Raw genomic sequence first — 115,343 nt, forward strand, 5'->3', positions numbered from 1 at the left:
TCGATTCATTGTTTTCGCCATTAATACGCCTGCTGCCGTGCCAATAGAAAACGCAACCAAGCCTAAGCCCAATATCCCAAGCGTCTCTAAATTCAAAAAAGCCTCGGAGCTCAACTTGGAACCCACACCCAAACCTAAGAAAATAGTGACAATGTTGATCAATGCATTTTGAGCCGTGTCACTCAAGCGATTAACAACACCACACTCTCGCATCAAGTTACCAAAACAAAACATACCAAGCAGAGGGGCCGCAGATGGCAAAAACATAGCAACAAGAATAGTCACAACAATAGGAAAGACAATTTTCTCTTTCTTAGTGACAGGTCTGAGTTGCTCCATTTTAATTGAGCGCTCTTCTTTTGTTGTCAAAGCCCGCATAATTGGCGGCTGAATAAGTGGCACCAATGCCATGTATGAATAAGCAGCCACTGCAATGGCACCTAACAGATCAGGAGCCAATCGGCTAGCAACAAAGATAGCAGTCGGACCATCAGCACCGCCAATGATGCCGATCGCAGCAGCATCAGCTAACGAGAAGTCCATGATACCTGAAGCACCAAGAAACACAGCACCAATCACTGTAGCAAAAATACCAAACTGTGCAGCTGCACCAAGAAGCAATGTTTTCGGGTTCGCAAGCATAGGACCGAAATCCGTCATTGCACCAACCCCCATGAAAATAAGCAACGGAAACAACCCCGTCTCAATACCTCCATGGTAGATATAATATTGTAGCCCACCAGGCGACACCATGTGTCCGGTCGCATCGTAAACCGGAGCAGCCATAAATCCAGCCCCAGGAATATTAACGAGCACAGCACCAATACCTATCGGTAGAAGTAACAGCGGCTCAAACCCCTTCTTTATAGCTAGAAAGACCAACAACAAACCAACACAGATCATCACAAACTGGCCAAGCTCTAATTGATAAATTCCTGTATCGTGATAAAGGTTTAATAATTTGTTTTCCATTTTGAACTGGTTCCTTTAATTACAAAGTAAAAAGCGACTGACCGACCTGTACGGAGTCGCCTTCTTTTACATTAATGGAACCCACGACACCTGACTTAGGCGCAGAGATTTCAGTCTCCATCTTCATTGCCTCTAAGATCATCACCGTATCACCTTCTTCAACTTGCTGCCCCGGAGACACTAGCACTTTAAATATATTTCCAGCCAATGGAGAAGGCACACCCTCACCTGAAGCTTTAGCTGGAGCTGATGCCTGAACCTGGGAAGCTTGAGTATTTGCAACAGGCTGAATATTACTTACATCACCACCTTCCGACACCTGAACAACAAAACTCTGCCCTGAAACCGAAACAGTATAAACACTTGCCTCACCCGAAGACGCACTTGCAACCGTAGGTTTACTATCAACAACATCATCAATTGTCGGCACAGGCTCAAAAGCACTGGAATCACCACGATTTTGCAGAAATTTAAGACCTATTTGTGGGAACAAGGCATAAGTTAAAACGTCATCAATCTGATCACCTGATAGCGAAATATTCTTTTCCTTTGAAAGACCAACCAACTCCTCAGTCAACTTATCCATTTCCGGGGCTAGCAAGTCCGCAGGACGACAAGTAATGGCATCAGCACCATCCAGAACCCTCAACTGTAGCTCACTATTAAACTCAGCTGGCGCAGCCCCATACTCCCCCTTCAAAATTCCCGCAGTTTCTTTAGAAATAGATTTATAGCGCTCACCAGTAAGCACATTCAAAACAGCCTGAGTACCAACGATTTGAGAGGTAGGCGTTACAAGCGGAATCAAACCTAGGTCTTCACGAACTTTTGGTATCTCCTTTAACACTTCGTCGAATTTATCTGCAGCGCCCTGCTCTTTTAACTGACTCTCCATGTTAGTTAACATGCCGCCAGGAACTTGTGCTATCAAAATACGAGAATCCGTACCACGAAGAGACCCTTCAAACTTCGCATATTTCTTTCTCACTTCTCGGAAATATGAAGCAATATCTTCTAATAACTCTAGATCCAAACCAGTATCTCTATCTGTACCCTGTAAAGCTGCAACTACAGATTCTGTTGCACTGTGCCCGTAAGTCATCGACATAGAAGAAATTGCTGTATCAACACGATCGATTCCAGCCTCAACTGCTTTTAAAATCGTCATATCCGACAAGCCAGAAGTTGCGTGTGCATGCAACTGAACTTCCAATTGAGTCTGAGCTTTTAGCAAGCTCACTAATTCAAAAGCATCATATGGCGTCAAAATTCCCGACATATCCTTGATCGCAATAGAATCCGCCCCCATATCCTCAAGGGTTTTAGCATAATCAACCCAGTTCTGAGTCGTATGCACTCGGCTTTTAGTATAAGAAATCGTACCTTGCGCATGCTTATCTTGCTTCTTAACCGCCTTGATAGCTGTTTCTAAGTTACGAGGGTCATTCATTGCATCAAAAATTCGGAAAACATCTACGCCATTAAAAGCGGCACGTTCAACAAATTTATTAACAACATCATCCGCGTAGTGGCGATATCCAAGCAGGTTCTGTCCACGCAACAACATCTGCTGAGGCGTATTAGGCATGGCCTTTTTAAGCTCACGGATACGCTCCCATGGATCCTCACCGATAAAGCGGATACAAGCATCAAACGTCGCCCCACCCCAAGATTCAAGCGACCAAAAACCAACTTGATCCAGCTTTTCAGCAATAGGGAGCATATCGTCAATACGCATCCGCGTAGCGAACAAGGATTGGTGAGCATCACGCAAAACGACATCAGTAATGCCAAGAGGTTGCTTTGTTGTTGTCATGTTTCAGCCTCGTAAAGAGTAAAGTTATTAATATGAAATTAGGATTTTTTGCTTTTTTGGTGCTGATGAACAGCTGCGGTAATAACTGCTGTTAGCTGCGCATCAACACCAGATGAATTCAAACCCTTAGACGAATTTGGCGCAACGACAGGCTGTTCAGGAAATAAATAATTAAGCAGGCGCGACATATATTTAGTCGCAAATATCAAAATAATCAAAAACAGGAAAACAAATCCCATTCCCAAGACCATTAGCCCAAAACCATCTTCTAGCAGCCCATTCATAGCACTAACACCTTATCTATCTTGCCTTGTTTGTACAGACCTTATGTGGTCAGATGCACACCCAACAGCACTGTTTATTTGTAATAGATAGTTTTTATCACAAACCAGAACAGTTTCATATTTTTTTTGCATAACAGTTAGACTTATTTCGTGAACAATTCCCTAGAAAAAGCATCACTCCCAATAAATACGACACACAGCAACAATATTGTATTAGCCGTCGCGCCCATGGAGGGCGTCATGGATCACACAATGCGGGCATTACTTTCCAAAATTGGCGGAATGGACTACTTAGTTTCAGAATTTATCAGAGTTACCCAATACCCAATCCCTTCAAGTACGTTTAAGCGCCTCGTACCGGAAAACCAGCATAACGCCAAAACCCAATACAACCATCCGGTACACACACAACTACTAGGTAGCAACGCTGAACTAATGGCACATAGCGCATCCAATGCAGTTGAGGCTGGAGCAACACATATCGACGTGAATTTTGGCTGCCCAGCAAAACGTGTAAACGGGCATGGTGGTGGCTCAGTTTTACTGCAAACCCCTGATTCACTACACAAAATAATGGGCGCGATTCGCAAAAATCTACCGAGCAAAATCCCTGTCTCTGCAAAAATCCGCCTAGGTTTCGAAGATGAAGCGCTCTTATTTGAAAATGTTGCTGCTATTGAAGCAGCGGGAGTAGACACACTCACTATTCATGGGCGAACTAAAAAAGATGGTTACAAGCCTCCCGCTCGATGGGAAAAAATTGGCGAAATTCAAGACAAAACAAAAATGATTATTGTTGCAAATGGAGACATTATAGATACAGAGTCTTTACTACGCTGCAAATCTATCACTGGTTGCCAACACTTTATGATTGGAAGAGGATCACTTAACAATCCATTTATTTTTCAACAACTAAGGACAGAGCTAAACGGGAACAAAAGCAACATTGATAAAGCAATATTTATAAATCTGTTCAACAGCTACACCAATGAACTACAACAGCACTATGATGAAGTTGCAACACTTGGCAGATTAAAACAATGGTGCGGGCATTTACGATTCAATTTTATAGAAATCAAAGAAAACCTGCAGGTATTACGTCGCAGCAAAAGCACAAATGAAATAGCTGCGTCTTTTAAAGACATTATGAAATAACAAAGGGGATATAAAAAGAATAGCAAAGGAGAAAAAAAGAATAGAAAATGGTGCACCCGAGAGGATTCGAACCTCTGACCGCTCGGTTCGTAGCCGAGTACTCTATCCAGCTGAGCTACGGGTGCATAGCAATTTTTAACTACATCTTGTATGTGGATAAATAAAAAATGTATTAAGGAAGGAATGGTGCACCCGAGAGGATTCGAACCTCTGACCGCTCGGTTCGTAGCCGAGTACTCTATCCAGCTGAGCTACGGGTGCATAGCAATTTATTCCCACATTTTATTCTGGATAAAACAAAATGTATTTTTTGAAATGGTGCACCCGAGAGGATTCGAACCTCTGACCGCTCGGTTCGTAGCCGAGTACTCTATCCAGCTGAGCTACGGGTGCACTACAATTTCTTTCTCTCTTTTTATTTAGAAAGGATAGCCTCTAAATAAAACTTGAAATGGCGGAGAGTGAGGGATTCGAACCCTCGATGAGTGTTAACCCATACACCCTTAGCAGGGGCGCGCCTTCGGCCACTCGGCCAACTCTCCGTAACAAGTGGGGCGCATTATATACGACACATTTGTCTTGTAAAGGCTTTTTTAAAAATTAATCTTCTAAATCTTGGTCGTCTTGTTCTTTTTGAATGCGAAGATAAATCTCTTCACGATGAACAGAAACATCTTTCGGTGCATTAATACCGATACGAACCTGATTACCTTTTACGCCCAACACAGTGACAGAAACTTCATCACCAACCATTAAAGTTTCACCAACACGACGAGTAAGAATAAGCATTTGAGTAATCTCCCTGTAATAGCTTTTAGCATTTTAGCAGAATTGCCTGACACACAGTGTAGGGCAATTCCTACAAGACCCTATTGTAGCGCCTCTCTAAAAATTAAACCATCCATCCATACAGGGTTTTATGTATCCAATTGTTACTCTTCACTCACCCCTGGTGACACTTCGTTTAATTTGAATGCGGAATGTAACGCTCGAACAGCCAATTCCATGTATTTTTCATCAATAATGACTGAAACTTTAATTTCAGATGTCGAAATCAACTGAATATTTATCGACTCAGCCGCCAAGGCTTTGAACATAGTGCTCGCCACGCCAGCATGAGAGCGCATCCCTACCCCCACAATAGAAACTTTAGCAATCTTGGCATCAGACAAGACAGCGTTCGCACCAAGCTCTTTAGCGATCGCATTCAATGTCAAAAGTGCCTGATCATATTCATTGCGATGCACGGTAAAAGTGAAGTCTGTCGTACCATCTACAGATACGTTTTGAACAATCATATCTACTTCAATATTCGCATCGCTGATAGGCCCAAGAATACGAGAAGCGATACCGGGTATATCTGGCACACCTTTCAAGGTTAATTTTGCTTCATCTCTATTGAACGCAATCCCAGAAACCGCTGGCTGCTCCATACCCTTAACCCCCTCAGTTGTAATCAATGTACCTTCACCTTCTACAAAACTAGACAGAACCCTTAGTGGCACTTGGTACTTACCTGCAAATTCGACAGAACGAATCTGCAATACCTTAGAACCAAGGCTGGCCATTTCCAGCATCTCTTCAAAGGTGATCTTTTCCAAACGTCGAGCACTATCTACTACTCTTGGGTCAGTCGTGTAAACTCCATCAACATCCGTGTAGATCTGGCATTCATCAGCCTTTAAAGCAGCAGCCAAAGCCACCCCCGTCGTATCAGAGCCACCTCGACCCAAAGTCGTAATGTTACCGAACTCATCAGCCCCTTGAAAACCTGCTGCAACAATCACACGCCCAGCGTCTAAATCTGCACGCATCGCGTCGGTATCAATTTTTTGAATTCGGGCTTTACCATGCGCGTTGTCAGTTGTAATACGAATCTGAGACCCAGTATAAGAACGCGCATCAAGACCACGCTTCATCAGCGCCATCGATAAAAGCGCAATGGTAACCTGCTCTCCTGTCGACAAAAGAACATCCATCTCTCGCGCATTAGGGGCAGCATTGATACTTTTAGCAAGATCAATCAGCCGATTGGTTTCACCACTCATAGCCGAAACCACAACCACTATGTCATCGCCTTGCTGCTTATGCTTTAACACCCGGTCTGCAACTGCTTCGATACGCTCTATAGTACCTACCGAAGTGCCGCCGTATTTTTGAACTAACAACGCCATAATCTTTCTATCACCCAAATCAAAGCTCAAACAGAGCGTATCAAGTTATACTCGTTCAGCAACCCAATCAGGCACCAACGCAAGCGCAGCAGGCAAACCATCTGGATTATTACCACCAGCCTGAGCCATATCAGGACGACCACCCCCCTTACCATCAACCAAAGGCGCAATCATCTTAATCAGATCACCCGCCTTCACATTTTTGGTCAATTCTTTTGTCACGCCAGCAATCAGACTTACTTTGCCATCATTAACTGCCGCTAAAAGAATAACTGCAGATTCAAGTTTGCTCTTCAATTCATCAAGCAAATCGCGCAATGCTTTTGGATCTTCCACTTCCACTTGAGTAACAAGCAACTTGCCACCGTTAATATCTACGGCCTGCGAAGCCAAATCAGCGCCCGCTAAAGCGGCCATTTTAGCTTTCACCGTATCCAACTCTTTTTGCAAGCTTCGCGCATGATCATTCAAGGCAACAACCTTATCAAAAACACTGTCTTGATTACCCTTAACAAGGCTAGCAATACCATCAAGAACTGATTCTGTCTGACGAGTTATATCAATCGCAACTTTACCGGTCACCGCTTCTATACGGCGAACACCAGCAGCAATACCGCTTTCTGTTACAATCTTAAAGAAACCAATATCACCCGTTCGGCTAACATGAGTACCGCCACACAATTCAATCGAGTAGTCAGCCCCCATAGTCAATACACGTACTTCACTGTCGTATTTCTCACCAAACAACGCCATAGCGCCTTTCGCTTTAGCAGACTCAACATCCATGATGTCGGTTTCTACTGGACGGTTTAAGCGGATCTGTTCGTTAACCATGTCTTCGATTTGCTCGATCTCTGTCGCCGTAACACCTTCAAAATGCGAGAAATCGAAGCGCAAACGCTCAGCATTCACCAAAGAACCTTTCTGCAGAACATGGTCTCCTAAGATACGACGCAGTGCCTCATGCATTAAGTGAGTCGCAGAGTGATTCAATGTGGTCGCCATACGTAAAGTACGATCCACCTCACCTGTCACTTGCTCACCAACTGTCAAACTCCCCTCTTTCAGCTCACCATAATGCAAGTGCGCTTTGGCTTGCTTTGTTGTGTTAGAAACCTTGAAAGCACCTGAGCCACGCAACCAACCTTGATCACCAACTTGGCCTCCAGATTCTGCATAAAAAGGCGTAGATTTCAAAATCACGGCAGCAATTTGACCAGCTTCAATCGTTTTAACAGATTCACCATCAACAAGGATCATCTCAATTTCACAAGCCCCCGCCAGATTGTCGTAGCCAGTAAACTCAGTAACCGAGTCCAACTCAATACTGCCAGACATATCCATAGAGAAGTTACTTGCAGAACGAGCACGAGCACGCTGTGCGTCCATTGCCACTTCAAATCCAGCTTCATCTATTTCCAACTCATTTTCACGAGCAACATCATTGGTTAAATCAGCAGGAAAACCATAAGTGTCATAAAGCTTAAACACCGTCTCGCCAGGAATAGTTTTTTTATCACCTAGCTCAGAAATCGCTTCCTCAAGGATTTTCATCCCTTGATCAAGCGTCTTAGCAAACTGCTCTTCTTCTTTTAATAGAATAGAAGCAACACGCTCTTTTAACTTTGTTAACTCCGGGTAGGCTTCCCCCATCTCAATATCAAGCGCTTCTACCAATTTATGGAAAAAGATACCTGTTTGACCTAGCTTGTTACCGTGACGTATAGCGCGACGAATAATACGACGTAAGACATAACCACGGCCTTCATTAGACGGGATCACACCATCAACAATCATGAAAGAACAAGAGCGAATATGGTCAGCAATAACACGCAGAGACTGTGCACTCAAATCCTGAGTACCAACCACTTTCGCAGCAGCTTTAATCAGATTTTGGAACAAATCAATTTCATAGTTACTATGAACACCTTGCAGAATCGCAGCAATGCGCTCCAAGCCCATGCCAGTATCAACAGAAGGCTTAGGCAAAGGCGCCATATTGCCATCAGTAGAACGATTAAACTGCATGAAAACTACGTTCCAAATTTCAATAAAACGGTCACCATCTTCTTCAGGAGAGCCTGGAGGCCCACCCCAAATGTGTTCACCATGGTCAAAAAAGACCTCAGTACAAGGACCACACGGGCCAGTATCGCCCATCGCCCAGAAATTATCGGACTGATAACGACCACCTTTGTTATCACCAATACGAATAATCTTCTCTTCTGGCAGACCAATGTCTTTATTCCAAATGTCAAAGGCTTCATCGTCGTCTGCGTAAACGGTTACCAACAATTTTTCAGTTGGCAACTTCAGCACAACCGTTAGAAACTCCCACGCATAATGAATAGCGTCTTTTTTGAAGTAATCGCCAAAACTGAAGTTACCCAACATTTCAAAGAAAGTGTGGTGACGTGCGGTATAACCGACATTCTCTAAGTCATTGTGTTTACCACCGGCTCGAACACAACGTTGAGACGTCGTTGCTCGTGAGTATGGGCGAAGATCCTCTCCCAAAAACACATCTTTAAACTGGACCATACCAGCATTGGTGAACAGCAAAGTTGGATCATTTCCAGGAACCAAAGAACTGGATTCCACGATTTGATGCTGCTTACTTTCAAAGTACGATAAAAATGACTGGCGTAACTCAGAACTCTTCATAATGGGATGAGTCTCTATCTCTATTTTTCTGGACGAATTGGATTGCGTGAATGGCAAATTAATATATGCCGACTCGATGCAACGAAAAGCACAAAATAGTACACGCAAAGGATAGGTGTTTTCAAAAGAAACCGTAGTAATTTAAAGCTTATTTTGTGCATAACTTAAGCAAGAGTAGGATTTACGGATGTAAACCTACTTTTACAGTATGCTTTTAGAAAGGGATTACTAAGAACCTTCACCGCGAATATAACGATAATGAGGTCGCGCGGTCATCCTAGTCACCAACTCATAACCGATGGTACCGGCATAATCTGCGACCTGTTCGACCGGCACATCGCCACCCCAAAGTACTACTTCCTGCCCCATGGCAGGCTCAGCAGCGAAATCTTGCATACGCACCGTAATCATATCCATAGATACACGGCCTGCGAGGCAAGCGGGTTTTCCATCAATTTGCAACGGTGTGCCATTTTCTGCGTGACGAGGATAACCGTCACCATAACCCACAGCGACCGTTGCCAATACATGATCTTCAGCAGCCACATAACCAAGACCATAACCAACTCTATCGCCTTGCTTAAGTTTGCGGGTCGAAATCACTTTTGAAGACAAAGTCATCGCTGGACGCAAGCCCACTGCTCGACCACTCACTTCAGCAAAAGGAGAAATCCCATACAGCATGATACCCGGGCGAATCCAACCACCTTCAGGCACACTCCATTTCATAATCGCCGCTGAGTTCGCTACACTGGCCTCGATATCACCAATCGATTGACGAGCTTGCTCAAAATAAGCTAACTGCTGCATAGTCGTTAGATCTGACAAATCATCCGCACAAGAAAAATGTGTCATTAAAACCACCTCTCCCACTTGCCCACTGTCTTTCAACGCAGACACAAACATTGGCGCCGTTTCTTTGTCAACGCCAAGACGATGCATACCTGAATCTAACTTCAAGAAAATCTTTTCAATTTTTGCATGACTAGCTTGCAACTCATCAAGCTGCTGAGCATTCTCTAGAGCAGACCAAAAACCATGCTTCTCGCACAGCGCCCACTCTTCACCTTCAAATACACCTTCCAACAACAAAATAGGCGAAACAATACCCGCCTCACGCAAAGCGATTGCTTCTTCAATGGCTGCCACTGCAAAAGCATCCACCTCCTCATCCAAGTAACGAGAGACCTCAACCGCACCATGTCCATAGGCATTGCTTTTAACAACAGCAAACGCCTTACAAGTTGGCTGTAATTTTTTCGCATAACGATAATTTTGTAAGATCGCCTCCAAATCTACCGTTGCCGTGAGTGGCCTTGCCATTTTTGCCCCTTAAATTTTAAAAGCGTTTTTATTACTTATAACGTCTTACAGAAAGATCCTGTGAATCGATGTCAGTCTTATCGCCTGAGATAATATCCGCAATCACAGCGGCAGAGCCGCAACACATGGTCCAACCTAATGTTCCGTGCCCTGTATTCAAATACAAACCATCAATATGGGTACGCCCAACAACTGGCGTACCATCTGGTGTCATTGGACGAAGTCCTGTCCAATAATCTGCTTCCGATAAATCACAGCCTTGGTCAAATAAATCATGAACAACATGAGTAATAGTTTCGGTACGAACTTTTGGCAAATCAAGATTATACCCGTTTAGCTCTGCGGTTCCTGCGGCACGAATACGCCCGCCAAGTCGAGTCACAGCAACTTTGTAGGTTTCATCCATTACAGTTGAAACGGGAGCAAATTGTGAGTCTGTAATAGGCACAGTTAAGGAATACCCTTTCACCGGATAAACAGGAACAGAAATATCGATATCTGAAAGCAATTCTTTTGAGTAGCTGCCCATTGAAACCAAAACATTATCAAACTCAAAGTCACCCTGATCGGTTTTAACGGCGCGTACTTTACCACCTTCTACGACCAAGCGCTCAATCGCCACACCAAATTTAAATGTCACACCTAATTCATCACAGTGTTTTTTCAATTCTTGGCAAAAAACAAAGCAGTCACCTGTCTCATCGCCAACCAAACGAAGTCCGCCTTTAAACTTATCAATGACCGGAGCGAGGCCTGGTTCAACCTCTAAAATTTGTGCTGGTGTTAATACTTGATGCGGAACATTCAAAGCTTTTAGCACCTTAATATCTTTTTCAGACGCTTCGACTTGCTCATCCTTACGAAATAGTTGAGTCAAGCCACCCTGTCCGTCATCGTACTTAATACCAATATCTTTGCGCATAGTAATAAATTGATCTCGGCTGTATTCAGCTAACGCCACCATACGAGATTTATTAACGTCATACGCCTTTTCAGTGCAATTGATTAACATCTTGCCCATCCATGCTATTTTTTTAAGCTCTGGATCAGCACTGACTTTTAACGGCGCGTGTTTTTGCATCAACCACTTAATAGCCTTAAGAGGAATACCTGGTGCCGCCCAAGGTGCTGAATAACCAGGAGAAATCTGACCCGCATTAGCAAAGCTTGTCTCAAGAGCAACACCCTCTTGACGATCAATCACGGTCACATCAAAGCCTTTTTTCGCCAAATAATACGCTGACGTCAAACCAACAACACCTGCACCCAACACGCAAACACGCATAAAAAACCCCAAAAAAGATAAAGTTATATCATCTATATTTGCACAAGATATCCAGTTTTATCATCTTATTTTATTTTAATATAAAGAATAAAAAACTATGAAAACAAAAAAATAAAGCCGATCACAAATTGAATGTAAAAGACTTATTTGACTGATAAAATACCGACTTAATCAGAATATGCAGCGAGAAAGACATGAAAGAGCACCAAACATCCATTTTCGACCAAGCCATGTCACTGCTAAGTCACAGAGAACACAGCAAAAAGGAATTAACCACAAAATTAAAATTAAGAGGTCACGAGGAAGAAGAGATTGAAACGACCATTGAGCGTCTTGAAGAAATGAACTATCTCAACGACACTCGCTTTGCAGAAATTTTTGTCAGAAGTCGACTAAATAAACCTCTTGGCGCAAGCAGAATACAGCAAGAGCTAATACAAAAAGGCATTCACAGTGAACTAGCAAAAAAAGCCATTTCGAACTCAAATGCAGATTGGTTTGAGCTAGCAAAACAACTTAAAGAAAGAAGGTTCGGAGAAGAGTATTGCACCGACTACAAGGAAAGGGCCAAGCAATCACGCTACCTACAATATCGAGGCTTTGACTTCGAGCAAATAAAATATGCAACCTCATCGAAAGAAAGTTATTAGACGCAGAAACATTAGTACAGAGAAACTACAACTTCTGTTCTTTAGCCATCATAGCTGCTAAATAGCGCTCTTCCATTTCGACATATTTTTTCTGAACTGCCTCAATCTTTATATCTAATTCAGTGATTTTTTTCTGCAATCTCACAGCGTCATCTGACAACGCCTGACCATCCGATATTTCGGCTTCTAGACGCTTTTTTTCTTCTTCCAGCTCGTCATTGATTTCTTGTAGGTTCTCAATTTCTTCTAAATCCTGGGTATTCAAAAGAGCCTCATCACCGACGGCGGACTCTGTATAGTCATCAGGGTGGAGCCTTTTATTCTCGAGCACTTCATGCAACACCCTTGCGTCTTCTAAATCTCGCTCGAGCATTTCAACATACAATTCAGACTCATCCACCATTTGGCGCAAAGAACTCAACTTTCCAGCTTGTTCATGAATATAGGTATCAGATTGCTCTGTGAACGAGCCCTGATATAGTAAATCTTCTATATTTTTCATGGTGCTGCGCTCTTCCTCCATAACACCATATATATCCATCACTTGGGAGTTTGGTTGCTCCCTTTGACTCAATAATGCTGTCGCTTTCTTTAAAGCCTCATCACGCTTAGCCGCATCTATGTTTAGGTTGTATTGAATCGTTTGCAAACTTACCAACTTAGCTTCTAAACTTTTAACGACTCGCCCGCTTTCCAATAGCGATTTTTCCAACCTTACAATTGATATGTCATACGCGCTTAAATCCTTCCCTTCCCCTGCGTTATCTATTTTTACTTTATGAACCCCTTCTTTTAGCGCTTCAATAATATTTTTTTGATAAGCCGCTAACGCCTTAAGGTCTGCAACTTTGTCATCTAACTCAGTCTTCACTGGATCTAAAAAAACCGACTCGCTAACGTCATGTATAAAGTTTTCTAACGCATTAACATAGGCAGCATGTTCTTCATCCCCCTTCAACTCCTCTAAATGCATCGCCAATCGCTCAGCAAATTCATGCATACAGGCCATTTCTGCACGCAGTGCAGCAAGATCATTATCCAAATCAGGCTCTACAGACAACTCAGCTTGTAATTTATCCAGCTGATTATTCAAATCAGATGTTACACCAACTTGAGAAAACACCTTATCCCCTGCTTTCTGGATAACTTTATTTAACTCATACAACAAAGATTGATTCACCTTAAGGGATTGAAGAAGCGCATCGATTTCTTGAGCTTGATCTACACGATCTAGCAGTCCTTTAAAAACACCCAATAACATAACTATTTTTTCATTAGGCACAGAACGCTCAATAATATGCATTTCGACATCTAGAAAAATAGCCCAGCAAGACAAAGCAGATCGTCCTTGCGAGTCAGCTTTTGATGACTTATCCAGTAAGTCAGTACAGATATTCCGTTGCTGTTTTAATAATGCTAACCATTGTATTTTTTTAGCCTCGGAGACAGTGTCATTATCCGAAGGATAAGCAGTACTATTCAATGCTTCATCAGACCCCATCAGCACTTTCTTCAAAGCAAAATAACGGTAGACAACAAATAGCAGGATGATAAATAGCATCACACTAGATATTACCAACCCCCAGTGCCAGATTTGCATAACAGTAGCCTCTTTAATTACGAAGAAAAATATCTTAAAAGGTTAGCCTCAAAGAAACCATAAAACCTACATTTTTTAAAGCATGCCCCACAAAAACAAAAAAAGCAGGCCGAAGCCTGCTTTCTAAATATAAAAAACCAAAAAAATTAGAAGTCTAGTTGCTCAACTTCTTCATCGGCTTCTTTCGCAGCAACATTTGCCTTAGCATCGGCTTTTTTAGGCAATAAATCTTCACGAATCTTCGCTTCAATCTCTTGAGCAATTTCTGGGTTATCCGCTAAATATTGCGCAGCATTGGCTTTACCTTGTCCAATTTTATTACCGCCATAAGCGTACCAAGCACCCGCTTTATCAACAAAGCCTTGCTTAACACCTAAATCAATTACTTCACCCATACGGTAAATACCAGCACCATACATAATCTGGAATTCAGTTTGTTTAAAAGGTGGCGCGATCTTGTTCTTCACAACCTTAACGCGGGTTTCATTACCGATCACTTCATCGCCCTGCTTCACCGAGCCGATACGACGAATATCCAAACGAACAGAAGAGTAAAACTTAAGTGCGTTACCACCGGTTGTGGTTTCAGGAGAACCAAACATTACGCCAATCTTCATACGGATTTGGTTGATGAAGATAACAAGGCAGTTTGCATTCTTGATAGATCCAGTCAATTTACGCATCGCTTGAGAAAGCAAACGAGCTTGAACACCAACAGAAGAACTACCCATTTCGCCTTCAATTTCAGACTTAGGAACCAAGGCAGCCACAGAATCGACGATAACAACATCGACACTATTAGAGCGCACCAACATATCTACGATCTCAAGAGCCTGTTCACCCGTATCTGGTTGAGAGATCAAAAGATCCGCAATATTAACGCCCAGCTTTTCAGCATAAGAAGGGTCAAGCGCGTGCTCAGCATCAATAAAGGCACAAGTCTTACCTTGTTTTTGCGCTTCTGCAATGACACTCAATGTTAATGTCGTTTTACCTGAAGACTCTGGTCCGTAGATTTCACAAATACGACCATAAGGAAGACCACCAGCACCTAGCGCAATATCCAGACCTAACGATCCAGTAGAAACGGTATCAATATCAAGCTTGGCACCTTCGCCCATCTTCATGATGGCACCTTTACCAAATTGACGCTCGATTTGAGACAGCGCTGCATCCAGCGCCTTTTTCTTGTTGTCTGCAATAGATGACATGATGAATTCCTTGTGGATACTTTTCGTTGTGACTAATTGTCGTTGTCGGTAACTCTATCGTTTTTTTTGGGTAATCTCAAGAAATACTGTATATAAAAACAGTATTATTTTTAAACTCTTTCAAGCATCTCTTTTACACCGCGAAGAGCCTCTAAAACCGTCCCCTCTCTTACCGCCTGACGATCCCCAGAAAACAAAAATCGCTCTACTCTGGCTTCTTCACCAATCCGTTGCCAGCCAATATAAACACAGCCCACAGGCTTTTCTGGTGAACCGCCCCCAGGACCTGCCACACCACTTACAGCAACAGAAATGTCGCCGCCCAATTGTAAAGCACCAGCACACATCTCTTTTACAGTTTGCTCAGACACGGCGCCAAAAGACGACAGGGTTTCTTCTTTCACTGACAAACCACGCATTTTAGCTTCATTGGCGTAACTAATCACACCACCGAAAAACCATGCCGAGCTACCCGCAATTTCCGTGCATACCGCGCCAATCAAGCCACCAGTGCAAGACTCTGCCGTGACGAGTAACAGCCCTCTTTTTTGTAAGAGCTCTCCAGCTTGTTGTGCCGCGTGTGTCATTTTTTGCATTGGATTCATTATCATTATCCCTTAAATCCTTGGAAAATATCCCGTAGAATACCCCTCTATTTTTTGGATCACAATCGAGCTTTCCCAGATGAGCAAAACACCAGCAGATAACCATACACCAATGATGCGCCAGTACTTCGGCCTTAAATCACAGCATCCGAACCAACTGCTATTTTATCGCATGGGAGATTTTTACGAGCTTTTCTACGACGATGCTAAACGCGCGTCTCAGCTGCTTGATATTACACTTACCGCTCGCGGTCATTCTGGCGGCATGCCTATTCCCATGGCTGGTATCCCCTTCCATGCAGCAGAAAACTACATTGCACGCTTGGTTCGCATGGGCGAGTCAGTGGTCGTTGCAGAGCAAACTGGCGATCCAGCCACCAGCAAAGGCCCAGTTGAACGCCAAATCGCTCGCATCGTCACACCAGGCACCATCAGTGACGAAGCCTTTCTTGAAGAAAAGCGCGAGAACCTTTTACTATCACTTGCTCACCAATCCCGTAAAGGACTCGATGTTTTTGGTTTTTCGTATTTAGACATGGCCAGCGGCCGTTTTTGTCTGTTTGAAGTGGACGGTCACGAAGCGCTTTCTAGCGAATTGCAACGCTTATCTCCGAGAGAGATTTTGATCTCCGAAGATTTCCCTGCACGGGACACACTAAAACTAGAAAAAGGTATTGCAGAACTTGGCCCTTGGCATTTTGATTATGAATCCAGCTATCGCCAACTTATTCAGCAATTCAACACCAAAGATTTATCTGGCTTTGGTTGTGAAGCGTTAACCGCAGCTATAGCTTCTGCCGGTGCCTTACTGCAATACGCCAAAGACACACAACGATCTGCTTTGCCGCACATTCAATCCATCATGGTTGAGCACAAAGACGATTCTGTACTGATAGATGGCGCAACACGACGCAACTTAGAAATTGATGTCAACCTAACTGGTGGCACAAGCAACACGGTTGTGGAGGTATTGGACAAGTGCTCAACACCAATGGGCAGCCGTTTGTTAAAACGCTGGTTGCACACGCCCATTCGTGATTTGAACGAAATTCAGGCTCGTCAACAGGTTGTCGCTGAGTTAAAGAACAATCAAACTTACGATACTTTTGAAACACCACTGAAAAAAGTCGGTGACTTGGAACGTATTTTATCTCGTGTTGCTTTACGCTCTGCTCGTCCTAGGGATTTATTACGCTTACGGTTTGCCCTTGAAGCCGCACCAGAAATTAACCAGCTGCTAGCAAGTGTCCAATCACAACGCCTTGCAGAACTGAATCAACGTATTATCGCCCAGCCAGTCATTACAGAGACACTGGCAAGTGCCCTCGTTGAAAACCCACCATCCGTGGTTCGTGATGGCGGCATTTTTGCTAAAGGCTATGATGAAGAATTAGATGAGCTATTGGCGTTATCTACTAATGCCACCGACTTTCTTGCCGAAATGGAGCGCAGTGAAAAAGCTCGCACTGGAATCAGCTCATTGAAAGTCGGCTTTAATCGAGTTCATGGTTATTACATTGAGATCAGTCGCCTGCATTCCGACCAAGCTCCAGTGGAGTACATTCGTCGCCAAACACTAAAAAATGCTGAACGCTTTATTACGCCAGAATTAAAAGCCTTTGAGGACAAAGCCCTCAGTGCAAAATCCAAATCACTTGCCCGTGAAAAAGAGCTTTATGAAGCTCTTCTCGATCAATTAAATGAAGTTCTAGGCGAACTACAAACCACCAGCCAAGCTCTGTCACAGTTAGATGTACTAAACAATTTCGCCGAGCGCGCTAACATACTTAATTTCAGCTGTCCGGAATTACACAATCGCGGTGGCATTCAGATTATTGGCGGACGCCACCCGGTTGTCGAATCGGTTATTTCAGAACCCTTCGTGCCAAATGATCTCGACCTAAATGACAAACGCTCACTACTGATGATTACCGGTCCGAACATGGGTGGTAAATCCACTTATATGCGCCAAATCGCTCTCATCACTTTGTTAGCGCATACAGGTTGTTTTGTGCCTGCTGAATCTGCTTCCATTTCAGTAGTAGATCGAATCTTTACGCGTATGGGCTCATCAGATGACCTTGCTGGCGGTCGCTCAACCTTCATGGTAGAAATGACAGAAACAGCAAACATCCTAAACAACGCCAGTAAAAACAGCTTGGTTCTTATGGATGAAGTTGGACGTGGCACCAGTACTTTTGATGGCCTATCTTTGGCTTGGGCTGCTGTGGACTATTTAGCTAACAAGCTAAAATGCCACGTATTGTTTGCAACGCATTACTTTGAACTCACTACGCTAGCAGACCAGCTAGAAAATGCTGCCAACGTTCACTTAACAGCGACCGAGTACGAAGATGAAATCGTCTTCTTGCACAAGGTTCATGAAGGTCCTGCGAGCCAATCATACGGTCTACAAGTTGCACAACTGGCAGGTGTTCCTCGTGATGTTATTGGGCACGCCAAACAAAAACTTAAAGAACTAGAAGTCGTAACAGGAATAACCCCTGATAGTCACTCTTTGGAGACTTCAGCTATTTCAGCAACTTCAACCAAAGTAAAAAACAAAGAACGTGCTATACAGGAGAGCAACAATGGCTACCAACCTCAGCAAGCCGATATGTTTGCTCAGGCAGAGCAAAACGTCTTGAAAAATGCGCTTGAAGAACTAGATTTAGACAATATGACGCCGTTAGAGGCTATTAGTGCACTGTACAAGCTAAAATCTCAGCTTTGATATTAGTGATGTAGATATAAGCTAATAGCAGATAAATTTAGCCTAATGACGATTGTTGCTTGCCGCGAAATGGCCTATACCTCTAAAATAGTGCGCAATCATTTTTATAGCTTGTAAGGAGAAGTCGAATGGCTTTCATCGTTACCGATAACTGCATTCGCTGCAAATACACTGACTGTGTTGAAGTTTGTCCTGTGGACTGCTTCTACGAAGGCCCTAACTTTTTGGCAATCAATCCTGACGAGTGTATCGACTGTGCATTGTGTGAGCCTGAATGTCCAGCCAATGCCATCTTCTCTGAAGACGAATTGCCTGAAGACCAAGAAGTCTTCGTAGAGTTGAACCGTGATCTGTCTTTGATCTGGCCAAATATTGCCGAGAAAAAAGACGCACTTCCTGATGCTGCACAATGGGATGGTGTTGAAGATAAATTAGAGCATTTAGAACGTTAATTTAACGCAGTACTAAATCTAAAAGCCAAGTATAAAAAAAGCGACTTTAAGTCGCTTTTTTTATACTTAACATTAATACTAATGGACAAATGATAAATTTTAGGCAAAAAAAGGGCGCCTATTGGCAGCCCTGCTTTTTGCTAACATCCTGTAAGCAACTCTTCCGATAAGTAAAACATCACTGTTTGCGTCGTCCTGAAGCTTCCAAACTGTCCTTATTTCATGGCGTATCCATCAAACCACGTTTATTCCCTTGAACAATCCATTGCTCTTGAACATCCGAATTCAATCCTCAACACCATCAATGGCACTCCATGTGCTTTTCATCCATGAATTCAGTCTGGATAAGATTCAATTTACCAGTTTTTAAAAGTTAATCAAATTCTATAAATACGACTGAAATTTTGTTTTTCTCTTTTATATCAACTAGATAAAAAATAACTACAGCGAAACATTAACTTTAGCCACACGACAAACGGGGAACACTTACAGACATGTAGGAAAAGGACTACAACCCCTCCCCCCTAGCTTTCGCACTGAATAGCACAGCATCAGATGGCAACAAGAAACTCATCAGCCCACTTGACCGCATCGAAGTACGTGGATTTTAGATCCTCAAAGTCTTGAGCATCTTTAACTGTATGCCCATTACTGTAGCTTTCTACCAAGTCCAGCGCATTCCCGACTCTTCCAGAGCGATGAACGATGGCATTAATAAACTCATTTGGCAAAGGCAGTTCACCAAGCACTTCATCCAGTTTCATACCGGTGCACACATCAATCATCGACAACATCCCAGCTAGAAAATACTTATCTTGATTATTATAGCCTCGGCTATGGGCGAATAATTCTGCATGTTTCGCTCGAATCAGTATCTGCTCTAAAAGCACATGACGTTCACCAACCATTTCTGACATTAATAAAAGGTTTGTCAGTGATTTCAGTTTTTCGGCGCCAATCAACATAATTGCCAATCGTACAGAATCAACAGAAGCGACCAGACCTGTGGAAGGGGAATTTAAGTATCGCAATAACTTATGAACTAACCCAGCATCTTGACTGACAATTCTGTCTAGGTCATCAATGCTGAGCGTTGACGTATTCAACAGCGAAGACATTAACTGAAGTAGCGTCATACTGTTTACTTTTGATGCTTTGCTGGATATCAACTCAGGCTTTTCAAAGAAATAGCCTTGGAAATATTCCACACCCAGTAAACGACAAAACTGATAGTCTTCCCACGTTTCGACTTTTTCGGCAATAATGTGAGCATTAAACCCTTTCAACAACTCAACCTGCTGATGAAAGCCATCATGTCCCAGCGTCAAAATATCTAGTTTGATGTAATCAGCTAGTTCGACAAAAGGTGTTAATTTGCTATCAAAAACAAAATCATCCAGCGCAATTGTACAACCAGAGTTCGCCCAGCGTCGTAAAGAAGCTAGCAAGATGGCATCAAAGCCCGAGTCTTCTAATACTTCAATAACAATATTTTCTTTATCTATTGGCATTCCGCTAGGGCTTAACAAATATGCTCTTGGGAAATTAATAAAGGCCTTACTTGAGCCAACGAGATTTTCCATACCAAACTCGAATAAGCCCGCAGAAATAACCTGTGCAGTCGCCCCGACCTCATCCATGATATCTGCTTGTACCGCCATCATATTCTTGCGGTAAAAAAGCTCGTAACCCATTACAGCAAGACGGCTATCCACAATTGGCTGTCTTGCCAATGCAATATTTGAATGAGCTGACAGTGAATTTTCAACCATATTGTTTCCATTTCAATAAAAGTATCGGGGGTGATTCATACAGTGTCTCAATATTGCCTAAAAATTGCCATTGGGCATAGGCAATAATCTTGGTAACATGGACGCATTAAATGTAGACAACTATATAAAATAAAATAAAGCAAAAAATCTGTGGGGAAAACAATGCCAGTATATCGCTCCAAAACAACTACATCGGGCCGTAACATGGCCGGAGCTCGTGCGCTGTGGCGTGCAACCGGAATGACAGACGATGATTTTCAAAAGCCAATCATTGCGGTGGTCAACTCTTTCACTCAATTTGTACCGGGTCATGTACACCTTAAAGACATGGGTCAACTGGTTGCTCGTGAAATTGAAGCCGCTGGCGGTGTAGCGAAGGAGTTTAATACTATCGCTGTCGATGACGGCATCGCCATGGGCCATGACGGCATGCTTTACAGCCTTCCATCTCGTGATCTGATTGCAGATTCTGTTGAATACATGGTTAATGCCCATTGTGCCGATGCTATGGTCTGTATTTCAAACTGTGACAAAATCACACCTGGAATGCTAATGGCCGCTATGCGTATTAACATTCCTGTGATTTTTGTGTCTGGCGGCCCAATGGAAGCAGGCAAAACCAAACTGTCTGAGAACAAACTTGATCTAGTCGATGCTATGGTTATCGCAGCTGACCCAACAGCAACAGATGAAAAAGTCGCTGAATACGAGCGCTCTGCATGCCCTACATGTGGTTCTTGTTCTGGTATGTTTACAGCCAACTCCATGAACTGCCTAACTGAAGCACTTGGTCTAAGTTTACCGGGCAATGGCACGACACTAGCAACTCACTCAGATCGTCGCCGTTTGTTTCTAGATGCGGGCCGTCGCATCGTAGACATCACTAAACGTTTCTACGAAAACGATGAAGCAAACTGGGCACCACGCTCAATTGCAAGCTTCGAAGCCTTTGAAAATGCCATGACGTTAGACATCGCTATGGGCGGATCAACCAACACAATCTTGCATTTACTAGCGATTGCCCGTGAAGCCGGTGTTGAGTTCACTATGGAAGACATCGACCGCTTGTCTCGTAAAGTGCCTCAGCTTTGTAAAGTAGCGCCGAACTCACCGAAGTACCACGTTGAAGATGTACACCGTGCAGGTGGTATCTTTGCTTTGCTAGGTGAGCTTGATCGCGCAGGCATTTTACACAACCAATGTCACACAGTGCACTCGAAAACCATGCTCGAAGCATTAGAGACATGGGATATTATGCGCTCACCGACTCCTGAGATTGTCGAGTTTTACAAAGCAGGACCTGCTGGCATCCCAACGCAAACCGCCTTCAGCCAATCTACTCGCTGGCCTTCTCTAGATGGTGATCGTGCAGAAGGTTGCATTCGTTCTATCGAAAATGCTTTTTCCCTCGAAGGCGGCTTAGCCGTACTTTATGGCAACATCGCTGCGGATGGCTGTGTTGTAAAAAGTGCCGGTGTAGACGAATCGATTCTTGTGTTTGAAGGCCGTGCTCACGTAACGGAATCTCAAGACGAAGCGGTTAAGAACATTCTTGATGATAAAGTAGAAGCCGGTGACATTGTCATCGTTCGCTACGAAGGCCCTAAAGGCGGCCCTGGGATGCAAGAAATGCTTTACCCAACGTCTTACATCAAATCAAAAGGCCTAGGTAAAGACTGTGCTCTATTAACAGATGGTCGTTTCTCTGGTGGTACATCAGGCCTATCTATCGGCCACGTTTCACCTGAAGCGGCTGCCGGCGGCGCCATCGGTCTAGTTGAAAATGGTGACCGTATTTTGATCGACATTCCAAACCGTTCGATCAACGTATTGCTATCTGACGAAGAGTTGGCCCACCGTCGTGCCGCCATGGAAGCAAAAGGCGCAAACGCTTGGAAACCTGTTGAAGAGCGTCCTCGTAAAGTATCTCCAGCACTCAAAGTGTATGCACACTTTGCAACCAGTGCAGACAAAGGAGCGGTACGCGATATTAGTCAAATCGACTAATATCTAAAAAGTAATAAGCAAAAGGCCGCTTTGCCAAATATAGGCGTTGCGGCCTTTTTCATTCACAACCCAATAACTTACCACAGGAAAGACCATGCTCAGCTATCGCCATATTTATCATGCAGGCAACCACGCTGATATTTTAAAACATTTGACGGTCAGCCAAATATGTCGCCATTTCATAAAAAAAGACGCGCCCTTTTTCTATTTGGATACACACGCGGGCATTGGTCAATATTCCCTAAACTCTGAACAAGCGCAAAAGAACAAAGAATTTCATTCAGGTATTGCACGACTGCTCACCGAAGATAACCTTCCAGAACCATTGGAAGATTTATTAGACATTGTCCGTGATATGAATCCAACAGATAAGTTGGAGTACTACCCTGGCAGCCCGAAAATTGTCGATTACTACGTTCGCCAAAAAGACAAACTACACTTATGTGAGCTACACCCAAATGATTACCCTCTTTTAGCGGCGCTTTTTCCAAATAAGCGTAAAGCCAATGTGGTTAAAGACAATGGCTTCGCTGCAGTTAAAGCCATGTTACCACCACCGCAAAAGCGTGGATTCGTTCTAATGGATCCACCTTATGAGGTAAAGAAAGACTACCAATACGTGGTTCAAGCATTGGAAGACGGTTACAAACGCTTTCCTCAAGGTACTTATGCAATCTGGTATCCTGTACTAAACCGCCAACAGGCAAACGAGCTAATAAAATCAGTCAAAGCCACTAATATTCGAAATGTGCTGTTACTTGAACTTTGTATTCGTAATACAGAGCAAGAGCGTGGTATGGCCGGCAGCGGCATGATCATAGTGAATCCACCTTGGACATTAGAAAAAGAAGCTAAGGAATTTTTACCGGTTTTGAGTGAATTGCTCGCCGAAGATAATGAGGCTGACTTCCAAGTCACTTGGATCACCCCAGAATAACCAAGCTTTATAGGAGCGCGTCATGAACACCCCTTTCGAACTCGCGTTTAAATATATGCCAACGCCTGCTTTTATAATAGAAAGTAGTTCCGGCAAACTATTATCGAGCAATCGCAACTTTGAAATTTTATTTGAAAACTTCAATACAACACCATCCGACACATGGGAATCCCTTTGTGAAGATGCTGTCTGTGCAGAAGATTGGCAAACACTCCAAAATAAAATTAAAACAGGCAATATTGAACGTTGCGAGAGCGTTATTCGTGTTGGTGACAAGCTCGTCAATATGCAACTTGAAATGCGCCACCTTGGAGAAACAGTGCTTGCTTGTGTTTACAACACCGACCACATGGATCTTTCTGCGGCCGAAAACACACTGCTAAAATTCGCCTTAACCGAATCCTCTGCTGGGTTGTGGATCTGGGAAACAGGGTCAGATTTGGTCTCTTGTTCAAAATCCATTGCTACCTTATTGGGCTATCCTCTGGATCAAACACCACGTTCTACAACTGAATGGCACGCCCTTGTTCACCCAGATGATGTGAAACGATTAGCGACCGTCGTCAATGAGCATGTGGCTCTAAACCAAGATTATTACGAGGTAGAATATCGTATTCTGACTAGTGATCAACGTTACCTATGGGTAAAAGAACGTGGTAGAAGCTACACCAAAGGTCCAGATGGCAGCATCAAGAAAATCATTGGATTCATGGTCGATATCAGCCCCCAGAAAGCATTAGAAGAACATCTGCGCAACCAAGCAACCTTCGATGAACTAACAGGCTTATTAACCCGCGGCGCAGCACTGACACACTTCAAAAAACAATTGGGGCTGGCAAAGCGTCAATATACGCCGTTAACCATGGCGAAAATCAACCTTGATGCTAATGAACGCCTAAGCAAGCTCCCAATGGAAGCACGTAATATAGCCATTCAAACTTCCGCTCGCTATATCTATAAAAAGATACGCGAGGCCGATGTATTGGCACGGGTAGAGCCTGATAAACTGCTATTGTTGCTACCTAACACCAGTGTAAAAGATGCCAAGACGCTATTAAAACATATCATCACCCCAACAGAAGATGAGCTGTCTGTATTATTGGGAGGCAACTCAGATCCACTGGACTTCTGCGTTGGTATAGCCGCCTTTCCAGAAGATGGTGAAACGATAGAAGAGTTAGCTCTCAGCGCAAATCAAGCGGTTGAAAATGGACAAGCCTCTTGTAAACAAATTGTCGTTAACTAGATAGAGCTATCTAAAATAAAAGCGCCGCATTTTTCAATGCGGCGTTTTTATTTTCTCCAAATATGATTACGTCGTATTATTCACCTTGTAGCGTTAATACAATCCGCCTCGCACCGCCATGATCTCGATGCTCACCTAAATAAATGCCTTGCCAAATCCCTAAGCATAACTGCCTATCCCGAATCGGAATCGTCAAAGACGACCCCAACATGCTGGCTTTAATATGCGCAGGCATGTCATCGCTGCCTTCATAAATATGCTCATAATAGGGCTGATCTTCTGGCACCATATGAGAAAAATGTTTTTCCATATCTCGGCGAACCGAAGGATCAGCATTTTCGTTAATCGTCAAAGACGCCGAGGTGTGAAGCAATTGAACATGCAACAACCCTATCGAGACCGGCGACATTTTTGACAACGCGGCTTCCACCTGACCGGTGATCAAATGAAAGCCTCGGTGCATCGCAGGCAATTGAACTTCAACTTGCTGCCACATAACGAATTACTCTGCGCTGGTTCTTTGGTAAACAGAAAAGCGGTAGTCGTATGGATTCGGTCCTTCAGCAGCAAACGCTTCTTCACCTATCAGAGTAAACGATGGCCAATCTACTTCAGGGAAAAAGGCATCGCCTTTTACTTCTGCATCAACGTGAGTAACGTACAAACGATCTGCGCGCTCAAGCGCAAGTTGATAAATTTGCGCACCACCTATTACCATGACTTCTTCTTGACCATTGACCAAGCAAATATCTTCGCCAAGGGAAATGGCGTCTTCCAATGTCGTCACCACGTCGATTCCTTCTGCTTGATAAGCCGGATCACGACTAATGACAATATTGCGACGACCTGGCAATGGCTTGCCAATCGATTCAAAAGTTTTACGCCCCATGACAATGGGCTTTCCCATGGTCGCTTGTTTGAAATATTTAAGATCATTCGGCAAATGCCAAGGCAAAGAGTTATTAATACCGATGGTTCGGTTCGTAGACATAGCAACAATAAGTGACAACATAAAACAACCTGCGTAAAAATCTTGGCTCTTCTTTGCTCTGACAATCCAAGAGCAAAGGCTTCTGATATAATCAATGGCATTTATTATACCCATGACGAACCAGATTGCATTTCTTAACCTGAACTAGCAAACGTCATCAGGAAAAACAGACAAGGCATTTTTTATGAAACAGTATTTGGATCTTTGCAACCGCATTGTCAACGAAGGTGAATGGGTCAAGAACGAGCGAACAGGCAAACGTTGTCTAACCGTTATAAATGCCGACCTAACATATGATGTCAGCAAAGGCGAATTCCCTCTGGTTACCACACGCAAAAGTTACTGGAAGTCTGCTATTGCCGAAATCATCGGTTATTTAAGAGGCTACGACAACGCAGCGGACTTTCGGGCGCTGGGCACCAAAACATGGGATGCCAATGCCAACGAAAACGACGTTTGGCTAAATAACCCTTACCGCAAAGGCGAAGATGACATGGGGCTTTGCTACGGCGCCATTGGTCGTAACTTCCCAAAACCAGACGGTGGTCATATCGACCTATTAAAGCAAATTGTTGATGATCTAAGCCGTGGCGTGGATAACCGTGGGGAAATCCTCACATTTTATCACCCAGGCGCGTTTCACATGGCGTGCCTTCGCCCTTGCATGTACAGCCATCACTTTTCATTGCTTGGTGATACACTTTATCTGAACAGCACTCAGCGTAGCTGTGATGTGCCGCTTGGCTTAAACTTCAACATGGTTCAAGTATATGTATTACTTGCCATCGTTGCGCAAATCACTGGCAAAAAACCAGGTAAAGCTTTTCATAAGATAGTGAACGCTCACATCTATGAAGATCAGCTAGAATTAATGCGTGACGTACAACTGAAACGTGAGCCTTACCCTCTGCCAACTCTAAAAATTAACCCAGAAATCAAATCTTTAAAAGACATAGAAACTTGGGTCACTATGGAGGACTTCGAAATCGAAGGCTACCAATTCCACGAACCTATCGCTTACCCTTTCTCTGTTTAAGCAGCAAACAAAAAAACCAGCCCTATGGCTGGTTTTAATCTAACACTAAGTCTTTTAGCTATTTTGAAACATTCGTTTTTGGAAATGTATTTAGCTTGAAGCCAGCAATGATTAGGCCCGCACCAATGATAACCATTGGCAAAGAAAGGAGCTGTCCTTGCGTCACCCAGCCAAAAGCAAGGTAGCCAATTTGGATGTCTGGCTCACGGACAAATTCGACTAAAATTCGGAAAATGCCGTAGAAGAGTAGGAACATACCAGAGACACAGTAACGCGGCTTGGTTCTTTGCGAGAAAAACCAGAGAATAGTAAAGAGCGCGACACCTTCCAGTGCAAATTGATACAACTGCGAGGGATGTCGAGCAAGTTGCAACGGATCATTAGGGAAAATCATTGCCCAAGAGACATCTGTTGGCTTACCCCATAGTTCACCGCCAATAAAGTTACCTAATCGTCCAGCACCTAAACCGATAGGAACGAACGGTGCTAGAAAATCGGTTACATCAACAAGGTGTTTGTTGTAGCGGCGCGCAAAGAAGTACATAGCAGCAATAACCCCTAATAATCCACCATGGAAGGACATACCTCCTTCCCAAATGCGCACCAGAATAACTGGATTATCAACAAAAGCAGGAAACTGATAAAACAAAATATAACCAATCCGCCCTCCTAAAATAACGCCAAGTGCACCATAAAATATTGCGTCACTAACCATTTCAGACGTCCAAAGACCGTTAGAACGTTTTGCACGATACATGCCGAAAAAATAGGCTCCGGCAAAGCCAACTAGATACATAATGCCGTACCAATGTACGGAAATTGGCCCTATGGATACAGCAACAGGGTCAATATCTGGGTATGAAATCATAATAGTGAAGCGAACCTCTGGTAGGAGTTAATCTACATTGTTGGTTTTGGAAGGTCGAATCAAACGCTCAATATTGGCTTCGCGCATGAGTCGAGTCATGGTTTGTGTGACTGCTTCGGCATGAGATAGTTTCATCACCTCTTCAAGCATTGCCTTGGCCTGCCCCATAGAAATATTACGGATCACTGCTTTCACTTTAGGAAGGCTAGTTGAACTCATAGATAATACATCGTATCCCATGGCCATTAACAAAATAGCCCCCATAGGATCACCTGCCATTTCACCACACACACTTAAACCTACGCCTTCGTCTCTCACTTGATCAACAATGCTATACAAAGCACGTAACACAGATGGATGAAATGAATTATATAGATCGGCCACACGAGGGTTATTTCGGTCTACAGCCAGTAAGTACTGGGTTAAATCATTGCTTCCCACCGACAAAAAATCAACCAATTCAGCTAATTCATTAACCTGATAAACGGCGGCAGGAATTTCTATCATCACGCCAACCTGAGGCATTTTAACGTCGTATCCTTCTTCTTTTACCTCAGCATACGCACGACGGATAAGAGCAAGTGCCTCTTCAACCTCTGCCACATTTGAGATCATTGGCAGCATGATTTTTAGATTATGTAGACCTGCACTGGCTTTAATCATGGCACGAATTTGCGCCATGAATATTTCCAGGTGATCCAAGGTTACCCGAATACCACGCCAACCCAAGAAAGGGTTGGCTTCATTAATTGGAAAATAAGGTAGTGCTTTATCGCCACCAATATCTAAAGTACGAACCGTAACCGGAGCAGGCGCAAATCCTTCTAATTGCTGACGATAAATAACTACCTGTTCAGCCTCAGTCGGAAAACGATCTCGCACCATGAAAGGCACTTCAGTACGGTAAAGGCCGATCCCTTCCGCCCCTCGGTCTAGAGAACGGGCAATATCAGCAGACAAACCAGTATTCACAAACAAAGATAAACGTCGGCCATCTAGGGTTTCACAAGGTAAGTCTTTTAGGGTTTCATATTCTTCTTCGAGCTGACGCTCTTCATCAACAATTTGCTGGTAATTATCAATCAGAGCTTCGGATGGGTAGGTATAAACTTTACCCAAATATCCATCTACGATCAGATCTACTTTATCAAGCTGGGCATAAGGTAAATCCAGCGCCCCCATGACAGTCGGAATACCCATCGCACGAGCCAAAATAGCAACATGCGAGTTACCCGATCCCATCACAGAAACTAAACCTTTAATCTTATCAATGGGGATTTCACCCAACATAGACGCTGTGAGTTCTTCACCAATAATGATAGATGGTTCGTTGAAGCGCTCTGCTAAATTCGGCGCTTTCTCTTGAAGATGCGATAATATCCGACGCCCAAGGTCACGAAGATCCGAAGCTCGCTCTCGTAAATATGGATCATCCATGCGATTAAACTGGTTAATGTGCGCTTGGATAACATGTCGTAGGGCACCTTGCGCCCAGTTACCCTCTTGAATTTTTCGAACCACTTCACCAGCGATTGAGTTGTCATCGAGGATCTTTAAATACACATCGAATAGTGCTTTTTCGTCTGCTGAAAGGTGCTGACTAATACGATTGCTGGCACGTCGGATATCTTGTCGAACCGCATCAAGTGCTTGATAGAAGTCTTGAATATCCTCTTCTGGATCAGTGACTATACGATCAGGGATAACATCTAAATCAGCGGGGGGAAATACCACCACACCTCGGCCAATGGCTACACCAGAACTACCAGGGATGCCCTTATAGCGAAAGTCAGATCCGCTCGGAATAGCATTAGGACTAAGATTCGTAATCGCGCCAGTCGCTTCTGCATGAGCGATAACTCCAGCGAGTTGAGCGGATAGCGTAATTAGAAAAGCTTCTTCACCTTCATCAAAACGGCGCTTATCTTCATGCTGAACCACCAGCACGCCTAATACTTGGCGGTGATGTATGATAGGAACCCCTAAAAAAGAACGATAACGCTCTTCTCCAGTGCCTTTTAAATAATGGAATGATGGGTGAATATGGGCATCTTCAAGGTTAACAGGCTCTGCTCTTCGACCCACTAGACTTACCAAGCCCTCATCCGCTTTCAAGCTAATATTACCAGCCATATCGGCATTCAAACCACGTGTTGCCATTAAGACATATTCTTTGGAGTTTGAGTCGACTAAATAAATCGAACACACTTCAGCACGCATAGCTCTGCGAACACGTCGAACAATAATGTCGAGTGCAGCAGACAAGGACTGTGCGGCAGTCACCTCTTGGGTAATACGTCTTAATAAACTTAACATAGCTCTCCCATCAATCTATATAACCTCCATCATTAAGACATAGAGTTATTTTTTATCTAAGCTGCGGTGCGCACTTGGAATAAGTTCTTTCAGCGCCCGGCGATATACATCTTTTTTGAATGCCACCACTTGACCAAGCGGGTACCAATAACTCACCCAGCGCCAGCCATCAAATTCTGGTGTTTCTGTTCCGTCCACGCACACTGATGAATCGGTGCAACGAATAGAAAGTAAAAACCATTTCTGTTTTTGCCCGATGCATAAAGGTTTACTATTGTGTCTTAGCATGCGCTTAGGAAGACGATAACGTAACCATCCACGAGTCTTTCCTATTATTTCTACCTGATGGGGATCTAAGCCTACTTCTTCTTTGAGCTCTCGAAATAATGCGTCTTCAGGTGTCTCGTCGGATTTGATGCCTCCTTGAGGAAATTGCCAAGCATTTTGCCCAACACGTCTCGCCCAAAGAAGCTGGCCACGCTCGTTCATCAATATGATGCCCACATTCGGTCTGTATCCGTCTGCATCAATCACGAGCCATCACCTTCTAATATAAGAATAAATTAGATTCATTGTTCCATAATTCCCCCATCTGCACAATTAAGACTACTGTTATTTATTGTCTTGGAGGCTATAATTCACGCACTTTTGAAGAATTGAGGGCAGCTTGTGACACTCGCAATATTTGACTTAGATGGCACATTACTAAATGGTGACAGTGATTATACATGGGGGCAATTTCTCGTTGAAAAAGGCTTGGTCGATACTCAGGCCTACAAAGAGGCTAATGATAAGTTCTTTGTTCAGTATCAATCTGGCACTCTAGATATTCATGAATACCTTGCGTTTAGCCTAGCCCCCCTAACAAAGTTTTCTAAAGAAGAGCTAACTAAATTACACAACACCTTCATGCAGGAAAAAGTTCAGCCGATGATGCAAGAAAAAGCCAACGCTTTGCTAAAACATCACAAAGAGCAAGGCCATTTCTTACTGATGATTACTGCGACCAATCAGTTTGTTACTGGGCCAATTGGCGATGCCTTAGGCATGGATCATATCATTGCGCCAGTGCCAGAGATTATTGATGATCACTACACAGGAAAAATTGTTGGCGTGCCAAGCTTTCAAGCTGGCAAAGTCACTCGCCTAAACGATTGGCTGGCTGAGACAGGCTATTCAATGGAAGGCAGCTATTTCTACAGCGACTCTCGTAATGATTTGCCACTACTAGAACTAGTCACCCACCCAATTGCTGTTGACGCCGATGAGACATTAACAAAAATTGCCCTAGATCGTGGTTGGCAGCATATTTCATTAAGAGATTAATTAACAAAATAATAAGAATGCCAAACGAAAAAGCGCTGCCAGATCCAATCCGACAGCGCTTTTTTGCTATTACAGTCTAATAAGCAAACGGAGCTTATAAGCCCATATTGTTATGAATACGATAAAACATTGCTTTAAGGTATTCTGTTTCTTCAATCGCAGGATGCACAGGATGGTCAGGCGCTTGAGTACCACGATAAATCAATTGTGAGAAACGCTCTAATTGACGGCTGTTACTACGGATAATATCGTGTAATCGAGCTGTCTCTAAATGCATTGAACAAGAACCAGAAACTAAGATACCGCCCTTTGCAACCAAACGCATCGCTAGCTGGTTAGCGCGATGATAAGCCCCCTCGCCTGCTTTAATGTCTTTACGACGAGCAATAAAAGCCGGTGGATCCATAACCACGACATCGAAACGCTCTTTATCTTCAATCAATGACTGCATCGCTTCAAATGCATCGCCATGCATCAAGGTTGAGCCGCCTTCATATTGATTCAATCTAAGGTTTTCATCCACATGGCTTAAAGCACTTTCAGAGGCGTCGATAAAAGTCACGTCCGTCGCACCTGCAGAAGCGGCTTGAACTCCCCAACCACCAATGTAAGAGAAAACGTCTAGTACACGTTTGCCATCGCAAAAACCTTGCATAGTTTTGCGGTTTTCACGATGGTCATAAAACCAACCTGTTTTTTGTCCGTCCCACACAGGGGCTTGGAACAACACATCATTTTCTTGTAGGAAAACCAATTCTGGCACTGAGCCGAAAGCTTCTTCCACATAAGTTTCCAAGCCTTCTATTTGACGCATCTTGCCATCATTCTTCATCAAAATAGCCGATGGTTTTACCACATCTTGTAAGGCTTCAACGACTTCACCTTTTACTCGTTCCATTCCCGCTGTGGAAATTTGTACAACTAAAATATCGCCAAAGCGGTCAACCACTAGGCCAGATAAACCATCAGAATCGCCGAACACTAGACGGTAATACGGCGCAGCATAGGTCATTTCTCGCAGAGATAGCGCAATTTTAAGGCGGTGAACTAATGTCGACTTATTCAGAAAAGTGTCCGTACTACGACTAATTAAGCGACCACAAATTAATGTATTTGGGTTAATCGTTGCAATACCAAGAGGTTTACCTTGTGCGGTTTCGACAACGACTTGATCACCAGGAGTAAATTGCTTTAATGGCGTATCTGAAGTATTTACTTCATTGCTGTAAATCCATTGATGCCCAGCTCGTAAACGGCGATCAGCTTGACCCTTTAGTCGAATAACACTCAAAATTTTCACCCAGTATAATTAAAAAAACGTTATTATAGTTACTCTAGTTTCAATTGCCACGAATTACGTAATTGTCCCCATACTTGCTACAAAAAAGTGCACCTAAGTCATGTCACAAACATTAAATGAAAATCAGCTAAGACGTATATTACAAGGCATTAGTATTCCACCGCAGCCACAAATCATGGTGGACTTACACATGGAACAAGCCATGCCTGATCCAGACATGGCACGCATATCTGACATTATTTCACAAGATGTCAGTCTATCTGCTGCGGTATTAAAACTGGTTAACTCAGCAGCATTTAGCCTACCTAGAAAAATCGCCTCGGTCCAACAAGCCGTCATGCTTCTGGGAACAAACAGCGTAACCAATATCGTCAATGGCTTAGCAGTAAAAAGTGAATTGTCCGATGACACCATACAATCTCTGCACAGCTTTTGGGATACAGCAACAGATGTAGCCGCGATCTGTTCGAGCTTAGCCAGCCAGTTAAACGTCAAATACCAAGATGAATGTTACGCGCTTGGTCTTTTTCACAATGCAGGCATTCCTCTGATGCTAAAGCGTTTTAAAGGCTACAAAGAAATATTGATAAAAGGCTATCAAGACCCAAATTTCCAATTAACGAACTTTGAAAATCTAGCCTTTAAAACCAATCATTCAGTCGTTGGCTATTACCTTGCAAAATCTTGGGGATTACCCAAAAGCTGCTGTGCAGTTATCGCCAAACATCACAGAATTGACTTTTTATTCTCTCATCGAGTTGCTGGCGACTCTATCAATTTAACCTTTGCATCTATTTTGAAAATGGCCGAGCACATTGCCGCTGCCCACAAACACATAGGCAATGTAGATAAGGATTATGAATGGGAAAAAATCGGCCATTACGTACTCGATCATTTAGAGCTGACCGAATACGACTTTGAAGGACTGATCGAAACCTGCCACGAACAAGGACTTGGGTTAAATTAAAGTCCGTTCGCCTAGCGTGAAAACATGACCAAATGATCTAGGTGTACACTCAAGCCTATTTCTTGACCCACCGAGTGATTGTGATGAGAAGAAGCAAAGCAATAAACGACTTTGCCGGAAGATAATTTAACTCGGTATAGAAAGTGCGAGCCACGAAACCACTTACTCACAATCACACCAACAAATTCACTATCATCATCGTGTAAAATATCATCAGGTCGAACTAATAAATCCACCTGCTCATTATCAGCAAAGCCATGATCAAGTTCTCCACGTATATTACCCAAATCGGAATGCAAGCAATTCGAACCACACACAGTCGCCGTTAGAAAATCACCATGGCCTATGAAGCTCGCGACAAAACGTGTTTCAGGGCGATGGTAGATTTGATACGGTGAACCCGTTTGATGCACTTCTCCAGAATCCATAACCGATACTTGATCCGCCATCGCAAATGCTTCCATCTGATCGTGAGTCACCAATAAAGCACTCATTTTTTCATGCTGGAGAATACGGCGAATATCAGGCACCAACTCTTCCCTCAATTTGGCATCTAACCCCGAAAAGGGTTCATCCATAAGTAATAACTTTGGCTTTGGCGCTATTGCCCGAGCCAAAGCAACACGCTGCTGCTGACCACCAGACAAAGAATGTGGATATCGTGATTGAAAACCTGCCAATCCAACTAAATCCAGTAGATAAGCAACCCGCTCTTCTATTAAATTTTTCTGCCAAGCAGACAAACCAAAGGCAATATTTTGAGCAATCGTAAGGTGTGGAAACAAGGCAATATCTTGGAAAACCATACCAATATAGCGATGCTCTGGATTCACACTATGTGATGGATTTGAAATTACCTCACCATCTATTCGTATTTCCCCAGTCATCAAAGATTCAAAACCGGCAATAGCTCGTAATAGTGTCGATTTACCGCAACCACTAGGGCCGAGTAAACAGCCTATTTTCCCCTCCAATAGCTGAAACGATACGCCTTTGACGACAGCCTCTTTGTCATATCCGACAGAAACACCACTGAGTGTTAATTCTTTCAACGATGTATAAAGCGGTGATGATGTCATATGAAACCTTATTTTTAATACCCAGTACGCGATGAAATAGAACGGCTTAATAAAATCACTGGTACCAGCCCCACCAGCACAATCATTAACGAAGCAGGTGCAGCATCAACGAGCCGCTCATCAGAAGCCAGTTCAAATGCTCTTACTGCCAACGTATTAAAATTGAACGGTCGAAGCACTAAGGTAGCCGGTAACTCTTTAAGTACATCGACAAAAACGATCAGCATGGCCGTCAACACAGATCCTTTTAACAAGGGCACATGAACCCGAACTAACACCTTAAAAGGAGACATCCCCAAAGAGCGCCCAGCCATGTCCATACTGGGTTTAATCTTGCCAAGACCATTCTGTACAGCTCCCAAAGAAACCGCCATAAAACGAACAGAATAAGCAAACAACAGAGCTACCAATGTACCTGAAAAAAGCAGCCCCACTCTTTCGCCACTGTAATGCTTTACTAAATCAATAATCCTATGGTCTAGCCACGCCAAAGGCACAATAGTACCAATCGCGATAATCGTTCCAGGCAGAGCATAACCAAGTCCAGCTACGCCCACTGACGCTTTAACCGTCTTACCGTTATTTAAGCGAATGGCATAGCTCAAAACTAGGGCTAAACTCACGACAATAAGAGAAGCAATGGCGGCTAAGTAAAAAGAATTCCATGCTAGCTGGATAAAGTTTGAGCCAGGCATCTCCGCTTTAAACATTGCCCAATATGCCAACACGATGACAGGGATAAAAAAACCAACCAAAATAGGCAATGAGCAAAAGAGAGTAGCAAGCAAGCCACGCCCCCCCTTCAAAACCATACGACGGTTACTGGCCTTTTTTAAGCCCGATGCGTGATAACGTATACGGTGCCTAGAGCGTCGCTCAAGCAAGATCAACACAGCAACAAACAGCAACAAAACGCCTGCTAATTGGGAAGCCGCCGCAATATCACCAAATCCATAAAAGGTACGCAAAATCCCAGTCGTAAAGGTATTTACACTGAAATATTGTACCGTCCCGTAATCCGCCAATGTTTCCATTAGCGCCAAGGTCAGACCCGTGACAATCGCTGGGCGAGCTAAGGGAAGAGCCAATTTAAAGAAGACTGCACGACCAGAATAACCAAGTGTTCGACTGACCTCTAAGGTGTTCTCAGACTGCTCTAAAAAAGCCGCTCGACTCATTAAATAAACATAAGGATAAAGTACCAAGGTCAACATCACCATGGCGCCCCCTAAAGAGCGTATTTCAAAGAACCAATATTCACCATAGCGCCAACCCGTAAACTCACGGATAAGCGTTTGCACAGGCCCAGCAAAATCCAGCACACCCGTGTAGGTATAAGCAATAATGTAAGCAGGCATAGCCATGGGCAACAATAATGCCCAAGAGAAGAAAGTACGACCAGGAAAATTACACATACTCGTGAACCAAGCACAGGGCACACCGATCAACAGCACACCGACCCCGACGCCTAGCATTAACAGTAATGAGTTCGAAATGTATTCAGCTAATACCGTCTGATAAAGATGTTGCCACACTTCACCATCACCGATTAATACATTCACTAAAACGACTAAAATGGGTAACGCCAAAATAGCGGCAATCATCATTGCCACTATTTTCAACCAATTCCATTTAAATTTACTTGCTACACTCAGGGGAGCTAAATCAGCCATTAAATGTCAAAAAACCTTAATAAAACGCTCTTTATTTAGAGCCTACGCCAGAAAAAATCACTTCCAACCAGCTGTATCCATAATTTCAACAGCTTCACGGTTATTTTCACCTAATTGGCTTAATGAAATCGTGTCTGCACGGAAGGTGCCAAATGGTGCCAACATTTCAGGAGCACCAACGCCTTTTACTACGGGATATTCATTGTTCACATGAGCGTACCATTCTTGCGAAGCTCGATTCGTCAGGAACTCCAGCAACAATGTTGCATTCTCAATGTTCGTTGCCGCTGCGGTGATACCTGCACCACTCACGTTTACATGAGCACCGCGTTCGCCTTGCGCTTGGTTAGGCCAAAACAATTTTACGTCGTTATAAACCGCTCTTTCATCTGCGCTATCACTTTGACCAAGACGACCATAGTAATAAGTATTCGCCAACGTTAGATCACATACACCCGCAGAAACGGCTTTTAATAGATCCACGTCACCACCAAAAGGCGGACGAGCTAGGTTAGAAACAAGCCCTTTGATCCATGCTTGCGTTTTCTCATGACCATCGGCTTCCAACATGGAAGCAACCAGAGATTGGTTATAAATATTGGCAGAGGAACGCACACAAATACGCCCTTTCCACTTCGAGCTCGCCAGGTCTTCGTAGGTAGACAGCTCACTTGGAGCAACTGTCTTAGGATTATAAAAAATAACACGTGCACGTTGGGATAAACCAAACCAATAGCCATCACTATCTCGTAAGTGGCTTGGTATGTTTGTACTTAGCACGTCGTTCTGAATAGGCTGCAATACTCCGGCCGCTTTCGCTCTGTATAAACGACCAGCATCAACGGTAATAAACATATCCGCAGGACTGGCATCGCCTTCCGCTTTTAAGCGACTTAACAGTGCATCAGCAGAACCCGTTATCAGGTTTACAACAACATCATTCTCTTCAGAAAAAGTGTTTAATACAGGCTTGATAAGAGACTCTTTTCGAGCTGAATAAATATTAATCTCTCCTTTTGCCTGAGCCCCTAAAGGGAGAAGAAGCGACGCAACCAATGTGACAAAACCAACAGAGCTCAATATAGATTTTCGACCTTTTTTATCAAGCACGCTAGGTAACATCATTCGACCACTCTCCTTCTAACTATTCTCAGCCACTTACTGGATAATAAAGCAAAAAAACACGCTCTAGAGCCCATAAGGAACATCATAAAAATGAGACAAGAAATTAGCATAACAGAACGCTAAACACTAGCGATTATCATTTGCTTGATCACCTTAACAAGAGCAAGCAACTATAGAATAGTAAGACGCTATTAGAGATTAACTTATACCAAGAAGTTCACTTCATAAATAGGCGATAAAGGGAATATTAAATGAGTTGATTTAGCCCATCGCCAATCATCAACGCATCGTCTAATTCATACACAACACCTTCATTTAAACCCGCTGCTTTCGCTACTGCCATAGGAAAACCTTCACGTACTAGGTCATATTCTCGCTCGGCACGGATACAAGCATTCAAGTAACATGCTAGATTCAATACGCATGCCAATGGATTAGGCTCTTCATTTGCAAACGGGCGTTTGTGTAACTGTACCGCCAGACCAAGGCCTGCTGGAAATTTCCACAAATCCATTAAGGCTTTTCCAGCGTCTTGAGAGGTGAAGCCAAGTAAATCTTGCTCTGCTTTTACTCGACCAGCTTTACGGTTAGCGACTAACTCTTGAATTTCTTGGGCGATTGTAGGTTCTGTAAGGTGCAATAACAAACGACCTATATTATGGACAATACCAACGGTAAAGGCTTCATCGGCTTGAACAAGCGGAGTACGTTTAGCTAACCATTGCGCCAACTCGGCAACTCGAAAAGAATCAGCCCAGAACTCTGGTAATTTTAAGCCTTCTACCTTGGAAACAGAGCTTGCAAAACCGGAAGCAATAACCAAGGTCTTCAACTTATCGGTACCCAGCAAGACGGTCGCCTCATCGATTGATGAGATTTTCCTCGATAAACCAAAGTAAGCCGAGTTAACCACACGCAGTACTTTCAGTGAAATTGTTTGGTCATGAGAGACTTTTTCCGTGAGTTCAGAGTAATTAACATCTGGATCACTTAGCAACTGAATGAGTTCACGAACGACATCTGGGACATTAGGGAGTTTATCGGTTTGCCTTAAAAGATCTTGTGCCTGCATACCATTCCACCTTACTCTGGTTGGTTATATTACTGTTTAAGCAGAATAAAACAGCGCCTACTTTTTGCAACCAGAAATAAGTAGTGTTTTGCAAGCAAACCAGAACTTCCATCTAGGCAGGAAACAAAAAATGACAAATACGTTATGAGAACGAAGACAAACCGGCCGCCCTAGCAACCAATTTCTTTTTCAAAGAAATGTTTTGATTAAACCCCTTCATGCCTATATTTCTCAACTGAACAATGAGTGGCTGTTGAGTAGAAAATAAACGTTTAAACGATTCCATGCCTGCAGCCATGGCAATATTATCCAGCATACGAGCACGCTGATAACGACGCAGCACCTTACTCGCACCAAGATGTTCGCCACGCCGATTAGCCTTTTCTAGAACGTCCACTAACGCCTTAACATCACCAAATCCCAAGTTCGCCCCTTGCCCTGCAAGAGGATGAATCGTATGCGCTGCATCACCTATTAACGCTAGCCCTGCTCTTACATATTGTTTGGCATGACGCTGTCGCAATGGAATAACCTGACGTGTTTGCATGATACCCAAGACATCGAAACGCTTGTTCATCGCGTAATGTAAACGGCGGCAAAATGCTTCTTCGTCGAGAGCCATTAGAGATTCAGCTTCTTTCGGTGGCACAGACCAAACAATGGAAACAAAATGTTTTTGCTCAACAGAAGGAAGCGGAAGAAACGCTAAAATACCTTCTTCGCCAAAGCTCTGCCAAGCGGTATTTCCATGGGGCTGGGCAATTTCAATAGTGGTCACAATAGCATGGTGACCATAATCCCACTCAACAGTATCAAAAGCATTTTCGCTACGAAGTTTGGACATCGCACCGTCTGCTGCGATGATCACCTGAGCATCAAGAGTATGACCAGAAGCTAACTCAACTCTCACACCAGACTCACTCAGCTCATGAGAATTTAGTGTATCTCCTAAATACAAGTCGATATTTTTTGAGCTTCTAGCTTGTTTCATTAGTTGCTGATTCAATACCGCATTTTCAACGAGATGCCCAAGCTCGGGCAGCACAACTTCTCCGGCATTAAAGTCAACATACCCTTCACCAAGACCATCCCAAACCACCATATTGTCATAAGAAGCAATACGATCACGGGCAATTCCCTGCCAAACATTTGCGGTTTCAAGTAAGGCTTTTGATTGGCTAGAAATAGCACTCACACGCGCATCATAAGCGGGCGGAGTCGATAGACGATATTCGCCATCATGTTTATCGACAAGCGCAATACGTAAAGAAGATTTGGCTAATAATATCGCTGACAAAGCACCTACCATGCCGGCGCCCACTATTATCAAATCATACGATTTAGCCATCATATGTACTCCGTCTCGTCTTTATAGTAATTATCGTTTTTCAGCCATGAAAGCTTCAATATCAGCGATTTCTTTTGGCAACCCGTGAGTTAAAACATAAGGCCCATCAGCACGAATAAGCACATCGTCTTCAATACGAATACCGATGCCACGCCACTTTGCATCTACTGATTCGTTGTCTGCCGAAACATAAAGGCCAGGTTCAATGGTTAACACCATGCCTTTTTCTAACAAGCGAGATTCACCAGCGATTTTATAAGCGCCACAATCATGAACATCCAAGCCTAGCCAATGTCCTGTATTGTGCATATAAAAGTCTCGATATGCTTTGCTCTCGATCAGGAAATCCACATCGCCAGTTAACAATCCGTGAGTCACTAAGCCTTGTGTTAATGTCCGAACCGCTGCGTTATGACAAGCTTCATACGGCGTTCCTACTTTAAGCTCTTTCATTCCCGCATGGTAAGCATCTAATACCACTTGATATAAAGCAGCTTGCGGCTCACTAAACTTACCTGTTGCAGGAAAAGTACGAGTAATGTCCGCGGCGTAGCAACCCAACTCTGCCCCTGCATCAATTAAGATCAGGTCACCCTCTTCGATTTCTTCGTCATTTTTGATGTAATGCAAAACGCAAGCATTGCTGCCTGAGGCGACAATATTGTTATACGCAGGCTGGCGCGCACCGGATTTCATAAACACGTAATTCAACTCAGCTTCTAACTGGTATTCGTACATCCCCGGGCGAACAGAGCGCATTGCCTGTTTATGGGCTTCAACACTAATTTGCGCAGCCGCTTCCATAATGGCAATTTCTTCTGCGTCTTTGTGCAAACGCATTTCAGCAACCTGAGGGGAAAGATCGATAAAACTTGCTGGTGCCACAGCGCCAATTCTGACCCGTGCAGCAATGGCATCACGCCAGCCGGCAATTTTTTCACGAAGAACATCGTCATTAAATAAATACACAACATGCTCGGCACCATCTAAAGCGGCAAACGCAACCTTATCTAACTCTTCCAGCGGAGCCGCATCACTTGCACCAAAATTTGCTATCGCTCCTTCGCTACCAAAACGAAAACCATCCCATTGCTCACGCTCAGGATCTTTTGGTAGAGTGACGAGCGTCATCTCGCCACTGCCATAAATAATGGCGTAGGCGCTTGGCTCAGGAAACCCCGTTAAATAGAAAAAACTACTATGAGGACGAAACTCATACTCGCAATCATTATTGCGTGTCGCCAGTTCACCAGTTCGCAACACCACTACACTGTTCTCAGGTAAGGATTGCATCAAGCGTTCGCGGCGAGCTTGATAAGTTTGAGTATCAATTTTCATAGAAGGTCTCACTTATTAATTGTCATTCCATCAAATACCATTGGTTACACTTTGCTTAGACGCTTTTTAGTGCGAAGGACTTAATGCAAAGAATTCTGTTTAGTATGATCAACATCTGGGTTGATATCATGATGCTCTGTGTACAACATCATCGCTGATAATCTGACGTATTCCACCAGCTCTGTTAAATCAGCTTCATTATCATTGTTATCTTCTAATGCGCGCATTTCTGCCTGCATGCCAGAGATATTGGCAAAATCACGTAAAATTTGCTTGGTTTCATCAGAGAGTTCATTCTTCTGACCAGATAAACCATAACCCGCTAAAAAGCCATGCGCCCATTGAGATAAAGTAACGCCTCTTTCACACAATTCTGCATCTTCATCTGAAATACTGGGCACTAGTGCAAACTCGCCATTTTGAAACAAAGTTAACGTAGCAGTATAAAGTTCAACAATAACAGCTCGACTCGCTTCTTCTTTCCAACCTTCAATGTCACAAAACTCTACTACCATCTTTAGCCAATCTTCCAATGGCAAGGTCACACCAGAAGCCAAATAGCCACAAAGCTGACCATGCAACTCGGATGGTGACGCCGTAATAGATTCTGTAACAAAAACATCGGCGATCAAATCAAAGTCCAATGCGTCTTTTAACATTTCTGTGGACATATCATGCCAACCTTTTGCTGTTCAGTTTATAAAAAAGAAGCCGCACCTAATGGCGCGGCTTTTTGTCCCATTTTGCGATCTTCTCTCAACAATATGGGGCTATTATACAGACCTTTCAAGTCTGCTTAGCCTAGTTGTTTCAGGCCAGATTCCAGTGTTTGCAGAATCAAAGTATTGATTGTCATTGGACCAACACCACCAGGAACGGGTGTGTAAGCGGCAACACGATCCTTCAATGGACCCAGTTCGATATCACCAATACCACCTGGGTGGTAACCAGCATCAACAACGACAGCACCGTCTTTAATCCAATCAGCTTTGATCAACTCAGGTTTACCTACTGCGCCAACAACCACATCGGCTTGTTTAACAAATTCAGATAAATTTTGTGTGCGAGAGTGACACATTGTTACCGTCGCATTGGCGTTCAACATCATCATCGCCATCGGCTTGCCAAGAATTGGACTACGACCAACCACAACAACATGCTTCCCTTCTAATGGGATGTCGTAAGCGGCAAGCAAACGCATAATACCCGCTGGAGTCGCTGCACCGTATGCCGGCTCTTTCATTGCCATACGGCCAAAGCCAAGGCAAGTCACACCATCAACATCTTTATGAGCTGCAATGGCGTCGAAGCACAGACGCTCATCAACTTGTGCAGGAACAGGATGTTGTAGCAAAATCCCATGCACATCTGGGTTATTATTTAGCTCATTAATTTTGTTTAAAAGCTGCTCTGTCGTAGTGCTTTCAGGCAGTTCAATGGCCATAGAGTCCATGCCAACACGACGACAAGCATTGCCTTTCATTTTCACATAAGTGGCTGATGCTGGATCAGCACCCACTAATATTGTTGCTAAAATAGGGGTGCAACCGGTACGCGCCTTAAGCTCAGTAACTTGAGCCTCTAGGCGGTTTTCAGTTTCTTTGGCGCAAAGTTTGCCGTCAAGAACCAGTGCAGTCATGAATGAGCTCCAGTAAAATTAGAGTGATGTATGAGGGAGCGGCATTATACCTCAACTTTTGTTTCGATACGCAATGCCTAAAACAATTTGTTCCTCAAAATGGAAAATCTTCGCCTTTTCGTTCTTTAACACCTAATTATGCAGGCTCTAAATAGTCCACTAATAGCTGCAAATTACGCTGACCTCGAAACTCATTCACATCCAGCTTATAAACTAAGCGTGCTTGAGTCGCTTTATCATTGGGCCATTGGTCTAAATCGACAAAAAAGCTAATCCCATCCAGCAATAGTCCACTGCTCGGCTCGCGCACCATAAGCTTCAAATGCTTTTCACCCACGATGCGCTGCTGCAGAATATCAAACACGCCATCAAAACATGGCTCTGGGAACATTTGCCCCCACGGACCAGATAAACGAACTTGCTCAGCAAAACTCAGACTAAAATCTTCTGGCGCCAGCTGGCCATCAGTCAACAAGGTTGCTTCTAGCTGTTCCGGCGTCACCCATTCAGTAATAATGGCATCGAATGCCAATTGAAAAGCCTCATAATGCGATTCTTTAATCGACATGCCCGCCGCCATAGCATGACCACCAAATTTGCTAAGCAACTGTGGATAACGCTTGGCCAATAAATCCAATGCATCACGAATATGTACACCTGGAATCGAGCGCGCTGAACCTTTTAACTCATCTTCACCAACACGAGCAAAAGCAATCACCGGACGATGACATTTATCTTTCATCCGCGAGGCCAAAATACCAATCACACCTTGGTGCCAGTCCGCATCATAAAAGCACATGCCATTTGGCATTTCCTGCTCTTCATCCAATAAAGACTCAAGCACTAATTCTGCCTGCTCTTTCATATCCGATTCAATGGCTTTGCGCTCGCGATTAAACTGATCTAACTGCTGTGCATAATTACGTGCTTGATGTGGGTGTACAGCCAACAGACATTCAATACCAACCGACATATCATCAAGTCGCCCAGCCGCGTTTAATCGTGGCCCAACAACAAAGCCCAAGTCTGATGCTTTCAATTGAGTATAATCACGACGCCCTACTTCTAATAAAGCAAGAATACCCGGACGCGCCAAACCGGCCTGAATTCGCTTGATGCCTTGCTGAACCAAAATACGATTATTGGCATCCAAAGGCACCACATCAGCTACCGTACCAAGCGCAACCAAATCCAAATAGTCCGCCATTTTCGGTTCTGGAATATGCTGGTCAGCAAACCAGTTACGACTATTTAATTCGGCTCTTAATGCCGACATCACGTAGAAAATCACCCCAACGCCAGCTAAGTTTTTACTTGGAAAACCACAATCTGGATGATTTGGGTTCACAATAGCATCCGCATTTGGCAGCGTATCACCGGGCAAATGGTGGTCAGTAACCACGACTTTCATGCCATAAGCTTTGGCAGCTTGAACACCATCAATACTGGCAATACCATTATCAACTGTCACCAATACATTGGGAGAACTTTTTTGTGCGACCTCAACTATTTCAGGCGTCAGACCATAACCAAACTCAAAGCGATTTGGCACCAAGTATTCTGGAGCAATCGCTCCCATTGCCTCTAAAGCAAGAATCCCAAGACTGGTACTAGTCGCACCATCCGCGTCAAAATCGCCAACAATCAGAATCTTCTGACCTGCAACAATTGCATCAGCCAAAATCTTTGCCGCGATTGTTAGATCAAATAAAGAGCTAGGCCTTAGTAAATTAGGTAGACGGTAATCAAGCTCTAGGCTGGTGCTCACCCCCCTCGCCATAAAAATACGACGTAAACTCAAAGGCATGTCTTCTGGCAAGTCTTCAGCAATGGCTGGAATGGATCGACGCTCTATTCGCATAACTATAAACACTCAAAAACTAAAATGGTTACAAAACAATAGAGAAGGGTAACACAAATAGGATATTCCATTTTATGGCAAAGTGATTAAATACCTATAACATCGCAAGATCCGTTTGCTTAACTATAAATGTAAGTCTATAAATAATTATAGGCGTTGTACTAACAAACAACTTTTAGGATGAAAGATGACCTTATCAATAAAAACTCGCTTGATTATGATGGGTACCTTACTCGCCGTAGCCCCAACAGTGATTGTTGGATTAATTGTCAGCCAAAGTGCGCTAAATGAGGGAACGAAAGCTCTCCAAGAAAGCACTCAAAAACAGCTAATTACCTCTCGAGATTTAACCGCGCAATCAATAGAGACCTACTTTTCTTTTATAGATAAGCAGATAATTAGTTTATCTCAAAACAATAGTACCGTTTCTGCAGCTAAATCCTTTTCTAATGCCTTTAATGATTACCCAAACAACACAACGTCTGACACAGATAAAAAATTAGCTGACTATTACCAAAATCAGTTTGATAAAAATTACCAAAGCCTAAATTTGGGACAATCCAGTAATCCTTCTTCACTATTGGCATCATTAAGCCCAACAGCAAAAGCTATTCAATCAACGTACATCGCAAAAAACCCAGCGCCACTAGGTGAAAAAGACACGCTAGACACATCTGGGGATGGCACGACATATGACAAAATACATCAAGAATTCCACCCTATGTTTCATCAGTTTCAAAAGGAATTTGGGTTTTATGATGTTTTCATTGCCGATGCAACAACAAGTAATGTTATCTATAGCGTCTATAAAGAGTTGGACTTCGGCACCTCCTTAACGACTGGCCCTTACAAGAACTCAGGGTTAGCTGAGGCTTTCAAAAAAGCGGTGGATGGCAATGAAAAAGCAACGTACTTAACGGATTTTGCGCCTTACGGCCCATCTTATAATGCACAAGCCTCTTTTATTTCATCCCCTATATTTAGTGATGGGAAAATCATCGCTGTGTTAATTTTCCAGATGCCAATTGATCGTATTGATGCCGTGATGACATACAATCAAACATGGGAGAAAAATGGTTTAGGAAAAACAGGGCAAACCTATTTGGTTGGTCATAATAAATTGATGCACAGCAACGACCGCTTACTACTAGAGAACAAAGAAAGATTTATACAAAAGGCAAAAGCAATAAGCTTACCCAATAAAACAATTGATGAAATTGCGAGCCGCGGTACAACCATTGGGCTTTTAGAAATAAATAACACAGCCGTAAATGAAGCAATCGCTGGAAAAGAAGGTTTAGTCATTGATAAAAACTACTTTAATGAACCCTCTTTAAGTGCATTCAAACCTCTAAAAATCCACGGCATGGATTGGATAATTATCAGTGAGCAAAGTCAATCGGAAGCATTCAGCCCCATAGAAAGTCTAAAAAACAACGTCTATACAACACTAACAATAGTCTCTGTTATAGCGTTAATTATTGGCGCTTTTCTAGGCCTACTACTTTCTAGAGTAATTATCCGTCCCATTAATAACATGGTCAAAATGATGCATGACATTGCTGAAGGAGAAGGAAACTTAACTCAGAGATTACCGGCCAAAAGTAATGATGAACTTGCTGAATTAGCCAAAGGCATTAACTTATTTATCGGTCATATTGATAAAACATTTTCAGCAGTTCTATCTTCTGTCGCGCGACTAAAACCTATTTCGGAAGAAATGGCTGACGTTAACGGCCAACTTTCATCAGCAGCAGACCAGCAAAAACATCAAGCCGAAAAAGTAAACGATTGCTTATCGGAAACCAATGAATCTACCCAAAAAGTAGAGCAGGAGCTTGAAGAGATTAATCAAGCATCAATACAAGGCAATACGACCGTTCTTTCTAGCAGTGAAATTGTCAATAAAGTCGCTGGAAGCATGACAGAACTTTCAGGTGATATTACAGAAGCTGTTGATGCACTTTCCAAGCTGAAAGGCGATACAGACCGTATAGCAGGTATTATTGATGTTATTAATAGCATCGCAGAGCAAACTAACTTATTAGCACTAAATGCAGCGATAGAAGCAGCTCGCGCTGGTGAAGCAGGTCGAGGATTTGCCGTTGTAGCCGATGAAGTGCGCTCTTTAGCCTCTAAAACTCGCCAATCTACCGATGAAGTAGCAAACATGGTGGGAGCTATTCAGAATGGCACTCAAGAAGTTGTTAAACGTATGGAGAACAGCAAATCTAATGCGAACCACTCCTTAGAAAAGGTACAACAAGCGACACAATCTTTATCTCAAGTTAAAAGCGCAATGGAAACGATCTCGGATAGAGTCGCGCAAATCGCTATGGCGATCACAGGTCAGCAAAATAACTTTTTGGAAGTCACCTCTCATTACAATGATATGAAAGCCAGCTTTGTACAAATTAATAAACAGACAGAACATTCAACAATGGTCGGAAAAAATGTTGTTCAGTTGTCTGAAGGCATCATGGTACAAATTAACCGCTTCCAAGTAACAGACAACAGTTGGTCTACTGATCGTAGAGACCTTGTCCGTCCCACTATTGATACAGACGACAAGTAAGTTAAAGTAGCGCCTCAGTATGCTTGCCTACGTACCGAGGCGCAGCCTATCCAAATAGTATCTGGCATCGCTGGCCTACAGCTATTCAGCCCGCATAAAATCCAAAAAAGAATTTGAAAATCAAACACCTAAAATCGATAGGCTTTGTTACATTATAAACGCATAGGTGAGACTTTCTTACAATAGACAGCCAATAAAGGAATTTTATAGAACAATTGTTCCTTCAACCCCAACCCACCACTAAAAACAAATTTTCGATGCTATGATGCCGCACTTTTTTGATTTGGATTGACATCCTAAAGATAAAAACTGAGCAACTCTCGTTTTAACTCATCGGAAAAAATATGAATAATCAAACTTCCGTGGCAGACAAGCCACAATCAAACCAACGTTTTGCCTTGATAGCTCTTACATCATTGTTTTTCATGTGGGGCTTTATCACATCACTGAATGACATTTTAATCCCGCACTTAAAAGGTGTATTCGACCTTAATTACACCCAAGCAATGATGATTCAAATGTGTTTCTTTGGCGCCTACTTTATTGTCTCCGTTCCAGCAGGAAACCTAGTCAAAAAAGTAGGTTTTCAACGTGGCATTGGTATCGGTCTAATGATTGCCGCAGCTGGCTGCCTATTGTTTGTTGCCGCAGCTAAAGCCCAACAATACAGTATATTTTTAACTGCCCTGTTCGTCCTTGCTGCTGGCATCACGATTCTACAGGTTGCAGCGAATCCACTTGTCACTGTTATGGGTCCGACTGAAACGGCATCAAGCCGTTTAACCTTGTCTCAAGCGTTTAATGCTTTAGGAACGACAGTGGCTCCTCTGGTTGGCGGCGCTCTACTATTCACTGTTGCAGGACAATACGCGACTAAAGCACAAGAAGCTGAAAGCGTTATTATTCCCTATATTGGTTTGGCAATTTTGCTGATTGTTCTAGCTGCTATTTTTACTCGTATTAACCTTCCGACACCCTCTAGTATAGAAAGCACAGAGGCAAACGTACCAAGTGAAAGTATTCTAAAGCATCGTCACTTGGTACTAGGTACTGTGGCTATCTTCATGTACGTTGGCGCGGAAGTGGCCATTGGTAGCTTATTAGTAAACTTTTTCGGATTAGAAAACATCGCAGGTCTTGCTGAAGCAGAAGCAGCGCACTACGTTGCTTATTACTGGGGCGGCGCAATGGTGGGACGCTTTATCGGTGCAGCACTAATGCAGCGTATTTCAGCAGGAACGTTATTAACGATAAATGCACTTGCTGTAATTGCATTAATAGCCAGTGCCATCATCAACGATGGTCATCTAGCAATGTGGTCAATATTAATCGTTGGCTTGTTTAACTCTATTATGTTCCCAACCATTTTCAGTCTTGCCCTGAAAGACCTTGGACCACAAACAAGTCGTGGTTCCGGTTTGTTGTGCTTAGCTATTGTCGGTGGTGCAATCCTACCTATGCTTCAAGGCCTAATCGCTGACTCTATTGGCCTTCAGATCTCATTTATCATGCCTATTTTTTGTTACCTATACATCGCTTATTTTGGTGTATTTGGTTCAAAACCAAAGCAGCAATAATCCGATAACATACAATCTGAAATAGTAAACCCGCCCTAGGAAAGCCTAGGGCGAGTTTACTATAAAATCATATTAGAGCTACGCTCGACAGGTTTGATTCCTGCCAGATCGCTTCGCTTGATACAAACGATTATCTGCTAACGTAATGGCTTCTCGCAATGATGTGCTGCTATTCATCCCAGCTAAACCAAAGCTTAAAGTCATATGGAAACGCTGGTCTAAATGAGAAAATTCGTAAGACTCTACTCGATGGCGCAAAATTTCAGCAAACTCAAATACCTCGTATTCGTCCATGCCACAAACAGCGATCAAAAACTCCTCGCCTCCCCACCTTGAAACTAAATCGTCTTTCTTCGGCAGAGATTCTTGGAATATTTTAGCTAACTGAGTTAACGCATAGTCACCAACATCATGACCATATTCATCATTAATTCGTTTAAAGAAGTCTACATCGGCCAACAAAAGGTGAAAGCTTTGTTGAGTACTTATTTCTAAGCGCTGTAATATCCCTCTTCGGTTTAACAACTTTGTTAGCGGATCGGTATAGGCATATAACTTTAGCTTTGTCGTCGTCTCTTTCAATTCTTGATTAAAACGAGACATTGAATATTCATAAATACCAGATAGAAAAACCACAACTATAAACGAAAAAAGGATTCTCGACTTTAACGTTTCGTGATATCCAAACTCTGAAAACCGGCTATCCATAAAATACATAACTAAAATTAATGCGAGAGTAAAAAGGGTTAACTCGATTAACCCTCTTTTCATACCATGTAAAAATAATGCAACAGCAGGAATACAGTAAATCCAAACATGACCCGTACCATTTACACCACCAGAATAAACAAGGTAAATCATCAAAACATACAAAGGGTAAATTACAAAATACCCACATAATTTATGATTATGTGTTCGACGCAAATAAATATGGTTTAGTGAATATAAAATAGCGATAACAAGTAAACTTACCCCGAGAAGGAGTTTACCCTGCCATATAGAAACGACACCTAAAGGAAGTGTGAATAAAACGCCAACAGAAGCGAAAAGGTTGATAATAAAGACGCGTCGAGTATCTTCTGAAAAAACAGTATCAGTGTTACCAACATATAAAAAAGTGAGAAAAGACGTTTTTTCTTTATTATTTATTTCAGTATTCGTTTTATTATTTAATTTAGTCATTCACGCCCTCCACCCCGTGCCACAAGTTCGCACATGGCTAATAAGAACATGCTACACCAAAGGATTAAATAGCTCCTTAAATAATCCCTCACCGTTACAAATAGCAACATTAAATAATAAAAGATGCTTCCAAAACATTAAGCTGGATACAAACGCGATAACAAAACAGGCACAACCGTCTCGACTTTTAATATACGATCACCTAAATGCACAGATTCCATTCCAGCTTCATGCCACTTACTCACTTCAAACTCGTTCCACCCTCCTTCTGGCCCAAGAGCAAGAACACAAGGTTGTTGAATATCGATAGGACAACGCTTTGCTAAATAAGGATGAGCAAGTAACCCAACTTTGTCTTTCAAAATAGCCGGCAATTGATCTTCTACAAAAGGACGAAAACGAGGAATAAGCGTCCAGTTAGGCATAACCGTATCTTTTGCTTGCTCTAGGCCTTCTAACAAACATTGCTGAATAGATTCAGTCTGCAAAACAGGGCTCTGCCAGTAGCTTTTTTCCACTTTGGCTGAATGAATAAGGTATAAATCCTTCACTCCCATGGCAGTTATATTTTGTAAAGTACGCTTCAACATATTTGGTCTTGGCAAAGCCATAACCAGCACCATAGGCAAAGGCTCTGGAGGTGGTGAAGATAAATTTAACGAATGAATATAGCCAACTCTATCTTCGCTTGGTGGTTCATAAACCCCTTCCCCTATTTTTCCATTCAACACTCCCACGCGCAGAACATCACCTTGTTGCGCTTTAATCACTTTCGAAACATGGGTTTGTTGACGCGAAGAAAGTCTGTAAAGGCCATCACCAAGGGTATTATTAGGGTCAAGTAAAATTATATTCATATGAGAAGCGCAAAAGTATGAAGGAAAAAGAAACGGCCAATCAAAGATTGGCCGTTATTATTAGTCTTACTGAATTATTTATAGCTAAATCTTACCTGCAACAAACGCCTGAACATCGCTCAAGCTGTTATCTAACACTTCATAAGATTCTTCTCTATCGAAAAGATCTTTCATGTGTTCAGGTAATATAGGTGTTTCGCAGCCAGCTTTTTCGACAGCTTCAGGAAACTTCACAGGATGCGCTGTTGCCAAGGTAATCATAGGAACAGACGGATCTTTCCAGCAATGACGAGCCGCTTCAAGACCTATCGCCGTGTGCGGATCAAGCAAGTATTGTGTTTTAGCAAACACATCTGCAATCACATCACATGTCTTCTTATCATCTACTTTGTAGCTATCAAAGTTCTCTTTAACAAAAGACCAAGCTTGATCATTTAAGGATACATCGCCTTTATTAAAGCGTGCCATCAAATCATCAATCGCCGCACCATCGCGGCCATGAGCATCAAATAACAGACGTTCAAAGTTGCTTGAAACCATGATATCCATACTCGGAGACAAGGTGACATTCAAAGACTGACGACTCATGTCATTTTCAGCGATCACGCGATGTAAAATATCATTCTGGTTAGTAGCAACCACAAGCTGATCAATTGGTAAGCCCATTTTTTTCGCCAAGTAACCAGCAAAGATATCGCCGAAATTACCTGTTGGCACAGAAAAAGACACCTTACGATGTGGAGCTCCAACAGACAATGCAGAAGAGAAATAGTAAACGATTTGGGCCATGATGCGGGCCCAGTTTATTGAGTTAACCGCTCCTAACTTAGCACCTTTCAAGAAAGACTGATCCGCAAAGCTCGATTTCACCATGCCTTGGCAATCATCAAAGTTACCTTTTACCGCGATATTAAACACATTATCGTCAATAACTGTGGTCATTTGACGACGCTGTACTTCAGATACTCGCTGGTATGGATGCAAAATGAAAATATTCAAATGCTCTGAATGACGGCAACCTTCAATAGCAGCAGAGCCAGTGTCTCCTGATGTCGCACCAAGAATAACCAGCTTTTCCTTGCGCTCAGACAGCACATAATCCATCAAACGACCAAGTAACTGTAAGGCAAAATCTTTAAACGCCAAGGTTGGACCACGGAATAATTCCAGTATCCATTCGTTGTTACCAACCTGAACCATAGGCGCAATAGATGTATGATTGAAGCTCGCATAGGCGTCATCAATCATAGTCTTAAATGCGTCTGCAGGAATATCGCCTTCCACAAACGGCCACATCACTTTGAAAGCCAACTCTTGGTAGCTTAAGCTTGCCCAAGAAGCGATCTCTTCTTTGCTGTAATGAGGTAAGGTTTCTGGCACATACAAGCCACCATCATTTGCCAAACCAGCCAATAACACATCACCAAAAGAAAGCGCTGGCGCTTTACCACGAGTAGAAATGTATTTCATATTTGCTCTCTCTTACGCCAAGTTTTCAACACGGATTCGCTGTACTGTTCCCGCAACATCCGGCAAGGCTTCAATTGCCGCAATCGCAGCATTCATATTGCGTTCTTTTACATCATGAGTCATTACAACCAAAGGCACTAACTCACTGCCTTCACGCTCACGCTGAATAAGAGACTCAATACTGATGTCATTCACAGACAAAATCTGCGTAATATTTGCAAGCACGCCAGCACGGTCTTTAATCGTCATATTCAAGAAAAAACCACACTCAATTTCTTCTACTGGCAACACTTGGACACTAGACAAAGAGTCTGCCTGGAATGCCAAATGAGGCACTCGATTCGTTGGATCCGCCGTTAAAGTACGAGCGACATCTATCACATCAGCAATAACAGAAGACCCTGTTGGCAATGCACCGGCACCAGCACCGTATGTCAATGTCGGCCCAACTACATCACCTTGAACCATAATAGCGTTCATAACGCCATTAACATTAGCCAAAAGCTGTTTGTGAGATATTAAAGTCGGGTGAACACGCAATTCAATACCCGATTTAGAACGACGCGCAATACCCAAATGTTTGATTGCATAGCCAAGATCATCGGCAAATGACACATCTTCAGCAGTAATACGACTAATGCCTTCTGTGTAGGTTTTTTCAAACTGCAAAGGGATGCCAAACGCAATGGACGCAAGAATCGTTAACTTGTGCGCAGCATCAATCCCTTCAATATCAAAAGTAGGATCCGCTTCTGCATAGCCCAACTCCTGAGCTTCAGCTAGCACATCTTCAAAATCGCGACCTTTCTGGCTCATTTCGGTCAAAATAAAGTTGCCTGTACCATTAATGATCCCAGCCAACCATTCAATTCGGTTGGCTGACAAGCCTTCACGAATTTGCTTGATAATAGGAATGCCGCCAGCAACTGCCGCCTCAAAGGCAACAATAACGCCTTTTTCTTGGGCTTTAGCAAAAATTTCGTTGCCATGCTCTGCAATCAGAGCTTTGTTCGCAGTAACAACGTGCTTACCATTTTCAATAGCGGTAAGAACAAGCTCTTTGGCAACCGTGGTACCACCAATTAACTCAAGTACAATATCAATCTCTGGATTGTTGACTACATCAAAAATATCACGGGTAACATTGATATTAGAGGTATCACAAGCGTCATTATCACGGCGTGCACCAACCTGCTCAATAACAATACTGCGACCCACTCGACGAGTAATCTCTTCTGCATTATTAAGAAGAATGTTAAAACTACCGGACCCCACTGTCCCCAGCCCACAAATTCCGACTTTTACCGGTTTCAAAACAATACCCCACAGAGATAATCTAATTTTTATAAGACACTTAACTAAGTGACAATTTAACTTATTATAACGCCAGTGTTATTCAAACCCAACGTAGAAAAGGCTGAAGAAGGCTCATGTTTGGTGGAATATTTCGCAATAAGACTATAACCCAAGGCGTTTTACTAACTCAGCCGCAGGTAAATAGCCTGGTAAGAACTCACCACTTTCCAACACTATGCTTGGCGTGCCACGAACGCCCACTTCATTACCTAATTTATATTGTTCAGCGACAGGGTTAACGCATTTATTTTCAGGAACTTCTACTCCCAACTTTGCTTGCGCTAGCCACTCTTTAGGGTCTGCTGAACACCATATACTGACCATTTTGGTATAAGTCTCAGAACCAACCCCTGCTCTTGGGTAAGCCAAGTAACGAACAGTCACACCTGCCTCGTTCAGCTTGGGAACTTCTTTATGAAGCATTCGACAATAGCCACAATCTACATCAGTAAATACAGTGATATGCGCTTTCTCGCTTTTTGCTTTATAAACAATCATTTGTGACTCAGGCAATGCCTCAATTTTAGCAAGCTTGGCTTTTTCTGTTTCATTTTCAAGCGTGGTATTGTCAATACGATAAAGATCACCAGCGACAAAATACTTACCATCTTGTGTAACGTGCAGTGTGGGCCCATTTTTCAGAGCGACAACATACAAGCCTGCATCATCATGCAGATTAACGCTTTCGACTTCATATTGAGGTAATGCATTTTGAATAGCGGATAAAACAGCAGTTTGATCAGCAAATACGATAGTGGAAAATGAGAAAAGAAATGCGCCTGCCACAGCAGAACGAAAGATACACAAAAAAGAACGCTTCATGAAAACCCCAAAGACATGATAAAACAGTCTCCATTAGGCCATACGACAGGGGGTTAGTTCCATAAAAAAAGGCGACTGACGTCGCCTTTTTTTAATAAGAAAAAATTAACGTTTAGCCAATTTTTCTTTGATACGTGCAGATTTACCAGAACGCTCGCGTAGGTAGTAGATCTTAGCTTGACGCACGTCACCGCGGCGTTTAACTTCGATGCTTTCAACCAAAGGGCTGTACGTTTGGAAAGCACGCTCAACACCGATACCGCTAGAAATTTTACGAACGGTAAATGCTGAGTTAAGACCACGGTTACGCTTAGAGATTACAATGCCTTCATAAGCCTGTAGACGCTCGCGTGAACCTTCTTTAACTTTAACTTGAACAACAATAGTATCACCAGGACCGAAGGCTGGGACTTCTTTTGTCATTTGTTCAGCTTCTATCTGCTGAATCAGTTTAGTTTTATTACTCATGGATGTGACTCCTAATGATATGGTTTCTTATCAGCTCGAAGGTTCTTCTTTCTGACAAGCTCGCAATTCCTACTCTGCCGAGGTTGAATCTTCAGTTTCGCGAATAAACTCTTCTAACAACAACTGCTGTTCCTTGTCCAACTCAAGGTTCTGCAGAAGGTCTGGCCGGCGCTGAAAAGTTCTTGCGAGCTTTTGCTTTAATCGCCAGCGTCTAATCTCCTCGTGGTTGCCACTAAGCAGCACTGATGGCACTGGTTCGCCATTTAGTACTTCTGGGCGAGTATAATGCGGACAATCCAACAAACCATCAGAGAATGAATCTTCATCCGCAGACGCTTGTTTTCCTAATACTCCTGGAACCATACGAAATACAGCATCCATTAGCACCATAGCCGGTAACTCGCCACCACTTAGGACAAAGTCGCCAATTGACCACTCTTCATCAATCTCAGATTGAATCAAACGCTCATCAACGCCTTCATAGCGACCTGCTACCAGAATAAATTCTGCTTGTTTAGCAAGTTGCTGCACGCCTTCTTGCGTTAGCGTACGCCCTTGGGGGGATAGATAAATAACTTTTGCATTGGGCACCGATAATTTGGCACTTGCAATGGCATCTTTGAGAGGCTGAACTTTCATCAACATCCCTGGACCACCACCATAAGGTCGATCATCTACAGTCTTATGCTTGTCATGAGTAAAGTCACGGGGATTAAAAAAATCCACCTCAACCAACCCAGACTTAATGGCTCTGCCTGTTACTCCATATTGGGTAATGGCCTGAAACATCTCCGGAAAGAGCGATATAACGCTAACCTTCACGTTGTGACCTCAGCTTATCTGTTTAAAATTCTGGATCCCAATCAACTACCATTTCCTGCTGTTCTAAATCGATGTTTAAAACATAAGTTCCTGGAGCATAAGGAATCAATCGCTCTTCACGATCAAAGCTACCTTCACACGCGCGGACAACAATCACATCATTCGCACCAGTTTCCATAAGTTGAGAAACCTTCCCTAAGAGGACTCCCTCTTTGGTAATAACCCTCAGACCTTCCAGTTGACTCCAGTAATAATCACCTTCGTCCAATTCTGGTAGCTCTGCTGCATCAATATAAACATCCATACCGCAGATCTCTTTTACTTGATCTCTGTCGCTATAGCCTTTAACGGATGCCACCAACCCACGCCCTTGCAGACGGCCTTGGCTTAATTCTACGGTTTTCCACCCACTAGGAGTTTTCAACCACCAATGCTTGTAATCAAAGATTCCTTGCATTGGGTCGGTGTGCGAATATAACTTCACCCACCCTTTGACACCATATACTGATGTAATGCGTCCAACCACAAGGGCTTGCTCAGGAGCGGCCGCTTGTTTTAACTCAGACATAGCATTACCTCAGTATTAAGCGCTTTTGCTAGCATCTTTTACAAGCTGCGCAGCACGGTCAGAAAGTTGAGCGCCTTGGCTAACCCAATGGTTTACGCGATCTAGATCGATGCGTAGACGTTCTTCTTGACCACGAGCAACAGGGTTAAAGAAACCCAAACGCTCGATATAACGACCATCACGAGCATTGCGGCTATCAGCCACGTTCAAGTGATAGAATGGGCGCTTTTTAGAGCCACCACGAGAAAGACGAATAGTTACCATATGATTGGTTCCTTATTGCTTAACGAAACACCCCTTGCCGAGTCGAATTTTTGACTCATACTACAAGAAGGCGGCATATTCTAGTCGATAAACTAGAAAAACGAAAGGGCGATTTACTCGCCCTTTCACTTTAATTGGAAGTTTTTTTAGTCCATCCAATAAAAACAAGCAAATAGCCCCCTTATTTAGGGAAACCTCCGCCACCAGGAAGACCTCCAGGCATCATTCCACCGAGGCCACGCATCATTTTTTGCATACCACCTTTGGCAGACATCTTCTTCATCATTTTCTGCATCTGCTTATGTTGTTTAAGCAAACGATTTAAATCCTGAATCTGTAGGCCAGCACCTGTTGAAATACGCTTTTTACGAGAACCATTAATTACATCGGGGTTACGGCGTTCAGCGGGTGTCATGGAATTAATTAACGCTTCCATTTGAACGAACATTTTGTCGTTCACTTTATCTTGAATATTGCCCAGCTGCCCCATGCCTGGAAGCTTATCTAACATGGAGGTCATTCCGCCCATGTTTTTCATTTGCTGAAGCTGTTCTTTAAAATCTTCTAAATCAAAGCCTTTGCCTTTCTTTAGTTTGCCTGCAAGTTTTTCAGCTTTATCTTTATCTATCTTTTGCTCTGCTTCCTCTATTAAGGAAAGCATATCGCCCATACCAAGGATACGAGAAGCCAAACGATCTGGGTGGAAAGGCTCCAAGGCATCCGTTTTTTCACCCACGCCTAAGAACTTAATCGGTTTGCCCGTAATGTGACGAACAGATAACGCTGCACCACCACGAGCATCACCATCTGTCTTGGTAAGAATAACACCAGTAAGCGGCAATACATCGCCAAACGCTTTGGCCGTATTAGCAGCATCTTGACCTGTCATTGCATCGACAACAAACAAGGTTTCAATTGGATTAACAGCAGCATGAAGCGCTTTGATCTCAGCCATCATATCTTCATCGACAGATAAACGGCCTGCTGTATCGACAATCAAAACATCTTTGTGCGCTTTCTTAGCGAAGTCGATAGCATTATTAACAATATCGATTGGCTTTTGAGACAAGTCGCTTGAAATGAAATCAACACCCACTTCTCCAGCCAGAGTTTCAAGCTGTTTAATAGCGGCAGGACGATAAATATCCGCACTCACAACTGAGACGGATTTTTTCTCACGCTCTTTCAAATACTTAGCAAGCTTGGCAGCAGATGTTGTTTTACCCGCACCTTGCAGACCAGCCAGTAGGATAACTGCTGGTCGAGCGGCACGAAGGTTTAGGCCATCGTTAGCCTGCCCCATGACATTCTCAAGTTCCTGTTTAACGATTTTCAGGAAGACTTGACCTGGACTCAAACTCTTAGAAACCTCGGTTCCTATTGCACGCTCTTTAACCGCAGCAATAAAATCTTTAACAACAGGCAAAGCAACGTCAGCTTCAAGCAGAGCCATACGCACTTCACGCAACACTTCTTGTATGTTGTCTTCAGTTAATTTAGCTCGACCTCGAATACGATCAAGCGAGGAAGTTAAGCGATTCGATAAATTGTCGAACATATTGCCCTCAAATTTTGACTCTAAATGGAAAAAACCTACAGTTTCAGTTTATCCAAGGTGAAATTGCCTCTATTATAACGGATAAATGATTTACACCCTATACCTTTACCCTGCGGAACCTTTAGTTTCATGACTCAATTATCGCTTTGGCTTGCTTGTATCGTTTGTTTGATTGCTGGCACAGCGTATTTTATTCGCCAGAAAAGCCTTTATACACAGTATGTAGGTGCGATTGCGATCGTTTCCCACACCCTTGCGCTTACACAAATACTGCTAAATCGTGATGGATTTAACTTTTTAACAATTGGCTTGCTCATTGCGTTAATTGGCAACAGCCTTCTATGGCTTAGCAATCGTAACAAAGATTTGTCTTTGCTACTTGGCACCGCATTTCCCCTTAGCGCCATTATCATTGCCCTGAATGCTATTGAACCATGGGATTTAACTCAATTACACAGCAACTCTTGGGGCACTAGCGCTCACATTCTTATTGCCTCGGTCGCTTATAGCTTATTCGCTACCGCTTGTGGCGTCGGGATTTTACTTGCTATGCAGGAGTATCAACTTAAGCACCACAAACTGAAGCAACTATTAAGAGTACCACCACTGCAGGTCCTAGAACGCTTGATGTTTGAATTTATTTGGGCCGCATTTATTTTGCTGACCATCACAATTGCTACTGGCTTTTACTTCATTGAGGATATGTTTGCTCAGCATCTGGTCCATAAAACATTTTTTACAATTGCTTCTTGGTTCGTATTTGCGGGTTTACTTCTTGGCAGATACATAGCTGGCTGGCGCGGACAATTAGCGGTAAAACTGACTCTGAGTGGCTTTTTCTTACTCATGCTTGGCTACTTTGGCAGCAAAATTGCGCTGCAAATTTTACAATATTAACAGCGCATGATGTAAAGTATGTTTGACAGTCAGATCTTAAGAACCAATAATCCAATTATCTACATAATCGAGGCGATCCCTTTTTGAACGAAGTACCCTTAGGTGTTCTTGGTGGAATACTTTTTTGTCTTATTTTACTTTCAGCTTTCTTTTCGAGTTCCGAGACAGGGATGTTGTCGATAAACAAATATCGACTAAAACACCTTGTAAAAAACAAGAACCGATCTGCAATCAAAGTAAACACTCTTTTAGAACGCCCAGATAGACTTATTGGCGTCATCCTAATCGGAAACAACTTTGTTAATATCCTAGCTTCCGCGATAGCAACCATCATTGCTGTACGCCTGTGGGGAGACGCTGGTGTAGCCATCGCAACGGCGGCACTAACTTTGGTGGTACTAATTTTTGCAGAGGTCACACCAAAAACGTTGGCGGCGATTCACCCAGAAAAAATCGCTTTTCCCGCGTCTTGGATTCTTGCAATTTTACTCAAAGTACTCTATCCACTCGTATGGCTAGTGAACGGCTTATCTAATGGGCTTTTACGCTTGATCGGTGTGCATGCATCGCAAAAGAATCACGACACGCTTGATTCCGAAGAATTAAGAACCGTCGTAAATGAGGCTAGTGGCTTAATCCCTGCGGCCCACCAAGAAATGCTGATATCCATACTCGACTTAGAAAGAGTCTCTGTTGAAGACATCATGGTGCCTCGAAACGAAGTTATCGGCATAGATATTGAAGACTCTATTGAAGAAATCATTGAGCAAATCTGTCAAAGCAGACACACGCGCATGCCCGTATATAATGGCGAAATTAACAAGGTAATCGGCATTTTGCACGCACGTCATGCAGCAGTATTCCTTCGCGATCCCACACCATCCAAAGCCGCGCTATTAAAAGCAACGGTTGAACCTTATTTCATCCCTGAAAGCACTTCGCTGAATACGGTCTTGCTCAACTTTCAGAAAGACCACCAGCAAATGGGTATCGTGGTTGATGAATACGGTGATGTTCAGGGTATTGCTGCATTAGAAGACGTACTTGAAGAAATCGTGGGTGAATTTACGCCACCAACACAAGACGAAGATGAAGAAATTCAGACACTGGACGACGGGTCATTTAGAATTGAAGGCTCGACACACATTCGAGAAATAAACAAAACATTGGATTGGCATTTACCGACAGACGGACCAAAAACATTAAATGGTCTTATCATCGAAACACTGGAATTCATCCCTGAACACCCTATTAGCTTATGGGTTGGGCACTACATGATTGAAATCCAAGAAATCGAAGACAAAGTCGTTAAATACGCAAAACTTCAGCTAAAGCGTTAAGGAAATATCATGAGATACTGCCCGCAATGCGGTCACGCCGTCAATATGACCATCCCTGCCGGGGATAATCGACTACGTGCGGTTTGCCCAAGTTGCGAGTTTATCGATTACGACAACCCTAGGCTAATCACTGGCACCATCCCTCTTTATAACGGCAAAATATTGCTTTGCAGGCGTAACATTGAACCACGCCTAGGTTTCTGGACATTACCTGCTGGCTTCATGGAAAACCAAGAAACAACCAGTGAAGGTGCGTTAAGAGAAACACTAGAAGAGAGCGGCTCAGTCGCCATATGCAAACAAGCATTTAGCATGATTAGCATCCCTCGCATCAACCAAGTTCACCTTTTCTACATCGCACAATTAGAAAGAGATGACTTTCATACAACTGAAGAAAGCTCCGAAGTTGCCTTGTTTGCTCTTGATGAAATCCCTTGGGATGAACTGGCCTTTAGCAGCGTCAGTAAAACCATCGAACTTTTCATCGCTGATCATAAAAAAGGCCATTACGGCTTTCACGAAGATACGATTCACTTCAATACTGTATCGGAATAAAGTGGTAGGCCACCTCTTCATAGGGGTGAGCCAATAACAATGCGGCCAGCACTCCAGCCTTTACCTCATCATCCAGAACGATCTCGACTCGATATTCATCAACAAACTCCAACTCATCAAGCTTACCTAGAAATGGCGTAGCGCCTTTTCTAGGACGGAACTGCCCCTGCCCTTTTACTTGCCAGCAACAGGAATCATAATCCCCCATAGCGCCCGCACCAGCAGAAAACACAGCCTGCTTTACAGACTCCAAATGCGACTCAGGCACATAAAATATTAACGAATACATAACACCCTCTCACTACACCAACTTTATTAAACTCAAAAATCATCTCACCAGAGACTAACCTGCTCCTGACTGTGCGGTAAAGCCAAAGCACTTTGATAATAAGGGTTTAAAATACGAACTCTTTCATCCAATTGCGCCGCCAAGGTTGGCGCAGCAATATTATCGGATGAGTGAACAAACACACTTGGGGTAAGTCCTTGTGACAACCACTGAGACAATTTTGCCGCCCATTGGTCTAGCCATAATTCATTGCGTGGCAAATCAGGATGGCCAATGAAACGCACCACAGGATGATTGGCTGTAACCACAGGATGGCAAGGCACTCTTGGTTTCTTCTTCTGTGCATCAATCAGACTTTCACAATAAGCATCTGTCGAAAAAACAGGCCGAGAGTCCATTACCACACGATTAACTTCACGATCAGACAATCCTGCTAAAAAACGTCGTTCTGTCTGAGACTTATTAAAATAGGCTAGATGACGCACTTCAACAGATAAAGGTGTAGATAACGTCCACATATCGCACAGGGCAAAAATAGTGTCCAAAGCACGCTCATCGCATATAGCAGGGAACTGCAACATGGTTGGACCAAGCTTAGCCTGTAACGGTTGCAAGGAAAGCATAAAAGCTAACCAATCGTGCTGAACGTCACTCCAAGAACGCTCTATTAATCGATGGGTCACGGTTTGAGGGGCTTTGAAACTGAATTTAAATCCATCAACAACAGACTCGTACCAACGCAATAACTGTGCATCGTCCACTTTGGTGTAAAAAGTACTACCAACTTCAACCGTAGAAAACACGTGTGAATACCGACCCAAACGCTCCCCTGTTGGTAAAGACGTGGGATAAAGCCAATTAACCCAAGCAGGGTGCTGCCATTGCGCCATACCATAATGAATTTTCATAGATCCCTTAAATACACCTTAAGACTTTAATATCACACCACCTAAAGCCCATGGTACCTATAAAAGACACCAACTGAAAACCAAACACCACTCAGACTAACTTGCACATAAGTGTCAAACAACTCTCTACGCTAGACAAAGAAGCCCTGCCTATTTCGTCATGAGCCTTGGGCCAGTGCCTTTCTCACCCAACTCATCATAAGGGTTAAGAAGCCGACACCTTTCCAGAGAAAGACAACCACAACCGATACAATCAGCCATCATTTCTTTCAGCTCAACCAATTGGGTGATCTTCTTATCAAGCTCATTTTGCCATCTGCCGCCCAACGCCTCCCAGTCATCTATAGTAACGCGGGTGCGATTGGGCAACCCTTCAAGCTCCAATAAAATATCCTCCAAAGAAAAGCCTGTTCGCTGAGCAACCTGAATAATAGAAACAACCCGAATGACATGCTTTGGATACTGCCTATGGTTAGATGTATTTCTTTGGCTCTTGATTAGCCCTTTTCTTTCATAGAAATGCAAAGCCGACACCGACACACCAGTTCTTTCACTTAACACTCCCACTGAAATCCATTCAGGCATTATTATTTTTCGCATTTAACGCTTGACCTAAACTTAAGTTGAGGTATCAGAATAGCTATAAACCCAAGCTAACTCAAGCCAGTACTTAATAAACAGCTGAGAAAACACTTGAGAAAATACCATCTACATTCAGGAAGAGAACCTTAATGAAAAATGACTTATTAGAATCCAGAGCTCTTTGCCTGCTGCTAATTTCTACATTAACCGTGATGTCCAACGCCACTATTGCTCCGGCATTACCAGGATTAGCCAACGAGTTTTCGGGAACACCTTCAGCCGATTTCTGGGTAAAAATGCTATTACCTATCCCAGCTTTATTTGTGGTGATTTTTGCGCCGATCTTAGGCTGGACAGCGGATAAGTTCGGTCGCCGAAATCAAATCATCATTGCGACGACCATCTTTGCCATCGCCGGAGCTGCTGGTACACAGCTGCAAGACTTAGAAGCTATTATTATCAGCCGAGCCATTCTGGGCATATGTGTCGCTGGACTAATGACCGCTGTAACGGCGTTAATAACCGATTATTATTCTGGTCCGAAAAGAAGCCAATTTATGGGACTACAACAAGCTTTCTCCAATATTGGAGGCATTCTTTTCATCGTTACAGCGGGCTATTTAGCAGGCATCAGCGCTCGACTGCCTTTTTATATCTACGCCATTGCTATTCTGTTGCTTCCGCTCATATTCCTGTCTATTCGTGACAGCAAGCAAATCAATCAGCCAAACGATAACCAACAAGACGATACCAATACCAGCTGGAAGCTACCGCTCATCGGCTGCTCTCTTCTCCTTTTTTGCCACTTAATCGTCTTTTATATCCTGCCAACACAAATTCCATTTTTTATGGTGGATATTGGTATCACTGATCCAAGTAAATCAGGCTTGGCAATCGGAATGGGGACATTAATCGCCGCGATAACCGGCGTATTTTTTGGCAAGCTGGTTGCCAAAATCCAAAGCTATGGCGTCGCACTCATCGGCTTTATTACCATGAGCATTGGCATGCTCGTGCTATCACAAGCCACATCGTTCAGCTTAGTTATTCTCGGTTGCGGCCTCATGGGTGCTTGCATGGGATTGGTAATGCCAAATTTCATGGTAAAGGGCATGGCGCTTGCGCCAAACAACAAGCGCGGACTCGCATCTGGCGTGCTGACAAGTAGCATCTTCATTGGACAATTTGTTTCACCTTTTGTCACCTCAACTCTTATCGCCAAGTTTGGATACAGTGACTTTTACTTATTAGCAGGGGCTTTTACTTTAGTTCTAGCCATTGCAGGCGCAGCCACTCTGAAAAAACAATCTACTCTCACTACAAACGTCAATAAAGGAAACTAAAATGAAAGTACTGGCCTTCGGCACAAGCAACAGCAAAAACTCTATCAACAAGAAACTGGCTTTTTATGCTGCCCAGCAAATCAACAACGCAGACGTGTCACTAATCGACATTAACGACTTTGAAATGCCAATCTATAGCGAAGACAGGGAAAAAGAGTCAGGCATTCCGCAGCTCGCGCATGATTTTTATAAGGCAATAGGCTCGGCCGATAGCATCGTGATGTCATTCGCCGAATACAACGGTTCTTATACTTCTGCCTATAAAAACCTATTCGACTGGACATCCCGAATAGACATGAAAGTTTTTCAGAATAAAGCTGTTCTTATGCTATCCACCTCACCGGGCCCCAGTGGAGCGCAAAGCGTTTTAGCTGCCGCACAAGCCTCAGCATCCTACTTTGCAGCGAGCGTAATCGGTGCCATATCATTACCGAGCTTCTTTGATAACTTTGATACAACAAAGGGAGTGGTTACCAATGAAACATTTAAACAACACCTATTAAGCAGTATTGATAAGCTTTCTTTTTAATTAAAATGCCCCAAAAAAGTAACAGCAAGATTCATACTCTCGCTGTTACTCTCAACACACTCTAGTCTAAATACTTTGTGAGCTATAAGGATGGGATTGGGTGATACTCAATACTATCTATCGTGTAGGTTTTTTCTCCCGCTGCCAGACGAATAGTCACGTCATCATCTTCTTGTTTTTTCAATAGTGCTTTTGCCACAGGTGAGTCAACACTTATATAAGCTGAATTGTGATCCAATTCATCTGGCCCGACAATACGATGTGTACGCAGCTCGCCATCCTCATCCTCTAAGGTCACCCAAGCACCAAAAAAAACCCGCGACTGATCTGTAGGAAGACGATCAACCACGGTACAGATATCCAAACGTTTTTCCAGATAGCGTACCCGACGATCGATTTCTCGCAGCTGTTTTTTACCATAGATATATTCCGCATTCTCAGAACGATCACCTTGCGCTGCCGCCTCTCGAACGGTTTCCGTGACAGCTGGACGCTTTTCTTTCCACAAATACTTAAGCTCAGCCAGCAAGGTTTGAGCACCTTCGTGGGTTATGTATGCAGATTTTGGTGGAGATGGTGGACGATATCGACTCATTAATAGCAGCCTTCTTTTAACAATAAAAATTAACCAGTAAAAACAAAAATGCCGCCAGCTATTATTACTGGCGGCATTACATATATTTAGCAATCAGACATTAATTTAAAAAACTATGACTCTTGCTTATGAACATGAACATCCATTTGAGGATATGGAATACCAACGCCACGCTCATCAAAGGTGTATTTAATTTTTTCTAAAAGGTCTGCACGCACAGTCCAGTAATCGCCCGATGCAACCCATGGGCGCAAGAAGAAGTTCACCGAACTGTCAGCCAGCTCAGAGACCGCGATTAAGCACGCAGGATCTTTTAATATACGCTCATCAGCATTAACAATTTCTTCCATTATCTGCTTAGCCAAACGAATATCTGCATCGTAGCTAATGCCAATAACAAGGTCTAAACGACGAGTCGATTCACGAGAGAAGTTCACAATAGAGCCATTCATTACAGAAGAGTTTGGCACGATGATAACGCGATTATCTGGCGTTTTAAGATGAGTATGAAATAGCTCAATACGATTAACCGTCCCCATTTGGCCGCCAGCATCAATAAAGTCACCAGAGCGGAATGGACGTAATATAATAATCAACACACCTGATGCAAAGTTAGACAAGGATCCCTGCAATGCAAGACCGACAGCCAAACCTGCAGCACCAAGAATCGCTATAAAGGATGTCGTCTCTACTCCAATTTGACCAAGCGCCATCAGAGCAACGCCAGTAAACATCAGAGCATATAAAATGCTCGATGCGAAGCCTGCAACCGCCTGATCAACGGACCCTTTCAGCAATCGCTTCTCACACCAACGAGCCACTTTGGAAGCGATGAACTTACCCACAAAGAAAACAACAAGACCAATTACTAAGTTGATAACACTATCAGCCAACCAAGGCATCAGCTCGGAGCCTTGATCAAATAACGACTCTAACTCATTCATAATATTTAATTCCCTTACTATTCCACTTTAAATTTAATCAGATTAAATAATTTGATTTATGCTGCCACTCATCAAGTAATTTTTCCAGCTGATAAACGCCATTCCTATTAAAAAGCACACAAGATTGCCCATTAATAGAATGTAATCCTTTAACGCCAGACTCATCAATCAGCAAGCATTGCTCCCTTAGGGCATCTACAGCACCATCATCCCGCACACTCATGCCCAAGAAAGCACTCCATTCATGTTCTGGTAAAGCACCTTTAATCGCCTTATCTAACAATGCAATGCACTGTGCTTGTGTCATCCTATAATAGGGTACTTTTGATTGATGACGAATAAAAAACAACGTCAATGCAAGCAACAACAAAAAAAGGCAACCGATAGAAACTAGAAGCTGGACCAACATTATTTAAAATCATAGGCAAGTAATGAATCTTTCGCCCTTAGAAGATGCTCTGCATGCTCCACCTCATAGCCATCCATCTCAAGTCGAAACTTCATTTTCGCAGGCTTGGGCAGATCCCCCCACTGATCGTGGGTAGGTATGTGCATTGTTTTCTCTGTAACAATATAAAATGCCGAGATATCTTCATGTGTCGATAAATCTTCGCTAAGCTGGTCCAACAAATGCTTAATTCGAATGCTGGCTTCAATCCAATTAAGCTCTTCTGTCCCTACCGTTTTCAAAAGCACTCGAATACTATCAATTCTTTTTTGACGCTCTTCCAAGAAACGGTCTTCTCCTGCACGAATTTTTTTCTCTCGCAGTTTATTCATCTTCAATTGGCGCCTAATAAACCAAAGAGAGACTGCAATCACACCAACACAACAAACTAAAACGACTAAAAACGCAGTAAAAGACATAAAACACCCTATCCAAATAACACAATCTTACTTTTCGAGATAAGTAAGCGACAACATAGCATCAAACAAACCCGGCGTAGAAACCAAAAGACCTTCACCATTCACCACAACAGGCCAACTATCAGAAGGTTGAAGATAACGCCCAACCTGAGCACCCGCTTCTTCCGCTATTAAAGTGCCGGCAGCCATATCCCATGGTTTCACACTTTCAAAATAGGCATCCAAACGACCTGCAGCCACCCAACATAAGTCCAAAGCTGCAGAGCCATTACGTCGCACATCCTGACAGTGGTGCAAAATACGCGAAACTCTTTCGAGAATAGGTAATAACGCATCTTTTTGATAAGGAAAGCCAGTCGCTACCAATGCATTTCGTCGTTCTTTCGCACCGGATACCGCCAAACGCTCTTCATTACAGTAAGCGCCTTCACCTTTAATAGCCCAAAAGCACTCTTCTAAAAAAGGGGCATTAACAACACCTAAAACACGCTCATTGCCAATATAGAGACCAATAGAAACGGCAACATGATGATGTCCATGTGCAAAGTTCACCGTTCCATCTATAGGGTCAATTACCCAAACGGGGGTGCTGTTACCGACACTAGCAAGATCCAAACTCGGTGACGACTCTTCGGATAAAATACAATGCAAAGGGTAACGCGCAAGGATGCTGGAACAAATATATTGATCGACGGCAATATCTGTGGTCGTTACCAATTCATGGTCCATTTTATAATCCCGCACAAAAGTTGACTCAGCTCTTGCTGCAACAATCATTTCGCCCGCTTTAACGGCAAGCTCTTTGGCAAAATCCAACCATTCAACAGCGTTATCTTGCACACTCCCCCCCTTTTTTAAAATAAGTATCTCGGACTTAGTCAGCTAATCGAACATTCAACCAATGAGAGATATCTTGCACCTGTTCAGGACAGACCGAATGAGGCATTTCATAGGCTTTATATTCCACAGAATAGCCCTTAGATAACAATAGATCTCTTGCCTGAATCGACAACGCAGGAGAAACCACAGGATCTTGCGAACCATGGTGAATAAGAATAGGTGTCTGCCCATTAACACAAGAATCCGCTTCCTCCACTTTATCTCCATTGACCAAATAGGTTGATAAAGCGAGAACGCCAGCCACTTGATATTTCGTATGCAAAGCCGTTTGATAAGCAATAACACCACCCTGAGAAAATCCTGCCAATATAATTCGGCTCGGAGAAATTCCTTGATCAATTTGATCCTGAATCAATTGCTCTACTTGAGCACAAGATTCATTGATATTAGCCATATCGACTTTACGCTCTAGCGTCATCTCGTAGATGTCATACCATGCACGCATTTCCATGCCACCATTTATGGTAACAGGGCGTCGAGGCGCATGAGGAAAAACAAAGCGAACCTTCAACGTAGGAAGCAGAGAAAGCGCAGGAACCAAAGATTCAAAATCATGACCATCAGAGCCAAGGCCATGCAACCAAATAATCGCAGCATCTGGCTGCTCATGAGTTTCCACTACTACAGAAGGCAATACATCGGTCATTTTTCAAACACTCCAAAAAAATAGGCTATCGCAATTCGCCATAGCCTATCATATTGCCGTATTTCACTCACTCTCACCTTTACTGCATAGTGTAATTATTAATACAGCGCACATGAGATATTAATGCTCAACAGGAAAACGCATCTCCAAGACCTCCTGCTTATCACTTAACGTAAACAAAACATCCGCTCTATTGGGCATTACCGCCAACATATGCCGAGTTAATCTTTCGTAATACTGCATGAACCCTTTCAGCTCATCCGAAGACATTACTTTTAGATCAATGGTATCAAGCAATATCCCATGGATATCATGAAGGTGATTTTCCAACATGCGCTCCTGCTTATTGCGCCAATGATATACAACGTCATAACTAGGGGCCTGCATCCAAGTCATTAGATCAATCTTTGAAAATAATGTTTTATAATCCTCTTCTAAAAATTGATTCACCTTATTGCGCCAGACCCCTTGTGCATCTTCCCGCTCTTCGAGAGCGTTGATTGGAGAATTCATAAGATCCATCATTGGTGGCGCACCAACACACCACCCCTCAAATAACACCACATCGACCGGACCCTGAACTTCTTTCCACAAATGAACCGATTTTCTATCGTCTATCGACTTATCGAAGCAAGGGAACTTCATCACCTCACCTTCTTTCAAATTTTTTAAGCGATCAAATAAACTTAGAGCAAAGCGAACATCATGAGTACCCGGCACACCACGCACGGCAAACATGGACGAAGTTTGGCTAGCAAACTTCATTCTGTCGTGCTGAGTACTGTATAAATCATCCAGACTGATTACCACGCAATTCAGATCAAAGCCTTTATTAAGAATACGGCTTACAACACTACAAAAAGTCGTTTTTCCACAACCTTGCGCCCCACCCACACCGACAATTAAGGGGCCTTGCCCAATATGCGCCTTTTGACTCAACCAATTAGAAAAAGGTAAATACAATCGATCCATTTGATCAACTAGGGAAGCATCTGCATATAAACAGCTTAGCGTCTGCTCCACCTCAAATCTCAACCGATGAGATAATGTGTCAGGCATACTTAAATTTACGAAATCAAAATCACTCTGTTGCTTAAACATAACGAGCACCTCCGTAAGTGTCATTATTGAAGTATAGTAAACGACAGGATTCTTGATTGTTTTTTACACTAGGAGGTAAAAGGCAAATTTAATTGAAAAGGTTGCGGTGGTGTCAGGCGATAACCAACACCAATGAGACGAACTGAACGAGGAGATCTAGAAAAGGCCAGCTGCAACAATTCAGAAAATGCGTCTTCTGTTAATTTTCCTTTTATTGGCCGCTCAACTGTCGTTTGCTTGAAATCATCAAATTTAATTTTGAGATAATACTTACTAAGCTGTGACTCATAACCTCGGCCTAACATACGCTTCTTCAAATCCGCCAATAGCATAGGCAAAACGGCTTGGCACTCTTTGATGTCCAACAAATCTTTCGCAAACGTATGCTCGACAGAAACACTTTTCCTTTCTCTAGAAGTCACCACAGGACGATCATCAATCCCCAAAGCCAATTGAGAAAGACGATAAGACATACTACCAAAACTCTTCTGCAGCAACGCAAAATCCAACTGCTGCAGATCGGCACACTTAAACACCCCCAAGGCAGCTAATCGCTCTTGTGCAACGCGCCCAACCCCAGAGATAGCTTTAACAGGTATATCAGAAACAAATTTACGCTGCGCTTCTGGTGTCACGACAGTCAAGCCATCAGGCTTATCCCAATCACTAGCCACCTTAGCAATAAACTTATTCGTCGCGACACCAGCTGAAACGGTAATCCCTACCTCGCTAGCAATTCGAGACTTTATTTCTTGAGCAATTCGCGTCGCGCTCCCTTGTAGGCACTCAGAATCTGTCACATCAAGATACGCCTCATCCAACGACAGCGGTTCAATAATATCGGTAAATGCTCGAAAAATTGCGTGCATTTGCTCAGAAGCAACTCGGTACTTACTCATATTTCCTGGCAGAATAATTAACGATGGGCAAAGGCGCTTAGCCACCGAAGTCGGCATCGCAGAACGAACCCCATAAACACGAGCCGCATAATTCGCAGTAGCAAGTACGCCACGACTATTTTCAGGTCCACCAATTGCAATTGGCTTATCTCCCAAACTAGGATCATCGCGCATCTCTACGGCGGCATAAAAGCAGTCGGCGTCAACATGTATAATTTTTCTATTTGGTGACATAACAAAAGCACTGTATAAAAAAACAGTATACTATTAATTCTCTCTACCCTTCATCAAGTATAGAAAAAGAAAATAGATATCACTAAAAATCACCCTCCATGCAAAACCCAGCCAAAAACACTAGAAAATTAACGCGATAAGCATATTTACTATCAAAAACAAAGAAAAAGTGCTTTTTTAAGCGCTCAAACATGGACGCTAGAGCGTAAAATGGTTTACATTTTGTCCATTAGATTCGCCAAGTTAAAAACAAAAACGTTTTTAAACACACAGTAAATGCTTAAGACCTGCTGCAAATGACCGATTAGGTAAAGTAACGGCACAATAAGTGCCACTTGAAAACGCAGAATATTGAGAAAAAGACTTCCATACAAAGGGCACCACCATGACAGTATCACTTCGAATTTTCTTTATCGCCGTAGGTGCAATAATGCTTGCTGGGTGTCAAAATCTTTATCAACAAGATGCTGGTGGAAACACATGTACAACAGTTGCTCCTTGTAATGGAAATAATTTCAATACTGGACCGAGCTATACACAAAATGGCGTGGTGAACACAAACAATACTATTTCGGTCATCAAGCAGGAGCCCATTATCATAACGGCGACAGGCTATGCCGCCATGATGACTAATAAGCGCCTCACTAAATCCCAAGCCCGCATTATGTCTTTGCGCAGTTCGATGCTAGACGCCTATCGAAACCTTTCTGAACGTGTATATGGCTTAAAAATTGATGGTTCAAGCTCGTTAAGCAACATGGTAATGCAAAACGATGAACTTAGAACTTACGTAGATGCTTACCTAGTTGGGGCAAAAGTGGTTTCTCAGCGAGAGCATGAAGATGGCACATTCGAAACTATAGTTGAAATGGCCTTGCAGGAAAATTTCCGTGAGTGTGTTAACTCCGGAAACGTACGGACAAACCCAAATTGTACCGTTCAACCCGGCTACCGCGCTGTTGATGTGCAAAATTCAACACCAACAACAAACTTTTATAGTATTGAATAACCAATGCTGATCTTAAAACGCACATTACTTGTCGCCTTAGTATTTTTATTGCCAGGCATGACTTTCGCTAAAAGCGTAGACGCGGTTGGCGAAGCCGTCATATACAACAACGATATTGCTGACGCTCGCTACAGAGCAACTCAACAAGCTATTAAGCAAGCGGTTTTAGAGTCAGGGTCTAGAGTTAACATAAAAGATGCGTTAAACAATGGAGAGCTTGAGTCTAACCTAGAAATTCGCAGCTCAGGTTATGTTCAAAAGGCAAGAATCTTATCTGAAGAACAAAATGGCGACTTCCTTCGCATTGTTGCTCGTGTCGACGTGACACCAGATTCACAATGCAGCTCAGGCCCAACAAGTTATTACAAAAAAACAGTCGGAGTGACAGGGTTCGAATTACAAGATCCCCTACAAGCTAGGTTAGGAGGTCTCAGTAATATATCCAGAGAGCTACCAAAAGACTTGGCGGATGAAATTAATAAGCAAGGCTACTTAAGAGCTTTAACAGCCACAAACATCGCCATCTATCCAGATCTAATAAACGCACCATCCTCCACTAACTATGATGGATCTCTAACTAATGTCACAAGAATCAGTGAGCAACTTGGTGTTCAGTACATTGTCAGTGGTGTGATTAGAGATATTGGAGAGGTTTACCTTAGATTTCCTAACGACAAAGAGTCAAAAGACCTTCTTGATGAAGGAATTGATAAAGAAAGAAACTTTGTGGTCGATATATATATATATGATGGTTTCAGCGGCGCCCTACTATTCGAGCAACGCTATAATGAAGTAGGTAACTGGGACATTTCTGACCATGCAAGAGTAGGCTTTGGCAGTGCCAAGTTTTGGTCTGTTCATTATGGAAAGGTAGTTCAGCAAGCTCTAAAAGAAAGTGCATTAGACACAAGCGATCAATTACGTTGCCAACCATTTATAGCCAACATTTTTCGCACGGAAGGGAATAGGATCCATATATCGGCAGGGTCTTTGTCTGGAATCAAGCAAGGTGATAAATTCAATGTTTATCGCCGTTATGAAGTATTCAACCAGCTGCAATCAGCTCAAACCCAGCTGAATAATGCTAATATCAGTGTTACAATAAAACAGGTTCAACCTAACTTTTCAGTTGGAGAGCTGGTTGTTGACTCCCGCATTTTGAATGTACAACAACAAGATGTCGTGATTGCTTGGTAACTTTATATAACAACGCCTATACACTACAGGCCGCTTTATTTTTTTAGGACAGTACAATGAATAACGAATTACTACATCACCTAGAGCAACGCATCAACGAAGCTGTAGAAGAAATTGGCTCACTGCGCAAACGCATTTCAGAGCTTGAAATGCAAAACTATGAACTTAGTGAAGAAAAAAGTGAAATTCAAAGCACTCTGAGCCAAACTAAGGAACAACAATCCAACTGGGAATCCTCTCTTTCTCAGATGTTAAACCGCTTAAATCAGATGGACGAAAAATGATGAAATCACTTTTACTTGCAACTTTAGTTTTAGTTAGTGCACACGCATCCGCTGAAGGTCAAATTGCGAGTTTGGTAAATTTTTCATCTACAGCGGCGCGCCCAACAACAGCTGAAGGCGAAACAAATGTAACCTCCATTATAAACGCATCAATGGAGTACACTCTGCCAGAAAATATTTCTTTGTATGGCGGGTTATCATTTGTTATTGGAGAAACATTCGAGAACTCCGTCTCTTTCGGGTCCCGTTATTATAGCGCGACACCAGCACTTCAAATTTTACCAGGCATTCCAATGTGGTCATTTATAGGTGGTGGCGTCTCATTCTTCGACGAGACAGTCTATTATCCAGAAGCTGGTTTTCGCATTGGAATATCAGATGCATCACGGTTAGATATTTTTGTGAAAATTCTAAACAGCAGTAGTGACACCTATGACAAACACGTCATGGTTGGTGCGGGACTTACTTTCTAAGTAAGATGAAATTATTACCTTTTTTCATCGCCAGCGCCTTAATCACAACGACTTACATTTGGTGGCAAAGCGGAAAACACATCACTGTTATCCTACCAAGTGAGGATCAGCGAAAAGAAATGCTTGGTATAAGCAATACACCAAGAGTTCCGCTGACCCCAATAAAATATTGAGCCTTGTGTTTCTATGGAACAACTTATAGCAAAACTCGAAGCTAAGATAAACTGGCTAACTGAGCAGTTAAAATCAGCAAACGAGGAAATACTAAAACTACAAGAAAAGACAACCACTTCCATTGAATACAGTGCTTCAATGGATTTATTACAACACATGGCCGATCGGTCAACAGAAGATCAACTGCAGCTTTATATTGAAGACTCTCTTGACCTTTTAAGTACCGCATCAGTCCCTGAGCAAGTAAAAAAGCCAAATAGAGTGGAACATCAACTCAACTTTGACTTAATGCACGAGCATGCTGATAACAGCACCACAACCACGACAACAGAACAGATTGATTACATGACCACACAACAAACAGAGCTTAACGGCTTGCAAGAAGACGACAAACTAGTCGATAACGACACTAGCGTACAAGAAGCAAGTGACAGCACGACAGAAGCAGCGACATTGACGCCAGAACAAAAAAAGCGTCAAAAAAACCAGAAAAACAATCGCCGCCTAATCAAAATGCTCGAAGACCGTTATCCGAAAGCGTTTGACTGGAATCAACCTAAGCCTCTGAAAGTCGGCATAGACAAAGACATGGTTCTGGATGATGACTTTAACGCTAGCAAACAAAAACGCGCCCTAGCAGCCTACACGCGCTCAGACAGATACAAAAAATGTTTACTGTCAGGCCAACCACGAATTGATCTGGAGGGTGTAGCAGTAAATAACGAGCCAGCCCTACCTGAATCCATGATTCCCGCTAAAGCCAAGACAGCGACAACTAGCCGACCAGCTAGAGAAAAGCCTGCTCAGCCGACTCGTAGCAATAAACCAAAAGCCCAAGCTAAAAACAGAGCAAACTCAAAACCTAAGCACGCCCAAAGCGCTCCCAAACAAGAAGATATTTACGACAACCTATCCCCTGAAGAGCGCATGAAAGCAAAATTAGAAAAATTGCTAAATAAATCTTAAAAAACTATTTACATAGTAAAGCGCGATGTATATTATACGTCGCGCTGCTGTGGAGGGGTTCCCGAGTGGCCAAAGGGAGCAGATTGTAAATCTGCCACGAAAGTTTCGGTGGTTCGAATCCACCTCCCTCCACCATTAGCAGTATCTTCTTAAGATTCAACATCTTACAGCCCAAAAATCAAACACAACCCTCAAGACCTCGTCAAGAAACCACCTAACAATCAAGAAAAGCACAACCTATTCCTTACACTCAATTTTTTGCGACACCACCCTTCTTACATCACCACCCGCCAACACCATCACACCAAACACACACTCACCCTAAAAAGACCAGCATCCAGCAGCACACCCACATGCTCTCAAAACCCACCCAGTTAAACAGCTTAGACGGACGATAGACGATAGACGATAGACGATAGACGATAGACGATAGACGATAGACGATAGACGATAGACGATAGACGATAGACGATAGACGATAGACGATAGACGATAGACGATAGACGATAGACGATAGACGATAGACGATAGACGATAGACGATAGACGATAGACGATAGACGATAGACGATAGACGATAGACGATAGACGATAGACGATAGACGATAGACGATAGACGATAGACGATAGACGATTTTGAAACTATCTAAAGAAAGGTCAAGAAATAAATAGAGGACATTAAGGCGATTATGAGAAGAATGGTGGGTCGTACTGGATTCGAACCAGTGACCAATTGATTAAAAGTCAACTGCTCTACCAACTGAGCTAACGACCCGCTCATATTTTTACTGATTTATTAATGGTCGGAGTAGAGAGATTCGAACTCCCGACATCCTGCTCCCAAAGCAGGCGCGCTACCAGACTGCGCTATACTCCGAATGGCTCCTCGAACTGGACTCGAACCAGTGACCCAATGATTAACAGTCATTTGCTCTACCAACTGAGCTATCGAGGAATTAATCAGATTAGAATTCTGTATAGGGATAGTTGGTGGGTCGTACTGGATTCGAACCAGTGACCAATTGATTAAAAGTCAACTGCTCTACCAACTGAGCTAACGACCCAACTATCAAGTAATGGGGTGGACGATGGGGCTTGAACCCACGACCGCCGGAATCACAATCCGGAGCTCTACCAACTGAGCTACGCCCACCATTACTAATGGTGATGATAAAATAAATGGTCGGAGTAGAGAGATTCGAACTCCCGACATCCTGCTCCCAAAGCAGGCGCGCTACCAGACTGCGCTATACTCCGAATGGCTCCTCGAACTGGACTCGAACCAGTGACCCAATGATTAACAGTCATTTGCTCTACCAACTGAGCTATCGAGGAACTAATATTTTATCTTGCCACAACAACCACCTTTAGAAGATGGCGGAGGAGGAGAGATTCGAACTCTCGGTAGGCTATTAACCTACGCCAGTTTTCAAGACTGGTGCATTAAACCGCTCTGCCACCCCTCCGTTGCGAGCGAGGTGTATAATACTGATTTGAAATTTCAGTGCAACCTCTTTTTTAAAAAAGTTTAACTTTTTTCACTCACGTAGCCTTGATCAGCAGAAGAACGGATCCACACATTAGAATACCAGTAATAATGCTGTCCTGAATTGTCAGGCATCGTACAGTTTATACGACCACGACCAACACCAAAAGGCTTCGGTGCACTTGCCAGCACTTCCGTCTCAGAAAGCCACTCAAGGGTCGCCTTTCCTTGACCAGATACATAACAAGCCAAGTCTTTAAAACGATACTTACCTTCTTTAAAAGTCAAACTAATCGACACAGGCTGATCGGTTGCGTAATCACCACCCGCCTTTTCTGATAAGAGTGGCATTGGCTTAGCATTTAACTTTGTTTTTAATGTTGATAACTTGGCATAAGCACCAGACGCAGGGAAACGAGGCAGATTTTCGAAGTCAGAATCTGCACTTACCACGCCAGACTGTTGTCCGAATGCCAAAATCCCCCTCTCTTTCATCATGCTACGAATCTGCCCATTAGACTCACCATAAGGATAAGCCAGCATTTTTGGTGAGCTTCCGAGGTACTTAACCAGCAAACCTTCAACAGTATCTACTTCATTTGTCATACGTGACATCCAAGCGTCATCGGTTTCACCCTTCTCTTTACGCAACATATAAGGATGACTAATTGTATGGTTAGCGAACACACCACCAGACTTCTCCATCTCCTTCATCTGCTCCCAAGTTAAAAAGCTACGGCTTTTACGCTCTACTGGTTCAGTATTGATAAACACCGTAAAAGGAAAATTCCTTTCTTTTAAGACAGGAAATCCCGCTTGGTAAATGTTGCGATAAGCATCATCAAATGAAATCGCCACGGCTTTTTCAGGTAACGCTTTATTCGCTTTTAGATCATCCAATGCAGAACGTAAATCCACAACTTGAAAGCCTGCATTTTTTAAATAGTCCATATGTTCAGTAAACTGCTCAGGCGTCACCGAAGTTGATTTAGGCGAGCTAGCACTTACATGATGGTATTGCAGAACTGGCAAATAATCTTGCGCCTGAAGCATCGTACTTGCACTTAGGGCAGCGATGACAACGCTATAACGAGCCTTTGACAACATGTCTATTCCTTATTGATTAATATTTATGCTCATTCTACGTGACGAATAGCAGGTCTGACCAGCTCACCAAAACACTACAAACTGTTATGGCTATTTTCTCATGTCACTGCATCTACTCATTTTCATAGCACCCTCCTACACTCAAGAGACATCAAGGAGTTCTCAACAAAAGGAATAACTATCTCCACAAGAGGAAAAATCATGAGTAAATCCGCTTTTTACAAAAATTTGGGCAATCAACTCCACACACTTAAGCAAGAAGGCCTTTATAAAGTTGAGCGTCCTCTAACAACACCACAAGCAAGCCAAATCAATACAGCCGATCAATCACCTCTAATTAATCTGTGCGCAAATAATTACCTTGGTTTGGCAAATGATAGCCAAGTCACAAAAACCGCTCACCAAGCACTAAATGACTACGGCTACGGCATGGCTTCAGTACGTTTTATTTGTGGTACGCAAAACATACACACCCGATTAGAGAAAAGCCTTAGTGATTTTCTCCAAATGGAAGACACCATACTTTATTCTTCTTGTTTTGATGCCAACGGCGGCTTATTTGAAACTATACTCAGCGATAAAGACGCTGTCATCAGTGATGCGCTCAACCACGCCAGCATTATTGACGGTATTCGCCTATGCAAAGCAAAGCGCTACCGTTACGCCAATAACGACATGAATGAACTGGAAGACAAATTACAACAAGCCGATAAAGATGGGGCGAAAACCAAACTCATTGTCACTGATGGTGTTTTCTCTATGGATGGCATAATTGCCGACCTAAAATCCATCTGCGACCTTGCTGATAAGTACGATGCGTTAGTAATGGTAGACGACTCTCATGCAGTAGGTTTTTTGGGCGAAAATGGCCGAGGTAGCCATGAGTACTGCAATGTACTTGGTCGTATCGACATTATCACAGGAACATTGGGCAAAGCGTTAGGTGGCGCATCTGGTGGCTATACCAGCGCTTCAGCAGACATTGTTGATTGGCTTCGTCAACGCTCTCGCCCATACTTGTTTTCAAATTCATTAGCACCAGTTATCGCAGCCACCAGCTTACAGATTGTAGAGTCCCTAAAAAAAGGCGATTCAGCCCGCAAACAACTAAAAGCAAACAGCCAATACTTCCGCACCCAAATGAACGCCCTAGGCTTCAACCTAGTGCCTGGCGATCACCCTATTATTCCTGTTATTTTAGGGGACGCAAAACTCGCACAAGAGATGGCAAATGCGCTATATAAAGAAGGGATCTTTGTAACCGGATTCGCCTACCCAGTTGTTCCAATGGGCAAAGCCAGAATTCGCACACAAATGTCAGCGTCACTAACAAGGGAACAGCTCGATCTTGCCATAGCTGCCTTTACCAAGGTAGGCCGCGAGATGGGTGTCATTGAAGGAAAAAGGGAAGGAAATAAATAATGAAAACGCTTGCGAAACTTCATGCGAAAAAAGGAATTTGGATGACAGACGCCCCGCATCCAGAATGTGGACATAACGATGTCGTTATCAAAATAAGCAAAACCGCCATCTGTGGAACAGATATGCATATCTATCAATGGGACGAATGGGCACAAAACACTATTCCTGTGCCCATGACCGTTGGCCATGAATTTGTAGGAGAGATAACAGAAATTGGTCCTGAAGTGTCTGGGTTCAATATAGGCGACCGTGTTTCTGGGGAAGGTCATATTACTTGTGGCCATTGCCGAAACTGTCGTGCCGGCCGTCGCCATCTGTGTCGAACAACACTTGGGGTTGGCGTCAATCGCACAGGCGCTTTCGCGGAATATTTGGTCATTCCAGCCAGCAACGCATTCAAGATCCCCAATAACATCAGCGACGATATGGCGGCTATATTCGATCCTTTTGGTAACGCTACTCACACCGCCCTGTCATTCGATTTAATCGGCGAAGACGTTTTAATCACTGGCGCTGGGCCAATTGGCGCCATGGCAGCAGCCATTGCTAAGCATGTAGGTGCGCGCAATGTAGTGATTACCGATGTAAACGACTTCCGCCTAGATCTGGCAAAAAAAATGGGCGCGACCCGCACCGTCAACGTCAGCCGTGAATCATTAAAAGATGTGATGAACGAGATAGACATGCAGGAAGGATTCGATGTTGGATTAGAAATGTCAGGCAATGACACAGCGTTCCGCTCTATGCTGGAATGCATGAATCACGGCGGGAAAATTGCCATGCTAGGCATTCCAGGAAAAGACACACAGATAGACTGGAACCAAGTCATTTTTAAAGGCCTTATAATCAAAGGTATTTATGGACGAGAAATGTACGAAACTTGGTATAAAATGGTTGCCATGCTGCAATCTGGCTTAGACATTTCCCCCATCATCACCCACCGCTTTCATGTTGATGAATTTCAACAAGGCTTCGACACAATGGGGTCAGGTAAATCAGGAAAAGTGATTCTGGACTGGAATTAAATCCACCTTGGTTATTGCGTCTAGAAGATGATCGCGTTAGCGTATTCTTTTAGACGCAAACCGAGCAATCACATGTTAGAAATAGGCACTCAAACTCACCCTCTTCCTCATCAAGATGCGCTTTATATATTGCTCCACCGCAACCAAGTCTTAATAGAGCTAGATAATGAATTTTTGATTCCCTTTACTCACTTTCAGCCCAACTCCAAAATGAGCGCTATTTATTGTGGGCAATGGCACGGCCAAGATGTCTTTGTATGTCGTTTTGAATCTATTCCCAAAGGCTTTTCCGAAATTGGCCTAAGGGAGTTACTGTTTTTACAAGATCAAGCCCATTACCTCTTACTCAGCCGGGCACACCAACTATCCACATGGGACAGAGACCATCAATTCTGTGGTCGCTGTGGCGCGCCCATGAATGAAAAGCACACCAAAGAACACACCAAAATTTGCTCTGTTTGCAACCTACGCCACTACCCTAGAATTTCTCCCTGCATCATCGTCTCCATCCGTAATGGCGACCAAATACTGCTTGCTCGAGGCCCACAAGCTCCAAAAGATAGATATAGCAACATCGCAGGATTTGTTGAGGCGGGCGAAACCTTGGAACAGGCAGTAGCTCGTGAAATACAAGAAGAAGTCGGACTTGAGGTAACCAACATACGCTATGTTGATAGTCAGCCTTGGTCCTTTCCACACCAACTCATGGTCGGCTTTTTTGCTGATTACGCTGGCGGTGACATTACACCCGCTCCAGGCGAGATTGAAGAAGCTAATTGGTACCCAATTGATAACTTGCCGAACACCCCAAACAACGCGACGATTTCAGGCCAGCTGATTAATTTACATGTGGAACACATAAAAAAAGCAAAAACTCACTAGCTTCTTCTTTTCCTTTTCAGGCACACGCTTTATAGAAAGTGTAGTGCCTAAAAGCGCCCCCAATTCATCGATTTTATTCCTTCTCCGCTAGAAATCCTTGAGTAAATACCTATACTAGCCACCCAGATAAGTAACGACTCATTCACTTCCCATAAAAGAATAAAACTGAGAACCTCGTGGAAGACCTACTAAATTCAATCGAACAAAAAGTAAAACCATTAATAGGTTTAGGCAAAGTCGCAGATTACATTCCTGCTCTAGCGAATGTAGATCCGAATCAATTTGGTATTGCCATCTACAGCAACGATGGAAAGCTCTATCATGCAGGTCAAGCTTATACAGACTTCTCTATCCAGAGTATTTCTAAAGTCTTTAGCTTGACCCTTGCCATCAAACATTATGGCGAAGACATGTGGAAGCGAGTTGGACGTGAACCTTCCGGTAACCCATTTAATTCCCTCGTGCAGTTAGAATACGAAGCAGGCGTACCCAGAAACCCTTTCATCAATGCTGGCGCCTTGGTCATCAGTGATATGAATCAGTCTCGTTTTGCCTCGCCACATTACGCCATGCGAGAGTTTATTCGTCGCTTAGCCGATAACCCCCATTTGAATTCTGAGCACATCGTTGCCAGCTCTGAATATGAGTTTCGTGCTCGAAATGCTTCCATGGCGTACTTAATGAAAGCCTTTGGTAATTTCGAAAATGATGTAGAAGATGTCTTGCATAGCTACTTCGACAATTGTGCGATGCGCATGAATTGTGTGGACTTAGCAAAAGCCTTTAGCTTCCTTGCCAACAAGGGCTTCTCTCAGCTTAGTGGTGAGCAAGTACTTAGTGCGCGAGAAACTACTCAGGTAAACGGCCTACTCGCCACCAGCGGCTTATACGACGAAGCTGGCAACTTTGCTTATCGTGTTGGACTACCAGGCAAAAGCGGTGTTGGCGGCGGTATTCTTGCCATCGTCCCAAATCGTTTTTCAGTTTGTGTTTGGTCACCCGAACTGAACAAATCGGGCAATTCACTAGCGGGCATGGCTGCGCTTGAAGCCCTATCGGAAAGCATCGGCTGGTCGGTATTTGGTTAGGCTCTTCTTAAACCAGAAGCAAAAATACAACGACCAAAAACAGAAAAGGGCTTCACGAGAAGCCCTTTTTTAGTATCACAGTTTTTAACAACATATTGGCGAGCGTAGTAGCCACCTAGTTAGAGATGGCGTCACGAGCGAAGCCAAGACGAGTCTTTTTTTAACAAAGAGCTCATAACGTCATACAGTTAGTCTGTGATGACTTTGTAACACGGCACATACGCACTGCCCGGCAACTTCATCCGTTGCTGACGAACAAACGCTTGCAACAAGGCATCCAGTTTCGCCAATAACGCTTTGTCGCCATGAATCTCGAACGGCCCAAACTCTTTGATGTAAGCCACGCCTTGCGCTTTTACGTTGCCGGCAACGATAGACGAAAAGGCACGACGTAAATCCGCGGCAAGCAAATGCGTCTCTTGATTGAAGTGTAGGTTCAGCTCACGCACTTTTTCATGGGTTGGCTCAAACGGATATTGGAATTCTTCTGGAATATGCAGTTTCCAGTTGTAGTAAAACGCATCTTGATGGGCTTTACGATACTGGCGAACTTCTTCCATACCTTGCTTCATGGCACGGGCAACTTCCACTTCGTCTTCAATAATAATACGGTATTTATTTTGTGCTTCCGAACCTAATACCTCGCCAATGAAGGCGTGAATTTGCTCGAAATACTCGGCACTCTCTTTTGGTCCTGAAAACACTAATGGAAAAGGCACGCCAGCATTTTTCGGGTGTAGCAAGATTCCCAAAATATACAGAATTTCTTCTGCGGTTCCAGCACCACCAGGGAAAACGACAATACCGTGACCAACACGGACAAAGGCTTCTAGACGCTTCTCGATATCCGGCATGATAACTAGCTGGTTTACGATAGGATTCGGAGATTCTGCCGCAATAATACCTGGCTCTGTTAAGCCTAAATACACGCCATTCTTCATACGCTGTTTGGCATGCGCAATGGCAGCGCCTTTCATCGGCCCTTTCATCGCCCCTGGCCCACAACCAGTACAAATATTCAGTTCACGCAAGCCCAATTCATGACCTACGCGTTTAGTATAATCGTACTCGTGACGAGCGATAGAATGGCCACCCCAACACACAATCATGTCTGGATTTTGAATACGTCGGAACACATTGGCGTTACGTAATAGCTCAAATACCACATTGGTTAGCTTGTCTGAGCTGGCATTCTCAAGACCGCGAGCAAGAATTTCATGTTGAGTAAAAATAATGTCACGTAATACGCTGAATAACATCTCACGCACACTGCTGATCATCTTTCCATCTACAAACGCACTGCCTGGTGCATTTTTAAGCTGTAGCTTCACACCTCGTTCTTGCTGCACGATGCGGATTTCAAAATCTTTAAACTCTTCCATCACTGCTTGTGGGTCATCCGAGTCGCTACCGCAATTCAAAATAGCCAAAGAACAGCGGTGAAATAAGTCATGAAGCGGACCCGACTCTTCTGACAAACGAAAAATCTCATCCTGAGACAACATCTCTAACGAACCTTTCGGTGCGACTAACGCATCAACGCGATCTTCGTACTGCATGATCGCCCTCCTTATTCTCAATTTAATAATGTCTTTGAATATGATTACCTCTAAATATAGTGGTCGCGCAATAGCCTTTTATCAAGCTTTAGCGATCAACTTAGTGAAAATAGTCAGAGTGAAATCAATTATTTAGTCTGTAGTATTTTCGGTATAACTCGCCCGTAATGACAGATAATAATGGGACGACATTTCAATTAAACGACTGTAAGTGCGACGAAATTCAAATAGCAGAGTACCGTTTAAATATAAGCTTTCCAAAGGCACGTCAGCGTTTAATAATAAAACCACCTGATGGTCATAACATTCATCCACCAAGCTAATAAAGCGACGTACAGCATCGTCATTTACTCCCAATGAAACGGCACGCTCACCCGTTTGCCCTGAACCAATCGCACCGTCTTCTGTGCCTCGCGCCTTAATATGCTCATAAGGTTCGCTGCTCAGTTCTGGAATGCCAGTGAGCATTATCATGGGATAGGTTTGCGCCAACTCTATGTAATCCAACGACGACCTAGGGCCATCGCACAAGGCATAAAAATCAAACCAAACAATATTGTCTGCCGACTCAATGACCGTAATCGCACGACGGCACACTTGCAGCGGTTGCTGATTGTTTTTCCCCTTTGCAAGTTGATGAAACAAAGTCGACATATCCTGTTCGCTTTTAACAAAATAATTTTCTGTAAAACCAGTATGCCGTAATCTATGGTCTTCTTCGCCACTAAGATGGATGCTTTTTAAATGATCTTGTAACAAGACAATGGCAGGCGCAAAACGCTCTTTTTGCAACTGGTTCTGAAACAAATTTTCCACCGCAATATTCGACGTGGCTACCAGCACAACATCTTCTTCAAACAAGGCTTCAACCAAACCACCTAGCAACATGGCATCACCAATATCAGAGACAAAAAACTCATCAAAACACAGCACTCGACATTCTTCCGCCAAACGTTTCGCTATGCCTTTCAAGGGATTTTTCTGGCCGAAGGCAAGATTCAACTCTCGGTGCAAGCGCGCCATAAAATGATGAAAATGCAACCTTAGCGCCAATCCATCAGGCAAGCAGTGATAGAACAGGTCCATCAAGAAAGTTTTGCCGCGCCCCACATCCCCCCAAAGATAAACCCCTTTGATTGGCTCCACCTTATCCTGGTCTGATGAATTCGAAAGTACCGCTTGATAAACACGCTCCAACTCCTGTAACGCGGACTGTTGGCACTCATCAAAACTCACTTCATTTTGCTCTAAGCGAGTTTGATAGGTTTGCAAAGGTGTCATGCACTATTACCTTTTAAAATATATGAGCTTTAAAACTGGCGAATCAGAATACTTACATTGAATAGTCGACAGCATACTGATGAATCGCGATCTTGATCAAATCCAGCACAGGCTGAGAAGTGAACTTACGAGGCATAGTAATGGCATAGAAGTTTTCGAAGGCTTGAGGGATACTTTCATAATCTTGGAGCACTTTCGACTGAATCTCATCTTTTACCACCACAGGGGGCAATACAGACAAATAGCCACTGTCCCTTGCTAACAATCGCAACATTGCCATATCATCAACTTCCGCTTTGATGTCTGGCTGATATTGATGAGTGGCACAAAAGGATTCAAAGGAAGAGCGAATATCGGTATTGCGCCCCGGTACCACCCATTTTTTATCTTCATAGCCTTGAGGAAAAGGCGTATCAGGCTTTTCACCATAAGGTCCAACAATCGCCACGGCTTGTCTGGCGACCAACTGATTTTGCCAGGTGGTGTCTTGGCCTTCACTTAGAATGGCACGATTGGTTAGCGCTAGATCCAATTCGTGATTAACGAGGCCGCTAAGTAAATCAGTCATGCCTCTCGAAGCAAGTGAAAAGTCCACATTCTCACTTTTTAGCAAGGGCGCAATAAAACTTTCTATAAAATTCCTCGACAAATTACTCTGCACGCCAATGGTTATGTGCTGAACCTGCGTGGCGCTGTCTTTCTGGATAAACTTTTCTAACTCTTCACCGGTATTAAAAATATCTTGCGCATAGGCCAGCACTCGACGTCCCACGTCAGTCAACACCAGCTTACGTCCTTGGCGAACAAACAACGCCACATCCAAGCTAAGCTCTAGCTGCTTTATCTGCGCTGACAACGCCGATTGAGATATGTGCAAGGTTTCTGCTGCATCCGTCAGGCTCGAGCTCCTAGCCACTCGCCAAAAATAATACAGATGGTGATAATTCAGTCGAGCCATGAAAAAGTACCTGCAAATACATAATATAAAGTGAACGTTTTATAACAATATATGTATTTTTATTAACAAAATAAAGCCTTCATAATCGCCGCCACTTGTTCAGCCTAAAAGATGTAGGTATTTATGTCGCTTCTCGCGTTAAGCTTTCTACCGATTTTCATTCCCTTTGCACTGTTTTTTGGTGGCTGGTATCTAGGCCGTAAAGACAGCAAAGCGGTTGCTCAAAAAGCCTCTCGATTAAGCTTTCTCTTACTGATTATTTTTCTTACCACATTTCCAGTTAGCTACTTTTTTACCGATGCGTGGCAATCTTCTAATCTGATTCGCCACACGGCGCTCAATCAGATCATGCTTGGTCTCGTGACAGTCATGGGTTGGGTGTTGATCAGTTTTTCCCGCAACTACATGGCGGGGCAGGCTAACCTAAATCGTTACTATCGTTGGTTGATGTTTACCTTGGCATCCGTTGCTATCACAGTCACCACCAACCATTTGGTGATTTTTTGGCTCGGTTGGTTAGGCATTAGTTTGTCACTCAACAACTTATTAACCTTCTATGCAGATCGACCACGCGCCATTCTAGCGGCTCACAAAAAGTTCATGCTGGCGCGAGTTGCTGAGCTGTCTTTATTTTCCGCCTTTGCCTTGCTTTATCAGCAATACGACAGTTTATACATCAATACCATTATCAACACCGCGGTGGCCCAATCTAATGCAGGATTAACCTTGCATTGGCAAGAAAAAGTGGCCGCTTGTTTAATTGCGTTTGCCGCGTTAATCAAATGCGCTCAGTTACCTTTCCATGGTTGGTTAATACAAGTGGTCGAATCTCCAACAACCGTTAGCGCCTTGTTGCATGCTGGCGTGATTAACTTAGGTGGCTATCTACTGCTTTTATTTACACCCGTCGTTGCCCAAAGCAATTATGCGATATGGCTCTTATTGCTCGTGGCAGGTCTATCCACCCTCGCCAGCGCCTTAATAATGACGACTCGAATCAGCGTCAAAGTACGCCTTGCTTGGTCGACTTGTGCGCAGATGGGTCTGATGCTGTTGGAATTCGCTTTAGGTTTATACGAATTAGTCTTGCTGCATTTGCTCGCCCATTCGTTTTACAAAGCTTACTCATTCCTCAACTCTGGCAACGCGGTCAATGATGCTATTAGATTGCGTCTTTCCAGTGCGGTTAAACCTAATACTCAACAACCTCAAACAAACAAAGTAATCGTACCTAATGCGCAAACTTGGCTCATCGCGCTTGGGTTGAGCACCGCCTGTGTGGTCATTGTCAGAACGCTGCTTGGCTTCGAGGGTGCATTTAGTGCTTGGTGGTTATTCGCTCTCGCGCTGACCTTGCTTATCGTGCAATGGCGTACCAGCGAGCATTCACCTTCTGTGATGTACACCTTCGCTATGGGCTTATTTTTGTGTGTGATTTACGCCACATTGAAACATGCCATGCATTATGCACTGCCGACCTATTCTGTTCACACGGTTCAGGCTTTTTCCCTCGCGGACATCTGGGCCATGGTTTTATTTAGCTTACTCTTCGTCTTAAGCGCACTTTTGCATTATCAGGTGCGCTGGCGTGCAGTTCGTCGCTTATCAATTGCATTGTTTGCGGGGCTTTATTTGGATGAATGGCTTACGCGTCTGGTGCTGAAATTCTGGCCAGTCACCTTGCCCGCTAGAACCAAACAAGATCACACCACAACCAAAAATCAACCGTCGCTAAAACCTTAGGAGAATCGCATGACTAGCAAAGCGCCAAATACTTTAAGCATGCAGCAAAAAGACCTATTACTTGATGCGACCAACACGATTGCGCCCCACTGGCCTCTGGATAAACTGATCGCAGTGAACCCACTTTGGTCATTGGTACACAAACCCTTTGACGACATATCTGATGAGCTATCTGCCTTGGCTGGTATCAAAACTCATTTACCTATTAAGTCTTACCGCGCCTGGTATGACGAAGGACGGATTTCGCAAGATTGCCTTGTCAAAGCGGCTCATCATTATGATCTCAAGGTGGCGCCAGAATCCTTACTTGAACACCTATCTCAAGCTAGCGCCGCCCAAACCCCATGGCGCAACATTGCCGATCTTGCAGACCAACAACGCTCCGCCCATAAAATGTCTTGGCACGATGAGATAACTCATCAAGTGAGCCAGTTTTGCGCAGCGCACTATCAGCAGCAAAGTCCAACCCTAAGACAACACAATATCGATAGCGAACTTGACCTTTACAGCCATTGGTTAGAAGTCACCAATGAAGACAAAGGGCTAAGCATTATCATGGCCGAGTCCAAGTTAACCGACTTCTTCCATCACTTACCCAATGATAAAGACGCTTTATTTGCTCTCGTTATCGACGAATTGGCCTTGGATGATAAAGCGCTGCTTTTCTATGCTCAGGCATTATTGCTGGATATCAATGGCTGGAGCAGCTACTTGGCTTACCTGAATTGGTCCAAAGGGGATAACAACGAAAACTTAGCAAAAGAAAACCATGTAGAGTCTTTGCTTGCCATCAAAGTGGCGTGGGAACTGGTAATTTGGCGTTACCTAAAACACACATCGATAGCATTGCACGCCGCAATAGAAACAAAATGGTCAGCACAAAAAAATGCCATTCCACAATTGATTGAAGCCCATCAAGACGCTCTATTAGCACCTAAAGTCTGGGCATTAGCACTGGAATACAGTGAACAAAAAAATCTACATAAAACACTAGTAGCCAAACAACCAGCTCCAACACTTTCGACCAGACCTGAGCTACAAGCCATTTTCTGTATCGACGTTCGTTCAGAAGTCTTTCGCCGCGCACTAGAAAAACAATCTGATACGATTCAAACACTTGGCTTTGCCGGTTTTTTTGGTTTACCTATCGAATACAAAGCGAAAGACAGCCAATACGCTCGCCCACAACTGCCAGGCCTCTTACAAGCAGCCATAACCGTTACCGAATGCACGAGTAGTAAGAATCACGTACACCACCAGCAAAAAGAAGCTCGTTGGCATCGTTGGGGCCACGCAGCACCTGCGTCGTTTTCCATGGTGGAATCCATGGGTTGGTGGTACGCCTTTAAAATGTTCAAGCAAACACTCTTCTCCATGAGACAGGAACACCCAGCCAACCGCCTAGCGCCAAACACAAGCTGGCAATTGACTCAGCACGGTTTCGCCTTGACCGATCAAGATAAGGCAAATTTAGCAAAAGGCATTTTAGACACCCTAAAACTGACAACCTACGCGCCAATTGTCATGTTAGTCGGTCATGGCAGTCACACCAGTAATAACCTTCATGCCGCGGGATTAGAGTGCGGCGCCTGCGGTGGCCAAAGCGGCGAGGTCAACGTGAGGGTGTTGGCTTCACTATTAAATGATGACAAGGTACGCGCCCTACTCAATAACATGGACGCCGCTATTCCTAGTGACACGCAATTTGTCCCTGCGTTGCATAACACCACCACAGACCAATTAACTTGCTTTGATCAAATAGAAGGCTTGAAAGACACCGACAGCAAGATGGCTAACTGGCTTAAAGAAACAGGCTGGTTTGAAAAAGCTCAATATTTGGCCCAGCAAGAACGTGCGACAAAGTTAGACACTTCCCTGCTGGAAGTGCCTGATAAACAACGCTCTAAGGCTTTTACCAGACGCGCAAACGATTGGTCTCAAGTTAATCCAGAATGGGGACTCGCCAACAACCATTCCTTTATCATCGCGCCACGCCAGCTGACTCGACACCTTGATTTACAAGGACGCAGCTTTTTACACGACTATGATCAACACCATGATCCCGATTTCAGCATCTTAGAACGCATTTTAACGGCGCCCATGCTGGTGACTCACTGGATCAACATGCAATACAACCTATCGGTGACGGATAACTTCAAATTCGGCTGCGGTAATAAAGTGCTGCACAATGCGGTGGGTGGCAATATTGGAGTATTTGAAGGCAACGGCGGGGACTTACGCATAGGACTGTCTATGCAATCCCTAAGTGATGGAGAGAAGTGGATGCACACGCCGGTCCGACTTGCGGTCTACATTGCCGCCCCAAAAGCCGAGATCGAGAAAATCGCTGCAAAGCATGACATTGTCAGGCAATTGATCGATAACGGCTGGCTGTATTTGTTTCAATGGGAAGGCGACAAAGTGCAACGCTTCTTCCAACAGCGATGGCAAGCACCTGAATAAAAGACCTCAAGCCACAGCGGCACGAAGACGGGCCACTGGGCGCTCATCAATCAAGATATGAATTAATGCTGTGATCAAAGCAATAATACAGGCTGCCCACCAAACGACATCGTAAGAACCTGTTTTGTCATAGAGATAACCGCCCAACCACACGCCGCTAAACGAGCCGAGTTGGTGGCCTAAAAACACAATACCGTACAACAAGCCCATGTATCGCAGGCCGAACATTTGCGCGACTAAACCAGAAGTTGGCGGCACCGTCGCCAGCCACAACAAGCCTGTGACAATAGAAAAGACATACACGGACGTGCTGGTCATTGGCAGCGTCATAAACAAAGCAATCGACAAGGCTCGCAGCGCGTAGATGATAGTGAGTAATTTTTTCTTCGAATACTTCCCTGCCCAACTACCAGACAATAAACAGCCAAAAATATTAAACAAGCCGATCAACGCCAAACTTGCTACAGCAACATCAGGGGAAAAACCTTGGTCAGACAAAAACGCAGGCATATGCACCGTGATAAAGGCCAATTGAAAACCGCAAACAAAAAAGCCAACCACCAAGAGCCAGTAATGAGAATACGCACTGGCTTCGCGCAAGGCTTCTTTCATGGTTTGGGCTACGTCTGTCGTTGACGATCCTGCATTTTTAGCATCTTTTTCATGGCGAAACGGACTAGACAACAACACCATCATCAAAGCGCCCAAAGCCAAAAGAAGCAAAGCATTGCTCCAACCATACCCTGCGATAAATTCTTGGGCAACGGGAATAACTAATAACTGACCGGCAGAGCCTGCAGCGCTACCTAACCCCAAAGCAAAAGAGCGTTTTTCAGGCGAAACCATACGCGCCATTGCTGGCAAAACCACCCCAAAGCCTGTCGCTGCGATGCCCATCCCCATCAGTACGCCTGCCCCCATATTAAGTCCTAGCACACCATCAGCACCCGCGGTTACATACAAACCCAATGCATATAACGCCGCCCCAATAAACAAGGTTTTCAAGGTACCGTAACGATCAGCAAAGGCACCAGCAATAGGCTGAAATAACCCCCAACATAAGTTTTGTAGCGCCAGAGCAAAGGCAAACACTTCTCGTCCGTAGCCAAACTCTTGGGAAATGGGCGCCATAAAAAAGCCCATTGATGAGCGCAAACCAAAGTTCAACGCCAGCAACAGACAAATTAGAGCAATAGACACACTGAGCAACTTAACAGGACGCGACATGCATGCTTTCCTTACTAAAACAAATCACAGAATAACGACTTTCATAGTATTCATGACGCCCTAATAAGTCGAGTAACAAACTTAGTTCCAGCAATATATAATAAGAAAAGAGCTGCTAATAAAAATGCCCAACAATGTCATTGTTGGGCATTTAACTTTTTTAGGTTCGTTATCTAAATACCTAATCCAAAGGACGATACAAACCGATCACCCTATCGCTAAATGTTAAAGTATCAACAAGATTTTTTAGTCTCTTTAATGTTAAACCAGAAACCAATTCATCCATTTCATCTAAATAGCGATCATCACCATACAGGGTTTCGCTCAATTCAAGTCGGTGCACTAACGTACCATCAAAATCCTTTTCTAAGCGATTTTGCTCCACATCGACAAACGCCTTATGAATTTCATCCACCCACTCTTCGGTTATCATCTTTGGTAATTCCGTAAGCGCTTTTTTGGTCATCTCGGCCAAATCATCTAACCGTTCCGGAGAGCTTGAATATTGGATTTTTAGCTCGGCACGATTAGTCTCTTTATTAAGATCCAAACCTACTCTTACGCTGTAAACACCTTGAACCTCACTGCGTAGACGCTGTTTTAACTGCGCCTCTAACCGCTCGCCTAAGTAAGTAAGCTGTACCGCCGCAATTGGCGACCAAGGCACAGCTTGATACGCATAAAGACGATATTCGGCTTTCGGTTCAGTATTCAAGGAAACATCCACAATCGCCTGACCCGCTTGCTGTATAACAGGCGCCGTTTCATAAGTCGATTGATCATAAGAAGCCATATCACGAGGAATATTCGCTAAATACGCAGCCGCTAAGTTTGTCACTTGTTTTTCTGGCAAGCGAGACACCATAAAATACTGTACCGGCAAAGCAACTTGCTTATGGCGTACTTGATTTAACTTCTCCAATGACAAAGGCGTTAAATCAGACAACGCCAAAGCCGTTTGGCTTTGCTCAAAGCGAGCTTGAGCCAAACGACGAGAGAACATCTCAATGGGACGAACAACATCGACACCAGCGCTTCGTTTCAAACTTGCCATTATGCTGTCATATACGTCTTTATCGATATTCGGCGTGACTTGATTCGCCCTGTAGACACCCAACAATGTAGCTAAGTCATCATTTTCAATGGCCCCTCGATAAGCCAGACTTTGTGCTTTTTGTTTAGAGGACAAGAACACGCTATTCTCTTTGCGCCATTGCTGAAACTCTTCATCGGTCCAGCCATAAATGCCTGTCGCATCCGCCATTTGCACTGCAATCTGTTCTGCCCATGTTGAGCCATTTTTTACGTTATAACCTGCGGCTGAAACGGCGGTAAAAAAGGTTTTAGTGTCTGTCTCTAACGGATCAATTTGATAACGCTCAGCCAACACGCTTGGGTCTAGCACAGTCAGTTGATCACCATTGGATAAGGACCAGTTTGATACACCCAACTCAGTGTTTCTTGATATGAGTGATACAGAACCGTTTTTTGCGGTTTCTGGCAGCACTTTCGTCGCCACGGTTTTTTCTTTTTCTAAAGCGCCAAGCGGGCGGGACCTCATCTCATCAAAAATAGCCGTGACGGATTCAGGCATCCCAATGTCGATATTTTTTCCGCCTACCGCTTGCGTATACAAAATGCGATCAGGGGAAGACAGCCATTGCTTCAATCGAGCGTTCACGTCTTTCAATGATATGGTTTTCACCAGCTTCAACAGACGATCGTTACTTTCTTTAGGGTCATATAACACTTTGTCTGACGTCACCGCTTCGACCATTTTCACCGACCAAATAGTCCCTCGACTCTTAGACGCATCTTTATTACGTTCGGCTACCTTTTCCACTTTTTGATAAACCTGATCAAAGTCTTGTTGGTAAAATCCATTGGCCTTGATCCGTTCTAACTCTTGGATTAACGTTTCTAAACCTAGTGCGTGATAACCCTCATCAACATTCACCGAAAAACCCAAAATATCCACATTAGGTGACACAGATCCTTTGGTGCTGGATAACACGCGCACATGGTCTGGCAAGACGTCTCTTTGTCGACGAATTTGATCGGTTAATAAATTTCGCGTCATGTAATCAATCAAACCGTCACGGCGACTCTCATCCGTGTTGGCATGTTCATTTTTAAAGCGGTACAAAAGCGCCACACGGTTTACTTTACTGCCCGAATCCGTCAGTTGACCCATTTTAAGATCTGTATCTAAAAGCGGATCTTTAGGGTGCCGCTTTGGTAATATCCGTTTTGCCTCACTACCAAACGTACGTTTAATTTGTTTCTCTAGTTCTGCACTATCAACAGGCCCATAAATCACCAGCGCCATATTATTGGGTGCATACCAATCTTGGTAAAAAGTTCTAAGTTGATCTGCTGGTGTATTTTTTATCGTTGCTTGTGTGCCAATAACGGGGCGCTCGGGGTACAAAGAACCAACCCGCAATAAGGCTTTTTTCTCATCATTCACTCGAGAACGATGGCTCAACTTGCCACGCCATTCTTCTTGGATAATTAAACGCTCTTTATCCAATGAGGAGGCTTTGATCTTGGCATGAAAGGCAATTTGCTGATAAATCCCTAACACAGCATTCAGCTGTTCTGCTGTGGTATTTTTCAAATTCACCATATAGCGGGTATTTTCGCTGTTCGTCATGGCATTAAAATCACGACCTTGTTTTAACCCCATATCGGTCAAAGCTTTTCGCACACCATGCGGCAATCCATCACTTTCATGGAAAACCATATGCTCTACCATATGCGCAACGCCTAGCTGGTTTTCTTCTTCATCAATGGCACCAGAAAGCACCACCAAATTCGCCAAGGCAAGACCTTTAGGCGCGTCTTTCTCTTGTCGAGAATCAAATAAATAATAGCGAAAACCGTTTGCCAGCTCACCGTGAACAACGCGTTTTTCCCAAGGTAAACCTTCGTCATTCGCAACTGCCTGAAACGTAAACACCATCAAACAAGTTAAGCCAAGCACACGTAAAATATTCTGAAGAAAAAGCATAAAATCGCTCATAGGGAAAAAATTAGATAACGGCCATAAACAAATGCTCGACAGAGCATTTGTTTATTAGAAAAAGATAGGACTAGCTACATCGGCTTAAAAACGCATGCCGACCTCTAAGCTACTAGAACGTCCAAGGGTATAAGAGTAACTACTTGAACTGGTCGATTTATCAATATAATCATCAAATACATTATTCACCGACAACTTAATGTAGCCTTCCAGTTCTGCAAACAGCACTGGCTTCCATTCAATTGACGTATCCAAAGTAATCAGTTGGTCAAACTTTAAATCGTCATAGATATCGTAGGTTCCTGTGGAGTTGGTGTAATCTTCACCCGTGTTTTGCGCGACTTTTCCTCCTGATTGCACGTTAATGCTGTTGGAAACAATCAAGCGCCAATCAGGAACCTCTGTACGTGTTGAAAAACTAATACTTACAGGAATATTAAAATCGAATGATGGCAATTGAGATTCGTAAATCACACCGCCTTTATAATAAATTTCATCAGAGGAAATGGTTTCCTCATAAGATACATCACTAATCGTATTACTTTCACTTTCTTGGTAACTTATAGATAGCTCGCCATAAGTATCTGTACCTCCAACCTCAAATGGATTACGTGTTTCGAATGTTAATGACACCGTATCAGTAGATTTACGACCGTCATTGGAATAATAATCTAGACCATCATACGTTTCTGTTCGCGTAACAAGATCACGGCTTTCTCGGTTAACGAATTGCAATGTGACGTCTACTACGCCAAAGCGCTGCATCACGCCAATATTCCACTCATCCGAATAGGGTGTATCAAGGTCATAATCACGGAAAGATTGATCGGTATAGTTCGTTTGCTTATTCAAGCTGCCATCAGAGTTATAACGATACATGGTTCGCCATGAACGCAATGTACTATTAACTTCATACCGGAAAAAATCACGACCGTAATAGCGGTTTACTCCTGCCAAGAATCTGGTTTGCTGGTCACTGAAAACGTCCCACTCTGTTGTAACACGAGGCGATAAATCAATATTCCCTAGGCTGGAACTATAATCAGCACGAATGCCTAAATAATGAGTCCAGTCACCTTTTTTGATGGTGTCTGAAAAATACACGGCAGCTGAATGGTAAGTTTTTTCTAATTTGTTTGCGGCAATAATATTAGTAGTACGTAAATATTCATCATCATAGTCAATCACACCGTCTCCGTTACTATCAGCACACCCACTGTTGATGCATCGATAGTTTTCACTAACAATATCACCCTCTACTTCGTAGAACATTTTCTTATAACCTAGCTCCAAGCCTGTTTGTAAAGAATGCTCATACGACCCTATATCAAACGCTTGTTGTAGCCATTCAACCGTGAAATTTGCACTGTTTTGCTGCTGATTTACATTTCCATAACCACCGGAGTACGGCCAATTTCCATTGTAATAATCAACATAATGGTAGGTATAAGTTGAATCGTCTGAATCTAGGGTGTCTTTTGCTTCATCATAAGAAAGCAGCGTCTTCAAAACGCCTGAGTTCGTGCGGTACTCTGTGTCTATACCAAGTCCCGTTGCTTGGTGAGACTTAACAAATGCCGAATCATAAGACGCATTGGTGACCCCATCGTGATAACGGTTGGCGTAGAGCATGGACACACCAACGTCTAAGTCTTGGCTGGCTCTATAATCAAATCTAGCCATGAAATTATCGACCGTATCATCGTACTCAACGCCTTGTTTGCCATAAACGGTTTTACCGATGTTTTTCACATAGCTCTGATCAAAAGCTGAAGTAGCCCTTGATGCTGTAAACGTCATACCTAGTTTATCTGTGATCCCCTGAGCCCCCGTTAATGTTAGGCGCTGTTTTAAGTATTCAGGCGTATACTCTCCTTCTAACGAATCACCATCAGCCATATCTTCCGCTAAAGACTCATCAGCGTGCATCTCATCCCACTCATCCTTAGAAATAGCATATTTTACTGACAAATAATCTTCGCCATCGTATTGTTTAAGTTTCGAAGAAATCACCCCCCCGAGAAAGCCGCCAAACTCAACAGGTACGTTAGAGTCGTATACGGTGACAGACTCAAGTGCATCAGGATCCACATAATAGCTTTGAGAGGAACTGCCCGATAGCATACTCAAATTTGTCGGGGAAATTGGATTAGAGTAGGTATCTTCAGAATCTCCTGGATTCAAATCATTATTGGCGGACATTCCGTCGATTACGTATGAGTTTTGATAATGAGACTGCCCATGAATAGACACTTCATCTGGGCGCATACTTGCGCTATTTGCTGAGGAGCTTGAAGAACGACTAAATCTAACCGCACCATTTCCCTTCAATAAATCTGTTAGATTAGATGTATCACCAGCCATACTCTCAATTTCACTTGAGTTCATGACATTTTCACCTATTCTCTTTTGCTCCTTCTCTCCCGCGATCAGCAGAGGCGCCATAGTGACACCATTTCCATCTTCAAAAACGTAACTAGAGTCTATCAATACAATGCTCCGCCCTTCTCCCGCCTCATAAGAAAGCCCCGTGCCAGCCAATAACAAATCTAATGCTTGCTTCGCAGAGTAGTTACCTTCGACCCCTTGCGTATTTTTACCTTGTAACAGCTGCCCATTGCCGCCCAAATAGACACCAGATATTGCCGCAAAGTCGTTAATCGCTTTAGCTAGAGGTCCAGCTGAAATATTAAAATTGTAGATTTCTGCCGAAATCGACTCAGCATACACTGTAGGTGTAAGCGCCATACCAACACCGCCAGCAAGTAACGTATTAACAAAAAACAATGACAAGACGCAGCGGCTGTTTTTTCGTCGCTGAGGTAAACCAAAAAGGGTCATGCAAACTCCGTAATAATAATACTTCTTATTACTATTACCGAACATGGGTAAGAAAAGGGGACATAAAAAATGCTTTAAAAAAAATAATTTCCGTTAAGACTAAGCCGCTGAAATACTCACCCACCAAGGCAATGGATGCTTCACACGAATAGGAAACGATTTAGACAACATAGATAGGACAATACTTAGGTTGTGATTAGGGAACGTCCCCACCACTCGGAGGTCAGCCACACTGGAATCGAGGTTAATATAACCATAATGATAACGCCCTATTTCATCGATAAAATCCACTAATGGCATATCTTCAACAATCAACAACCCATTTCGCCAAGTGTCATATAGCGAAGATGAGGGCTTGGCATTACTCATAGAATGAGCAGTAAAAGTTACTTCTTGCCCAGCTTGAAAGGTTTTTGCTAAGTCTGATTCTAGCGGAGTTAGAGACACGGCCCCTTCATACACCGCCAAAACAGTTTCAGAATCTGATAACTGACGTATACAAAAGCGCGCCTTATCCATGCCAACATTAATCACACCGTCTCGACAAGCCGCAGAAAATACTTGTCCACCCTCAGCAGACTGAGTCTGAATCATCATTTCTCCTGCCACCAAAGACACACTATGATAATGATCACCAAAAGATCGGTTCATTGCGCTATTGGTGTTTAACCAAACTTGAATGCCACCCTCCAAATCATGGTGAGAGACTTGTCCGACTTGAGTATGAAAATCGGCCATCCATGATGACGCTAAGGTTGGCAACGGTGTTTCATTCCAACCAACCCAACCTAATACAGCAACCCCCGTCACCCCTAACATGCCCTTCATCAACTGCCGACGGCTCATTGCTTGGCTATGCTCTAATACATAACCAGCTGACTGCTGAGTAGATTGGAAAGAGGAAAATATCGCTCCCACGGACTCAACTTGATGCCAAGCCTTGCGATGCGCTTCGTCTTCACTCAGCCAGGTTTGCCAAGCACGCAAATCGTCCTCTGCAACAGGTTTATCGGACAGCACAGCAAACCATTCTGAAGCGGCTTCTAAATGGGCATGATTGGGCTGAGTAGAAGATGACATAGGTGCTAAAGAGACCGATCAGATTTAAACAAAAGACACTGCAACATGGCCTGCGCCATATAGCGCTTCACCATACGTTCAGAGACAGACAAACGTTCGGCAATTTCGCGGTAAGTCAAACCATGAAGTTGAGACAAAATGAGTGTATTCGCCACTTTTTTAGGTAACTTAGCGATCATGGCGTCTAGTTCGCAAAGCAACTCAATCATAGCGGCCGAATGCTCAGCTGACGCAGCAAATTCTTCTTCACAATGCGCCAAGGATTCCAACCAAGCTTGCTCGATCTGTTTGCGACGCCAGTGGTCAATATACAAACCTTTCGCTATGGTGGTTAAAAAAGCTCGAGCTTCTCCCATGTTCGAGAAGTATTTCGGCTTTTTTAGCAATCGCACAAAAGTGTCTTGTGCAATATCTGCCGCTAGCTCATGGCAACCTAAGCGATTACGAATCCACCCATTTAGCCATGAGCTATGCTCAGCATAAAGCTCACCAACCTGTTGGGATGTTTGACGTTCAGGATTCATGACCGCGTATAGCCTCATTTAAATCAGAATATTTTAACGAGGTGGGAAAGTACTACAAATGAGAATCGATATCAATAAATCAAACCGGTTTGAGCAATAAAAAAGAGCAAGTGACTCACTTGCTCTTTTTTATGAAGAAAATAAACACGAAAAACCTACAAAGTAGTAAAAGCACCACCCTTTGCCAAGGCTTTTTGATAAGCAGGTAAAGCCTCTATCTGTTTTATAAAACGGGCGATATTCGGAAATTCAGACATGCTCATTCGAGTACTTGAAGCCTGTAAAGGAAAGCTCATTTGTATATCCGCGGCGGTTAATTCCTCACTGACAAACCATGTATGCTCACCCAGTGTTTTTTCAATAAACTGCATCTGCGGCGTAATACGTGGCATGATGAATTTTTCTTGGACTTTACCCGAAATCGCCTTGGCTATTGGCTTCACAAAAAAAGGCATCGGACTTTTAGGAATCTTCATCATCACCAATTTCATTACCAACAAAGGCATTAAAGAGCCTTCAGCAAAATGCAGCCAATAGCGATAATCCAGCAGTGCTTTGCCATCCGTCGGCCTCAAACGCTTTTCCGTATCATACTGATCCAACAAATATTCAATAATCGCTCCCGACTCAGCCACGGTTAAATCCCCATCAGTAATCACCGGAGACTTACCCAACGGATGTACTTTTTTCAAAGATTCTGGACCAGAAGCGGTTTCAGGGTCTCGCTTGTACTCCACAATGTCATACTCAAGCCCAAGCTCCTCCAGCAACCACAAAATACGCTGGGAGCGAGAATTTTCTAAATGATGAACCGTAATCATATAATCTCTTTATTATCTTATCGGAAATGAATGGCGCTAATTTTTACACTACAGACTATACGCAATGAAACAGAAAAAAGATGACTAGTCAGTCAAAATAGACAAAACTGGAACTCTCTCCTTCAAGCAACCATAACTTAGAAACTCTCTTTCACGCTTTTTTTAGCTCGCTCAACCAGGTCAGACGGTTTGATTTGCCAGACCAATTTAAAGCCTTTAGCGCCTAAATAGAGAAACAACACTGGGATTAATACGGTATTGAAGGCAAACAACGCCAGCAATGTAAGGAAGTCGTTTACCAAGCCATTCAGCATTTCAACATACTCGCTGATCTTGTCTTTAAAGTGGCTCAACCCAAAGGTACTTTGTTTAATGGACGCGAAAAAGCCTTGATCTTCTAAGGTAACATTGTCTAGACCATCAATGGATTGTTGCAAAGCCTCTATCTTGCTTTTCGACATTTTGATGTCTTGCTCTGTACGTTGCCGTTCGTCCATTAAAAGGCCTTGTTGCGTTCGCAACCCAGCCAGCATGTCATCGTTATTAAACAAAATATCCATGGTCGACAATGTCTCTTTGCGCGCCGAAATTAAGCGATTAAGAGACTCATTCTGGGCGGTCAAATCCACCAAACGCTCATCATGCTCTGACAGGCTTTGTTGCTGCACATTCAGCCTGATTTGTAGCGCCTGTTTGTCTTTATCAAGGGATTGTTTGAGATCCGCTGCAACACCTAGCCCTGTCGTAACTTCGCTCATCTCGTTAGAATGTACTTGGATTTTATCCATGGTTTGCGTCTTTTCTTCATTTAAAAACGAGGCATCGACTAACGCAGACAATAAAACCACCAGCACCAATAAAAACTTCGCACCAACCGCCGTCACAAAGACTTTATAAGCCACTTCGGTAAAACGACTTTTTGCCCAATACAAATAACCAAACAGCAAACCCGATAAAGTAACAAAGGCTTTGAAATACACAGTGGCAATAATTTTGAGCAGAATGCTTTGGAAAATAAGCGAAGACACCGCCACCTTCATCACACCAGAAAAATCTTCCACCATGTCGTTGAATGGATCTAATAACTCGCCAATCGTAACAGAACTGACAAACACACTGATTTGGATGCTTTGCAGCACAGACACAGTGGCGTTAAACAACTTAGCTAAGCCAAAGGCACTTAACGCCTGCACCAAGGAAGAGGAAACGTAGTCGGACGCCTTATCATCTAGAAAGCCCCACCAAGAAAAAACAATCGCCAATGAGATAGCAATGTAATAACCGTTCAGTTTTCTTAGTTGCCAGATCATGTTTCACCTCTTTATCCTCAGCGTTTATTCATGACCACCAAGGGTTAATACGAATCTATCTCAATTGACGCTAGAAGATCGCTTTTTAATCGTTATACTATCTACTTACATTTAAAGTAGCCATCGAAGGAACGAACGCGCCACACTCACCTACAACTTTTGCGATTAGGTAATGAAAGAAACCATTCAACTAACGTCATTAGAACCAAACGACGACTTAGCTCCATTTATTGAAAGCTTTTGGATGATCGAAAATCCAAGCGATGAAGATGAAGAACTTTCCACCTTCCCTGATGGCGGCATTGATTTGTATTTTTTCCACAATGCCGAGTATCCGCTGCATATTTCCTTGGTTGGACTAGAAACAGACGCCAAAGTAGGCGCCATGCCCAAACACTCTGTATTACTTGGTGTTCGCTTAAAAATACTGGCCGCAGAGTATTTATTAAGCACATCTGTCGCCGACATTCTGAATGATCGCATTACACTCGATATTGGCTTCGCTGGCATAGAACTAAACGATCTAAAAAGCCTGGATACTTTTGCTAACAAGCTCAGTTTGTATTTTGCTTCACAGCTGACAGCGCCAATAGACCCTCGAAAAAAAGTCATGTCAGAACTGATTTATACGACCCACGGTTCAATAACAGTGACTGAAATATCTCAAGCAGCAAATTGGAGCAGTCGCCAAATCAATCGATACTTTAATAAGTGGCTTGGCTTACCGCTAAAAAGCTACTGTGACATTTTACGGTTTCGCCACAGCTTCGACTCACTCAAGGTCGGTGAACTCTTTCCCAAAGAAGGTTTTAACGACCAATCTCACTACATAAAATTGATCAAAAAGTATTCTAGCCTGACACCTAAGCAACTGGCTCAAGACGAAAACGACCGATTTATACAATTATATTCTGAAGATTAACTCTATCATCCGACTCGTTTTACAATTGATGATGAGATTCATTTCCATCAAAACTCACTCATTAGATTGTAATTACTTACGACCTCGCTCCTTTATTTAGAACTAAATTTGATTGGCATGGCACATAAATAATATGAAGATGATTATCGTTATCACCATTATTTCTATATTTTTAAATAATGCATGGGCTGCAGACCACTCTCGCTTCCCTATTACGATTCAACACGCTTTCGGCTCGACAACGATTACTCATAAACCAAAACGCGTGGCGACGGTGGCATGGGCAAACCATGAAGTACCACTTGCTTTGGGTATCGTTCCCGTTGGTTTTGCTGCCGCCACATTTGGTGACGACGATAACGATGGTTTGTTGCCTTGGGTGGCTGATCGCCTTAAAAAACTCAACGCCAAAACCCCTGTATTATTCGATGAAGGCGATGGAATCGATTTCGAAGCGGTCGCAGCAACACAACCCGACGTTATTCTGGCGGCTTACTCCGGCTTAAGCCAACCCGATTACGACACGCTAAGCATGATCGCCCCTGTTGTCGCTTTCCCTGACAAGCCTTGGTCTACCAACTGGCGCAGCATGATTCGCATTAATAGTACTGGGCTGGGAATGGCGGAAGAAGGCGAAGACCTCATTAACAGCATTGAAAAAGACATCGCCGAGCGTGTTGATCAATACCCAGAATTAAAAGGCAAATCCGCCATGTTTATCACACATCTGGATCCAACCGATTTAAGCGTCATTCGTTTTTACAGCGCCAATGATACCCGTGTGAAATTTTTTGATGACCTCGGTATGCACTCTCCGCAAAGCATCAAAGACATCAGTAAAAATGGGCTCTTCTCTGGCGAAAGCAGCATTGAGCAAATAGACATGTTTAACGACGTAGACATTTTTGTTACCTATGGCAATGAAGAATTACTGACGCCTTTAGAATCGAACCCACTTATGTCAAAAATGCGAGCCATTAAAAATGGCTCTATCGTCATGCTGGGTAATAGCAAAATGGCGACTGCAGCTAATCCGACACCATTGTCTATTACTTGGGTATTAGATGATTACCTTCAAGCGCTTGCAGAAGCGGCTCGTAAAGCAAAATGAGCCAAGGCAACGCCAAACATAAAGGCCTTTTACAGCAGAAGCCCATTGCATTATTCGTCGTCATCGCCACTTTGCTGCTGTTGAGCTTTTCCTCTATTGCCATTGGCACGAGAGATGTCTCTTGGCAAGAAATAATAGGAGCGCTACAAGGCCAGATGAATACTATGGGAGAAGCGTCTGTCACCATGCGCCTACCACGTACAGTGCTCGCCATTTTTGCAGGCTGCGCCTTGGGTTTATCTGGTGCCATTATGCAAAGTGTGACCCGCAATCCATTAGCCGACCCTGGGATTCTTGGCGTTAATGTGGGTGCCGCTTTCTTTGTTGTTATTGGGCTAGCGTGGTTTGGTATTAACCAACTGCAAACTTATGTTTGGCTCGCCATATTGGGGGCAGGCATAACGGCCATCTTTGTCTATTTCATTAGTTCATTAGGCTACGGCAAATCAACCCCGCTCAAATTCGCTTTGGCGGGTGCCGCCACGTCTGCTGCGCTGTCCTCTTTCATTGTGGCCGTCGTCTTGCCAAGAAATGACATTGCCGGCAGCGCTAACTCTTGGCAAATAGGTGGCGTCGGTGGTGCCACCTTTGACAGCCTACAGCTCGTACTGCCCTTCTTAATCGTTGGTTTTTTACTCAGTGTATTTGTGGCTAGAAAGCTCAATACACTGGCGCTTGGGGACGATATCGCCGCAGGGCTGGGAGAAAATGTCGCTTGGATTCGTGCCCTCGCTTGGCTGTCTGCGGTTTTACTCTGTGGTGCTACTACCGCCATTTGCGGTCCTATTGGCTTTGTCGGCCTCGTGGTGCCCCATTTATGTCGACTACTTGTTGGAGTGGATAACCGCTGGCTGCTCATTTTTTCAGCGCTCGTCGGTGCTTGCTTATTATTAAGTGCGGATGTGTTAGGACGCATTATATCAAGACCAAGCGAACTGTCGGTCGGCGTCGTGACCGCCTTTGTTGGCGCACCTTTCTTCATCTGGATTGTCCGTCGACAACGGGTGAAAGAGTTATGATTAACACAAGCTCGACGCTCGCACGCGTTACCAATGGACGTAAAAACCGATCTAAGCGCTGGAAATGCGTGGCTAGCTTACTTTGCTTATTGGCTGTGGCTGCGTTTTCAATCACCTTAACCTTGGGGCAATCCTTTACACCACCACAAGACGTCATAAACGTTTTATTGGGTAAAAATGTCCCAGGCGCGTCTTTTGTGGTGGGTCAGTTACGCCTACCAAGAGCGATTATTTCCCTTCTCGTCGGCATGAGCTTTGGTATGGCTGGCGTGGCATTTCAAGTCATGCTAAGAAACCCATTGGCCAGCCCCGATATTATCGGAGTAAGTTCTGGTGCAACTGCTGCTGCCGTATTTGCCATTATTGTGCTGCACATGGATGGCACTAGCGTGGCCTTCTTCTCAATCGCCGTAGGCTTATTGGTTGCCTTAGCGGTCTATGGGTTGTCCTATCGAAATGGTGCGTCAGGTGCTCGACTTATTCTGGTTGGTATTGGCGTCTCTGCGATGATTGAAAGCTTTATTGTATATTTGCTATCACAAGCGCAAGCATGGGACCGCCAAGAAGCTATGCGTTGGCTTAGTGGCAGTGTCAACTCCGCACAAATCCATCAAGCCTTACCACTCATTCTGTCTTTATTGGTGTTCGGTGGATTTTTACTAAGCCGCTCTCGAGACCTAGAAGCATTACGAATGGGCGACGATACAGCTCATGCATTGGGTGTTCGTGTCGGCATGACGCGCATTACCGTCATTGTATCCGCTGTTGGGCTGATTGCTGTGGGAGTCGCGATAACAGGGCCTATTGCGTTTGTTGCTTTCTTGTCAGGTCCCATTGCTGTTCGCCTTGTGAAGAACAATGGTTCACTGCTTATTCCTTCTGGTTTAGTTGGGGCTTGCTTAGTCATGGGCGGTGATTACATCGGACAATTCTTGCTGCCGAGTCGCTACCCTGTCGGTGTGATTACTGGCGCTCTAGGCGCGCCCTACCTTATTTACCTTATTATTCGTGTCAATCGTAAAGGTGGCTCACTATGACACTAAAACATCAACTCGTTGTCGATCATCTTGCCGCTGGTTATGGTGAAAAAACCATCCTTAACGACATCAATGTAGCAATTAAACCCGGCCAAATTACGTCTATTATTGGCGCCAATGCCTGCGGAAAATCCACATTATTGCGTACTATGTCACGCTTAATATCACCATCTAATGGCCAAGTCTTACTTGACGGAAAATCGATACACAGCACGCCAACACGACAACTAGCGCAAACGCTTGGCTTATTACCCCAATCCCCCATTGCACCGGAAGGTATCACGGTTAGTGATCTAGTCAGCCGTGGCAGACATCCCCATCATGGATTCTTATCAAGATGGCGCAAAGAAGACGATGAAGCCATTGCCAAAGCACTAGAAACTACCAAAACCACAGAACTTTTGGACCGAGAAATAGACGAATTATCAGGTGGGCAACGCCAACGCGTCTGGATCGCCATGGCATTAGCACAAGAAACCAACATATTGCTGTTAGACGAGCCAACCACCTTCTTGGACGTCGCTCATCAAATTGAAGTATTGGATCTGCTGGTCGACCTAAACCAAACCCGTGGCACCACCATCGTATTGGTATTGCACGACCTTAATCTTGCGGCACGTTATTCAGACCAGCTTATCGCCATACAACAAGGTCAAGTCTTTGCCAATGGAACACCAAACGAGGTGGTAACAGAAGATATGATTCACGCTGTTTTTGGCCTGCAGAGCCAAGTCATCACAGACCCTATTTCCAGCAGCCCAATGGTTTTGCCAATTGGGCGACACAAGAAAATAAAACACACTTAAACACAGCAAATTGAAACCGTTAGTTATTACAGATTTTTATCAATAATCATTAGCAATACTGTTTTCATAACATAAATTATAGAGGAACCTGAAATGAACAAGAAAAGCACTCTTCCCTTGAAGTTAAAGCAAAGCCACTGTGCTGCCGCGACACTTTTCTGCTACTCCGTACTAACACCAATAGCTGGTTATGCAGAAACAGAAAGTGAAGCAGGCACCTTTCGACTTTCCCCTATCATCGTCAATGATCAAGCCATAGCCGATGATGACTCTGAGTCTGTTGTAGCAAAAGAGTTATGGGTCGGTGGTAAAGTCGCCACCAGCATTCAAGACACACCGGCGTCCGTCTCTGTCATCACTGAAAAAGAAATCAAGCAACGTGGCGCCAGCACCACAGAAGAAGTGCTTGAATACACACCAGCTACAGTGACAGGTTACTACAGTACCGATGACCGAAACGATTATTTCCAAATTCGCGGCTTTAGCGCCACAACCTATCGCGATGGATTAACGCTTGGTTCCATGAGAGGCATCAGAGAAGACGCTTATGCTTTCGAACGTGTTGAAGTAATCCGTGGCGCGAACTCCACCTTATTTGGTCCTGCTGACCCAGGCGGCTCCATCAACTTTGTGAGTAAACAACCAAAGTTCTATGGTTTTAATAATGCCTTCGTCACCTATGGCTCTAATGACCATAAAGAAGTCGGCATCGATGTCGGCGACACACTGGATGAAGACAAAACGCTAGCTTACCGACTAACGGGTAAAATAAAAGACAGTGACCGAGAATATGATTACTCAAAAGACGATTCACAATTCATCATGGGTGGCCTTGCTTGGGAGCCTAATGACAACACCAGAGCCAACCTAATTGTTGACTACTTAAAAACCGACTCTTCACCAAACAGCGGCGGTTATCCTGCTGGTAAAGACTACGACAGCAGCCTATTTTATGGTGAACCTGATTATAATTCTCATGATGTAGAGCGAACCAATATCAGTGCCAATATTACCCACAAGCTTGATAACGGCTTGAAAGTTATTTCAAATTTACGCTACAGCGATGCCGAGGATAACTTTGGTTATATATATTTGAATAAGTATTCTGCAAACACCTCTGGCAACATTATGGGACGTGATTATTACGCCCAATATTCAGAGCTAGAACAGTTCAACGGCAACTTACTCGGGCAATATGACATTAGTTTTGATCGCCTAGACAGTAGTACTGTATTTGGTATCGAGTATCAAAACTCATCTAAAAATGCCAGTTCAAGCTACACAAAGAGAGGCGACACATCTCCCATCAGTGATATAAATATTAATAATCCTGTATACACTGGTGTACCAGCTAATCTACCAGTTGCTAGCCACACAAAAACCGATTTCCAAACAAAAGCTGTGTTGGTTCAACAAAACTTCGCATTAGACGATAAATACATCCTAACTCTCGGTGCACGTCACGATAACATCGATGTTGACCAGTTTGACTATTTAACCAGCACAAAGTCATCAAATGACTTTTCAGAAGACACCTTCCGCTCAGCATTTACATATAAATTTAACGATGAAGTGTCTGCCTACATAAGCCAAGTAGAGTCAGTAGCACCACCATCAGCGACAAGTACCAAAATTGTCCGCGGCGACCAGACTGAGGTCGGTGTTAAATACTCACCAAGTAATATGAACGCCCTGTTCTCTATTGCTGTTTACGATCTTGAAAAAAGCAATGTAGAAACTTCATCTTTCCAAAGTAGCGGCATCGTTCGTGAAACCATTGGTAAAAACCAAGTGAAAGGTGTGGATTTGGAAGCTCGAGCGGAGTTAACCGATAATTTAAGCATCTCAGGTGGTTACTCATACATGGAACCAAAAATTACCAAAGATGATACCTACGAAGGTAAAACGATCTCATACACACCCAAGCATTCCGCTTCTGTATGGGGACACTACACACTTCCACGTCAAGATATGTCTGTCGGTCTAGGGGCGCGTTACATCGGTTCCTACTACTTCACTAATACCAACGATTCAAAAAGTGAATCGGCTGTCATAGTCGATGCTTCTTTTGGCTATGAGGTTACACAAGATACCCAACTTTCTATGAACATCAGCAACTTGCTAGGTAAAGAATACGTCGCGGGTTCTGGTTCAGCAGATTTCTACAACCCAGGCAGAGATATCACTCTCACCTTAAACCACAGCTGGTAAACAGCACTAATGTAATAAATCGAAAATAATCCCTTTTTTAAGCCAGTATGGATATCCATACTGGCTTTTTTTGGGCACGACTTTTTCAAGGGCAATAAAACCCTGAAATCACCAACTGCCCATTATTTGGCTATCATAAGAATTGATTGTTTTTTTACATGTGCGGGAATTAAAAATGGTACGCCCGAGAGGATTTGAACCTCCGACCTTCGCCTCCGGAGGGCGACGCTCTATCCAGCTGAGCTACGGGCGCATGACTTGTTGCGTGGCGCTAAATAGCTTTGTATGAAACAAAGCAGCCAGAACAAATTGGAGTGCGTATTCTAAAGGAAATTCTTCAGGTTTCCAGTGCTTAAAGTAATAAAGAACAGATATTAGCGGTTTTTTATTACTTTGCTGCCACAGAGATTTTCTAGCCAGCTGTTTATAGAGTGAACAGCCAGCTATCAGCCAATTTTATGCAGTTCCGTGACATTAAAGTCTGCAATCACATCTTTGGTGACTTCCAGAAAGGCGTTAATGTGATCTGTCTTCATATGGTCTTGCCAGACATCATAATCTGCCCAACGTTCGAAGAAGACAAAGGCATCGGGATGTTTGTTATCTTGATGAAGGTCGTATTGAAGGCAACCAACTTCTGCTCTGGTTGGCTCTAGAAGTGTTTCAAGCGCGGCTTGCAGCTCGGCTCCTTTGCCAGGGTGAGCGATAAGATTAGCAACGAGAACGAGTTCGGTGGTCATAATTTTTTCCTTGTCTTATTAACTTATTGAAAACCTTACACGACTGCTATGCGCGCTAATACTGTGTTAAAAATACGCGTACGAAAGCATGCCCTTGTGTTTTAATAACTGTAACGTTTTTGACTCTGAATCGCTAAGGAATCATTGTGACTTTTTCTCTCACGACATTGAGCAAGCTGCCTGTTGCTCTTGCTGTCATAGGCTTCGCACTTGGACTGTCTTCTTTTGCCAATGCCGCACGTTCAGGCGAGGCACTTTACAACAGTTTTTGCATTGCCTGCCACATGAATGGCGTTGCGGGAGCACCTAAATTTGGCAATAAAGCCGATTGGCAACCGAGAATAGAAAAAGGCATAGACACTTTATTAAAAGATGCGACAAGCGGCTTTAAAGCCATGCCGCCAAAAGGACTGTGTTCCAATTGCAGTCAAGACGAACTCCGTGATGCAATTCAATATATGATCGACAAGAGTTCAGACTCTTAATCGATTATGATTTAGCCGTTTAACATGGCTTTTAGTGCCGACAAAGACGCTTGGCCACGTTCTTTTTTAGTGCTTTCTCCTTCGTCGCTGCGACCTTCCCACACCAAGTCTTCTTCTGGCAATTCGTCCAAGAATCGACTTGGCAAGCAGTCGATTTCTTCGCCATACTGACGACGTTTCGCAGCTAAGGTGATGCACAGAGTCTTTTTCGCTCGAGTGATACCCACATAAGCCAATCGACGTTCTTCTTCGATGTCGTCGTTTTCTATGCTGTTTCTATGAGGCAGAAGCTCTTCTTCACAGCCAATCAAAAACACATGCGGGTACTCCAAACCTTTGGAGGCATGCAGCGTCAGTAACTGCACCTTGTCTTCGTCTTCCTCTTCTTCTTGGCGTTCCAGCATATCGATTAGTAACAGCTTACTGATGGCTTGATCCAAGCCTGCAGTTTCGTCTTCTTCCCATGCAGATTCCATCATGCGTTGAATGGAATCCAGCAAGAAGCGCACGTTTTCGATGCGTCGATCACCCGCTTTGTTAGAGGAAGTTTGCTCTTGAATCCAGCCGTAATAATCCATGTCGTGAATCATTTGCTCGATCACGGGGACAGGCGAAGCACCTTCTAAACGCTGGCGCAAGGTAGACATCCAACGTTCGAAATCCTGAAGGCTCTTTAACGAGCGTCCAGAAATAGTTTCTTCTAGCTCTTTGTAACCCGATGCTTCAAACAAGCTAACACCACGTTCAGTGGCAAGGTTACCGACTTTTTCCAACGTGGCAGGGCCAATTTCCCGACGCGGTAAGTTAACGATACGCAAGAAGGCATTGTCGTCCGATGGGTTCACCAAGAGACGTAAATAACTCATTAAATCTTTGATTTCCGCACGCGAGAAAAACGAAGTCCCGCCGTTCATCTTGTAAGGAATACGGTAGGCTTGCAGCTTGATTTCCAACAGACGCGCTTGGTGATTACCACGATACAAGATGGCAAAATCTCGATAAGGAATTTCATGACGTAAATGGCGTGATTGAATTTCTGCTGCCACGCGCTCTGATTCTGCGTCTTCGTTACGGGTCACCATGACACGAATCGGGTCGCCCTCTTCGTGATCACTCCACAAAGCTTTATCGTAAATATGCGGATTGTTCGCTATCAAGGTATTGGCCGCTTTCAGGATGGTTTTAGTCGAGCGATAGTTTTGCTCTAACTTGACCAATTTCAAACTAGGGTAATCGACAGACAAACGCTCAAGGTTTTCAGGACGTGCACCACGCCACGCATAAATGGATTGGTCATCATCGCCTACTAGAGTGAAACAACGACGAAATCCAGCCAACAACCGAATCAATTCATACTGACTGGCGTTGGTGTCTTGGCACTCATCCACCAGCAAATAGCGGACTTTGTTTTGCCAGCGACCCCGCAGTTCTGCATCGGCCATTAATAAACTCACTGGCAATAAAATCAAATCGTCGAAATCTACTGCGTTGTAAGCGCGCAAATAACGTTGATATTGCACATACACTTGCGCCGCCAGCAGAAACTCTTCGGTATCGGCATTGGTCATGGCTTCTTGTGGTGTAGTTAGATCGTTTTTCCAATTGGAAACCGTATTTTGACAGTAAGCGGCCGAGTCAGTTTGACCGTTAAATTCTTTGTCGAGGATTTCTTTAATCAGACTAAGGGAGTCTTGGGAATCAAAAAGGGTGAAGCCTTCTTTTAAACCCGCGCGGCGATATTCTTTACGAAGAATCCGTAAGCCTAAATTATGGAAAGTCGAGATACTCAAGCCGCGACTTTCTTGTTTAGACAACATGCCAACCACACGCTCTTTCATTTCCCGCGCTGCTTTATTGGTAAAGGTTACCGCAATAATGCTGTTAGCTTTGAAGCCACATGTTTGAATCAGATAGGCAATCTTTGTGGTGATAACGCTGGTTTTTCCCGATCCAGCACCCGCCAATACTAGCAAAGGTCCATCGATCTGTTTGACGGCATCTAACTGACGCTCATTCAGATTACGAAGACGATGGGATATGGATGGCAATAACTCACTCATGGAAAACTCTGGCTCGTAGGGCTATTAAAAATCAGCGCTAAGTGTACCCGACAATGAAGAATCTCGCACTGTGATAACCATGCAACAGACATAAAAAAGGGACGCACAAATGGCATCCCTTTTTTGACGCTAAGCAAATATTTTATTTATCGGTATCTTGAGCGTTGCTTTCAGCAACAGGCCGACGGCTCCAATAGCTCGCCAACAAAGATCCTGAAATATTGTGCCACACACTGAAAATCGTTCCAGGTAAAGCCGCCATAGGCGTGAAAAATTTCACTGCAAGCGCTGCAGCCAAACCAGAGTTTTGCAAGCCGACTTCAAACGCAACGGTGCGACAAACACGTTGATCGAATCCGAGTAAGTAAGTTACCCAGTAACCCAAGGTCAAACCGATCGCGTTATGGATAATAACCGCCGCTGCAACCATAAGGCCAACTTGAACAATCTTAGAGGCGCTCAAAGCTACGACAATAGCAATGATCAGCACGATGGCAAACATCGAAATGTAAGGAAAAATCGGTTCTGCCTTGCGGACAAATTTTGAGAAAAACGTGTTAATTAACACACCTGCTGCAACAGGAAGCAGAACAATTTTAAACAAGCTCATTAACATACCAGCGACGGGGACATCGACACTTTGACCAATCATTATCGACACCAAGAATGGCGTTAGTATCACACCCAACAAGGTAGAAATAGCCGTCATAGAAATGGACAGCGCCGTGTCGCCTTTCGCTAAGTAACACATAACATTCGATGAGGTACCACCCGCCACACTGCCCACAAGCAACATGCCAACGGTTAATTCCGTATCAAAACCAAACGCAAAGGCCACACCAAAGGCAGCAATAGGCATGACTAAAAATTGTAATAAAACGCCAACACCAACAGCTTTGCCGTTCTTCAACACTTGCTTAAAGTCCGCAGGGCTTAGCGCCAATCCCATTGCCAACATAATGATGGTCAATAATGGAACGATTTGAGTTTTCAAACCAACAAACAAATCCGGTTGGAAGAAGGCGATTGCAGATAGCAATAATGCCCAAAAGGGGAACAGCTGGATAACCATAATACAAGACTCCAATTATGCCGCTCAGTTTTGCTTCCACAAAATCAGCAAAACGAACAGACACCACAATTAATTATTATTAGTCCCATTACAAAAATCACTCTACGAAGGAGCAATGAAAATGGGCGGAGAATTGTAACTAAATGGCATGGGTTAAAACAGCATTTATCGTGTATTAACTCTTGTATAGAAGCCGCTACGTCACCATGTTATCAACCTTAGTAAGATGAAATTGCAGCATATGCTATGAAGATACCGCCATGGATAAGGTTTTTTCCATCTTTCGGTAGCTTAACGACTCCATTAAATGCGCTCTGGTGACGGGAGAGTCACTTAAATCCGCCAAGGTCAGCGCGACTTTTAACACTCGATGATAAGCCCGTGCCGAGAGTTTTAATTTTTCCAACGCCTGCTGCATAAACTGTTTATCGTCATGACTCAGAGCACAAATATTTTCTAACTGACGACCACTTAACAGCGCATTTTGCACGCCTTGGCGCACTCGTTGCCTTGTTACCGCGCGCTCTACTCGTTCGCGAACACTTGCACTGCTCTCCCCTTCTTCGTCAGCGTTTACTAAAACATTCGATGGTAAAGGCGGCACCTCTACATGCAAATCAATACGGTCTAAAAAAGGCGCAGAGAGTTTTTTAAGGTATTTTTGACTGGCACTGGATTGATAATAATCCTGCCCGCCACTGTAGGCTTCATTACTGGCGTTCATCGCAGCAACCAACTGAAAACGAGCCGGAAAGGTCACTTGTCCACGAGCGCGTGAAATATGAACTTCACCGTTTTCTAATGGTTCGCGCAATACCTCCAATACTTTGCGGTCGAATTCCGGCAATTCATCGAGAAAAAGCACACCGCAATGCGCCAAAGACGCTTCTCCCGGCTTAGGAATTGAGCCACCACCAACCAGCGCCGCCGCAGAACAAGAGTGATGCGGAGATCGAAACGGTCTTTCAGACCAATGCCAATCCAAGCCCATTTTACGTCCCGCCACTGATTGCACCGATGCCACAGCAAGAGCTTCGGCTTCGGTCATCGCCGGCATAATGCTTGGTAAACGAGACGCCAACATGGTTTTACCAGTTCCAGCTGGACCAATAAACAATAGATTATGACCACCAGCCGCTGCAACTTCTAGGGCTCGCCGTGCTTGATACTGACCTTTTACGTCACGCATGTCTTTATGATCTAACGGCAAAGGCTCAGCTGGAGTTGACACACAAACAGGCAGTGCTGTTTGTTTTAGTAAATGTGCGGTCACTTGGGTTAAATGTTTTGCAAATACTGCATTGCCTTCTACAAGAGCCGCTTCTTGCTGATTATCTTCAGGAAGAATTAGCTGACGATTCGCCTGATGACAAGCAATGGCTGATGGCAATAAACCCGGCACACCTCGAATATCACCCGACAATGCCAGTTCACCAATAAACTCAGTATCTCGTAAGTTCAACTCTCCAAGTTGACCTGATGCCACTAATACACTAATAGCAATCGCCAAGTCATAACGACCACCCTCTTTGGGTAAATCTGCTGGCGCTAAATTAATGGTGACGCGTCGAGTAGGAAACTCAAAATGGCTATTAATAATCGCGCTACGCACACGATCTTTTGCTTCACGGACAGCCGCTTCGGGAAGGCCGACAATATTTAGGGAAGGCAGCCCATTTGAAATATGGGTTTCGACGGTAACTAAAGGAGAAGACACGCCCACACGGGCACGACTATAAATAGTGGCTAAACTCATGATCACTCCTTGATCAAAATATTTATTATGCTTTCTTATGTGAAAAACAATCCAGCTAATCACTTGATTCGTATAAACAACACATTCTTAAGAAGATCAATAGTCACAAAGGTGAATAATGGCCAACCAAATAAACCCCAACAAGCTTCTACTGTCGAAATGGACGTCCACTTCTCCACAGCAAAAAGAAAAGCATTTTATTGTTACTAAACTCATTCGAGATGAAGAAAACGTCGTTATCGAATGCGTTCTTGAAGCCGTGATCAACAAAAACCAATATCAATTGCCTTGGCAATCACTGACATCGTCTGAAGACTGGCTTCAAGGCTGGAAGTAAATCAGGACAAATTTTACAAAAACTTAGTCGTTCTTTTCTAGTTCATTTAAGCGAGCTTCTAAAACAGCAAGCTTTTCACGGTATTTTGCCAACATCGCGGCTTGCACCTCAAACTCTTCACGCGTAACCAAATCCATTTTGCTTAGCGTATTTCGCGCCACTTCATGTAATTGCGCCTGAATCTCTTCTTTTGGCAGCTTACCCAACGTTTCTGCCGCTTGGCCTAACCCCGTACCAAGTTGCTTTATAAATTGATCAATCATGTCATTCTCATTTTCATCTTTGCGGTGATTATTTATCGTGACTTTGCCTAATAGTATAGAAGTCGAAGCGGGATACAAACAAGCTCTCAGAGTACATATTACAAAGCACATCTTAATACCGTGCCCATTTATAAGCACAGATAACTTTAAAACCGCTTCTTTTTTGTGCAGAAAATCAACTGACGCAATATTGAAGCCCAAAAACCACTCTAAATAACACATTCACACCAAGATTAACCAAGTGGTTATTTCCTAACCAGAAGCAATAAGATAAAGACCTGTACGGCTTTTCTTTTCTATTTTTAAACGTCACTCGCACCATATTGATGCAGTATATTTATAGAACACACCAATATGCTGCACTATATAACGCCATTCATGACTCTTTTTAATTTCAATAAACCGACAGAATCCTTACAAAGCCTTTGATACATAGGAACTCCCATATATGGCACGCATATTGAATAAAGCTAACTACCTGCGATACGACAATAAAACTGACTTTTTAAGGAGACAGTGGGTATGAAGCTTATTACTGCCATCATCAAGCCATTTAAACTCGATGATGTTCGAGAAGCACTTTCTGAGATCGGTGTACAAGGTATT

101 protein-coding genes and 14 tRNA genes (2 of these 115 running past the window's edge) are annotated in these 115,343 nt (G+C 43.5%); 38 read left to right on the forward strand and 77 right to left on the reverse strand.

The features are described 5' to 3' along the window. The 3 genes in view from JSY38_RS05845 to JSY38_RS05855 are tightly spaced (at most 38 nt apart) and all read right to left on the reverse strand, a layout consistent with a single transcriptional unit that may run on beyond the window. Positions 1–972, reverse strand: the 5' portion of a protein-coding gene (locus JSY38_RS05845; protein ID WP_205115784.1) for a sodium ion-translocating decarboxylase subunit beta. 201 nt of this gene lie to the left of the window's left edge; only the first 972 of its 1,173 coding nucleotides appear in the window; the start codon lies at positions 970–972; its stop codon lies off the left edge, out of view. A 19-nt stretch (positions 973–991) separates the two neighbouring features. Next, complete coding sequence (gene oadA / locus JSY38_RS05850; RefSeq protein WP_114413259.1) at positions 992–2,788, reverse strand: sodium-extruding oxaloacetate decarboxylase subunit alpha; 1,797 nt, start codon at positions 2,786–2,788, stop codon at positions 992–994. A gap of 38 nt (positions 2,789–2,826) precedes the next feature. Then, positions 2,827–3,072: an OadG family protein gene (locus tag JSY38_RS05855; RefSeq protein WP_114413258.1), complete on the reverse strand. Its 246-nt coding sequence runs from the start codon at positions 3,070–3,072 to the stop codon at positions 2,827–2,829. Positions 3,073–3,300: 228 nt separating this feature from the next. Here JSY38_RS05855 and JSY38_RS05860 point away from each other — a divergent pair, with 228 nt between their 5' ends. Further along, the gene (locus JSY38_RS05860; protein ID WP_205116702.1) at positions 3,301–4,227 is read left to right on the forward strand and encodes a tRNA dihydrouridine synthase; all 927 of its coding nucleotides are present in this window, start codon (positions 3,301–3,303) and stop codon (positions 4,225–4,227) included. A gap of 48 nt (positions 4,228–4,275) precedes the next feature. Here the strand turns inward: JSY38_RS05860 and JSY38_RS05865 are convergent. From JSY38_RS05865 to JSY38_RS05905, 9 genes are all read right to left on the reverse strand, one after another. Continuing rightward, positions 4,276–4,352: transfer RNA gene (locus JSY38_RS05865), tRNA-Arg, on the reverse strand. A 59-nt stretch (positions 4,353–4,411) separates the two neighbouring features. Then, positions 4,412–4,488: transfer RNA gene (locus tag JSY38_RS05870), tRNA-Arg, on the reverse strand. Between the two features lie 55 nt (positions 4,489–4,543). Next, positions 4,544–4,620 (reverse strand) — tRNA-Arg (locus JSY38_RS05875). 59 nt (positions 4,621–4,679) lie between these two features. Further along, a tRNA-Ser gene (locus JSY38_RS05880) sits at positions 4,680–4,769 on the reverse strand. 58 nt (positions 4,770–4,827) lie between these two features. After that, entirely contained in the window at positions 4,828–5,016 is a 189-nt protein-coding gene (gene csrA, locus JSY38_RS05885) for a carbon storage regulator CsrA (RefSeq protein ID WP_110577005.1), read from the reverse strand. A gap of 143 nt (positions 5,017–5,159) precedes the next feature. After that, positions 5,160–6,401 carry an aspartate kinase gene (locus JSY38_RS05890; RefSeq protein ID WP_114413256.1) on the reverse strand — a complete coding sequence of 414 codons (1,242 nt, stop codon included), beginning with the start codon at positions 6,399–6,401 and terminating at the stop codon, positions 5,160–5,162. A 45-nt stretch (positions 6,402–6,446) separates the two neighbouring features. Next, the gene (alaS, locus tag JSY38_RS05895) at positions 6,447–9,065 is read right to left on the reverse strand and encodes an alanine--tRNA ligase (protein WP_420844528.1); all 2,619 of its coding nucleotides are present in this window, start codon (positions 9,063–9,065) and stop codon (positions 6,447–6,449) included. A gap of 228 nt (positions 9,066–9,293) precedes the next feature. After that, on the reverse strand, positions 9,294–10,388 hold the full coding sequence (gene alr, locus JSY38_RS05900) for an alanine racemase (protein WP_205115786.1): 1,095 nt from the start codon (positions 10,386–10,388) through the stop codon (positions 9,294–9,296). A gap of 31 nt (positions 10,389–10,419) precedes the next feature. Then, entirely contained in the window at positions 10,420–11,673 is a 1,254-nt protein-coding gene (locus JSY38_RS05905) for a D-amino acid dehydrogenase (protein WP_205115788.1), read from the reverse strand. Positions 11,674–11,867: 194 nt separating this feature from the next. Between JSY38_RS05905 and JSY38_RS05910 the strand changes: the two genes are divergently transcribed. Then, positions 11,868–12,323 carry a regulatory protein RecX gene (locus JSY38_RS05910; RefSeq protein ID WP_114413252.1) on the forward strand — a complete coding sequence of 152 codons (456 nt, stop codon included), beginning with the start codon at positions 11,868–11,870 and terminating at the stop codon, positions 12,321–12,323. Positions 12,324–12,348: 25 nt separating this feature from the next. On the opposite strand, the gene JSY38_RS05915 is transcribed toward JSY38_RS05910, so the two are convergent. From JSY38_RS05915 to JSY38_RS05925, 3 genes are all read right to left on the reverse strand, one after another. Further along, positions 12,349–13,923 carry a coiled-coil domain-containing protein gene (locus JSY38_RS05915; protein ID WP_205115790.1) on the reverse strand — a complete coding sequence of 525 codons (1,575 nt, stop codon included), beginning with the start codon at positions 13,921–13,923 and terminating at the stop codon, positions 12,349–12,351. A 146-nt stretch (positions 13,924–14,069) separates the two neighbouring features. Next, positions 14,070–15,134 (reverse strand): recombinase RecA, encoded by a 1,065-nt coding sequence (recA, locus tag JSY38_RS05920; protein WP_205115791.1) that lies wholly within the window; start codon positions 15,132–15,134, stop codon positions 14,070–14,072. Between the two features lie 110 nt (positions 15,135–15,244). Next, complete coding sequence (locus JSY38_RS05925; protein WP_205115792.1) at positions 15,245–15,739, reverse strand: CinA family protein; 495 nt, start codon at positions 15,737–15,739, stop codon at positions 15,245–15,247. 79 nt (positions 15,740–15,818) lie between these two features. Between JSY38_RS05925 and mutS the strand changes: the two genes are divergently transcribed. Together mutS and fdxA are read left to right on the forward strand one after the other, a co-directional pair. Beyond that, positions 15,819–18,473, forward strand: coding sequence for a DNA mismatch repair protein MutS (gene mutS, locus JSY38_RS05930; protein ID WP_114413249.1), 2,655 nt, complete (start codon positions 15,819–15,821; stop codon positions 18,471–18,473). 128 nt (positions 18,474–18,601) lie between these two features. Next, the gene (fdxA, locus tag JSY38_RS05935; RefSeq protein WP_012071401.1) at positions 18,602–18,925 is read left to right on the forward strand and encodes a ferredoxin FdxA; all 324 of its coding nucleotides are present in this window, start codon (positions 18,602–18,604) and stop codon (positions 18,923–18,925) included. A gap of 551 nt (positions 18,926–19,476) precedes the next feature. Here the strand turns inward: fdxA and JSY38_RS05940 are convergent. Further along, positions 19,477–20,697 carry an EAL and HDOD domain-containing protein gene (locus JSY38_RS05940; protein WP_114413248.1) on the reverse strand — a complete coding sequence of 407 codons (1,221 nt, stop codon included), beginning with the start codon at positions 20,695–20,697 and terminating at the stop codon, positions 19,477–19,479. A gap of 162 nt (positions 20,698–20,859) precedes the next feature. Here JSY38_RS05940 and ilvD point away from each other — a divergent pair, with 162 nt between their 5' ends. The 3 genes from ilvD (at position 20,860) to JSY38_RS05955 (ending at position 24,887) form a co-directional block, all read left to right on the forward strand. Then, positions 20,860–22,704, forward strand: coding sequence for a dihydroxy-acid dehydratase (gene ilvD / locus JSY38_RS05945; protein WP_205115793.1), 1,845 nt, complete (start codon positions 20,860–20,862; stop codon positions 22,702–22,704). Between the two features lie 94 nt (positions 22,705–22,798). Continuing rightward, entirely contained in the window at positions 22,799–23,641 is an 843-nt protein-coding gene (locus tag JSY38_RS05950; RefSeq protein WP_114413246.1) for a 23S rRNA (adenine(2030)-N(6))-methyltransferase RlmJ, read from the forward strand. 22 nt (positions 23,642–23,663) lie between these two features. After that, the gene (locus JSY38_RS05955) at positions 23,664–24,887 is read left to right on the forward strand and encodes a sensor domain-containing diguanylate cyclase (protein WP_205115796.1); all 1,224 of its coding nucleotides are present in this window, start codon (positions 23,664–23,666) and stop codon (positions 24,885–24,887) included. A 76-nt stretch (positions 24,888–24,963) separates the two neighbouring features. On the opposite strand, the gene JSY38_RS05960 is transcribed toward JSY38_RS05955, so the two are convergent. Both JSY38_RS05960 and folA read right to left on the reverse strand, forming a co-directional pair. After that, positions 24,964–25,383: a secondary thiamine-phosphate synthase enzyme YjbQ gene (locus tag JSY38_RS05960; RefSeq protein ID WP_205115798.1), complete on the reverse strand. Its 420-nt coding sequence runs from the start codon at positions 25,381–25,383 to the stop codon at positions 24,964–24,966. Positions 25,384–25,389: 6 nt separating this feature from the next. Further along, positions 25,390–25,899 carry a type 3 dihydrofolate reductase gene (gene folA, locus JSY38_RS05965; protein ID WP_114413264.1) on the reverse strand — a complete coding sequence of 170 codons (510 nt, stop codon included), beginning with the start codon at positions 25,897–25,899 and terminating at the stop codon, positions 25,390–25,392. Between the two features lie 163 nt (positions 25,900–26,062). Between folA and JSY38_RS05970 the strand changes: the two genes are divergently transcribed. Further along, positions 26,063–26,914 (forward strand): thymidylate synthase, encoded by an 852-nt coding sequence (locus JSY38_RS05970; RefSeq protein WP_205115800.1) that lies wholly within the window; start codon positions 26,063–26,065, stop codon positions 26,912–26,914. A 58-nt stretch (positions 26,915–26,972) separates the two neighbouring features. On the opposite strand, the gene lgt is transcribed toward JSY38_RS05970, so the two are convergent. Genes lgt through JSY38_RS05985 form a run of 3 tightly spaced genes read right to left on the reverse strand, consistent with a single transcriptional unit; the run spans position 26,973 to position 30,632 of the window. Beyond that, entirely contained in the window at positions 26,973–27,782 is an 810-nt protein-coding gene (lgt, locus tag JSY38_RS05975; RefSeq protein WP_114413243.1) for a prolipoprotein diacylglyceryl transferase, read from the reverse strand. A 27-nt stretch (positions 27,783–27,809) separates the two neighbouring features. Beyond that, positions 27,810–30,098 carry a phosphoenolpyruvate--protein phosphotransferase gene (gene ptsP / locus JSY38_RS05980; protein ID WP_205115802.1) on the reverse strand — a complete coding sequence of 763 codons (2,289 nt, stop codon included), beginning with the start codon at positions 30,096–30,098 and terminating at the stop codon, positions 27,810–27,812. Between the two features lie 45 nt (positions 30,099–30,143). Beyond that, positions 30,144–30,632, reverse strand: coding sequence for an RNA pyrophosphohydrolase (locus tag JSY38_RS05985; RefSeq protein WP_114413241.1), 489 nt, complete (start codon positions 30,630–30,632; stop codon positions 30,144–30,146). Positions 30,633–30,767: 135 nt separating this feature from the next. Here JSY38_RS05985 and JSY38_RS05990 point away from each other — a divergent pair, with 135 nt between their 5' ends. Then, a complete protein-coding gene (locus JSY38_RS05990; protein WP_205115804.1) occupies positions 30,768–31,424 on the forward strand; it encodes a histidinol-phosphatase in 657 nt (218 codons plus the stop codon). A gap of 94 nt (positions 31,425–31,518) precedes the next feature. Here JSY38_RS05990 and JSY38_RS05995 read toward each other — a convergent pair whose 3' ends face one another. Further along, on the reverse strand, positions 31,519–32,715 hold the full coding sequence (locus JSY38_RS05995) for a class I SAM-dependent rRNA methyltransferase (RefSeq protein WP_114413263.1): 1,197 nt from the start codon (positions 32,713–32,715) through the stop codon (positions 31,519–31,521). Positions 32,716–32,824: 109 nt separating this feature from the next. Between JSY38_RS05995 and JSY38_RS06000 the strand changes: the two genes are divergently transcribed. Beyond that, positions 32,825–33,691, forward strand: coding sequence for an HDOD domain-containing protein (locus JSY38_RS06000; protein WP_114413239.1), 867 nt, complete (start codon positions 32,825–32,827; stop codon positions 33,689–33,691). 11 nt (positions 33,692–33,702) lie between these two features. Here JSY38_RS06000 and JSY38_RS06005 read toward each other — a convergent pair whose 3' ends face one another. The 9 genes from JSY38_RS06005 to recJ all read right to left on the reverse strand — a co-directional run bounded on the left by JSY38_RS06005 (position 33,703) and on the right by recJ (position 44,826). Then, positions 33,703–34,770 carry an ABC transporter ATP-binding protein gene (locus tag JSY38_RS06005; RefSeq protein WP_205115806.1) on the reverse strand — a complete coding sequence of 356 codons (1,068 nt, stop codon included), beginning with the start codon at positions 34,768–34,770 and terminating at the stop codon, positions 33,703–33,705. 14 nt (positions 34,771–34,784) lie between these two features. Continuing rightward, on the reverse strand, positions 34,785–36,443 hold the full coding sequence (locus JSY38_RS06010) for an ABC transporter permease (RefSeq protein WP_205115808.1): 1,659 nt from the start codon (positions 36,441–36,443) through the stop codon (positions 34,785–34,787). 57 nt (positions 36,444–36,500) lie between these two features. Continuing rightward, a complete protein-coding gene (locus tag JSY38_RS06015) occupies positions 36,501–37,568 on the reverse strand; it encodes a Fe(3+) ABC transporter substrate-binding protein (protein ID WP_205115810.1) in 1,068 nt (355 codons plus the stop codon). Positions 37,569–37,815: 247 nt separating this feature from the next. After that, on the reverse strand, positions 37,816–38,640 hold the full coding sequence (locus tag JSY38_RS06020) for an HDOD domain-containing protein (protein ID WP_114413236.1): 825 nt from the start codon (positions 38,638–38,640) through the stop codon (positions 37,816–37,818). Positions 38,641–38,782: 142 nt separating this feature from the next. Continuing rightward, on the reverse strand, positions 38,783–39,991 hold the full coding sequence (locus JSY38_RS06025) for a UbiH/UbiF/VisC/COQ6 family ubiquinone biosynthesis hydroxylase (RefSeq protein ID WP_239544376.1): 1,209 nt from the start codon (positions 39,989–39,991) through the stop codon (positions 38,783–38,785). 27 nt (positions 39,992–40,018) lie between these two features. Further along, on the reverse strand, positions 40,019–41,326 hold the full coding sequence (locus JSY38_RS06030) for an aminopeptidase P N-terminal domain-containing protein (protein WP_205115812.1): 1,308 nt from the start codon (positions 41,324–41,326) through the stop codon (positions 40,019–40,021). An 80-nt stretch (positions 41,327–41,406) separates the two neighbouring features. Then, entirely contained in the window at positions 41,407–41,997 is a 591-nt protein-coding gene (locus JSY38_RS06035) for a UPF0149 family protein (protein WP_205115813.1), read from the reverse strand. 125 nt (positions 41,998–42,122) lie between these two features. Continuing rightward, complete coding sequence (gene folD / locus JSY38_RS06040; RefSeq protein WP_114413233.1) at positions 42,123–42,965, reverse strand: bifunctional methylenetetrahydrofolate dehydrogenase/methenyltetrahydrofolate cyclohydrolase FolD; 843 nt, start codon at positions 42,963–42,965, stop codon at positions 42,123–42,125. Between the two features lie 136 nt (positions 42,966–43,101). Further along, the gene (recJ, locus tag JSY38_RS06045; RefSeq protein ID WP_205115815.1) at positions 43,102–44,826 is read right to left on the reverse strand and encodes a single-stranded-DNA-specific exonuclease RecJ; all 1,725 of its coding nucleotides are present in this window, start codon (positions 44,824–44,826) and stop codon (positions 43,102–43,104) included. 187 nt (positions 44,827–45,013) lie between these two features. Here recJ and JSY38_RS06050 point away from each other — a divergent pair, with 187 nt between their 5' ends. Both JSY38_RS06050 and JSY38_RS06055 read left to right on the forward strand, forming a co-directional pair. Next, entirely contained in the window at positions 45,014–47,401 is a 2,388-nt protein-coding gene (locus JSY38_RS06050; RefSeq protein WP_205115816.1) for a methyl-accepting chemotaxis protein, read from the forward strand. Between the two features lie 344 nt (positions 47,402–47,745). Then, a complete protein-coding gene (locus tag JSY38_RS06055; RefSeq protein ID WP_205115818.1) occupies positions 47,746–48,978 on the forward strand; it encodes a sugar MFS transporter in 1,233 nt (410 codons plus the stop codon). 78 nt (positions 48,979–49,056) lie between these two features. Here the strand turns inward: JSY38_RS06055 and JSY38_RS06060 are convergent, their stop codons facing one another. From JSY38_RS06060 to ffh, 10 genes are all read right to left on the reverse strand, one after another. Next, complete coding sequence (locus JSY38_RS06060; RefSeq protein WP_205115820.1) at positions 49,057–50,160, reverse strand: GGDEF domain-containing protein; 1,104 nt, start codon at positions 50,158–50,160, stop codon at positions 49,057–49,059. A gap of 137 nt (positions 50,161–50,297) precedes the next feature. After that, positions 50,298–51,017 (reverse strand): 16S rRNA (uracil(1498)-N(3))-methyltransferase, encoded by a 720-nt coding sequence (locus JSY38_RS06065; RefSeq protein WP_205115822.1) that lies wholly within the window; start codon positions 51,015–51,017, stop codon positions 50,298–50,300. 84 nt (positions 51,018–51,101) lie between these two features. Continuing rightward, positions 51,102–52,487, reverse strand: a complete 1,386-nt coding sequence (thrC, locus tag JSY38_RS06070) for a threonine synthase (protein ID WP_205115824.1) — start codon at positions 52,485–52,487, stop codon at positions 51,102–51,104. A 12-nt stretch (positions 52,488–52,499) separates the two neighbouring features. Next, positions 52,500–53,801 (reverse strand): homoserine dehydrogenase, encoded by a 1,302-nt coding sequence (locus JSY38_RS06075; protein ID WP_114412615.1) that lies wholly within the window; start codon positions 53,799–53,801, stop codon positions 52,500–52,502. A gap of 144 nt (positions 53,802–53,945) precedes the next feature. Further along, positions 53,946–54,665: a thioredoxin fold domain-containing protein gene (locus JSY38_RS06080; RefSeq protein WP_114412616.1), complete on the reverse strand. Its 720-nt coding sequence runs from the start codon at positions 54,663–54,665 to the stop codon at positions 53,946–53,948. 105 nt (positions 54,666–54,770) lie between these two features. Continuing rightward, positions 54,771–55,133: a 50S ribosomal protein L19 gene (gene rplS, locus JSY38_RS06085; RefSeq protein WP_012071433.1), complete on the reverse strand. Its 363-nt coding sequence runs from the start codon at positions 55,131–55,133 to the stop codon at positions 54,771–54,773. Between the two features lie 69 nt (positions 55,134–55,202). Then, positions 55,203–55,955: a tRNA (guanosine(37)-N1)-methyltransferase TrmD gene (gene trmD, locus JSY38_RS06090; RefSeq protein WP_114412617.1), complete on the reverse strand. Its 753-nt coding sequence runs from the start codon at positions 55,953–55,955 to the stop codon at positions 55,203–55,205. A gap of 22 nt (positions 55,956–55,977) precedes the next feature. Further along, the gene (rimM, locus tag JSY38_RS06095; RefSeq protein ID WP_205115826.1) at positions 55,978–56,523 is read right to left on the reverse strand and encodes a ribosome maturation factor RimM; all 546 of its coding nucleotides are present in this window, start codon (positions 56,521–56,523) and stop codon (positions 55,978–55,980) included. Positions 56,524–56,538: 15 nt separating this feature from the next. Further along, positions 56,539–56,787: a 30S ribosomal protein S16 gene (gene rpsP / locus JSY38_RS06100; RefSeq protein ID WP_114412619.1), complete on the reverse strand. Its 249-nt coding sequence runs from the start codon at positions 56,785–56,787 to the stop codon at positions 56,539–56,541. A gap of 181 nt (positions 56,788–56,968) precedes the next feature. Continuing rightward, complete coding sequence (gene ffh / locus JSY38_RS06105; protein ID WP_114412620.1) at positions 56,969–58,345, reverse strand: signal recognition particle protein; 1,377 nt, start codon at positions 58,343–58,345, stop codon at positions 56,969–56,971. Positions 58,346–58,474: 129 nt separating this feature from the next. Here ffh and JSY38_RS06110 point away from each other — a divergent pair, with 129 nt between their 5' ends. From JSY38_RS06110 to JSY38_RS06120, 3 genes are all read left to right on the forward strand, one after another. Beyond that, positions 58,475–59,242, forward strand: a complete 768-nt coding sequence (locus tag JSY38_RS06110; protein ID WP_205115834.1) for a cytochrome C assembly family protein — start codon at positions 58,475–58,477, stop codon at positions 59,240–59,242. An 83-nt stretch (positions 59,243–59,325) separates the two neighbouring features. Further along, positions 59,326–60,582: an HlyC/CorC family transporter gene (locus tag JSY38_RS06115; RefSeq protein WP_114412622.1), complete on the forward strand. Its 1,257-nt coding sequence runs from the start codon at positions 59,326–59,328 to the stop codon at positions 60,580–60,582. 9 nt (positions 60,583–60,591) lie between these two features. Then, positions 60,592–61,137 (forward strand): NUDIX hydrolase, encoded by a 546-nt coding sequence (locus JSY38_RS06120; protein WP_114412623.1) that lies wholly within the window; start codon positions 60,592–60,594, stop codon positions 61,135–61,137. Here the strand turns inward: JSY38_RS06120 and JSY38_RS06125 are convergent. The 3 genes from JSY38_RS06125 to soxR form a co-directional block, all read right to left on the reverse strand. Next, positions 61,118–61,426, reverse strand: a complete 309-nt coding sequence (locus JSY38_RS06125; RefSeq protein WP_114412624.1) for a YqfO family protein — start codon at positions 61,424–61,426, stop codon at positions 61,118–61,120. The genes JSY38_RS06120 and JSY38_RS06125 overlap by 20 nt on opposite strands. Before the next feature lie 44 nt (positions 61,427–61,470). Further along, positions 61,471–62,334 carry a DUF72 domain-containing protein gene (locus JSY38_RS06130; protein WP_205115835.1) on the reverse strand — a complete coding sequence of 288 codons (864 nt, stop codon included), beginning with the start codon at positions 62,332–62,334 and terminating at the stop codon, positions 61,471–61,473. Positions 62,335–62,484: 150 nt separating this feature from the next. Beyond that, the gene (soxR, locus tag JSY38_RS06135; protein ID WP_205115836.1) at positions 62,485–62,934 is read right to left on the reverse strand and encodes a redox-sensitive transcriptional activator SoxR; all 450 of its coding nucleotides are present in this window, start codon (positions 62,932–62,934) and stop codon (positions 62,485–62,487) included. 131 nt (positions 62,935–63,065) lie between these two features. On the opposite strand from soxR, the gene JSY38_RS06140 reads away from it, so the two are divergent. Together JSY38_RS06140 and JSY38_RS06145 are read left to right on the forward strand one after the other, a co-directional pair. Continuing rightward, the gene (locus JSY38_RS06140) at positions 63,066–64,259 is read left to right on the forward strand and encodes an MFS transporter (RefSeq protein WP_205115837.1); all 1,194 of its coding nucleotides are present in this window, start codon (positions 63,066–63,068) and stop codon (positions 64,257–64,259) included. Position 64,260: 1 nt separating this feature from the next. Continuing rightward, entirely contained in the window at positions 64,261–64,788 is a 528-nt protein-coding gene (locus tag JSY38_RS06145) for an NADPH-dependent FMN reductase (protein WP_205115838.1), read from the forward strand. Positions 64,789–64,870: 82 nt separating this feature from the next. Here JSY38_RS06145 and greB read toward each other — a convergent pair whose 3' ends face one another. The 8 genes from greB to dinB form a co-directional block, all read right to left on the reverse strand. Next, complete coding sequence (gene greB / locus JSY38_RS06150) at positions 64,871–65,383, reverse strand: transcription elongation factor GreB (RefSeq protein ID WP_114412636.1); 513 nt, start codon at positions 65,381–65,383, stop codon at positions 64,871–64,873. Between the two features lie 113 nt (positions 65,384–65,496). Beyond that, a complete protein-coding gene (locus tag JSY38_RS06155; RefSeq protein WP_205115840.1) occupies positions 65,497–66,327 on the reverse strand; it encodes a mechanosensitive ion channel family protein in 831 nt (276 codons plus the stop codon). 37 nt (positions 66,328–66,364) lie between these two features. Further along, positions 66,365–66,736: a hypothetical protein gene (locus JSY38_RS06160; RefSeq protein WP_205115841.1), complete on the reverse strand. Its 372-nt coding sequence runs from the start codon at positions 66,734–66,736 to the stop codon at positions 66,365–66,367. Further along, a complete protein-coding gene (locus JSY38_RS06165) occupies positions 66,736–67,194 on the reverse strand; it encodes a DUF2489 domain-containing protein (protein ID WP_114412639.1) in 459 nt (152 codons plus the stop codon). Before JSY38_RS06165 ends, JSY38_RS06160 begins: the two co-directional genes overlap by 1 nt. 27 nt (positions 67,195–67,221) lie before the next feature. Further along, positions 67,222–68,034 carry an inositol monophosphatase family protein gene (locus tag JSY38_RS06170; protein WP_239544378.1) on the reverse strand — a complete coding sequence of 271 codons (813 nt, stop codon included), beginning with the start codon at positions 68,032–68,034 and terminating at the stop codon, positions 67,222–67,224. Positions 68,035–68,068: 34 nt separating this feature from the next. Further along, entirely contained in the window at positions 68,069–68,740 is a 672-nt protein-coding gene (locus JSY38_RS06175; RefSeq protein ID WP_114412640.1) for an alpha/beta hydrolase, read from the reverse strand. Between the two features lie 120 nt (positions 68,741–68,860). Next, positions 68,861–69,841, reverse strand: coding sequence for a hypothetical protein (locus JSY38_RS06180; RefSeq protein WP_114412641.1), 981 nt, complete (start codon positions 69,839–69,841; stop codon positions 68,861–68,863). A gap of 68 nt (positions 69,842–69,909) precedes the next feature. Beyond that, positions 69,910–70,974, reverse strand: a complete 1,065-nt coding sequence (gene dinB, locus JSY38_RS06185) for a DNA polymerase IV (protein WP_114412642.1) — start codon at positions 70,972–70,974, stop codon at positions 69,910–69,912. A gap of 385 nt (positions 70,975–71,359) precedes the next feature. Here dinB and JSY38_RS06190 point away from each other — a divergent pair, with 385 nt between their 5' ends. From JSY38_RS06190 to JSY38_RS06215, 6 genes are all read left to right on the forward strand, one after another. Then, positions 71,360–71,983 (forward strand): LPP20 family lipoprotein, encoded by a 624-nt coding sequence (locus tag JSY38_RS06190; protein ID WP_205115842.1) that lies wholly within the window; start codon positions 71,360–71,362, stop codon positions 71,981–71,983. A gap of 3 nt (positions 71,984–71,986) precedes the next feature. Beyond that, on the forward strand, positions 71,987–73,180 hold the full coding sequence (locus tag JSY38_RS06195; protein WP_205115843.1) for a flagellar assembly protein FlgT: 1,194 nt from the start codon (positions 71,987–71,989) through the stop codon (positions 73,178–73,180). A gap of 56 nt (positions 73,181–73,236) precedes the next feature. Beyond that, positions 73,237–73,464 carry a cell division protein ZapB gene (locus JSY38_RS06200; RefSeq protein WP_205115845.1) on the forward strand — a complete coding sequence of 76 codons (228 nt, stop codon included), beginning with the start codon at positions 73,237–73,239 and terminating at the stop codon, positions 73,462–73,464. Then, on the forward strand, positions 73,461–73,937 hold the full coding sequence (locus JSY38_RS06205) for a hypothetical protein (RefSeq protein ID WP_239544387.1): 477 nt from the start codon (positions 73,461–73,463) through the stop codon (positions 73,935–73,937). Before JSY38_RS06200 ends, JSY38_RS06205 begins: the two co-directional genes overlap by 4 nt. A 186-nt stretch (positions 73,938–74,123) precedes the next feature. Beyond that, positions 74,124–75,077: a ProQ/FINO family protein gene (locus JSY38_RS06210; RefSeq protein ID WP_205115847.1), complete on the forward strand. Its 954-nt coding sequence runs from the start codon at positions 74,124–74,126 to the stop codon at positions 75,075–75,077. Between the two features lie 51 nt (positions 75,078–75,128). Further along, positions 75,129–75,212: transfer RNA gene (locus JSY38_RS06215), tRNA-Tyr, on the forward strand. Between the two features lie 563 nt (positions 75,213–75,775). On the opposite strand, the gene JSY38_RS06220 is transcribed toward JSY38_RS06215, so the two are convergent. From JSY38_RS06220 to JSY38_RS06260, 9 genes are all read right to left on the reverse strand, one after another. After that, positions 75,776–75,851 (reverse strand) — tRNA-Lys (locus tag JSY38_RS06220). 25 nt (positions 75,852–75,876) lie between these two features. Beyond that, positions 75,877–75,953, reverse strand: a tRNA-Pro gene (locus JSY38_RS06225). 2 nt (positions 75,954–75,955) lie between these two features. Further along, positions 75,956–76,031 (reverse strand) — tRNA-Asn (locus tag JSY38_RS06230). A gap of 33 nt (positions 76,032–76,064) precedes the next feature. Next, positions 76,065–76,140, reverse strand: a tRNA-Lys gene (locus JSY38_RS06235). 13 nt (positions 76,141–76,153) lie between these two features. Next, positions 76,154–76,229 (reverse strand) — tRNA-His (locus JSY38_RS06240). 27 nt (positions 76,230–76,256) lie between these two features. Continuing rightward, positions 76,257–76,333 (reverse strand) — tRNA-Pro (locus JSY38_RS06245). A gap of 2 nt (positions 76,334–76,335) precedes the next feature. Then, a tRNA-Asn gene (locus tag JSY38_RS06250) sits at positions 76,336–76,411 on the reverse strand. A gap of 40 nt (positions 76,412–76,451) precedes the next feature. Continuing rightward, a tRNA-Ser gene (locus JSY38_RS06255) sits at positions 76,452–76,542 on the reverse strand. A 62-nt stretch (positions 76,543–76,604) separates the two neighbouring features. Further along, on the reverse strand, positions 76,605–77,669 hold the full coding sequence (locus tag JSY38_RS06260; RefSeq protein WP_205115849.1) for a polysaccharide deacetylase family protein: 1,065 nt from the start codon (positions 77,667–77,669) through the stop codon (positions 76,605–76,607). A 201-nt stretch (positions 77,670–77,870) separates the two neighbouring features. On the opposite strand from JSY38_RS06260, the gene JSY38_RS06265 reads away from it, so the two are divergent. The 4 genes from JSY38_RS06265 (at position 77,871) to glsB (ending at position 82,086) form a co-directional block, all read left to right on the forward strand. Continuing rightward, the gene (locus JSY38_RS06265) at positions 77,871–79,091 is read left to right on the forward strand and encodes a glycine C-acetyltransferase (protein WP_114412649.1); all 1,221 of its coding nucleotides are present in this window, start codon (positions 77,871–77,873) and stop codon (positions 79,089–79,091) included. Further along, positions 79,091–80,116 (forward strand): L-threonine 3-dehydrogenase, encoded by a 1,026-nt coding sequence (tdh, locus tag JSY38_RS06270; RefSeq protein ID WP_205115851.1) that lies wholly within the window; start codon positions 79,091–79,093, stop codon positions 80,114–80,116. The genes JSY38_RS06265 and tdh overlap by 1 nt, the downstream gene beginning before the upstream one ends. Before the next feature lie 72 nt (positions 80,117–80,188). Beyond that, a complete protein-coding gene (gene nudC, locus JSY38_RS06275) occupies positions 80,189–80,998 on the forward strand; it encodes an NAD(+) diphosphatase (protein WP_114412651.1) in 810 nt (269 codons plus the stop codon). A 176-nt stretch (positions 80,999–81,174) separates the two neighbouring features. Next, a complete protein-coding gene (glsB, locus tag JSY38_RS06280) occupies positions 81,175–82,086 on the forward strand; it encodes a glutaminase B (RefSeq protein WP_205115852.1) in 912 nt (303 codons plus the stop codon). Positions 82,087–82,274: 188 nt separating this feature from the next. On the opposite strand, the gene ppnN is transcribed toward glsB, so the two are convergent. The 3 genes from ppnN to JSY38_RS06295 form a co-directional block, all read right to left on the reverse strand. After that, complete coding sequence (ppnN, locus tag JSY38_RS06285; protein WP_114412653.1) at positions 82,275–83,645, reverse strand: nucleotide 5'-monophosphate nucleosidase PpnN; 1,371 nt, start codon at positions 83,643–83,645, stop codon at positions 82,275–82,277. 132 nt (positions 83,646–83,777) lie between these two features. After that, positions 83,778–84,926 (reverse strand): cell division protein ZapE, encoded by a 1,149-nt coding sequence (gene zapE / locus JSY38_RS06290; RefSeq protein WP_205115853.1) that lies wholly within the window; start codon positions 84,924–84,926, stop codon positions 83,778–83,780. A 52-nt stretch (positions 84,927–84,978) separates the two neighbouring features. Continuing rightward, positions 84,979–85,884 (reverse strand): LysR family transcriptional regulator, encoded by a 906-nt coding sequence (locus JSY38_RS06295; RefSeq protein ID WP_114412655.1) that lies wholly within the window; start codon positions 85,882–85,884, stop codon positions 84,979–84,981. Positions 85,885–86,007: 123 nt separating this feature from the next. On the opposite strand from JSY38_RS06295, the gene JSY38_RS06300 reads away from it, so the two are divergent. After that, on the forward strand, positions 86,008–87,627 hold the full coding sequence (locus JSY38_RS06300) for an NADH-quinone oxidoreductase subunit L (protein ID WP_205115854.1): 1,620 nt from the start codon (positions 86,008–86,010) through the stop codon (positions 87,625–87,627). Positions 87,628–87,636: 9 nt separating this feature from the next. After that, the gene (locus JSY38_RS06305; RefSeq protein ID WP_205115855.1) at positions 87,637–90,090 is read left to right on the forward strand and encodes a YbcC family protein; all 2,454 of its coding nucleotides are present in this window, start codon (positions 87,637–87,639) and stop codon (positions 90,088–90,090) included. Positions 90,091–90,096: 6 nt separating this feature from the next. On the opposite strand, the gene JSY38_RS06310 is transcribed toward JSY38_RS06305, so the two are convergent. The 7 genes from JSY38_RS06310 to JSY38_RS06340 form a co-directional block, all read right to left on the reverse strand. Next, complete coding sequence (locus JSY38_RS06310; protein ID WP_205115856.1) at positions 90,097–91,317, reverse strand: MFS transporter; 1,221 nt, start codon at positions 91,315–91,317, stop codon at positions 90,097–90,099. Positions 91,318–91,498: 181 nt separating this feature from the next. Beyond that, complete coding sequence (locus JSY38_RS06315; RefSeq protein ID WP_205115857.1) at positions 91,499–94,330, reverse strand: M16 family metallopeptidase; 2,832 nt, start codon at positions 94,328–94,330, stop codon at positions 91,499–91,501. 96 nt (positions 94,331–94,426) lie between these two features. After that, on the reverse strand, positions 94,427–97,183 hold the full coding sequence (locus tag JSY38_RS06320; RefSeq protein ID WP_205115858.1) for a TonB-dependent receptor: 2,757 nt from the start codon (positions 97,181–97,183) through the stop codon (positions 94,427–94,429). Between the two features lie 99 nt (positions 97,184–97,282). Beyond that, complete coding sequence (locus JSY38_RS06325) at positions 97,283–98,263, reverse strand: DUF4880 domain-containing protein (protein ID WP_205115859.1); 981 nt, start codon at positions 98,261–98,263, stop codon at positions 97,283–97,285. A 5-nt stretch (positions 98,264–98,268) separates the two neighbouring features. After that, positions 98,269–98,787: a sigma-70 family RNA polymerase sigma factor gene (locus JSY38_RS06330; RefSeq protein ID WP_114412662.1), complete on the reverse strand. Its 519-nt coding sequence runs from the start codon at positions 98,785–98,787 to the stop codon at positions 98,269–98,271. A gap of 155 nt (positions 98,788–98,942) precedes the next feature. Next, on the reverse strand, positions 98,943–99,608 hold the full coding sequence (locus JSY38_RS06335) for a glutathione S-transferase (protein WP_114412663.1): 666 nt from the start codon (positions 99,606–99,608) through the stop codon (positions 98,943–98,945). Positions 99,609–99,745: 137 nt separating this feature from the next. Next, positions 99,746–100,918, reverse strand: a complete 1,173-nt coding sequence (locus JSY38_RS06340) for a hypothetical protein (protein ID WP_205115860.1) — start codon at positions 100,916–100,918, stop codon at positions 99,746–99,748. Positions 100,919–101,090: 172 nt separating this feature from the next. On the opposite strand from JSY38_RS06340, the gene JSY38_RS06345 reads away from it, so the two are divergent. The 6 genes from JSY38_RS06345 to JSY38_RS06370 all read left to right on the forward strand — a co-directional run bounded on the left by JSY38_RS06345 (position 101,091) and on the right by JSY38_RS06370 (position 108,024). Beyond that, complete coding sequence (locus JSY38_RS06345) at positions 101,091–101,840, forward strand: helix-turn-helix domain-containing protein (RefSeq protein ID WP_205115862.1); 750 nt, start codon at positions 101,091–101,093, stop codon at positions 101,838–101,840. Positions 101,841–101,973: 133 nt separating this feature from the next. Beyond that, positions 101,974–102,951 carry an iron-siderophore ABC transporter substrate-binding protein gene (locus JSY38_RS06350; RefSeq protein ID WP_205115865.1) on the forward strand — a complete coding sequence of 326 codons (978 nt, stop codon included), beginning with the start codon at positions 101,974–101,976 and terminating at the stop codon, positions 102,949–102,951. Beyond that, positions 102,948–103,970 (forward strand): FecCD family ABC transporter permease, encoded by a 1,023-nt coding sequence (locus JSY38_RS06355; protein WP_205115867.1) that lies wholly within the window; start codon positions 102,948–102,950, stop codon positions 103,968–103,970. Before JSY38_RS06350 ends, JSY38_RS06355 begins: the two co-directional genes overlap by 4 nt. Further along, positions 103,967–105,007: a FecCD family ABC transporter permease gene (locus JSY38_RS06360; RefSeq protein ID WP_205115869.1), complete on the forward strand. Its 1,041-nt coding sequence runs from the start codon at positions 103,967–103,969 to the stop codon at positions 105,005–105,007. Before JSY38_RS06355 ends, JSY38_RS06360 begins: the two co-directional genes overlap by 4 nt. Then, positions 105,004–105,813, forward strand: coding sequence for an ABC transporter ATP-binding protein (locus JSY38_RS06365; protein ID WP_205115871.1), 810 nt, complete (start codon positions 105,004–105,006; stop codon positions 105,811–105,813). The genes JSY38_RS06360 and JSY38_RS06365 overlap by 4 nt, the downstream gene beginning before the upstream one ends. A 93-nt stretch (positions 105,814–105,906) precedes the next feature. After that, entirely contained in the window at positions 105,907–108,024 is a 2,118-nt protein-coding gene (locus JSY38_RS06370) for a TonB-dependent siderophore receptor (protein ID WP_205115873.1), read from the forward strand. 176 nt (positions 108,025–108,200) lie between these two features. On the opposite strand, the gene JSY38_RS06375 is transcribed toward JSY38_RS06370, so the two are convergent. Both JSY38_RS06375 and JSY38_RS06380 read right to left on the reverse strand, forming a co-directional pair. Continuing rightward, positions 108,201–108,277 (reverse strand) — tRNA-Arg (locus JSY38_RS06375). Between the two features lie 193 nt (positions 108,278–108,470). Beyond that, complete coding sequence (locus JSY38_RS06380; RefSeq protein WP_205115874.1) at positions 108,471–108,764, reverse strand: putative quinol monooxygenase; 294 nt, start codon at positions 108,762–108,764, stop codon at positions 108,471–108,473. Between the two features lie 146 nt (positions 108,765–108,910). Between JSY38_RS06380 and JSY38_RS06385 the strand changes: the two genes are divergently transcribed. Beyond that, positions 108,911–109,249 (forward strand): c-type cytochrome, encoded by a 339-nt coding sequence (locus JSY38_RS06385; protein WP_205115875.1) that lies wholly within the window; start codon positions 108,911–108,913, stop codon positions 109,247–109,249. A gap of 11 nt (positions 109,250–109,260) precedes the next feature. Here the strand turns inward: JSY38_RS06385 and rep are convergent, their stop codons facing one another. The 3 genes from rep to JSY38_RS06400 form a co-directional block, all read right to left on the reverse strand. Next, positions 109,261–111,309 carry a DNA helicase Rep gene (gene rep, locus JSY38_RS06390; protein WP_205115876.1) on the reverse strand — a complete coding sequence of 683 codons (2,049 nt, stop codon included), beginning with the start codon at positions 111,307–111,309 and terminating at the stop codon, positions 109,261–109,263. A gap of 142 nt (positions 111,310–111,451) precedes the next feature. Next, positions 111,452–112,381: a bile acid:sodium symporter family protein gene (locus tag JSY38_RS06395; RefSeq protein WP_114412606.1), complete on the reverse strand. Its 930-nt coding sequence runs from the start codon at positions 112,379–112,381 to the stop codon at positions 111,452–111,454. 244 nt (positions 112,382–112,625) lie between these two features. Then, entirely contained in the window at positions 112,626–114,137 is a 1,512-nt protein-coding gene (locus JSY38_RS06400; RefSeq protein ID WP_205115880.1) for a YifB family Mg chelatase-like AAA ATPase, read from the reverse strand. A gap of 118 nt (positions 114,138–114,255) precedes the next feature. Between JSY38_RS06400 and JSY38_RS06405 the strand changes: the two genes are divergently transcribed. Continuing rightward, positions 114,256–114,474 (forward strand): TIGR02450 family Trp-rich protein, encoded by a 219-nt coding sequence (locus JSY38_RS06405; protein WP_205115882.1) that lies wholly within the window; start codon positions 114,256–114,258, stop codon positions 114,472–114,474. 23 nt (positions 114,475–114,497) lie between these two features. Here JSY38_RS06405 and JSY38_RS06410 read toward each other — a convergent pair whose 3' ends face one another. Continuing rightward, positions 114,498–114,737 carry an accessory factor UbiK family protein gene (locus JSY38_RS06410; RefSeq protein ID WP_110577012.1) on the reverse strand — a complete coding sequence of 80 codons (240 nt, stop codon included), beginning with the start codon at positions 114,735–114,737 and terminating at the stop codon, positions 114,498–114,500. A gap of 522 nt (positions 114,738–115,259) precedes the next feature. Here JSY38_RS06410 and glnK point away from each other — a divergent pair. Then, positions 115,260–115,343: the 5' portion of a P-II family nitrogen regulator gene (glnK, locus tag JSY38_RS06415; protein WP_110576897.1), read on the forward strand. 255 nt of this gene lie beyond the right edge of the window; 84 of the gene's 339 nt are visible here — the first part of the coding sequence; its start codon is at positions 115,260–115,262; the stop codon falls past the right edge of the window.

Source organism: Marinomonas foliarum (assembly GCF_016906065.1).
Classification (GTDB): Bacteria; Pseudomonadota; Gammaproteobacteria; order Pseudomonadales; family Marinomonadaceae; genus Marinomonas; species Marinomonas foliarum.

Coding starts and splice junctions, on each gene's coding strand:
- JSY38_RS06025 (WP_239544376.1), bottom strand. CDS start 39,991: ATGATGGCTAAATCGTATGATTTGATAATAGTGGGCGCCGGCATGGTA.
- JSY38_RS06340 (WP_205115860.1), bottom strand. CDS start 100,918: ATGATCTGGCAACTAAGAAAACTGAACGGTTATTACATTGCTATCTCA.
- JSY38_RS06380 (WP_205115874.1), bottom strand. CDS start 108,764: ATGACCACCGAACTCGTTCTCGTTGCTAATCTTATCGCTCACCCTGGC.
- tdh (WP_205115851.1), top strand. CDS start 79,091: ATGAAAACGCTTGCGAAACTTCATGCGAAAAAAGGAATTTGGATGACA.
- lgt (WP_114413243.1), bottom strand. CDS start 27,782: ATGATTTCATACCCAGATATTGACCCTGTTGCTGTATCCATAGGGCCA.
- JSY38_RS06050 (WP_205115816.1), top strand. CDS start 45,014: ATGACCTTATCAATAAAAACTCGCTTGATTATGATGGGTACCTTACTC.
- thrC (WP_205115824.1), bottom strand. CDS start 52,487: ATGAAATACATTTCTACTCGTGGTAAAGCGCCAGCGCTTTCTTTTGGT.
- JSY38_RS06015 (WP_205115810.1), bottom strand. CDS start 37,568: ATGATGTTACCTAGCGTGCTTGATAAAAAAGGTCGAAAATCTATATTG.
- nudC (WP_114412651.1), top strand. CDS start 80,189: ATGTTAGAAATAGGCACTCAAACTCACCCTCTTCCTCATCAAGATGCG.
- zapE (WP_205115853.1), bottom strand. CDS start 84,926: ATGACACCTTTGCAAACCTATCAAACTCGCTTAGAGCAAAATGAAGTG.
- JSY38_RS06365 (WP_205115871.1), top strand. CDS start 105,004: ATGACACTAAAACATCAACTCGTTGTCGATCATCTTGCCGCTGGTTAT.
- oadA (WP_114413259.1), bottom strand. CDS start 2,788: ATGACAACAACAAAGCAACCTCTTGGCATTACTGATGTCGTTTTGCGT.
- JSY38_RS06140 (WP_205115837.1), top strand. CDS start 63,066: ATGAAAAATGACTTATTAGAATCCAGAGCTCTTTGCCTGCTGCTAATT.
- recA (WP_205115791.1), bottom strand. CDS start 15,134: ATGTCATCTATTGCAGACAACAAGAAAAAGGCGCTGGATGCAGCGCTG.
- JSY38_RS06335 (WP_114412663.1), bottom strand. CDS start 99,608: ATGATTACGGTTCATCATTTAGAAAATTCTCGCTCCCAGCGTATTTTG.
- JSY38_RS06210 (WP_205115847.1), top strand. CDS start 74,124: ATGGAACAACTTATAGCAAAACTCGAAGCTAAGATAAACTGGCTAACT.
- JSY38_RS06005 (WP_205115806.1), bottom strand. CDS start 34,770: ATGACATCATCACCGCTTTATACATCGTTGAAAGAATTAACACTCAGT.
- JSY38_RS05860 (WP_205116702.1), top strand. CDS start 3,301: ATGGAGGGCGTCATGGATCACACAATGCGGGCATTACTTTCCAAAATT.
- mutS (WP_114413249.1), top strand. CDS start 15,819: ATGAGCAAAACACCAGCAGATAACCATACACCAATGATGCGCCAGTAC.
- csrA (WP_110577005.1), bottom strand. CDS start 5,016: ATGCTTATTCTTACTCGTCGTGTTGGTGAAACTTTAATGGTTGGTGAT.
- JSY38_RS06405 (WP_205115882.1), top strand. CDS start 114,256: ATGGCCAACCAAATAAACCCCAACAAGCTTCTACTGTCGAAATGGACG.
- JSY38_RS06345 (WP_205115862.1), top strand. CDS start 101,091: ATGAAAGAAACCATTCAACTAACGTCATTAGAACCAAACGACGACTTA.
- JSY38_RS06410 (WP_110577012.1), bottom strand. CDS start 114,737: ATGATTGATCAATTTATAAAGCAACTTGGTACGGGGTTAGGCCAAGCG.
- JSY38_RS06080 (WP_114412616.1), bottom strand. CDS start 54,665: ATGAAGCGTTCTTTTTTGTGTATCTTTCGTTCTGCTGTGGCAGGCGCA.
- fdxA (WP_012071401.1), top strand. CDS start 18,602: ATGGCTTTCATCGTTACCGATAACTGCATTCGCTGCAAATACACTGAC.
- JSY38_RS05925 (WP_205115792.1), bottom strand. CDS start 15,739: ATGAATCCAATGCAAAAAATGACACACGCGGCACAACAAGCTGGAGAG.
- JSY38_RS06030 (WP_205115812.1), bottom strand. CDS start 41,326: ATGAAAATTGATACTCAAACTTATCAAGCTCGCCGCGAACGCTTGATG.
- JSY38_RS06195 (WP_205115843.1), top strand. CDS start 71,987: ATGCTGATCTTAAAACGCACATTACTTGTCGCCTTAGTATTTTTATTG.
- JSY38_RS06260 (WP_205115849.1), bottom strand. CDS start 77,669: ATGTTGTCAAAGGCTCGTTATAGCGTTGTCATCGCTGCCCTAAGTGCA.
- JSY38_RS06370 (WP_205115873.1), top strand. CDS start 105,907: ATGAACAAGAAAAGCACTCTTCCCTTGAAGTTAAAGCAAAGCCACTGT.
- JSY38_RS06065 (WP_205115822.1), bottom strand. CDS start 51,017: ATGAATATAATTTTACTTGACCCTAATAATACCCTTGGTGATGGCCTT.
- JSY38_RS06295 (WP_114412655.1), bottom strand. CDS start 85,884: ATGGCTCGACTGAATTATCACCATCTGTATTATTTTTGGCGAGTGGCT.
- ppnN (WP_114412653.1), bottom strand. CDS start 83,645: ATGCAGTACGAAGATCGCGTTGATGCGTTAGTCGCACCGAAAGGTTCG.
- JSY38_RS06395 (WP_114412606.1), bottom strand. CDS start 112,381: ATGGTTATCCAGCTGTTCCCCTTTTGGGCATTATTGCTATCTGCAATC.
- JSY38_RS06310 (WP_205115856.1), bottom strand. CDS start 91,317: ATGTCGCGTCCTGTTAAGTTGCTCAGTGTGTCTATTGCTCTAATTTGT.
- JSY38_RS05910 (WP_114413252.1), top strand. CDS start 11,868: ATGAAAGAGCACCAAACATCCATTTTCGACCAAGCCATGTCACTGCTA.
- ilvD (WP_205115793.1), top strand. CDS start 20,860: ATGCCAGTATATCGCTCCAAAACAACTACATCGGGCCGTAACATGGCC.
- folA (WP_114413264.1), bottom strand. CDS start 25,899: ATGTTGTCACTTATTGTTGCTATGTCTACGAACCGAACCATCGGTATT.
- JSY38_RS06315 (WP_205115857.1), bottom strand. CDS start 94,330: ATGCTTTTTCTTCAGAATATTTTACGTGTGCTTGGCTTAACTTGTTTG.
- JSY38_RS05955 (WP_205115796.1), top strand. CDS start 23,664: ATGAACACCCCTTTCGAACTCGCGTTTAAATATATGCCAACGCCTGCT.
- JSY38_RS06190 (WP_205115842.1), top strand. CDS start 71,360: ATGACAGTATCACTTCGAATTTTCTTTATCGCCGTAGGTGCAATAATG.
- alr (WP_205115786.1), bottom strand. CDS start 10,388: ATGGCAAGGCCACTCACGGCAACGGTAGATTTGGAGGCGATCTTACAA.
- dinB (WP_114412642.1), bottom strand. CDS start 70,974: ATGTCACCAAATAGAAAAATTATACATGTTGACGCCGACTGCTTTTAT.
- JSY38_RS06400 (WP_205115880.1), bottom strand. CDS start 114,137: ATGAGTTTAGCCACTATTTATAGTCGTGCCCGTGTGGGCGTGTCTTCT.
- JSY38_RS06130 (WP_205115835.1), bottom strand. CDS start 62,334: ATGAAAATTCATTATGGTATGGCGCAATGGCAGCACCCTGCTTGGGTT.
- JSY38_RS06320 (WP_205115858.1), bottom strand. CDS start 97,183: ATGACCCTTTTTGGTTTACCTCAGCGACGAAAAAACAGCCGCTGCGTC.
- JSY38_RS06155 (WP_205115840.1), bottom strand. CDS start 66,327: ATGAATGAGTTAGAGTCGTTATTTGATCAAGGCTCCGAGCTGATGCCT.
- JSY38_RS06200 (WP_205115845.1), top strand. CDS start 73,237: ATGAATAACGAATTACTACATCACCTAGAGCAACGCATCAACGAAGCT.
- greB (WP_114412636.1), bottom strand. CDS start 65,383: ATGAGTCGATATCGTCCACCATCTCCACCAAAATCTGCATACATAACC.
- JSY38_RS05855 (WP_114413258.1), bottom strand. CDS start 3,072: ATGAATGGGCTGCTAGAAGATGGTTTTGGGCTAATGGTCTTGGGAATG.
- JSY38_RS06175 (WP_114412640.1), bottom strand. CDS start 68,740: ATGACCGATGTATTGCCTTCTGTAGTAGTGGAAACTCATGAGCAGCCA.
- JSY38_RS05890 (WP_114413256.1), bottom strand. CDS start 6,401: ATGGCGTTGTTAGTTCAAAAATACGGCGGCACTTCGGTAGGTACTATA.
- ffh (WP_114412620.1), bottom strand. CDS start 58,345: ATGTTCGACAATTTATCGAATCGCTTAACTTCCTCGCTTGATCGTATT.
- JSY38_RS05960 (WP_205115798.1), bottom strand. CDS start 25,383: ATGTGGCAGCAAGTTGAAGTTCAATTGCCTGCGATGCACCGAGGCTTT.
- recJ (WP_205115815.1), bottom strand. CDS start 44,826: ATGCGAATAGAGCGTCGATCCATTCCAGCCATTGCTGAAGACTTGCCA.
- JSY38_RS05950 (WP_114413246.1), top strand. CDS start 22,799: ATGCTCAGCTATCGCCATATTTATCATGCAGGCAACCACGCTGATATT.
- folD (WP_114413233.1), bottom strand. CDS start 42,965: ATGACTGCACTGGTTCTTGACGGCAAACTTTGCGCCAAAGAAACTGAA.
- JSY38_RS06020 (WP_114413236.1), bottom strand. CDS start 38,640: ATGCAGGCACAAGATCTTTTAAGGCAAACCGATAAACTCCCTAATGTC.
- JSY38_RS06120 (WP_114412623.1), top strand. CDS start 60,592: ATGAGATACTGCCCGCAATGCGGTCACGCCGTCAATATGACCATCCCT.
- rplS (WP_012071433.1), bottom strand. CDS start 55,133: ATGAGTAATAAAACTAAACTGATTCAGCAGATAGAAGCTGAACAAATG.
- JSY38_RS06300 (WP_205115854.1), top strand. CDS start 86,008: ATGTCGCTTCTCGCGTTAAGCTTTCTACCGATTTTCATTCCCTTTGCA.
- JSY38_RS06305 (WP_205115855.1), top strand. CDS start 87,637: ATGACTAGCAAAGCGCCAAATACTTTAAGCATGCAGCAAAAAGACCTA.
- JSY38_RS06055 (WP_205115818.1), top strand. CDS start 47,746: ATGAATAATCAAACTTCCGTGGCAGACAAGCCACAATCAAACCAACGT.
- JSY38_RS06325 (WP_205115859.1), bottom strand. CDS start 98,263: ATGTCATCTTCTACTCAGCCCAATCATGCCCATTTAGAAGCCGCTTCA.
- JSY38_RS06350 (WP_205115865.1), top strand. CDS start 101,974: ATGAAGATGATTATCGTTATCACCATTATTTCTATATTTTTAAATAAT.
- soxR (WP_205115836.1), bottom strand. CDS start 62,934: ATGCGAAAAATAATAATGCCTGAATGGATTTCAGTGGGAGTGTTAAGT.
- rimM (WP_205115826.1), bottom strand. CDS start 56,523: ATGTCTGAGTTAAAACAAGCGGCCGCTCCTGAGCAAGCCCTTGTGGTT.
- JSY38_RS05970 (WP_205115800.1), top strand. CDS start 26,063: ATGAAACAGTATTTGGATCTTTGCAACCGCATTGTCAACGAAGGTGAA.
- JSY38_RS06355 (WP_205115867.1), top strand. CDS start 102,948: ATGAGCCAAGGCAACGCCAAACATAAAGGCCTTTTACAGCAGAAGCCC.
- JSY38_RS06360 (WP_205115869.1), top strand. CDS start 103,967: ATGATTAACACAAGCTCGACGCTCGCACGCGTTACCAATGGACGTAAA.
- rpsP (WP_114412619.1), bottom strand. CDS start 56,787: ATGGTAACTATTCGTCTTTCTCGTGGTGGCTCTAAAAAGCGCCCATTC.
- JSY38_RS06060 (WP_205115820.1), bottom strand. CDS start 50,160: ATGACTAAATTAAATAATAAAACGAATACTGAAATAAATAATAAAGAA.
- JSY38_RS05905 (WP_205115788.1), bottom strand. CDS start 11,673: ATGCGTGTTTGCGTGTTGGGTGCAGGTGTTGTTGGTTTGACGTCAGCG.
- JSY38_RS06145 (WP_205115838.1), top strand. CDS start 64,261: ATGAAAGTACTGGCCTTCGGCACAAGCAACAGCAAAAACTCTATCAAC.
- alaS (WP_420844528.1), bottom strand. CDS start 9,065: ATGAAGAGTTCTGAGTTACGCCAGTCATTTTTATCGTACTTTGAAAGT.
- JSY38_RS06165 (WP_114412639.1), bottom strand. CDS start 67,194: ATGTCTTTTACTGCGTTTTTAGTCGTTTTAGTTTGTTGTGTTGGTGTG.
- JSY38_RS06035 (WP_205115813.1), bottom strand. CDS start 41,997: ATGTCCACAGAAATGTTAAAAGACGCATTGGACTTTGATTTGATCGCC.
- JSY38_RS05940 (WP_114413248.1), bottom strand. CDS start 20,697: ATGGTTGAAAATTCACTGTCAGCTCATTCAAATATTGCATTGGCAAGA.
- JSY38_RS06110 (WP_205115834.1), top strand. CDS start 58,475: ATGACTCAATTATCGCTTTGGCTTGCTTGTATCGTTTGTTTGATTGCT.
- JSY38_RS06330 (WP_114412662.1), bottom strand. CDS start 98,787: ATGAATCCTGAACGTCAAACATCCCAACAGGTTGGTGAGCTTTATGCT.
- rep (WP_205115876.1), bottom strand. CDS start 111,309: ATGAGTGAGTTATTGCCATCCATATCCCATCGTCTTCGTAATCTGAAT.
- JSY38_RS06265 (WP_114412649.1), top strand. CDS start 77,871: ATGAGTAAATCCGCTTTTTACAAAAATTTGGGCAATCAACTCCACACA.
- JSY38_RS06010 (WP_205115808.1), bottom strand. CDS start 36,443: ATGGCTGATTTAGCTCCCCTGAGTGTAGCAAGTAAATTTAAATGGAAT.
- JSY38_RS06125 (WP_114412624.1), bottom strand. CDS start 61,426: ATGTATTCGTTAATATTTTATGTGCCTGAGTCGCATTTGGAGTCTGTA.
- JSY38_RS06000 (WP_114413239.1), top strand. CDS start 32,825: ATGTCACAAACATTAAATGAAAATCAGCTAAGACGTATATTACAAGGC.
- ptsP (WP_205115802.1), bottom strand. CDS start 30,098: ATGTTAAGTTTATTAAGACGTATTACCCAAGAGGTGACTGCCGCACAG.
- JSY38_RS05915 (WP_205115790.1), bottom strand. CDS start 13,923: ATGCAAATCTGGCACTGGGGGTTGGTAATATCTAGTGTGATGCTATTT.
- JSY38_RS06160 (WP_205115841.1), bottom strand. CDS start 66,736: ATGTTGGTCCAGCTTCTAGTTTCTATCGGTTGCCTTTTTTTGTTGTTG.
- JSY38_RS06180 (WP_114412641.1), bottom strand. CDS start 69,841: ATGTTTAAGCAACAGAGTGATTTTGATTTCGTAAATTTAAGTATGCCT.
- JSY38_RS06205 (WP_239544387.1), top strand. CDS start 73,461: ATGATGAAATCACTTTTACTTGCAACTTTAGTTTTAGTTAGTGCACAC.